Annotated in this window: 118 protein-coding genes and 1 tRNA gene (1 of these 119 only partly in view); 54 read left to right on the top strand and 65 right to left on the bottom strand. The window is 56.9% G+C overall.

From position 1 onward, the window contains the following. From AC2FI7_RS06845 to AC2FI7_RS06820, 6 genes are all read left to right on the top strand, one after another. Positions 1-1,067: the 3' portion of an ABC transporter substrate-binding protein gene (locus AC2FI7_RS06845; protein WP_496833291.1), read on the top strand. 235 nt of this gene lie to the left of the window's left edge; the window shows 1,067 of its 1,302 coding nt (coding positions 236-1,302); its start codon lies beyond the left edge, outside the window; its stop codon occupies positions 1,065-1,067. A gap of 107 nt (positions 1,068-1,174) precedes the next feature. Then, on the top strand, positions 1,175-2,041 hold the full coding sequence (locus AC2FI7_RS06840; RefSeq protein WP_010443327.1) for a carbohydrate ABC transporter permease: 867 nt from the start codon (positions 1,175-1,177) through the stop codon (positions 2,039-2,041). A 12-nt stretch (positions 2,042-2,053) separates the two neighbouring features. Next, on the top strand, positions 2,054-2,884 hold the full coding sequence (locus AC2FI7_RS06835) for a carbohydrate ABC transporter permease (RefSeq protein WP_010443328.1): 831 nt from the start codon (positions 2,054-2,056) through the stop codon (positions 2,882-2,884). Between the two features lie 12 nt (positions 2,885-2,896). Further along, positions 2,897-3,901, top strand: coding sequence for an ABC transporter ATP-binding protein (locus AC2FI7_RS06830; RefSeq protein ID WP_010443329.1), 1,005 nt, complete (start codon positions 2,897-2,899; stop codon positions 3,899-3,901). Continuing rightward, on the top strand, positions 3,898-4,671 hold the full coding sequence (locus AC2FI7_RS06825) for an L-iditol 2-dehydrogenase (RefSeq protein ID WP_496815622.1): 774 nt from the start codon (positions 3,898-3,900) through the stop codon (positions 4,669-4,671). Before AC2FI7_RS06830 ends, AC2FI7_RS06825 begins: the two co-directional genes overlap by 4 nt. After that, a complete protein-coding gene (locus AC2FI7_RS06820) occupies positions 4,671-6,182 on the top strand; it encodes a mannitol dehydrogenase family protein (protein WP_496815621.1) in 1,512 nt (503 codons plus the stop codon). The genes AC2FI7_RS06825 and AC2FI7_RS06820 overlap by 1 nt, the downstream gene beginning before the upstream one ends. Before the next feature lie 666 nt (positions 6,183-6,848). On the opposite strand, the gene AC2FI7_RS06815 is transcribed toward AC2FI7_RS06820, so the two are convergent. From AC2FI7_RS06815 to AC2FI7_RS06795, 5 genes are all read right to left on the bottom strand, one after another. Beyond that, entirely contained in the window at positions 6,849-7,931 is a 1,083-nt protein-coding gene (locus AC2FI7_RS06815) for an ABC transporter ATP-binding protein (protein WP_010443332.1), read from the bottom strand. Positions 7,932-7,934: 3 nt separating this feature from the next. Then, positions 7,935-9,590, bottom strand: a complete 1,656-nt coding sequence (locus AC2FI7_RS06810) for an alpha-glucosidase (RefSeq protein ID WP_010443333.1) — start codon at positions 9,588-9,590, stop codon at positions 7,935-7,937. A gap of 9 nt (positions 9,591-9,599) precedes the next feature. After that, positions 9,600-10,748, bottom strand: a complete 1,149-nt coding sequence (locus AC2FI7_RS06805) for a carbohydrate ABC transporter permease (protein ID WP_010443334.1) — start codon at positions 10,746-10,748, stop codon at positions 9,600-9,602. A gap of 12 nt (positions 10,749-10,760) precedes the next feature. Further along, on the bottom strand, positions 10,761-11,768 hold the full coding sequence (locus tag AC2FI7_RS06800; protein ID WP_010443335.1) for a carbohydrate ABC transporter permease: 1,008 nt from the start codon (positions 11,766-11,768) through the stop codon (positions 10,761-10,763). Positions 11,769-11,833: 65 nt separating this feature from the next. Continuing rightward, positions 11,834-13,189: an ABC transporter substrate-binding protein gene (locus AC2FI7_RS06795; protein WP_480608904.1), complete on the bottom strand. Its 1,356-nt coding sequence runs from the start codon at positions 13,187-13,189 to the stop codon at positions 11,834-11,836. Between the two features lie 213 nt (positions 13,190-13,402). Between AC2FI7_RS06795 and AC2FI7_RS06790 the strand changes: the two genes are divergently transcribed. Both AC2FI7_RS06790 and AC2FI7_RS06785 read left to right on the top strand, forming a co-directional pair. Further along, positions 13,403-14,434, top strand: coding sequence for a LacI family DNA-binding transcriptional regulator (locus AC2FI7_RS06790; RefSeq protein WP_010443337.1), 1,032 nt, complete (start codon positions 13,403-13,405; stop codon positions 14,432-14,434). 1 nt (position 14,435) lies between these two features. Next, entirely contained in the window at positions 14,436-15,746 is a 1,311-nt protein-coding gene (locus AC2FI7_RS06785) for a GH1 family beta-glucosidase (RefSeq protein WP_010443338.1), read from the top strand. 6 nt (positions 15,747-15,752) lie between these two features. Here the strand turns inward: AC2FI7_RS06785 and AC2FI7_RS06780 are convergent, their stop codons facing one another. Beyond that, complete coding sequence (locus AC2FI7_RS06780) at positions 15,753-16,247, bottom strand: ZrgA family zinc uptake protein (protein WP_158005284.1); 495 nt, start codon at positions 16,245-16,247, stop codon at positions 15,753-15,755. Between the two features lie 272 nt (positions 16,248-16,519). On the opposite strand from AC2FI7_RS06780, the gene AC2FI7_RS06775 reads away from it, so the two are divergent. The 10 genes from AC2FI7_RS06775 (at position 16,520) to speB (AC2FI7_RS06730) (ending at position 27,588) form a co-directional block, all read left to right on the top strand. Next, a complete protein-coding gene (locus AC2FI7_RS06775) occupies positions 16,520-17,788 on the top strand; it encodes an imelysin family protein (RefSeq protein ID WP_496815620.1) in 1,269 nt (422 codons plus the stop codon). 128 nt (positions 17,789-17,916) lie between these two features. Beyond that, entirely contained in the window at positions 17,917-18,210 is a 294-nt protein-coding gene (locus tag AC2FI7_RS06770; protein ID WP_010443341.1) for a (2Fe-2S)-binding protein, read from the top strand. Next, positions 18,158-18,643 (top strand): bacterioferritin, encoded by a 486-nt coding sequence (gene bfr / locus AC2FI7_RS06765; RefSeq protein ID WP_010443342.1) that lies wholly within the window; start codon positions 18,158-18,160, stop codon positions 18,641-18,643. The genes AC2FI7_RS06770 and bfr overlap by 53 nt, the downstream gene beginning before the upstream one ends. A 16-nt stretch (positions 18,644-18,659) precedes the next feature. Next, positions 18,660-20,150 carry a di-heme oxidoreductase family protein gene (locus AC2FI7_RS06760; RefSeq protein WP_010443343.1) on the top strand — a complete coding sequence of 497 codons (1,491 nt, stop codon included), beginning with the start codon at positions 18,660-18,662 and terminating at the stop codon, positions 20,148-20,150. Between the two features lie 3 nt (positions 20,151-20,153). Then, complete coding sequence (locus AC2FI7_RS06755; protein ID WP_010443344.1) at positions 20,154-21,164, top strand: imelysin family protein; 1,011 nt, start codon at positions 20,154-20,156, stop codon at positions 21,162-21,164. A gap of 3 nt (positions 21,165-21,167) precedes the next feature. Next, positions 21,168-22,253 (top strand): DUF1513 domain-containing protein, encoded by a 1,086-nt coding sequence (locus AC2FI7_RS06750; protein WP_010443345.1) that lies wholly within the window; start codon positions 21,168-21,170, stop codon positions 22,251-22,253. Between the two features lie 102 nt (positions 22,254-22,355). After that, positions 22,356-24,245, top strand: a complete 1,890-nt coding sequence (gene speA, locus AC2FI7_RS06745; protein ID WP_496815619.1) for a biosynthetic arginine decarboxylase — start codon at positions 22,356-22,358, stop codon at positions 24,243-24,245. A gap of 14 nt (positions 24,246-24,259) precedes the next feature. Continuing rightward, on the top strand, positions 24,260-25,471 hold the full coding sequence (locus AC2FI7_RS06740) for a saccharopine dehydrogenase family protein (protein ID WP_010443347.1): 1,212 nt from the start codon (positions 24,260-24,262) through the stop codon (positions 25,469-25,471). 108 nt (positions 25,472-25,579) lie between these two features. Then, entirely contained in the window at positions 25,580-26,749 is a 1,170-nt protein-coding gene (nspC, locus tag AC2FI7_RS06735; protein WP_496815618.1) for a carboxynorspermidine decarboxylase, read from the top strand. Then, complete coding sequence (speB, locus tag AC2FI7_RS06730; protein WP_010443349.1) at positions 26,746-27,588, top strand: agmatinase; 843 nt, start codon at positions 26,746-26,748, stop codon at positions 27,586-27,588. The genes nspC and speB (AC2FI7_RS06730) overlap by 4 nt, the downstream gene beginning before the upstream one ends. Here the strand turns inward: speB (AC2FI7_RS06730) and AC2FI7_RS06725 are convergent. From AC2FI7_RS06725 to AC2FI7_RS06690, 8 genes are all read right to left on the bottom strand, one after another. Next, the gene (locus AC2FI7_RS06725; RefSeq protein WP_010443350.1) at positions 27,585-28,175 is read right to left on the bottom strand and encodes an HD domain-containing protein; all 591 of its coding nucleotides are present in this window, start codon (positions 28,173-28,175) and stop codon (positions 27,585-27,587) included. The two genes, speB (AC2FI7_RS06730) and AC2FI7_RS06725, sit on opposite strands and share 4 nt — an antisense overlap. An 85-nt stretch (positions 28,176-28,260) precedes the next feature. Continuing rightward, on the bottom strand, positions 28,261-29,394 hold the full coding sequence (lptF, locus tag AC2FI7_RS06720) for an LPS export ABC transporter permease LptF (RefSeq protein ID WP_010443351.1): 1,134 nt from the start codon (positions 29,392-29,394) through the stop codon (positions 28,261-28,263). 72 nt (positions 29,395-29,466) lie between these two features. Further along, a complete protein-coding gene (gene qhpG, locus AC2FI7_RS06715; RefSeq protein WP_496815617.1) occupies positions 29,467-30,882 on the bottom strand; it encodes a flavin-dependent monooxygenase QhpG in 1,416 nt (471 codons plus the stop codon). A gap of 4 nt (positions 30,883-30,886) precedes the next feature. Then, complete coding sequence (locus AC2FI7_RS06710; RefSeq protein WP_010443353.1) at positions 30,887-32,197, bottom strand: radical SAM/SPASM domain-containing protein; 1,311 nt, start codon at positions 32,195-32,197, stop codon at positions 30,887-30,889. Further along, the gene (locus AC2FI7_RS06705) at positions 32,194-33,954 is read right to left on the bottom strand and encodes a ferritin-like domain-containing protein (RefSeq protein WP_010443354.1); all 1,761 of its coding nucleotides are present in this window, start codon (positions 33,952-33,954) and stop codon (positions 32,194-32,196) included. The genes AC2FI7_RS06710 and AC2FI7_RS06705 overlap by 4 nt, the downstream gene beginning before the upstream one ends. After that, entirely contained in the window at positions 33,947-35,620 is a 1,674-nt protein-coding gene (locus tag AC2FI7_RS06700; protein ID WP_496815616.1) for a hypothetical protein, read from the bottom strand. Before AC2FI7_RS06700 ends, AC2FI7_RS06705 begins: the two co-directional genes overlap by 8 nt. A 39-nt stretch (positions 35,621-35,659) precedes the next feature. After that, on the bottom strand, positions 35,660-37,225 hold the full coding sequence (locus AC2FI7_RS06695) for an FAD-binding oxidoreductase (protein ID WP_010443356.1): 1,566 nt from the start codon (positions 37,223-37,225) through the stop codon (positions 35,660-35,662). Positions 37,226-37,348: 123 nt separating this feature from the next. Continuing rightward, on the bottom strand, positions 37,349-40,654 hold the full coding sequence (locus tag AC2FI7_RS06690; RefSeq protein ID WP_496815615.1) for an adenylate/guanylate cyclase domain-containing protein: 3,306 nt from the start codon (positions 40,652-40,654) through the stop codon (positions 37,349-37,351). A 400-nt stretch (positions 40,655-41,054) separates the two neighbouring features. Here AC2FI7_RS06690 and AC2FI7_RS06685 point away from each other — a divergent pair, with 400 nt between their 5' ends. Continuing rightward, the gene (locus AC2FI7_RS06685) at positions 41,055-41,408 is read left to right on the top strand and encodes an Arm DNA-binding domain-containing protein (RefSeq protein WP_496815688.1); all 354 of its coding nucleotides are present in this window, start codon (positions 41,055-41,057) and stop codon (positions 41,406-41,408) included. Here the strand turns inward: AC2FI7_RS06685 and AC2FI7_RS06680 are convergent. The 4 genes from AC2FI7_RS06680 to gntH form a co-directional block, all read right to left on the bottom strand. Continuing rightward, positions 41,326-42,429 carry a HupE/UreJ family protein gene (locus AC2FI7_RS06680; RefSeq protein ID WP_496833288.1) on the bottom strand — a complete coding sequence of 368 codons (1,104 nt, stop codon included), beginning with the start codon at positions 42,427-42,429 and terminating at the stop codon, positions 41,326-41,328. The genes AC2FI7_RS06685 and AC2FI7_RS06680 overlap by 83 nt on opposite strands. A gap of 160 nt (positions 42,430-42,589) precedes the next feature. Next, complete coding sequence (locus AC2FI7_RS06675; protein WP_496815613.1) at positions 42,590-44,359, bottom strand: hypothetical protein; 1,770 nt, start codon at positions 44,357-44,359, stop codon at positions 42,590-42,592. Next, entirely contained in the window at positions 44,310-45,119 is an 810-nt protein-coding gene (locus AC2FI7_RS06670) for a hypothetical protein (RefSeq protein ID WP_496815612.1), read from the bottom strand. The genes AC2FI7_RS06675 and AC2FI7_RS06670 overlap by 50 nt, the downstream gene beginning before the upstream one ends. 64 nt (positions 45,120-45,183) lie before the next feature. Beyond that, the gene (gene gntH, locus AC2FI7_RS06665; protein ID WP_496815611.1) at positions 45,184-46,515 is read right to left on the bottom strand and encodes a guanitoxin biosynthesis MBL fold metallo-hydrolase GntH; all 1,332 of its coding nucleotides are present in this window, start codon (positions 46,513-46,515) and stop codon (positions 45,184-45,186) included. A 165-nt stretch (positions 46,516-46,680) separates the two neighbouring features. Between gntH and AC2FI7_RS06660 the strand changes: the two genes are divergently transcribed. Together AC2FI7_RS06660 and AC2FI7_RS06655 are read left to right on the top strand one after the other, a co-directional pair. Then, positions 46,681-48,015 carry a tetratricopeptide repeat protein gene (locus AC2FI7_RS06660; RefSeq protein ID WP_496815610.1) on the top strand — a complete coding sequence of 445 codons (1,335 nt, stop codon included), beginning with the start codon at positions 46,681-46,683 and terminating at the stop codon, positions 48,013-48,015. Between the two features lie 277 nt (positions 48,016-48,292). Next, positions 48,293-48,505, top strand: coding sequence for a hypothetical protein (locus tag AC2FI7_RS06655; protein ID WP_496815609.1), 213 nt, complete (start codon positions 48,293-48,295; stop codon positions 48,503-48,505). A gap of 214 nt (positions 48,506-48,719) precedes the next feature. Here the strand turns inward: AC2FI7_RS06655 and AC2FI7_RS06650 are convergent, their stop codons facing one another. Together AC2FI7_RS06650 and AC2FI7_RS06645 are read right to left on the bottom strand one after the other, a co-directional pair. Continuing rightward, complete coding sequence (locus AC2FI7_RS06650) at positions 48,720-48,908, bottom strand: hypothetical protein (protein WP_496815608.1); 189 nt, start codon at positions 48,906-48,908, stop codon at positions 48,720-48,722. 58 nt (positions 48,909-48,966) lie between these two features. Next, positions 48,967-49,203, bottom strand: coding sequence for a hypothetical protein (locus AC2FI7_RS06645; RefSeq protein WP_496815607.1), 237 nt, complete (start codon positions 49,201-49,203; stop codon positions 48,967-48,969). On the opposite strand from AC2FI7_RS06645, the gene AC2FI7_RS06640 reads away from it, so the two are divergent. Beyond that, on the top strand, positions 49,195-49,365 hold the full coding sequence (locus AC2FI7_RS06640) for a hypothetical protein (protein ID WP_496815606.1): 171 nt from the start codon (positions 49,195-49,197) through the stop codon (positions 49,363-49,365). The two genes, AC2FI7_RS06645 and AC2FI7_RS06640, sit on opposite strands and share 9 nt — an antisense overlap. A 67-nt stretch (positions 49,366-49,432) precedes the next feature. Here AC2FI7_RS06640 and AC2FI7_RS06635 read toward each other — a convergent pair whose 3' ends face one another. After that, complete coding sequence (locus AC2FI7_RS06635) at positions 49,433-49,615, bottom strand: hypothetical protein (protein WP_496815605.1); 183 nt, start codon at positions 49,613-49,615, stop codon at positions 49,433-49,435. Here AC2FI7_RS06635 and AC2FI7_RS06630 point away from each other — a divergent pair. Next, positions 49,614-49,925 (top strand): hypothetical protein, encoded by a 312-nt coding sequence (locus AC2FI7_RS06630; RefSeq protein ID WP_496815604.1) that lies wholly within the window; start codon positions 49,614-49,616, stop codon positions 49,923-49,925. The genes AC2FI7_RS06635 and AC2FI7_RS06630 overlap by 2 nt on opposite strands. 308 nt (positions 49,926-50,233) lie before the next feature. Here the strand turns inward: AC2FI7_RS06630 and AC2FI7_RS06625 are convergent. Next, a tRNA-Trp gene (locus AC2FI7_RS06625) sits at positions 50,234-50,309 on the bottom strand. Positions 50,310-50,441: 132 nt separating this feature from the next. Here AC2FI7_RS06625 and AC2FI7_RS06620 point away from each other — a divergent pair. Then, entirely contained in the window at positions 50,442-51,146 is a 705-nt protein-coding gene (locus tag AC2FI7_RS06620) for a lysophospholipid acyltransferase family protein (protein WP_496815603.1), read from the top strand. Between the two features lie 66 nt (positions 51,147-51,212). Here the strand turns inward: AC2FI7_RS06620 and AC2FI7_RS06615 are convergent, their stop codons facing one another. Then, positions 51,213-51,419, bottom strand: a complete 207-nt coding sequence (locus AC2FI7_RS06615) for a hypothetical protein (protein WP_010443359.1) — start codon at positions 51,417-51,419, stop codon at positions 51,213-51,215. 370 nt (positions 51,420-51,789) lie between these two features. Here AC2FI7_RS06615 and AC2FI7_RS06610 point away from each other — a divergent pair, with 370 nt between their 5' ends. After that, positions 51,790-52,131 carry a RidA family protein gene (locus AC2FI7_RS06610; protein WP_260024731.1) on the top strand — a complete coding sequence of 114 codons (342 nt, stop codon included), beginning with the start codon at positions 51,790-51,792 and terminating at the stop codon, positions 52,129-52,131. Positions 52,132-52,280: 149 nt separating this feature from the next. On the opposite strand, the gene AC2FI7_RS06605 is transcribed toward AC2FI7_RS06610, so the two are convergent. The 4 genes from AC2FI7_RS06605 to parC all read right to left on the bottom strand — a co-directional run bounded on the left by AC2FI7_RS06605 (position 52,281) and on the right by parC (position 57,540). Then, positions 52,281-53,201 carry a GT-B fold glycosyltransferase domain-containing protein gene (locus tag AC2FI7_RS06605; protein WP_496815602.1) on the bottom strand — a complete coding sequence of 307 codons (921 nt, stop codon included), beginning with the start codon at positions 53,199-53,201 and terminating at the stop codon, positions 52,281-52,283. Between the two features lie 8 nt (positions 53,202-53,209). After that, positions 53,210-54,385 (bottom strand): elongation factor Tu, encoded by a 1,176-nt coding sequence (gene tuf, locus AC2FI7_RS06600; protein ID WP_010441214.1) that lies wholly within the window; start codon positions 54,383-54,385, stop codon positions 53,210-53,212. Between the two features lie 114 nt (positions 54,386-54,499). After that, positions 54,500-55,093 (bottom strand): hypothetical protein, encoded by a 594-nt coding sequence (locus AC2FI7_RS06595; protein WP_010437743.1) that lies wholly within the window; start codon positions 55,091-55,093, stop codon positions 54,500-54,502. 98 nt (positions 55,094-55,191) lie between these two features. Further along, on the bottom strand, positions 55,192-57,540 hold the full coding sequence (gene parC / locus AC2FI7_RS06590) for a DNA topoisomerase IV subunit A (RefSeq protein WP_496816055.1): 2,349 nt from the start codon (positions 57,538-57,540) through the stop codon (positions 55,192-55,194). Between the two features lie 201 nt (positions 57,541-57,741). Between parC and AC2FI7_RS06585 the strand changes: the two genes are divergently transcribed. The 6 genes from AC2FI7_RS06585 to AC2FI7_RS06560 all read left to right on the top strand — a co-directional run bounded on the left by AC2FI7_RS06585 (position 57,742) and on the right by AC2FI7_RS06560 (position 61,986). After that, on the top strand, positions 57,742-58,359 hold the full coding sequence (locus AC2FI7_RS06585) for an SH3 domain-containing protein (RefSeq protein WP_238528749.1): 618 nt from the start codon (positions 57,742-57,744) through the stop codon (positions 58,357-58,359). Between the two features lie 70 nt (positions 58,360-58,429). Beyond that, positions 58,430-59,257 (top strand): SDR family NAD(P)-dependent oxidoreductase, encoded by an 828-nt coding sequence (locus AC2FI7_RS06580; RefSeq protein ID WP_010437736.1) that lies wholly within the window; start codon positions 58,430-58,432, stop codon positions 59,255-59,257. An 80-nt stretch (positions 59,258-59,337) separates the two neighbouring features. Beyond that, on the top strand, positions 59,338-59,538 hold the full coding sequence (locus tag AC2FI7_RS06575; protein WP_010437734.1) for a twin transmembrane helix small protein: 201 nt from the start codon (positions 59,338-59,340) through the stop codon (positions 59,536-59,538). A 3-nt stretch (positions 59,539-59,541) separates the two neighbouring features. Continuing rightward, positions 59,542-60,114: a cob(I)yrinic acid a,c-diamide adenosyltransferase gene (locus tag AC2FI7_RS06570; RefSeq protein WP_010437732.1), complete on the top strand. Its 573-nt coding sequence runs from the start codon at positions 59,542-59,544 to the stop codon at positions 60,112-60,114. Positions 60,115-60,298: 184 nt separating this feature from the next. Further along, entirely contained in the window at positions 60,299-61,057 is a 759-nt protein-coding gene (locus tag AC2FI7_RS06565; RefSeq protein WP_010437730.1) for an electron transfer flavoprotein subunit beta/FixA family protein, read from the top strand. Beyond that, the gene (locus AC2FI7_RS06560; RefSeq protein ID WP_010437728.1) at positions 61,057-61,986 is read left to right on the top strand and encodes an electron transfer flavoprotein subunit alpha/FixB family protein; all 930 of its coding nucleotides are present in this window, start codon (positions 61,057-61,059) and stop codon (positions 61,984-61,986) included. The genes AC2FI7_RS06565 and AC2FI7_RS06560 overlap by 1 nt, the downstream gene beginning before the upstream one ends. 59 nt (positions 61,987-62,045) lie before the next feature. On the opposite strand, the gene AC2FI7_RS06555 is transcribed toward AC2FI7_RS06560, so the two are convergent. Then, complete coding sequence (locus AC2FI7_RS06555) at positions 62,046-62,864, bottom strand: DUF6473 family protein (RefSeq protein ID WP_083828986.1); 819 nt, start codon at positions 62,862-62,864, stop codon at positions 62,046-62,048. A gap of 163 nt (positions 62,865-63,027) precedes the next feature. On the opposite strand from AC2FI7_RS06555, the gene AC2FI7_RS06550 reads away from it, so the two are divergent. Next, positions 63,028-63,903: a 3-hydroxybutyryl-CoA dehydrogenase gene (locus AC2FI7_RS06550; protein WP_010437724.1), complete on the top strand. Its 876-nt coding sequence runs from the start codon at positions 63,028-63,030 to the stop codon at positions 63,901-63,903. A 79-nt stretch (positions 63,904-63,982) separates the two neighbouring features. On the opposite strand, the gene AC2FI7_RS06545 is transcribed toward AC2FI7_RS06550, so the two are convergent. The 7 genes from AC2FI7_RS06545 to AC2FI7_RS06515 are packed head-to-tail and all read right to left on the bottom strand — an operon-like array spanning position 63,983 to position 69,391. Beyond that, positions 63,983-64,873 carry a lysophospholipid acyltransferase family protein gene (locus AC2FI7_RS06545; protein ID WP_496816054.1) on the bottom strand — a complete coding sequence of 297 codons (891 nt, stop codon included), beginning with the start codon at positions 64,871-64,873 and terminating at the stop codon, positions 63,983-63,985. Between the two features lie 42 nt (positions 64,874-64,915). Further along, entirely contained in the window at positions 64,916-65,185 is a 270-nt protein-coding gene (locus tag AC2FI7_RS06540; protein ID WP_010437721.1) for an HPr family phosphocarrier protein, read from the bottom strand. 16 nt (positions 65,186-65,201) lie between these two features. Continuing rightward, positions 65,202-65,594, bottom strand: coding sequence for a PTS sugar transporter subunit IIA (locus AC2FI7_RS06535; RefSeq protein WP_010437720.1), 393 nt, complete (start codon positions 65,592-65,594; stop codon positions 65,202-65,204). Continuing rightward, entirely contained in the window at positions 65,591-66,472 is an 882-nt protein-coding gene (rapZ, locus tag AC2FI7_RS06530) for an RNase adapter RapZ (protein WP_029621613.1), read from the bottom strand. The genes AC2FI7_RS06535 and rapZ overlap by 4 nt, the downstream gene beginning before the upstream one ends. After that, a complete protein-coding gene (locus AC2FI7_RS06525) occupies positions 66,469-66,939 on the bottom strand; it encodes an HPr kinase/phosphorylase (RefSeq protein WP_010437718.1) in 471 nt (156 codons plus the stop codon). Before AC2FI7_RS06525 ends, rapZ begins: the two co-directional genes overlap by 4 nt. A gap of 3 nt (positions 66,940-66,942) precedes the next feature. Next, a complete protein-coding gene (locus AC2FI7_RS06520; RefSeq protein ID WP_496816053.1) occupies positions 66,943-68,652 on the bottom strand; it encodes an ATP-binding protein in 1,710 nt (569 codons plus the stop codon). Between the two features lie 34 nt (positions 68,653-68,686). After that, positions 68,687-69,391, bottom strand: a complete 705-nt coding sequence (locus AC2FI7_RS06515) for a response regulator transcription factor (protein WP_010437716.1) — start codon at positions 69,389-69,391, stop codon at positions 68,687-68,689. 344 nt (positions 69,392-69,735) lie between these two features. On the opposite strand from AC2FI7_RS06515, the gene AC2FI7_RS06510 reads away from it, so the two are divergent. From AC2FI7_RS06510 to AC2FI7_RS06500, 3 genes are all read left to right on the top strand, one after another. After that, positions 69,736-71,334, top strand: coding sequence for a phosphoenolpyruvate carboxykinase (locus tag AC2FI7_RS06510; RefSeq protein WP_170781106.1), 1,599 nt, complete (start codon positions 69,736-69,738; stop codon positions 71,332-71,334). 324 nt (positions 71,335-71,658) lie between these two features. Continuing rightward, a complete protein-coding gene (locus AC2FI7_RS06505; RefSeq protein WP_010437712.1) occupies positions 71,659-71,949 on the top strand; it encodes a hypothetical protein in 291 nt (96 codons plus the stop codon). A 32-nt stretch (positions 71,950-71,981) separates the two neighbouring features. After that, positions 71,982-72,524 carry a hypothetical protein gene (locus AC2FI7_RS06500; RefSeq protein WP_010437710.1) on the top strand — a complete coding sequence of 181 codons (543 nt, stop codon included), beginning with the start codon at positions 71,982-71,984 and terminating at the stop codon, positions 72,522-72,524. On the opposite strand, the gene AC2FI7_RS06495 is transcribed toward AC2FI7_RS06500, so the two are convergent. Then, on the bottom strand, positions 72,521-73,285 hold the full coding sequence (locus AC2FI7_RS06495; protein WP_010437709.1) for a sulfite exporter TauE/SafE family protein: 765 nt from the start codon (positions 73,283-73,285) through the stop codon (positions 72,521-72,523). The genes AC2FI7_RS06500 and AC2FI7_RS06495 overlap by 4 nt on opposite strands. A gap of 144 nt (positions 73,286-73,429) precedes the next feature. Between AC2FI7_RS06495 and AC2FI7_RS06490 the strand changes: the two genes are divergently transcribed. The 3 genes from AC2FI7_RS06490 (at position 73,430) to AC2FI7_RS06480 (ending at position 76,285) form a co-directional block, all read left to right on the top strand. Then, entirely contained in the window at positions 73,430-75,121 is a 1,692-nt protein-coding gene (locus AC2FI7_RS06490; protein WP_010437708.1) for an acyl-CoA dehydrogenase family protein, read from the top strand. Positions 75,122-75,337: 216 nt separating this feature from the next. Beyond that, positions 75,338-75,883: a hypothetical protein gene (locus AC2FI7_RS06485; protein WP_010437707.1), complete on the top strand. Its 546-nt coding sequence runs from the start codon at positions 75,338-75,340 to the stop codon at positions 75,881-75,883. 12 nt (positions 75,884-75,895) lie between these two features. Then, the gene (locus AC2FI7_RS06480; protein WP_010437706.1) at positions 75,896-76,285 is read left to right on the top strand and encodes an META domain-containing protein; all 390 of its coding nucleotides are present in this window, start codon (positions 75,896-75,898) and stop codon (positions 76,283-76,285) included. On the opposite strand, the gene recO is transcribed toward AC2FI7_RS06480, so the two are convergent. Next, positions 76,269-76,994, bottom strand: coding sequence for a DNA repair protein RecO (gene recO / locus AC2FI7_RS06475; protein ID WP_010437705.1), 726 nt, complete (start codon positions 76,992-76,994; stop codon positions 76,269-76,271). The genes AC2FI7_RS06480 and recO overlap by 17 nt on opposite strands. A gap of 163 nt (positions 76,995-77,157) precedes the next feature. Here recO and AC2FI7_RS06470 point away from each other — a divergent pair, with 163 nt between their 5' ends. Further along, a complete protein-coding gene (locus AC2FI7_RS06470; RefSeq protein WP_010437704.1) occupies positions 77,158-77,547 on the top strand; it encodes a VOC family protein in 390 nt (129 codons plus the stop codon). Between the two features lie 31 nt (positions 77,548-77,578). On the opposite strand, the gene AC2FI7_RS06465 is transcribed toward AC2FI7_RS06470, so the two are convergent. The 3 genes from AC2FI7_RS06465 to era all read right to left on the bottom strand — a co-directional run bounded on the left by AC2FI7_RS06465 (position 77,579) and on the right by era (position 79,248). Next, a complete protein-coding gene (locus tag AC2FI7_RS06465; RefSeq protein ID WP_010437703.1) occupies positions 77,579-77,902 on the bottom strand; it encodes a SemiSWEET transporter in 324 nt (107 codons plus the stop codon). 111 nt (positions 77,903-78,013) lie between these two features. Beyond that, positions 78,014-78,343, bottom strand: coding sequence for a DUF1491 family protein (locus AC2FI7_RS06460; RefSeq protein WP_010437702.1), 330 nt, complete (start codon positions 78,341-78,343; stop codon positions 78,014-78,016). After that, the gene (gene era / locus AC2FI7_RS06455; protein WP_010437701.1) at positions 78,340-79,248 is read right to left on the bottom strand and encodes a GTPase Era; all 909 of its coding nucleotides are present in this window, start codon (positions 79,246-79,248) and stop codon (positions 78,340-78,342) included. Before era ends, AC2FI7_RS06460 begins: the two co-directional genes overlap by 4 nt. A 158-nt stretch (positions 79,249-79,406) precedes the next feature. On the opposite strand from era, the gene AC2FI7_RS06450 reads away from it, so the two are divergent. After that, the gene (locus tag AC2FI7_RS06450; protein WP_496816052.1) at positions 79,407-80,783 is read left to right on the top strand and encodes a multicopper oxidase family protein; all 1,377 of its coding nucleotides are present in this window, start codon (positions 79,407-79,409) and stop codon (positions 80,781-80,783) included. A 2-nt stretch (positions 80,784-80,785) separates the two neighbouring features. Here the strand turns inward: AC2FI7_RS06450 and AC2FI7_RS06445 are convergent, their stop codons facing one another. The 12 genes from AC2FI7_RS06445 to folK all read right to left on the bottom strand — a co-directional run bounded on the left by AC2FI7_RS06445 (position 80,786) and on the right by folK (position 89,911). Beyond that, positions 80,786-81,298, bottom strand: coding sequence for a GNAT family N-acetyltransferase (locus tag AC2FI7_RS06445; RefSeq protein WP_010437699.1), 513 nt, complete (start codon positions 81,296-81,298; stop codon positions 80,786-80,788). 19 nt (positions 81,299-81,317) lie between these two features. Beyond that, a complete protein-coding gene (gene rnc / locus AC2FI7_RS06440; protein ID WP_010437698.1) occupies positions 81,318-81,995 on the bottom strand; it encodes a ribonuclease III in 678 nt (225 codons plus the stop codon). Further along, complete coding sequence (gene lepB / locus AC2FI7_RS06435; protein WP_010437695.1) at positions 81,992-82,831, bottom strand: signal peptidase I; 840 nt, start codon at positions 82,829-82,831, stop codon at positions 81,992-81,994. Before lepB ends, rnc begins: the two co-directional genes overlap by 4 nt. 59 nt (positions 82,832-82,890) lie before the next feature. Then, a complete protein-coding gene (gene acpS / locus AC2FI7_RS06430; RefSeq protein ID WP_010437693.1) occupies positions 82,891-83,310 on the bottom strand; it encodes a holo-ACP synthase in 420 nt (139 codons plus the stop codon). A 1-nt stretch (position 83,311) separates the two neighbouring features. Next, positions 83,312-84,289, bottom strand: a complete 978-nt coding sequence (locus AC2FI7_RS06425) for an NADPH:quinone reductase (RefSeq protein WP_496816051.1) — start codon at positions 84,287-84,289, stop codon at positions 83,312-83,314. 16 nt (positions 84,290-84,305) lie between these two features. After that, complete coding sequence (locus tag AC2FI7_RS06420) at positions 84,306-84,632, bottom strand: Dabb family protein (protein WP_029621611.1); 327 nt, start codon at positions 84,630-84,632, stop codon at positions 84,306-84,308. 16 nt (positions 84,633-84,648) lie between these two features. Then, positions 84,649-85,272 carry a LysE family translocator gene (locus tag AC2FI7_RS06415; protein WP_010437687.1) on the bottom strand — a complete coding sequence of 208 codons (624 nt, stop codon included), beginning with the start codon at positions 85,270-85,272 and terminating at the stop codon, positions 84,649-84,651. Beyond that, positions 85,269-86,015, bottom strand: coding sequence for a pyridoxine 5'-phosphate synthase (locus tag AC2FI7_RS06410; protein ID WP_010437686.1), 747 nt, complete (start codon positions 86,013-86,015; stop codon positions 85,269-85,271). Before AC2FI7_RS06410 ends, AC2FI7_RS06415 begins: the two co-directional genes overlap by 4 nt. Continuing rightward, positions 86,008-86,706, bottom strand: coding sequence for a DUF2062 domain-containing protein (locus AC2FI7_RS06405; protein ID WP_010437684.1), 699 nt, complete (start codon positions 86,704-86,706; stop codon positions 86,008-86,010). The genes AC2FI7_RS06410 and AC2FI7_RS06405 overlap by 8 nt, the downstream gene beginning before the upstream one ends. Before the next feature lie 16 nt (positions 86,707-86,722). Next, positions 86,723-88,855: a RelA/SpoT family protein gene (locus AC2FI7_RS06400; protein WP_010437682.1), complete on the bottom strand. Its 2,133-nt coding sequence runs from the start codon at positions 88,853-88,855 to the stop codon at positions 86,723-86,725. 26 nt (positions 88,856-88,881) lie between these two features. After that, entirely contained in the window at positions 88,882-89,235 is a 354-nt protein-coding gene (rpoZ, locus tag AC2FI7_RS06395; RefSeq protein ID WP_010437681.1) for a DNA-directed RNA polymerase subunit omega, read from the bottom strand. Between the two features lie 94 nt (positions 89,236-89,329). Then, entirely contained in the window at positions 89,330-89,911 is a 582-nt protein-coding gene (gene folK / locus AC2FI7_RS06390; RefSeq protein WP_010437679.1) for a 2-amino-4-hydroxy-6-hydroxymethyldihydropteridine diphosphokinase, read from the bottom strand. Positions 89,912-90,036: 125 nt separating this feature from the next. On the opposite strand from folK, the gene AC2FI7_RS06385 reads away from it, so the two are divergent. From AC2FI7_RS06385 to AC2FI7_RS06360, 6 genes are all read left to right on the top strand, one after another. Then, positions 90,037-90,612 carry a LabA-like NYN domain-containing protein gene (locus AC2FI7_RS06385; protein ID WP_010437678.1) on the top strand — a complete coding sequence of 192 codons (576 nt, stop codon included), beginning with the start codon at positions 90,037-90,039 and terminating at the stop codon, positions 90,610-90,612. A 200-nt stretch (positions 90,613-90,812) separates the two neighbouring features. Continuing rightward, the gene (ispH, locus tag AC2FI7_RS06380) at positions 90,813-91,763 is read left to right on the top strand and encodes a 4-hydroxy-3-methylbut-2-enyl diphosphate reductase (protein ID WP_010437676.1); all 951 of its coding nucleotides are present in this window, start codon (positions 90,813-90,815) and stop codon (positions 91,761-91,763) included. Next, the gene (locus AC2FI7_RS06375) at positions 91,760-92,350 is read left to right on the top strand and encodes a class I SAM-dependent methyltransferase (RefSeq protein WP_010437674.1); all 591 of its coding nucleotides are present in this window, start codon (positions 91,760-91,762) and stop codon (positions 92,348-92,350) included. The genes ispH and AC2FI7_RS06375 overlap by 4 nt, the downstream gene beginning before the upstream one ends. After that, positions 92,343-92,810 carry a ribonuclease HI gene (gene rnhA / locus AC2FI7_RS06370; protein WP_010437672.1) on the top strand — a complete coding sequence of 156 codons (468 nt, stop codon included), beginning with the start codon at positions 92,343-92,345 and terminating at the stop codon, positions 92,808-92,810. The genes AC2FI7_RS06375 and rnhA overlap by 8 nt, the downstream gene beginning before the upstream one ends. Beyond that, on the top strand, positions 92,807-93,430 hold the full coding sequence (locus AC2FI7_RS06365; RefSeq protein ID WP_319546470.1) for a trimeric intracellular cation channel family protein: 624 nt from the start codon (positions 92,807-92,809) through the stop codon (positions 93,428-93,430). The genes rnhA and AC2FI7_RS06365 overlap by 4 nt, the downstream gene beginning before the upstream one ends. A 24-nt stretch (positions 93,431-93,454) precedes the next feature. After that, entirely contained in the window at positions 93,455-94,054 is a 600-nt protein-coding gene (locus AC2FI7_RS06360) for a COG3904 family protein (protein WP_496816050.1), read from the top strand. Here AC2FI7_RS06360 and speB (AC2FI7_RS06355) read toward each other — a convergent pair. The 6 genes from speB (AC2FI7_RS06355) to def (AC2FI7_RS06330) form a co-directional block, all read right to left on the bottom strand. Beyond that, complete coding sequence (speB, locus tag AC2FI7_RS06355; RefSeq protein ID WP_496816049.1) at positions 94,051-94,872, bottom strand: agmatinase; 822 nt, start codon at positions 94,870-94,872, stop codon at positions 94,051-94,053. The genes AC2FI7_RS06360 and speB (AC2FI7_RS06355) overlap by 4 nt on opposite strands. Before the next feature lie 62 nt (positions 94,873-94,934). Continuing rightward, positions 94,935-95,171 carry a GlsB/YeaQ/YmgE family stress response membrane protein gene (locus AC2FI7_RS06350; protein WP_010437667.1) on the bottom strand — a complete coding sequence of 79 codons (237 nt, stop codon included), beginning with the start codon at positions 95,169-95,171 and terminating at the stop codon, positions 94,935-94,937. 1 nt (position 95,172) lies between these two features. Then, on the bottom strand, positions 95,173-95,409 hold the full coding sequence (locus AC2FI7_RS06345) for a hypothetical protein (protein WP_010437665.1): 237 nt from the start codon (positions 95,407-95,409) through the stop codon (positions 95,173-95,175). Positions 95,410-95,415: 6 nt separating this feature from the next. Beyond that, the gene (fmt, locus tag AC2FI7_RS06340; RefSeq protein ID WP_496816048.1) at positions 95,416-96,330 is read right to left on the bottom strand and encodes a methionyl-tRNA formyltransferase; all 915 of its coding nucleotides are present in this window, start codon (positions 96,328-96,330) and stop codon (positions 95,416-95,418) included. Between the two features lie 42 nt (positions 96,331-96,372). Continuing rightward, complete coding sequence (def, locus tag AC2FI7_RS06335; RefSeq protein ID WP_496816047.1) at positions 96,373-96,867, bottom strand: peptide deformylase; 495 nt, start codon at positions 96,865-96,867, stop codon at positions 96,373-96,375. Further along, complete coding sequence (def, locus tag AC2FI7_RS06330) at positions 96,864-97,382, bottom strand: peptide deformylase (RefSeq protein ID WP_170392632.1); 519 nt, start codon at positions 97,380-97,382, stop codon at positions 96,864-96,866. The genes def (AC2FI7_RS06335) and def (AC2FI7_RS06330) overlap by 4 nt, the downstream gene beginning before the upstream one ends. 94 nt (positions 97,383-97,476) lie before the next feature. Between def (AC2FI7_RS06330) and AC2FI7_RS06325 the strand changes: the two genes are divergently transcribed. Both AC2FI7_RS06325 and AC2FI7_RS06320 read left to right on the top strand, forming a co-directional pair. Beyond that, complete coding sequence (locus AC2FI7_RS06325; protein WP_010437656.1) at positions 97,477-98,649, top strand: MalY/PatB family protein; 1,173 nt, start codon at positions 97,477-97,479, stop codon at positions 98,647-98,649. A 30-nt stretch (positions 98,650-98,679) separates the two neighbouring features. After that, entirely contained in the window at positions 98,680-99,378 is a 699-nt protein-coding gene (locus AC2FI7_RS06320) for a fumarylacetoacetate hydrolase family protein (protein WP_010437654.1), read from the top strand. A 90-nt stretch (positions 99,379-99,468) separates the two neighbouring features. On the opposite strand, the gene AC2FI7_RS06315 is transcribed toward AC2FI7_RS06320, so the two are convergent. Further along, the gene (locus tag AC2FI7_RS06315) at positions 99,469-99,822 is read right to left on the bottom strand and encodes a hypothetical protein (RefSeq protein ID WP_010437652.1); all 354 of its coding nucleotides are present in this window, start codon (positions 99,820-99,822) and stop codon (positions 99,469-99,471) included. 209 nt (positions 99,823-100,031) lie between these two features. Here AC2FI7_RS06315 and AC2FI7_RS06310 point away from each other — a divergent pair, with 209 nt between their 5' ends. After that, entirely contained in the window at positions 100,032-101,021 is a 990-nt protein-coding gene (locus AC2FI7_RS06310) for a glutathione S-transferase family protein (RefSeq protein ID WP_010437650.1), read from the top strand. Here AC2FI7_RS06310 and AC2FI7_RS06305 read toward each other — a convergent pair. Then, complete coding sequence (locus AC2FI7_RS06305; protein WP_008756687.1) at positions 101,003-101,365, bottom strand: response regulator transcription factor; 363 nt, start codon at positions 101,363-101,365, stop codon at positions 101,003-101,005. The two genes, AC2FI7_RS06310 and AC2FI7_RS06305, sit on opposite strands and share 19 nt — an antisense overlap. Positions 101,366-101,546: 181 nt before the next feature. Here AC2FI7_RS06305 and AC2FI7_RS06300 point away from each other — a divergent pair, with 181 nt between their 5' ends. The 3 genes from AC2FI7_RS06300 to AC2FI7_RS06290 are packed head-to-tail and all read left to right on the top strand — an operon-like array spanning position 101,547 to position 104,605. Beyond that, complete coding sequence (locus AC2FI7_RS06300; RefSeq protein ID WP_010437647.1) at positions 101,547-102,512, top strand: threonine-phosphate decarboxylase; 966 nt, start codon at positions 101,547-101,549, stop codon at positions 102,510-102,512. Further along, positions 102,509-103,429: an adenosylcobinamide-phosphate synthase CbiB gene (cbiB, locus tag AC2FI7_RS06295; RefSeq protein WP_010437646.1), complete on the top strand. Its 921-nt coding sequence runs from the start codon at positions 102,509-102,511 to the stop codon at positions 103,427-103,429. Before AC2FI7_RS06300 ends, cbiB begins: the two co-directional genes overlap by 4 nt. Positions 103,430-103,441: 12 nt before the next feature. After that, positions 103,442-104,605, top strand: coding sequence for a lytic murein transglycosylase (locus AC2FI7_RS06290; protein ID WP_010437643.1), 1,164 nt, complete (start codon positions 103,442-103,444; stop codon positions 104,603-104,605). 10 nt (positions 104,606-104,615) lie between these two features. On the opposite strand, the gene AC2FI7_RS06285 is transcribed toward AC2FI7_RS06290, so the two are convergent. The 5 genes from AC2FI7_RS06285 to AC2FI7_RS06265 form a co-directional block, all read right to left on the bottom strand. Then, entirely contained in the window at positions 104,616-105,413 is a 798-nt protein-coding gene (locus AC2FI7_RS06285) for a class II glutamine amidotransferase (RefSeq protein ID WP_496816045.1), read from the bottom strand. 131 nt (positions 105,414-105,544) lie between these two features. After that, positions 105,545-105,895: a hypothetical protein gene (locus AC2FI7_RS06280; RefSeq protein ID WP_010437640.1), complete on the bottom strand. Its 351-nt coding sequence runs from the start codon at positions 105,893-105,895 to the stop codon at positions 105,545-105,547. A 54-nt stretch (positions 105,896-105,949) separates the two neighbouring features. After that, the gene (locus tag AC2FI7_RS06275; RefSeq protein ID WP_010437638.1) at positions 105,950-109,405 is read right to left on the bottom strand and encodes a chromosome segregation SMC family protein; all 3,456 of its coding nucleotides are present in this window, start codon (positions 109,403-109,405) and stop codon (positions 105,950-105,952) included. A 141-nt stretch (positions 109,406-109,546) separates the two neighbouring features. Then, the gene (locus AC2FI7_RS06270) at positions 109,547-109,942 is read right to left on the bottom strand and encodes a hypothetical protein (protein ID WP_010437637.1); all 396 of its coding nucleotides are present in this window, start codon (positions 109,940-109,942) and stop codon (positions 109,547-109,549) included. A gap of 44 nt (positions 109,943-109,986) precedes the next feature. Further along, positions 109,987-111,180 (bottom strand): aminotransferase-like domain-containing protein, encoded by a 1,194-nt coding sequence (locus AC2FI7_RS06265; RefSeq protein ID WP_010437635.1) that lies wholly within the window; start codon positions 111,178-111,180, stop codon positions 109,987-109,989. Between the two features lie 151 nt (positions 111,181-111,331). Here AC2FI7_RS06265 and AC2FI7_RS06260 point away from each other — a divergent pair, with 151 nt between their 5' ends. Next, positions 111,332-112,102: a FadR/GntR family transcriptional regulator gene (locus AC2FI7_RS06260; protein ID WP_010437633.1), complete on the top strand. Its 771-nt coding sequence runs from the start codon at positions 111,332-111,334 to the stop codon at positions 112,100-112,102. After that, complete coding sequence (locus AC2FI7_RS06255; RefSeq protein WP_010437631.1) at positions 112,102-112,590, top strand: metal-dependent hydrolase; 489 nt, start codon at positions 112,102-112,104, stop codon at positions 112,588-112,590. The genes AC2FI7_RS06260 and AC2FI7_RS06255 overlap by 1 nt, the downstream gene beginning before the upstream one ends. The last annotated feature ends 12 nt before the right edge of the window (positions 112,591-112,602 follow it).

Here is a 112,602-nt window from a genome sequence, read left to right as displayed (position 1 = left end):
TCGACATCATGACAATCGGCATGTATGAAACGCCGATCTGGGGCGCAAATGGCTGGCTGGTGCCGCTGGATGGCCTGTCCGAAGAATACGACGTTGGTGACATTCTGCCAGCGATGGCAGGTGGGTTGAGCCATGACGAAACGCTTTTCGCGGCGCCGTTTTATGGTGAAAGCTCGATGATCATGTACCGCACTGACCTTATGGAAAAGGCGGGCATGGAAATGCCTGATGCGCCGACCTGGCAGTTCATCAAAGAGGCCGCCGCCGCGATGACCGACCGCGACGCCGAGATCAACGGCATCTGCCTTCGCGGCAAGGCTGGTTGGGGTGAAGGCGGAGCCTTTATCACTGCGATGTCCAATTCATTCGGTGCCCGCTGGTTCGACGAAGAATGGAAGCCTCAGTTCGATCAGCCCGAGTGGGCAGATACACTGAATTTCTACGTTGAAATGATGAACGAGTCCGGTCCTGCCGGCTATGCCACCAATGGGTTTAACGAAAACCTGTCGCTGTTCCAGCAGGGCAAATGCGGCATGTGGATCGACGCGACAGTTGCGGCGTCTTTCGTGACCAACCCTGACGACTCTACGGTCGCGGATCACGTAGGATTTGCGCTGGCACCTGACACAGGATTGGGCAAGCGGTCCAACTGGCTTTGGGCGTGGGCACTGGCTATTCCTGCTGGCACACAGCAAGAAGATGCTGCCAAGCAATTCATCGAATGGGCGACCTCAAAGGACTACATTGAGCTAGTGGCCGAAAGCGAAGGATGGGCAAACGTTCCCCCGGGTGCGCGTACGTCTCTGTACGAGAATCCGGAATACCAAAAGGTTCCGTTCGCCAAGATGACACTGGACTCAATCCTGTCAGCTGATCCGAACAGCCCGACGGTGAAACCCGTCCCGTACGTTGGCATCCAGTTCGCCGCAATCCCGGAATTCGCAGGCATCGCCACACAGGTGAGCCAGGAGTTCTCGGCAGTCTATGCCGGACAGCAATCCGTGGATGAAGCGCTGGCCAAAGCGCAGGCCTTCACCGCAGAAGAAATGGAAGCCGCAGGTTACTGAGGCATCCCTCCCCGCGGGCGGGCAGAGTTCTGCCCCCCGCTCCGCCCTTCCACAACTCGCGTTTTTCTCGCAGGCTGGGTTACGCCTGAACAGAGAGGGTTTGCGTTATGGCTACTCAACATTCCCGATCCGTTGCTCGCCTGATGATGGCACCTGCAGTGGTCCTGCTACTTGGCTGGATGCTCGTGCCGCTGACGATGACGCTGTATTTTTCCTTCAAGAAATACCTACCGCTGCGCGGTGGGGATCTGGGCTGGGTCGGGTTCGACAACTATGTCCGGTTCGTCTCGTCCAGCTCCTTCTGGCCCGCTGTGCAGGCGACGCTGGTGATCGTAGGCGGTGTGCTGGTGATCACAGTGGTGCTGGGCATCCTTCTGGCGATGCTGCTGGACCAGCCCATGTGGGGTCAGGGTGTTGTCCGCATCCTCGTGATCGCACCCTTCTTCGTCATGCCGACGGTTTCTGCGCTGGTCTGGAAGAATATGTTCATGGATCCAGTCAATGGCTTGCTGGCCCATCTGTGGCGCTTTTTCGGGGCCGAGCCAATCTCATGGCTCTCCGAGGCGTCGATGACGTCGATCATCATGATCGTCTCATGGCAGTGGCTGCCCTTCGCGACGCTGATCCTGCTGACCGCAATTCAGTCGCTGGACAGTGAGCAGCTGGAAGCAGCCGAAATGGATGGTGCCCCGGTGCTGAAGCGGTTCTATCACATAGTCCTGCCGCACCTCAGCCGCGCGATAACCATCGTGATCCTGATCCAGACGATCTTTCTTCTGTCGATCTTCGCCGAGATCTTCGTGACCACCGGCGGCGCGTTCGGCACCCGCACCCTCACCTACCTAATCTTCCAGCGCGTGCTGGAAAGCCAGAATGTCGGCCTTGGATCTGCCGGAGGTGTCTACGCCATCATCCTTGCCAATATCGTTGCGATCTTCCTGATGCGCATCGTCGGCAAAAACCTGGACGCGTGAGGAGGAACGACCATGGCCCGCGCCGTCACATCCCGTCGTAAATCGCTGAACACCGCCCTTGCCTGGGCCGTTGGTCTGCTGATCTTTTTCCCGATCCTTTGGACGATCCTGACCAGCTTCAAGACCGAAGCGCAGGCCATCGCAAGCCCGCCCCTATTCTTGAATTTCGACTGGACGCTTGAGAACTACGCCATTGTGCAGGAACGGTCGGACTACATGCGGTTCCTTTGGAACTCGGTCATCATCGCAGGCGGCTCGACCATACTGGGTGTGATCATAGCGGTGCCTGCTGCGTGGGCGATGGCGTTTGTGCCATCCAAACGCACCAAGGACATCCTGCTTTGGATGCTGTCCACTAAGATGCTGCCCGCGGTCGGCGTTTTGTATCCGATCTACCTGCTGTTCATACGTCTGGGCCTGCTGGACACGCGTGGCGGGCTGGTCGTCGTACTGATGCTGATCAACCTGCCGATCATCGTCTGGATGCTTTACACCTATTTCCGCGAAATCCCCGGTGAGATTCTGGAAGCCGCGCGGATGGACGGGGCAACACTGAAAGAGGAAATCCTCTATGTTCTGACGCCCATGGCCGTGCCCGGTATCGCCTCGACGGTCTTGCTGAACTTCATCCTAGCGTGGAATGAAGCGTTTTGGACGCTCAACCTCACCGCTGTCGATGCTGCCCCGCTGACGGCCTTTATCGCCAGCTACTCCAGCCCCGAAGGCTTGTTCTTTGCCAAGCTCAGCGCGGCCTCGACCATGGCGATTGCACCAATTTTGATCCTTGGCTGGTTCAGCCAGAAACAACTTGTCCGCGGCCTGACTTTCGGCGCTGTGAAATAAGGAAGACGACTTATGGGACGTATTCAACTCAAGTCAGTGACCAAAAGCTTCGGCGACGTTGAGGTCATTCCACCGCTGGACTTGACCATAGGAGACGGAGAATTCACCGTCTTCGTCGGCCCCTCGGGTTGCGGCAAGTCCACTCTGCTGCGGCTCATTGCAGGGCTGGAGGATATCACGTCGGGCTCCATCGACATTGATGGCGCGGATGCAACAGACGTGCCGCCCGCCAAACGTGGTCTGGCCATGGTGTTCCAGTCTTATGCTCTGTACCCGCATATGACGGTGCGCAAAAACATCGCCTTTCCCCTGCGCATGGCCAAGCTGGATCAGGCCGAAATCGACAAACGTGTTGAAGGTGCCGCGAGCGTCCTAAACCTGACCGATTATCTGGACCGGCGCCCGGGGCAATTGTCGGGCGGGCAGCGTCAGCGCGTTGCTATAGGCCGGGCTATCGTACGCGAACCCGCCGCGTTCCTGTTCGATGAACCTCTCTCGAACCTCGACGCAGCCTTGCGCGTTGGCATGCGGTTGGAGATCAGCGAACTTCACGAACGCCTGGCGACCACGATGATCTACGTGACCCACGATCAGGTTGAGGCGATGACAATGGCCGACAAGATCGTCGTTCTTCAGGCCGGTGTGATCGAACAGGTCGGCAGCCCGCTTGAGCTGTACCGGACGCCGCGCAACCTGTTTGTTGCAGGGTTCATCGGCTCGCCTAAAATGAACTTCATCGAAGGCCCCGAGGCGGCAAAGCACGGCGCTCAAACCATCGGCATCCGTCCTGAACACATCACCGTTTCCGAGACCGATGGTGAATGGTCAGGAGTGGTCAGCGTCTCTGAGCACCTTGGCTCGGACACCTTCTTTCACGTCCAAGAGACCGGCCTGGCTGAGACAATTACAGTCCGTGCAGATGGCGAAGTGGGCTTCCGCCACGGGGATCGCATTAATATGACACCGCGGGCTGACGTAATCCACCGGTTCGACGCGAAAGGCTTGCGGATCGAATGACACGCTTGGCTGGCAAAACCGCCCTGATCACCGGGGCTGCGCGAGGCATCGGATTGGCCTTTGCCAAAGCTTACGTCACCGAGGGCGCACGTGTTGCCATCGCAGACATCGACATCCAGCGCGCGAGAGACGCAGCTTCTGAAATCGGTGAGGCTGCTTTGGCTATCGAGATGGATGTGACCAACCAGCAGAGCATAGATGAGGCGGTGGCAAACACAGCTGCCCATTTCGGTCTCATTGATATCTTGATAAACAACGCAGCCATTTTCACCGCCGCACCAATCGTTGAGATCGAGCGCATGGACTATGACCGCGTTTTTGACATCAACGTTGCTGGCACCTTGTTCACCATGCAAGCCGTCGCGCGCCACATGATTGAAAAAGGGACCAGAGGCCGGATCATCAATATGGCGTCACAGGCCGGGCGAAGGGGTGAACCTTTGGTCGCTATCTACTGCGCCAGCAAGGCGGCAATCATTTCTCTGACTCAATCGGCGGGGCTGAACCTGATATCTCACGGTATCAACGTGAACGCGATTGCCCCCGGTGTCGTCGATGGCGAACACTGGGACGGCGTAGATGCGTTCTTCGCAAAACACGAAGGCAAACCCCCCGGCCAAAAGAAACGCGAAGTCGCCGCAACCGTCCCTTATGGTCGCATGGGCCGGGCAGATGACCTGACCGGGATGGCGGTATTCCTGGCTTCTGACGATGCCAATTACATCGTCGCACAAACCTACAATGTAGACGGCGGAAACTGGATGAGCTGATGGATCCTGCAGCGAATGCAAAAACTCCGGTGCGACTGCGACTCGACAGCCTTGCAGACCTGCCCGCTAACGTCAGGCACCCTGCCTATCAGCGGTCGGACCTGACGCCGGGCATCGTCCATATCGGGCTTGGTAATTTTCACCGTGCGCATCAAGCGTGGTACATTCACCAGTTAATGCAGCGAGGCCAAGCCCATGATTGGGCGATCATCGGGGCCGGCATGCGAAACTACGACGCGGAGATGAGAGAACGCCTGCTGGCACAGGACTGTCTGACCACGTTGATTGAACTAGACCCCACAAGGACATCCGCCGAGGTCATTGGTCCGATGGTTGACTATTTACCGATTGAGGCAGGTAATGTTGCTTTAATCCGGAAGATGGCCGACCCTGCCGTTCGTATTGTTTCTCTCACAGTTACCGAAGGCGGGTACTATCTGATCTCCAACACCGGTGCGCTTAACACCGATCACCAAGATATTCGCTACGATGCGGCAAACCCCAACCTGCCTCGAACGGCCTTTGGCTCCATAGTCGCGGCACTCAAAGAGCGCCGAGCAAATGGCCTCAAACCCTTCACCGCGCTAAGCTGCGACAACCTTCAGGGCAACGGCACAATCCTGCGAAACTGCGTAGTTGGCTTGGCTCGCATGTCTGATCCTGATCTGGCCAACTGGATTGATCAAAACAGCGCGTTTCCCAACTCGATGGTAGATTGCATCGTGCCAGCAACGACTGACGAGTTGGTATCGCAATGCCAAATCCTTGGCGTGGATGACCGCGCTCCTGTCTCGCACGAGAACTTTCGTCAATGGGTGATCGAGGATGAATTCTGCGCCGGGCGACCACCCCTCGAGCAGGTCGGGGTAACGCTGACCCAGAATGTTCACAGCTATGAGTCAATGAAACTCCGCATTTTGAACGGAGGCCACCAACTTCTCGCAAACGTTGGGGAAATTTTGAATGTCCCGACGATTTCATCCTGCATGCAGGATCCGGACATCCTGGCATTCTTCAGAACGGTTCAGATCGAAGAGATTCTGCCTCATGTCGAAGCTGTCCCCGAAACGACAGCGAAAGAGTACCTTGAGTTAGTTGAGAGGCGATTTGCAAACACAGCGATTCATGACACAACGCGCAGGGTCGCGTTCGACGGATCGGCGCGGCATCCGGGATTTCTGCTGCCATCGCTACGTGATGCACTTGCATCGGGCTCTTCAGTAATCGGGCTTGCGCTGGCCGAAGCATTCTGGTGCCGGATGTGTGCGGGGGTTCGTGAAGACGGTTCCGAAATCGCCCCGAATGATCCCCTTTGGGAAAATCTATGTGAAACCGCGTTGGCTGCCAGAACCGATCCAGGACTGTGGCTCGAACAAAGTCTGTACAGCGGTGACTTTGACCGCGGCACACAATTTTCCAACGCCTTTGCCTCGTGGCTAACCAAGATCTGGCAGCGTGGTAGCCGAGCAGTATTAGCTGAGTATGTCGCGACCAATTCATTGTCGCACTAACTTCGCGTTACTTCGATCAATGGGTCGCGGACACACATTGTTGTTTTAGGATGGAACCGCAGTGTCCGCTTCAGACACTCGGCCTTTGAAAAATACTGTTACAGCCACAGCCTGCTTCCCTCCGATCCCGCAAAACATCGAATGACCGACAAGGCACCAAATACCAAAGTGATCAAAAGCAGAAATGTGCGACACAAAACTCGACTCAAACCGACTTACGAGCACTGCCAATTGAGCAAAATTCCTTTATATTGTTAAATTTCAATATGTTGACAATAGACCCTGCCACTCCAGCCACGAATGCACGAAAACCAATGAAACCTAGGGGCAAAATCTGTGCCTGACACGCAGTGTGTACCAGTCCTCAGCCACTGTAGATTAGAGTGCAACGCACCCCAATGCGCGAAAGCGCGCTGACACGTCCGGTCAATATCTAATCACAGCTCTGATCTTTGAATCCGTCGAGCGGCCGGTCGAAATGGCACCGGAGAGAGAAATCGTGCTCGTTCAGTCCAGCATGTGAGGACGCGGAGTTGAATTAGCAACTTGATGCGCCGCTGAGAACCGAGGTTTCAAGCACCAGACAAACTCAAATCTTAAGTCGCGATCACGCCAGGCGAATTGAATCTTACCTGACTGGGCCTAGCCCCATCCGACCGCGTGCAGTTAGCGACGCATCGATTGTCCGTTGTGGAACAGGTGCACCTTTTTCGGAGGGGCAGTGACGGATACGCTTTGCCCTCGCAGATTGCGCTGAACGCCCGGCAGTTTAGCGATCACTGCCTCTCGCCCCTCGGGCGCTGCAAAGTAAAGCAATGTAACCTCACCCAGAGCTTCGGTAAAATCCACAACACCTGAGTAGATCGCGTCGGCCTCAGTCATCTCCAGATCTTCGGGCCGAACGCCGATATTGACCTGTTTGCCTTCATCCGCTGCCTCTGTCGGGATGGATGAGACCGCAACACCGCCGTCGTCCAGTGTTACGGTCGTCGTCTCTCCGGTCGAGGTGATAGTACCCGGCAACAGGTTCATTGCGGGCGAGCCAATGAACTGCGCAACGAATTCATTGTCAGGCGTCTCATACAATTCCAGCGGAGTACCAACCTGAGCGATTCCTTTGTTGGCCAGAACGACGATGCGGCTGGCGAGCGTCATCGCCTCAACCTGATCGTGGGTGACGTAGATCATCGTGCTGTCAGGCATCGCTTCTTTCAGACGAGCGATCTCGATTCGCGTAGCTACGCGTAGGGCGGCATCCAAGTTCGAAAGCGGCTCGTCAAACAGATAGACTTTCGGATCGCGAACAATGGCACGACCGATGGCTACGCGCTGACGCTGACCGCCGGACAACGCTTTGGGCAGGCGATCTAGCAAGGGCTCAAGCTGCAAGATCTGCGCCGCACGCTCCACGGCGGCATCAACCTCGGCACTGGGCAACTTGGCGATCTTGAGCGCGAAGGCCATGTTTTCGCGCACCGTCATATGCGGATAAAGCGCATAGGACTGGAACACCATCGCGATGCCTCGCTGTGCGGGCGGTACGTCATTGACCACCTGCCCTTCGATCTCAAGCGTTCCGCCCGTGATCTTTTCAAGGCCCGCGATCATCCGCAGCAGAGTAGACTTGCCGCAACCTGATGGTCCGACGAAGACAATCAATTCGCCTTGCTCAATCTCGAGATCGATATGTTTCAGAACATCGACCGGGCCATAGGATTTGGCCACATCTGTAAGCTTGAGTTCCGACATGGTTTACCTCTTTTCCCGAGCCAATAGACAGAATTGTGCGGCGTTCAACATCAACGTGCCTTCCCCGCGAACGCCGCCCAACATCTCCCCGATTACTTTCCAGTCGCCTTCTGGCAGTGTCACGTCCACCGGATCGTCACCCAGATTGAAGGCGCAGAAAACCTGCTCTGATTCATCCTCGCGGGTGAAGGTCAAGACCGAACCTATTTGTGACATCCCTGTCTGCTTGCCGGACATCAGTGCCGAGTGCGCATGGCGCAAAGCAATCGCATGGCGGTAGTGGTGTAGCATCGACGCCGGGTCTTGTTCCAACCGGTCAACCGCCCGCTCAGCTTGAGTGGCACTGACCGGCAACCAGGGGCGACCCGCGCTGAACCCGGATTGTTCGTCCTGCGCGACCCAGACCATTGGTGTGCGACATCCGTCACGGCCTTTGAATTCAGGCCAGAATTCGATGCCATAGGGGTCTTGCAAATCCTCAAACGCAACATCCGCCTCGGGAAGACCCAGTTCCTCTCCCTGATACAGGCAGGCCGAGCCACGCAGGCACATCATGAGAACAGCGTGCTGCCGGACAGCTGCATCGTCCAAACCCCAACGCGAAGCATGGCGTTGCACGTCGTGGTTCGAGAAGGCCCAACAGGGCCATGCATCACCTGCCTTGTCCTCAAGCTGGTCAAAAACCTGCTTTGCGTAAGCTGCCGTCAAAGCCCGCTTTTCAAGGAATTCGAAGGCATAGCACATGTGCATCCGCTTATCACCACTGGTGTATTCCCCCATGATCTCCAACCCGCGCTGTGCGTCACCGACCTCACCCAGACAGGCGCGGCCTTCATATTCGTCAGTCAGGGCGCGCAGCCGTTCTAGGAAGGCGATATTCTCGGGCTGGCTTTTGGAATAGAGGTGGTCCTGATGGTTATACGGGTTCACCATCGGGGCAATTGACGCGTTGCGTTGATCCATCGGCAGGCCGGGATTGTCGCGCAGCTGGGCATCGTGGAAATAGAAGTTGATCGTGTCCAGACGAAACCCATCGACTCCCAAATCCAACCAGAACCGAGCGACATCCAGCAGGGCATCCTGAACATCCTTGCAATGGAAGTTCAGATCGGGCTGTGACGTGAGGAAGTTGTGCAGATAATACTGCAACCGCCGGGCATCCCACTGCCACGCCGAGCCACCAAAGATCGAAAGCCAGTTATTCGGAGGTGTCCCGTCCGGCTTGGGATCAGCCCAGACATACCAATCGGATTTCGGATTCTCTCGGCTTGCGCGGCTTTCTTTGAACCATGGGTGTTGATCCGACGTATGCGAAAGCACGAGGTCGATCATCACCTTCAGCCCATGCGCATGAGCCTGATCCAAAAGTTCTTTGAAATCCGCCATGGTGCCGAACATCGGATCGACATCGCGGTAGTCGCTGACGTCATAACCGAAATCCTTCATCGGAGATTTGAAGAACGGCGATATCCAGATCGCATCAACCCCCAGCGAGGCGATATAGCCAAGCCGCTGTGTGATGCCCTTGAGGTCTCCGATCCCGTCGCCATTGCTGTCCTGAAAGCTGCGCGGATAGATCTGATAGATTACCCCGCCCCGCCACCAGTCTGACGCCGCTTTGGTTGCTTCAAATGCTGTCGCGTTAGTCTGCACGTTCATCACACGCCCTTATTTTACGGAACCGGCCAGCAAGCCGCGAACCAGATATTTCTGCATTGCAAAGAAGACTGCCAACGGCACCGCGATTGAGACAAACGCCGCCGTGGCCAGGATTTCCCAGTTACCACCCCGCGTGCCCAAGAGCTCGACGATGCGGTTGGTCATCACCGTTGTCTGGCCGCTGGCATCGATCAGGAACACTTTAGCGACCAGCAGATCGTTCCATGTCCACAGGAACTGGAAGATCGCAAAGGATGCCAGTGCCGGGAAGCTGAGCGGCAGGATAAGCTTGGTGAATATCTGAAACTCAGTCGCACCATCGACCCGCGCGTTCTCGATCAGATCACGCGGCAGCCCGGCCATGTAGTTCCGCAACAGATAGATCGCCAGCGGCATCCCGAACCCGGTATGGGCCATCCAGACACCCAGATATCCTTTGCCTATGCCGATATTGAGATGCAGCTTCAGCAAAGGGATCAGTGCCAATTGCAATGGCACCACCAACAGGCCAACCACCGCAGCAATCAGAAGCGCCCGCCCAGGGAAATCCATCCAGGCCAGCGCATAGGCCGCAAAAGCCGCAACAAGGATCGGGATGATCGTCGCCGGGATCGTCACCGTCAGAGTATTAAAGAAGGCCTTGCCCATACTGTCTGAACTATTTGCGTTGAACAGAACATGGGCATAGTTCTCGAAGGTGAATTCTGGTGGCAGAGTTGTGGTCACAAAGACCCGGGGGCCGCGCTTACCCGAAAATTCTTCGGTGTTTTCCATGCGATAGTCGCCATTGGCCTGAACCGTGATCGTCCCGCCGCGACGCAGCTCGGCTTTTTCACCCGGAGCAAAGGCATCAATCGCGCGCGAATTCACACCCCATCGCGAAATGTCCGAGGCCCGTTCACCATCGAAGATATTGCCTTCGATCACATAGAGACCATCCTGCAAAACTTGCGTTTCAGGTGCAGCAGCACGCAGAGTCAGGTTTTGTTCAGACGGGAACAGTGCCCGCCACCAACCGCTACTGGCAATTTGATCCCCTGTTCTGAAGGACGAAATCAACAAACCCAGCGTAGGGAATACCCAAAGTACGACCAGCAATACAACCGAGGCGTGTACAACCCATCTAAGGGCTGGGCGGGTTCCTGCAATATCGCTCATATCCCCAACCTCCTACTGCATTTCTTTGCGCGCATTGCGCACGTTCCAGATCAGGATCGGTGTCACCAGCAACATGATCACCATGGCGGATGCCGACCCCACGCCCCAGTCATTGGCGCGGAACATCTTGTCGTACATGTAATTGGCCAGAACCTGCGTCTCCCACTGGCCATTGGTCATGGCAAAGACGATGTCAAAGACCTTGAGCACAACGATTGTAATGGTGGTCCAAACCACCATGATCGTGGTCTTGATCTGTGGCACTTTGATCTTAAAGAAAATCTGAAACGGGTTGGCCCCGTCCAAAATGGCGGCCTCAATGGTCTCTTCCGGGATACCGCGCAAGGCAGCAGACAAGATGACCATGGCAAAGCCGGTTTGAATCCAGACCAGCACAATCATCAGGAAAAAATTGTTCCAGAATGGAAGCGTCAGCCAAGTATGCGTCTCGGTTCCACCAAAGAAGATATAGATCGCGTTCAGAACGCCGATCTGATCCTGATCGGGTGGGCGCGCGTCATAGACCAATTTCCAGATCACCGAGGCACCCACGAAGGAAATCGCCATCGGCATAAAGATCAGCGACTTAGCGACATTGCCCCAACGAATGCGATCCGTGAGCTGCGCGACTAACAGGCCAAAGCCAGTGGACATCGCAGGCACAACAATCAGCCAAAGCATGTTGTTGCGCATTGCCTCCCAGAATTTGGGCTCGGCGAGCATTTGGGAGTAGTTATCGAAACCCGCCCATTCGTATCCGCCACCGGCTACGCGATCGGTCAGCGAAAGGCGCAGTGTTTCGAACACCGGATAGGCAAGATAGACCCCAAGCGCGAGGATCGCGGGAAGCAGGAACAACCAGGGCCGGATCATGTTCGCGCAGTTGATATTACGCCCCGCATTAGGACCACGCGCAGGAAACAGGACCTTATCCAAGAACTGGTTGGACAGATAGAAATAGCCCACGCATCCCGACACACCGATTACGATTGTTAGCAGGCCCTGAATTGCCGGATTCATGGCGTCCTCTCCCTTGCTAGGGTTCCGGGCAACCTGAATGATAGGTTGCCCAAAGGTTCAGTGGTTTACTTGAGTGCGTCCCAGGACGACTGGATTTCGCTGGTGACATCTTCGGCAGATTTACCTCCGGTGTAGTCGACCATCCCGGTCCAGAATGTACCCGCACCCACGGCGCCCGGCATCAGGTCAGATCCATCAAAGCGGAAGGTCGTCGCACCCAACAGAATGTCACCCAGACCACGCAGAGTATCGTCCTTGTAGGCTTCGGTGTTCACGCCTTTATGCGGGGTCAGGAAACCGGTTTGCGCCATCATCACCTCATGCGCGATTGGCTGCTTCAGGAACTCCATGAACGCGCTAGTCGCATCCGAGGGATCACTGACGGCCATCAGCGTACCACCGCCTAGAACCGGGTTACCCAAGTCTTTGTCGGCGAAAGACGGCATGTAGAAGAAGTCTGCATCGAGACCGAACTCAACATCTTCGGGGAAAAAGGCCGGAACGAACGAGGCCTGACGGTGCATGTAGCATTGCGGCGGCGATGAGAACATGCCTTTGGGGCTGTCGCGGAAGTCAGTCGAGGCCACGGCCCCTGCCCCACCAGAAACCTTCGCGTCATCGCGTGCAAACCAGCCAAATTCTTCGATTGCGGCGATCACGCGTGGATCATCAAACGGTATCTCATTTGTCACCCACTGGTCATAAACTTCAGGTGGCTGCGTGCGCAGCATCATGTCTTCCACCCAGTCAGTCGCTGGCCAGCCCGTGGCGGCACCCGATCCTAGACCAATGCACCAAGGTGTCTCACCGTCAGCGACGATCTGTTCGGTCAGTGCTTTCAGTTCCTCCATGGTCGTTGGTACTTCGTACCCGGCATCCTCGAAATTCTCCGGGTTGTACCAAACCAGAGACTTGACGTTCACGTTGTAGAAGAAGCCGTACATCTGGTCATTGCCATCGGCATCTTTATAGGTGCCCAGGTCAACCCATGAATTTCCGGCCGCATAGTTGTCGCCAACCCAACTGGCCATGTCTTCACCCAAAGGCGTTAGTTGTCCTTTGGAGGCCATGATCGCCGCCAGTCCGGGCTGAGGGAATACGGCGATGTTCGGGGCGGAACCCGCTTCGGCATCGATAACGATCTGCTGCTCGAAACTGTCAGAGCCAGTGTAGATCACATCCGCGCCGGTCGCCGCCTCGAAATAGGCAGTCATGTTGTTGAAATAACCATCTTCCGGTGTCAACCAAGGACCAGCGATAGTGACGGTCTGACCGCTCAGATCAGGCGCACTTTCAGCCCAGGCTTTATAGCTATCCCAGTTGAACGGCCCTTCACCAGGTGTGAAGGCCAAGTCTTCGGCACACGCGGTCCCTGCCAGCAGAGCGGTCACTGCCGCACCTGCATAAAGCGAGCGTTTCATGAATTTTCCTCCCAGACTTTACGGCGCAAACAAGATTCGTTTTCAAAGCGCTTTGGATAGATCACTTTATCCGCTAACATTCCGAGTCTGTCAACATCTCGCAAATAGTTGCCGTAATATTGAGTTATTAGGCTCAAATATCAAAACGGGTTGACGGAACCTGAAATTCCAAACAAAACAATAGGACCGCAACTTGAAAGCGCTTTGAATGCTATGAACCTAAAGAAACTCTCAGAGATTCTTGGTCTTTCACAGACAACCGTCAGCCGAGCGCTGAACGGTTATCCCGAAGTGAATGAGGAAACGCGTATCCGGGTTCAGGCTGCCGCTACTAAACACGGATACCGCCCAAATAGCCGCGCCAAAGGACTGGCGACAGGGCGATCCATGGTAATTGGGCACGTGATCCCGTTCTCTTCTCAGCACGAGATGGTCAATCCGATATTTGGTGATTTTGTTGCAGGTGCTGCGCGCACTTACGCACAGAATAACTATGATATGATGTTCACGCACGCGCCTGACACCTCAGTCGAAGACTCCTATCGAAGCCTGTTCAACCGAGGGGTCGTGGACGGCGTCGTGCTTCAAGGCCCCAAAGTCAACGAGCCGCGGATATCCGCCCTGTCGCAAATGGGGGTGCCGTTCATTGTACATGGTCGTTCTACGGGTGCCGACGTTCCTTACGACTGGATCGACGTGAACAATCAGCGCTCATTCGAGAGGGCGACACAATTTTTGATCGATCTCGGCCACCGGCGCATTGCACTGATCAACGGGCTGGAAGAGATGGACTTTGCTCAGCGCCGTCGGAATGGATACGTCTCAGCATTGAAACACTCGGGAATTGAGATTGCACCGGAGCTGTTGCGCAGCGCCGAGATGACAGAAATTTACGGGCATCAAACCGCCTGCGACATGCTGGATCTGGGCGATCCGCCGACGGCCATTCTGGCCTCGTCAATCATCTCAGCCGTTGGTGTCCGGAGGGCCCTGGAAAATCGCGGCCTGAAGATGGGGCGGGATATTTCAGTCATCGCGCACGATGACGAACTGTCCTACATGCGCAACGGCATAGATGTACCGATATTCACCGCCACGCGGTCCTCGGTCAGACATGCCGGAGAGTTGGCTGCTGAAATGCTGATTGGACGGATCAACGCCCCCAACGACCCACCCAAAACACGCCTGTTAGAGGCCGAGCTTGTTGTTGGCAGCTCAACCGGTCCAGCTCCACAAAGGATGTGAAATGAAACACAAACGCTCGGATTTTCCGGTAGATTTTCAGTTTGGCGTTGCAACGTCGGCCTACCAGATTGAGGGTCATGCTCAGGGTGGCGCAGGAAAGACCCATTGGGACAGTTTTGCGGCCACTCCGGGAAACGTCGTAAACGCTGAAAACGGCGATTTGGCCTGCGACCACTACAATCGATATGAACAGGATTTGGATCTGATCCAGGACGCTGGGTTCGACTGCTATCGTTTCTCGACCAGCTGGGCTCGAATCTTGCCCGAGGGACGCGGGCCAGCCAATCAACAAGGCCTTGATTTCTATGATCGTTTAGTTGACGCCCTACTTGAACGCGGCATCAAACCCTGCGCAACGCTGTATCACTGGGAACTCCCCTCGCCGCTTGCTGACTTAGGCGGCTGGCGAAACCGAGATATCGCGAATTGGTTCGCTGATTTTACAGAAATCATCATGGGCCGTATCGGCGATCGCATGTTCAGCGTGGCATCCATCAACGAGCCCTGGTGCGTAAGCTGGCTCAGTCATTTCGAGGGCCAACATGCCCCTGGCTTGCGTGATATCCGCGCCACTGCCCGTGCCATGCATCATGTCTTGCTTGCCCATGGTCGCGCAATCGAGGTTATGCGTGGATTGGGTATGTCCAATCTGGGTGCGGTGTTCAATCTGGAATGGTCGGAACCCGCCGATGATAGCACCGAAGCACAATCTGCGGCGGCGCTATATGACGGGATCTACAACCGGTTCTTCTTGAGCGGGGTCTTTAACAAATCTTACCCCGAGAATGTTCTGGAGGGTTTATCACCGCACTTACCCAAGGGTTGGCAGGACGATTTTGAGACCATCGGCAGTCCGGTCGATTGGTGCGGGCTGAATTTCTATACGCGCAAGCTGATTACACACTCTGACTCGGCCTGGCCCGCTTTAAAAGAGGTTCCAGGCCCGCTGCCCAAAACGCAGATGGGGTGGGAAATTGATCCTTCGGCGCTTTCGCGATTTTTGATCCGAACTGCACGCGATTACACGGGCGATCTATCGATATATGTCACTGAAAACGGTATGGCGAGCGTTGAGCGCCAACAGGATGAGGATCGAATTGATTATCTGGATCAACATCTGGCTGAAGTGCGTCGGGCTTTGGATCACGGTGTGCCGATCAAAGGATATTTTGTCTGGTCGTTACTGGACAATTACGAATGGGCGCTGGGGTATGAAAAACGCTTTGGACTGGTCGATGTAGATTTCAAAACGTTGGAGCGAACACCCAAAGCATCATATTTTGCCTTGAAAAACGCGTTGACGCAAAACTAACGCACACTAGTCCTGCAGGGTCAGCACCGGCTGATCGCGATACACCGTATAGCTGAAGGCGCCTTCGACCGAAATCAAACTGATGTCCAGTTTCTGAGCGTCGGGAAATAATTCAAAATAGGTGAACCGGATCGACGTCACCAAATCTATTTCCTCGCATTCCAACACATAGTCCGCTTGAAATTCGGCGTGTTCTCTGGTGTGATTTTCGGTTTTGTCATCCACTTGCCCAAAACCAACCCCAACAAGAGCCACATTCGCAGACGCGGTTTCGCATCCAGCTTCTGATGGCAAATTGAACAACCTCAACGGTTCTGAGAAATCCGATATCGCGGCCGCAACTTCTGCCCGTTCTTCGTCGTTTTCTGCTGAGTGCTCAAAGCCCACAACATCCATGCCCGGGGCCGCAAGAATCACGGCGAACTCATTACTATCCATTGATATTGCCACTCGCCCAACACCGTGGGTATGCGCTTCGACCGCAGCCAACTTTTGAGCCATTGGTATGGTTGGCAAGAGCATTAACAGTACTGCCGCGCATTTCATCTCAAACACCATTAAACAAACAAATCTCGTATTATTTTAGTCTAATTACCCTCCTGCGCAATTGGCTTACATGCATTTCAACCCCACCAGATATGGGGAGGCAAATTCAGACTTTATATCTGACAATAAAAGTCAGGTTGACTTTGTTGACTGATTAACTCAGATATTTCCACGTCCACCCCGTACCTGTGCGGGAACCGAACCCGTTGAGAAGGAATGAATTCCAAATGACCAAATTATTCACTGCGATCAGCGCCCTTACGTTGAGCATCGCAGGTGCAGCTGTCGCCGACGCCCCGTCTAAAGCAGATATTCTGAGCACCTATGCCAACATCGCGGAAGCCAAGTTTGACGACAGCCTGATTGCCGCGAAGAAGCTGCAAGCTGCCGTCAACGCTCTGATCGCTGACCCGTCTGATGCCACGCTGAACGCCGCCCGCGCCGCATGGGTCGCCGCGCGCGTGCCTTATCAGCAGACCGAGGTTTATCGCTTTGGCAACGCTATCGTCGACGACTGGGAAGGCAAACTGAATGCCTGGCCATTGGACGAAGGCCTGATCGACTATGTGGACGCGTCGTACGGAGGCCCGAGCGATGAGAACGAGTTCGCCGTGCTGAACGTCATCGCCAACCCCAGCTTTGAACTATCTGGCGAAACCATCGACGCCAGTGATATCACTCCGACCCTGTTGTCGGACACGCTGCACGAAGCTGACGGGATCGAAGCAAACGTCGCGACCGGTTATCACGCCATCGAATTCCTGCTTTGGGGCCAGGACCTTAACGGTCATGAGGCGGGTGCAGGCAACCGTCCTTACACCGACTATGTAGACGGTGACGGCTGCACTGGCGGTAATTGCGATCGTCGGGCCCAGTATCTGAGCGCCGCAACCGATCTGCTGATCAGCGATCTTGAATGGATGACGGCCCAGTGGGCAGAAGGCGGTGATGCGCGTGCCGCACTGGCAGCAGACGAGACTGCCGGTGTAAGTGCAATCCTGACCGGCATGGGCTCGCTGTCCTATGGTGAACAGGCGGGTGAACGCATGCGCTTGGGCCTGATGCTGAACGATCCCGAAGAAGAGCATGATTGCTTTGCCGACAACACCCATAACAGCCACTATTACGATGGTCTGGGCATCCAGAACGTGTATCTGGGAAGCTACACCCGCATTGATGGCACTCCCGTATCTGGTGCATCGTTGTCCGATCTGGTTGTCGCAACCGATCCGTCGTTGGATGCAGAGATGAAAGCCAAGCTCGCGAGCACCATGAAAGCTTTGGGCAACATCAAGTCGACTGCCGAGGCTGGTTTTGCTTATGATCAGATGCTGGAGCGCGGCAACGAAGGCGGTGAAGCTCTGATCATGGGTGGCGTGAATGGACTGATCGACCAAACCAAAACCATTGAACGTATCGTGACTCTGCTGGAACTTGACCAGATCGAGTTCGAAGGCTCGGACAGCCTAGATAATCCTGACGCGGTATTCCATTAAACGCTATGGCCGGGCGCGATGGAATTGCGCTCTGCCCCTTCTACGAAATGGGTGTGGCGTCTTGACACTGGACGCAAAACTAAAAACCAACTATTTCACTAAGAATAACGAAATCAGGCTGAGTCGCCATGATTATATGCCACTGTACCAATATCTCAGACCACGACATCCGCGCCGCGATCAGTTGGATGCGCACCGCAGACCCGCAGACCATAATCACCCCTGGCAAGATCTATCATGCCCTTGGTAAATCAGCGGATTGCGGCGGATGTATGCCTCTTTTCCTAGACACAATGCGTTCTGACGATAATCTGGAAGTCCCCATGCAGCTTCGAACATTGCGGTCCGGAGCATCACAGGAGAAGTCACATGAAAGGCGATCCCAAGGTTATCGAATATCTAAACAAATCACTGCGGCATGAACTGACGGCTGTTAGCCAGTACTGGTTGCACTATCGCCTGCAGGAAGATTGGGGGCTTGGCCATATGGCTAAGAAAAGTCGCGAAGAATCCATCGAAGAGATGGAGCACGCGGACAAGCTGATTGAACGTATTATTTTTCTCGAAGGTCACCCCAACCTGCAAAAACTTGATCCATTGCGGATCGGCCAGACACCCAAGGAAACTCTTGAATGCGATCTGGCAGCCGAAATTGATGCAAGAGCTCTTTATAAGGAAGCGCGCGAGTATTGCCGGGATGCCGGCGACTACGTGTCGATGTCTCTGTTTGAGAAATTGATGTCCGATGAAGAGGACCATATCGACTTTCTCGAAACGCAGCTCGACCTCTATGAAAGGATTGGCGAAGCCAACTATGCGCAACTCAACGCATCAACCATGGACGAGGGCGAGTAGGCTCGCCCTGGCATCGGTGGCCGCACTGTCGGCCACCCCCTCCCTCGCGACCGAGCTAAGGGACCCACATCTAAACTTCATTCCCAGAACAGACGAAGAGCGTGCGCGGATTGCTGCGGTGACAGCCTCACCCGAAAAGTTCAGTGCACCCCAGCGGTTCGAAGAATTATCCGCTGGCGCGGCGACTGTACGCGTTCGTACCGATGCCGATGCGTTTTCTCAGCCCTCCGCCAACATTAGTTTCGAACAGGAACTGGATTTCAAAGTAGGCAATGGATTGTTCAAGAAAATCTGGGTCTCATCGCCCTCCTCAACACTCGCCTCAGACGGGCTAGGGCCGCTCTATAACGCCCGCTCCTGCCAGCGATGCCACATCAAGGATGGACGGGGCCATACACCTAATGGACCGGATGACAACGCCGTCTCGATGTTTCTGAGGGTCTCGATCCCCGGCAACCCAGAGGATGCTCCTGCCAAGATTGAGGACTATATCGCCACCTTGCCCGACCCAATTTATGGCGGGCAGATGCAGGATTTCGCACTGGCCGGCCGTCCGGCAGAATATCGGTTGAGCATCACATACGAAGAAGACCCAATCGAGCTGTCCGACGGTGAAATTGCTTCGCTTCGCCGCCCGACCTACCATGCGGCCGACTTGGGGTATGGCCGATTGCATCCCGACGCCATGCTCAGCCCCCGAATCGCGCCACAGATGATCGGCTTGGGATTGCTCGAATCCATCCCGGTTGAGGACCTGTTGGCACGGGCCGATCCTGATGATGAAGATGGCGACGGGATATCGGGGCGACCAAACATCGTGTGGTCGTTAGAATTTGGCGAACCGATGATGGGCCGCTTTGGCCACAAGGCCGGAATGCCTACGGTGATGGAGCAATCATCGGCAGCATTTTCGGGTGATATTGGCATTTCTAGCCCGCTTTACCCTGCCCCCTTCGGCGATTGTACCGAACTGCAGACCAACTGCATAGATGCCCCGCACGGTGACTCTGATGTGCGCGGGTTTGAGATTGACCAAATCGGCATGGATCTCGTCGCTTTTTACAGCCGCAATTTGGGTGTCCCCGCCCGGCGTGAGACTGATGATCCACAGGTTCTGCGCGGCAAAGAAGTATTCCACACATCTGGCTGTGCCTCTTGTCACGCACCTGTCTATGTTACCCATCGAATGCCCGACCGAACCGAACACAGTTTTCAATTGATCTGGCCCTACACTGACCTGCTGCTGCACGACATGGGTGAAGGACTGGCCGATAACCGCCCCGAGGCCCGCGCCACGGGCCGAGAATGGCGTACTCCACCGCTGTGGGGGATTGGATTGACAGAACGTGTCTCGGGCCACACCCAATTCCTGCACGACGGTCGGGCACGCTCTCTGCTCGAGGCTGTCTTATGGCATGGCGGAGAAGCCCAAGCCGCCCGCGACACGGTGGTATCAATGCCTAAAGCTGACCGTGATGCGCTGATCCAATTTCTAGAGAGCCTGTAATTGATGCGAAGCCTTACCCTATTCACCGCTTTGTTGATCCCATTCGGCGCCTATGCGCAGGATCGCGCGCCGATTCTGATGGATGTGACTGAAACACATATTCTGCCGCGCTTTGCGCAATTGGCGGATGCGACCGACACCTTGGCCACCACCGTGCAGGCCGATTGTGAGCCACAATCGGATACCCTGCGCGCAGCCTATTCTGCAGCATTCGATAGCTGGATCTCAGCCAGTCATTTGCGATTCGGTCCAACCGAGACAGATGATCGGGCCTTTGCCATGGCCTTCTGGCCCGACACCAAAGGTTTCACACCAAAAACCCTGTCCCGGCACATCAAAGACGAAGACACAGCTGTCGAGTCGCCTGCCGCATATGCCGAAACGTCGATTGCCGGGCGCGGATTTCTGGCGCTTGAACGAATGCTGTACGATCCAGCCATGGCCGAACAAGGTAACGTCGCCTATCGCTGCGCGCTGATCCGCGCCATCGCTACCGACATTGATCGGAATGCAGATGCAATGAACGCCGATTGGCAGAGTTTCGCACCAAATCTGACCCAGCCGGGCGACGACAGCCCCTATCGCTCGGGCGATGAGGCGATGCAGGAACTGTACCGGGCGCTGACAACGGGCCTAGAATTCACCGCTGATACGCGGCTCGGTCGCCCCTTGGGTACATTCGAACGTCCTCGTCCAAACCGCGCCGAAGCGCGCCGGTCAAAGCGATCATTGCGCCATGTGGAGCTATCATTGATCGCGCTAAGCGATATGGCCGCCCGCCTGTCCTTCGACCACCCCGAAATCGCAGCTGATCTTGATACAGCCTTTGCACAGGCAATAGATCGGGCTCAGTCGCTGGATGACCCCGCCTTTGCCAAGGTCGACACACCACTGGGCCGCATCCGGGTCGAAGCGTTGCAACAATCGATCCACAAGATTCGCGAGATCGCCTCAATCGAGCTTGGTCCAACGCTCGGCATCAGTGCTGGCTTCAACTCGCTGGACGGAGACTGAACTTTGACCAACCGGCGCAATTTCCTTGCAGGTCTCGCCGCTGCCAGCCTGACGCCCGCATCCGGCTGGTCATCAGTGGGCGCGCCTGTTTATCTTGCCGCCGGGCTATTCCCCGATGGCAGCTATCGGCTTTCCGGGCTGGATAACGCAGGCGCCATCTTGTTCTCGATCCCTCTGCCCGCACGAGGCCATGCTGCGGCTGCCCATCCGTCCAAAGCACAAGCTGTCGCCTTTGCACGCCGTCCGGGCACATTCGCCATTGTGATCGATTGCAAAAGCGGCCACGTCATCAAACGACTGACAGCCCCAAAGGGCCGCCACTTCTACGGGCACGGCACATTCTCGGCCGATGGCACACGGTTCTTCACGACCGAGAACAAATATGAAGCCGCAGAAGGTGTTATAGGCGTTTGGGACGCCAACAGCTTTGTTCGGCTCGGAGAGTTCGCCTCGGGCGGCGTTGGTCCACACGACATAAGGCTGATGCCCGGCAGTGACATGCTAGTTATCGCCAATGGCGGTATCGAAACCCACCCCGATACCGGCCGAACGAAGCTTAACTTGCCTACAATGTTGCCCAATCTCGCCTATGTCGACCTATCGGGTTCGGTATTGGCAAAAGTGGAGCTAACCGGCGCGCAGCACAAAAACTCAATCCGTCATCTTGCTGTGCGTAGCGATGGTCTTGTGGGTTTCGCGATGCAATGGCAGGGCAATCAGATCAAGCACCCACCCTTGTTGGGCTTGCACAAACTTGGCGAAATCCCTCGCCTGCTTTCCGCCCCTGAAAGACAGCAAAGCGACTTGCAGGGGTATGCTGGCAGCATCGCGTTCTCCACCGATGGACATTCAGTTGCAATAACCTGCCCCAGAGGCAACACGCTACATCGCTTCGATGTGACGAGCGGTGCTTTAATGAATGCCTACACGCTTGAGGACGTCTGCGGATTAGGCGCTGGCGCAGAAGGTTTGGTATTCACCACCGGTACCGGTGCCTTTGGGTCTCTGAATGCCGCGCACGCCAAAATCTCGTCTCGGCAGGATTGCCAATGGGACAACCATTTGATCCCAATCCAAACAACCGATTAATACGCAGCGAGAATCCGATTCGCAGTTTATGCTTGGACGAATCGAACCGCTACCGTATTGGCAGGCGCGAAACCTGCACCCTGATTCCAAGGATAAACCTGATTGAAACAACCGCCCATCGCACCGCATTCCATCTACGGGGTTGAGAAATGGGGCAAAGGCCTCATTGAGGTGACGGATCAGGGCGAGATCGGTCTACGTAATCCGATGGTTCCTGATGCCACTGCGATTAGCCTGCCGGGTATCCTCAGTGATTTGGATGATCGGGGTATCAAGGCGCCGATGGTGCTACGTGTGGCGTCTTATCTGGAACATGAGATCGCGCATTTGAATGAAAGTTTCCGCGACGCAATCAAGCGCGTGGACTACAAAGGCCTATATCGCGGCGTTTTCCCGATCAAGGTGAACCAGCAGGCTCAGGTCGTCGATCGTATCGTCGAGTTCGGCAAGAAATACAATTATGGGCTTGAGGCCGGTTCCAAACCCGAACTGGTCGTCGCGCTGGCCCACCGCTTGGCCTCTGAGGCGCTCATTGTCTGCAACGGCGTCAAGGACGCCGAGTTCATCCAGCTCGCAATCCTCAGCCGCAAGATTGGTTTCAATACGGTCATCGTTCTGGAAAGCCCAAAAGAGGCTGACACGGTTATCCAGGTCTATAACGAGCTTGGCATCGAGCCCTTGATCGGCGTACGGGTCAAGCTGACCAATCAGATCAGCGGCAAATGGGAAGAAAGCTCAGGCGACCGATCCGCCTTTGGGATGAACACCGACCAACTGGTTGCCACAGTGGACAAGCTGCGCGACGCCGGCCTGCTGCATTGCCTGAAGCTGCAGCACTCACATCTGGGCTCGCAGGTACAGGACGTCAACGACGTGCGCCGCGCTGTAGGCGAGGCGTGCCGCTACTATACTGAACTCACGCGCGAAGGCGTACCGCTCACCCATTTGGACCTGGGCGGAGGTATGGGTGTGGACTATACCGGCGAAAAGAAAGCCGCAGAAAATTCAATCAATTACACGGTTGAAGAATACTGCGCCAACGTGGTCGAAACTGTGGCCTATGCCATGGACGAAGCTAAAATCGATCATCCTACGCTTATCACTGAAAGCGGGCGGGCCGTCGTGGCCACATCTTCGATGCTGGTCTTTAATGTTCTGGAGAGCACGCTTTACGACGCCCCGACCGGTCCCGAAGTCGAAGCTGATGATCATCATATGGTCTCGGACCTCGCTGCAGTTCATGGCTATCTAAGCAGCGATCGGCTGCAGGAATGCTGGAACGACGCCACCTTCTACCGCAACGAGCTGCGCGCGCTCTTCCGGCGAGGCTATGTCGACCTGCGCCAGATGGCCCGTGCTGAACGGATCTACCTATCGCTTATGGCCCGCCTCAAGTCTCTGGCTGCAAGCGATGATCTGGAGTCGGATGTGGACGACCAGTTAGAGAAAGTGGCCGATATCTACCACTGCAACTTCTCGCTGTTCCAATCCCTTCCTGACGTTTGGGCCATCGATCAACTTCACCCCATCGTCCCACTACAAGGCCTGAACCAAACGCCTGACCGCCGCGCCGTTCTGTCAGACATCACCTGCGACAGCGACGGCAAGATCGACCGGTTCATTCTGGCCGACGGTGTCTCACCCAGTCTGCCGGTGCATTCCCTGCCCGAAGATGATGAGTATTTCATGGGTGTCTTCTTCGTTGGCGCTTATCAGGAAACCTTGGGCGATCTGCACAACTTATTCGGCGATACCAACGTCGTCACCATCGACCTGCGTGCTGACGGAGGCTTTGATCTGCTGCACGAACAAGAGGGCGACACGATCAGCCAGGTCCTGTCTTACGTGGAATTCGACCCACAGGACTGCGTCGCCGCCTTCCGTAAAATGGTGGACGAGGCGATCTCGACCGGTACTCTGAAAGCCAAGGACCGCAAAACCCTGATGAGCGCCTATCGCGACTCGATCAACGGCTACACCTATTACGAATAAAAAGGAGACAGACCATGGGCAAAACACTGGTTGTCGGCGCGGGCGGCGTATCTCACGCTGCAGTGCACAAGATGGCGATGAATTCGGACATTTTTACCGAAATCACCTTGGCCAGCCGCACAAAATCCAAATGCGACGCCATCGCCAAGGCGGTGAAAGAGCGTGTGGGCGTCGATATCAAGACCGCCGAACTGGACGCTTACAAGGTCGAAGACACGGTCAAGCTGATCAAGGAAACCGGCGCAGAAATCCTCGTGAACCTCGCTCTGCCCTATCAGGATCTGGTGCTGATGGACGCCTGCCTTGAGGCCGGAATCCACTATCTGGATACCGCAAATTATGAGCCCGAGGATGAGGCCAAGTTCGAATACCATTGGCAGTGGGCCTATCAGGATAAGTTCAAAGAGGCCGGTCTGACAGCCATCCTCGGCTCTGGCTTCGATCCGGGCGTGACCAGCGTATTCGCCACTTGGCTGAAGAAACATAAGCTGGACACCATTCGTCAGATCGATGTGCTGGACGCTAATGGCGGCTCGAACGATCAGGAATTCGCCACTAACTTCAACCCCGAGATCAACCTGCGCGAAGTGCTGGCCGAAGTACGTCACTGGGAGAACGGCGAATGGAAACATTCCCCCGCCATGACCCATAAGGTCGAGTTCGACTTCCCTGCAATCGGTCAGAAAAACATGTACCTGATGTATCACGAGGAACTGGAATCACTCTCGACCCACTTCCCCGAAATCGAACGCGCCCGCTTCTGGATGACCTTCGGCGATGCCTACATTACCCACGCCAAAGTGCTGGAGAATGTCGGCATGACCCGCATTGATCCGGTGATGCATGACGGCATGGAAATCATCCCGATCCAATTCCTGAAAACTCTGCTGCCTGATCCCGGTGACCTGGGTGCAGAAACCAAAGGCAAAGCCTGCATCGGCGACATCGCCACGGGCCAGGCCAAAGACGGTTCGGGTGAGAAAACCTATTACATCTACAACATCTGCGACCACGAGGAATGCTATGCCGAGGTCGGCAGCCAAGCCGTCAGCTACACCACCGGCGTACCCGCGATGATCGGTGCCGCACAGGTGCTGAAAGGCAACTGGGTGCAGCCCGGCGTCTGGAACATGGAACAGCTGGATCCAGACAACTTCATGGACATGCTGAACGAACACGGCCTGCCGTGGCAGGTCCACGAGCTCGACGGCCCGGTCGAGTTCTGATCCCTCAGGGCCGGTCTGAGCGACCACACTGTTTCATCTGGCCCAAAATATCCGGGGGGTCCGGGGGGTTGGTCCCCCGGGCCTCTCCACCCAACGGAGACGCCTGTTATGTCCGACATGATGACCACGCAGGCCGGCGACGCCGGAGCCTTTCGCAACTTCGATCTCAGCCGGGTTCCCACGCCGTGCTTTGTGGTCGACGAAATAGCCGTCGACCGGAACCTGAGCATCCTCGCCGAGATCAGCAACCGCTCAGGCGCGCATATCCTGAGCGCGCTCAAAGCCTTCTCAATGTTCTCGCTCGCCCCATTGGTCCGCCAATACCTCGGCGGCACCTGCGCGAGCGGTATCTATGAGGCACGTTTGGGTCGTGAAGAATATGGCGGCGAAGTCGCGACCTTCTGCGCCGGGTATAAAGACGCAGATATAGATGAAATTCTCACTTTGTCCGACCACATCATCTTAAACTCTCCGGCTCAGAAGGATCGCTTCCTCTTCAAAGCCCAGGCAGCAGGCGTACAGGTTGGCCTGCGTATCAACCCCGAGCACTCCGAGGGTGAGATCCCCAAATACGACCCCTGCGCACCTTGCTCACGTCTCGGCACGCCTGCCAGCCAACTGACCGCAGGCGCCCTGACTGGCGTCGATGGGTTGCACATGCACACACTCTGCGAGCAGGGGTTCGAGCCGCTGCAACGAACTTGGGACGCTGTGGAACCCAAACTCGCCCCCTTCATAGACCAGCTCAAGTGGCTGAACTTCGGCGGCGGCCATCATATCACCCGCGATGACTATGACCGCGACAGGCTGGTGGCCTTCATTAAAGCCGTCCGCGCAAAACACAACGTCGACGTCTATCTTGAACCCGGGGAGGCGGTGGCGTTGGACGCGGGCATTCTGGTCGGAGAAATCCTAGACCTACCAACAAATGGCATGAACCTCGCAATCACCGATATTTCGGCCACCTGCCACATGCCCGACGTGATCGAAGCCCCGTATCGCCCCGCCCTGATGGACGAGGCCGCGTCAGGCCATACCTACCGCCTGGGTGGCCCCTCTTGCCTCGCGGGTGACGTGATTGGCGATTACACTTGGGATCAGCCTCTGGAGATCGGCCAGCGCTTTGCTTTCCTCGATCAGGCGCACTACTCGATGGTCAAGACCAACACCTTCAACGGTGTTCCCCTGCCCACCATCGCCTTATGGAACAGCGAAACAGACGAACTGAAAATCATCAAAAAGTTCGGCTATGACGACTTTAAGGACCGCCTTTCATGAGCATTTTTCTTGATAGTGAACTGACCACATCCGAGCGCACCGAGGACGCCCGCTTCCGCGTAATCCCGGTGCCTCTGGAGCGCACGGTCTCTTACGGATCCGGCACCGCAAATGGGCCTGAGGCGATCATTGAGGCCAGCAACGAGTTGGAGCGCATCACCGGCCACGCAGAACCTTGCGTAGAAGGCATATTTACCGAAAAACCCATCGATTGCGATGCCGCCCTGCCTGAAATCATGGAACGCCTCGCCCAACGCACCGAAGCTGCCATCCGTGCGGGCAAAGTGCCCGTGACCTTGGGCGGAGAACATTCTCTCAGTTTTGGAGCAGTGATGGGTGTCGCTCGTGCGCTAAACCAGCCCATCGGCATCGTCCAGATCGACGCCCATGCCGATCTGCGCAACGCCTATCAGGGAGAGAAACACTCTCACGCCTCAGTCATGCACCTTTTGGCCGAAGAAGGCATCCAGCTGGCGCAATTCGGCGTTCGTGCCTTCTCAACCGAAGAAGCGCAGAGCCGTCTGAAGAACCGCATTTTCCATGTGGACGCCGAAGAATTGGTGACTGGTAATATCCATTCGGTCGACCTGCCCGAGGATTTTCCCGAACTGATTTATGTCAGCTTTGACGTGGACGGGCTGGATCCATCACAAATGCCTGCGACCGGCACGCCCGTACCTGGGGGGCTGGGATACTATCAGGCGCTGCACCTGGTCGAACACGCCCTGAAGGGCCGGAAATGTGTGGGCTTCGATGTGGTCGAGTTGGCCCCAGACGGCAATGCCGCCTGGGACTTTACCGCCGCTCAGATCGTCTATCGACTGATGGCCGCTTGTTAACCTTCTGACGTCTCGTTCAACTCCATATGCCCCTCGCCCTTGCTTAAGACGCGGCGTAGCATGGGTTCGAAGAACTCCAGCGGCTTTGTTGGATAATCAGGGTCAAACGCTTTCTGATCGTATTCGTGGCAGAAATATCGGCAGTCCTCCCAATACGGGCTGTCGCGATACTTGTCGCGCGCATTCCGGTCACCGCCGAGATGGTGATTATAATAATATCCCTGAAACACACAGTGGTGCTTGAGGATCCAATGGGTTCTCTCGCTTACATATGGCTTCATCATCGCAGCTGATAATTCACCGTGATTATAAGGCGACAGGATATCGCCAGTGTCATGGATCAAAGCTGCTACAACCAGCTCTTCATCGGCACCATCCTCATAAGCGCGTGTCGCGGCTTGCAGGCTGTGTTGGTAACGATTCACTGGATAAGGCGTCCAGTCTTCGTCTAGCGATCGGATGGCATCCAAAATACGATCTGGCAGAGCCGCGTTATAGGCCTCTTCATACTCCATGACCGCATCCCAATCGGCCTTCGTTGCCTCTTCAAAACTGGTCCAGGTGGGTTTGTGGGTTTTGTCCAGCATGGCGCGCTCCTGTGGCTGCTTTCGCGCCTAGATTAGACAGACCGATCAACAACGCAAAAGAATTCGACGCGACAAACGCCAAGTATCATGCAGAGGTAATGGCGCCGTTGCCGGATGATTTACGAAACAAGGGGCGTCCGGCAATAGTCAGGAACAAGCCTGACAATGCGACGCCCAGTATCGCCGGAAGGTAAAGCAAAATCCACAAACGTGGATCTCCAATCACAACAGGTGAAACAAACCCCCTAACGCCTTCCAACAATACGAGAATCGTGAAGGCTCCGAGTATCTGGGGCCACAAGCCAAAACGCGAAAAACTGCCGAGCATGAGCGCCGAATAGCCGACCAAGGCAACCGCAATACAAATAGCGATCCATGAGAATCGCTGATGCAGTTCATCAACCAGATGCCCGACGCTGTGGTCATCTTTCACGGCAACAGCTTCCCGATCCCAGATCAGCTCGATCGTAGGTATCGCCTCAAGGCTCCGGTGGCCCATTTCCGAGTTCAGTGTCAGCTCTGAAATGTCGTAGGATGCATCTTCGAACAACGTTGATGACAACGTGTTGCCAGCCTCATCAAATCGCAGCGCAACCCCGTCTAGCATAACCAGATGAATGCCTGAGGTCTGGTTGACCAGATAAGCTGTGGTGCTGGAATAGCTGACGGGATTTATCGCTTCTCGCCGGTCCGAAACAAAGACCTCGCGCAGCGTACCGTCCAGATCGATACTGCCAATATAGACGGTTACACTGTCTGCCGGGTGCAGGAATTCACCTTCATTCAGCAGCTGAGCAGTAACATCACCAGCGACTTCATCCTGTCTTTTTTCCAGCTGATCAACCGATGCAGGCCGAAGAAACACACTGATGACCGCCATTATCAACCCAGCGCTCAGCCCGAACATCAAAACCGCGCGCGCCAGACGCCAAGGGCTCGATCCGGTCGCCAGCATCACCGTCATCTCACTTTCCCGGCTCAAGCGGTTGGTCGCGTAAACAGCGGCAGCAAACACCGCCATTGGCATAACTGTCCGTATCAGAGTCGGTAGGGTTAGCGCGGTGAATTCCAGAAACACCATTGCAGACTGGCCGCCGCTAATCACGCGGTCAAACAGGCTGACCGAACGTGTGATCCAGAAGACACCGACAAGGACCAGTGTGAAAAAGCCAAACAGCACCAGCAATTGCCGCAGGAAATACCCATCAAAACGCGACATACGACCCCTTGTTACTTGGCGATTGGCGTTGCGGCAAAGCTTATGCCATTCAGATGGCAGAGGGAACCGTGATTAAGCCCGATCAGTTGCCGGGATCAGTATGCGATGGTGCCAAAGCCAGTCCAGAATGCGAGACGCTCGTTCGGCATCGAGTGTATCTGACCAACATGCAACGATCTTGCTCGCGTTTTGTGGCCAATGTAAGCGCTGCAACAGAAGGCCAAGCGAAGCACCCTCGAGATTTGCGACAGGGCGCTGCAGATTTGGGTGCTTCAAAACAAGTCCCGGCTCAATATGCGCGGCGACCTGAACCCCAGACGTAATCAGCCGTGTTTTTGAAGACAGGGTCAGGGCTAAATCGTTGCGCAATATCTCTGGGCTATGAACGGTTCGAGGCGATTTGAGCCAGTCCAACGGATGCGCCCGCTCGGCCCAGAACGGCGAAGGACTGACTGCATGCTGCCTCGCATAGAAATCCGCCGACAGTGCGGCGTGGGTCTGTACACGCTCAAACTGGCGGTCTGCGTAGAAGGTCAAAGCCAGTTCGCTGTGTTCGGGCGTATCCAGCAGCGTGTTTATCACTGCTGCGGCCTGCACTGCCTGACCCATGGCCAATTGCACCCCTTGCGATGACAAAGCGTCGACCGAGAAACTGGCTTCCCCGACCCGCAGAAGATCTCGCGCCGGAGGTGTTACATCGGTTCGGCTGGTTGCGTCCACCCTCCGGACTGGCCCGATCCGGCGCTGTTCCAGACATGGGGATAACAAGGTCGATTGCGCCAGCAGGTTCAGGTAAAGATCGCGCCGGTCCGCAGGTGAAAGCCCTGTGCAGCTCTCGGGTTCAACAAATACCATTGCATTGACCACCCCACCCGGCAACAGCGCACCCCAGTACCAGTGCGACTTGCCTGCTTCGACCCGCGCTTGTGGGCCGAAGCCTGGGGGAACCTGCCAATTAGCATAGAGCGCCAATAGAGGCTGAGAGGCCGGGCGAAACCTGCGGCCCAGCCCGGCTTGTCGGCCTGCGGCATCCAGAAGGATCCGCGCCTGAACCTGCAATGCTTCCGTATCGGTGCGGACTGGTATTTCCCAGACTGATCTATCGCGCATCGGGCGGTATGCCCGTGCGGGCTGGATGATCTCAACTCCCGCCGCCCGCACGGCCCGCAGCAGTACCGCATCAAACTGGCCTCGATCCACTAATAGACCGGGGTAATCGCCGTCAGCACCGCGACGCTCAAACGTTCCGGCCCAATGCAGGATCGATCCGCTTGCGCGCAGAAACCCGGCTTGCGCCACGGTTTCTTCGACGCCCAGAAGGTTCAGGATCGGCCAGATTGATGGTGGCAGAGATTCTCCGACATGCTGGCGCGGAAAGGATTGTCTTTCGATCAGGCAGACGCGGCGACCCAGTTGAGCTAACCTCAGCGCCGCCGCGCTGCCTGCTGGGCCGCCACCGACTACGCAGATTTCAGTCTCAATGATCATCCGATCAGGCAGAGGCGGCCTGCGTAGGCACACCAAAATAATCGGGCCTCACTTCGGACAAGCGGACATAGGCCTGAAGGCAATAGTGCAGCCAGCCGCGAATGTAGTCGCAGGCGGGGCGTCCGCGGTGGATGACCTCGTGATGACACCCACCGCCACATAGATACCGCGCCCAGCACGTATTGCAGGGTGACTGGATGTGCACGTGACGGTCCGCCAACCAGTTTTCGCGTCGCAAGTCGGGGCCATCATAGACATCGCCCATGGCTCCGGCTTCGTCCTCGACAAAGCGATGGCAGGCAAACAGGCCGCCATCGGCGGAGACGCCGAAATATCCGCCCCCTGCCCCGCAGGCATAGGGCCGATGGGTGCCGCGATGGATTTCCTGCATCGCCGCCGCCATGTTTGAAAACGGATACCGCCGTCCCTGAACCACCGCCGCCTCGAACACCTCACCGCAGCGGATCATCTGAGTCAGCATTTCGTTTAGATCGTTCCTGTTTAGCTCATGCTGACCGTTGGGCGAAGCCAACATCGGCGAGAAGCCGATCGAGTGGAAACCCATGCCAACGAACTGCTCCAGCGTCTCTGGAAGGTTCATATTCTGCGGCGTGACCGTCACCCGAGCCCCGACCTGCATCCGGTGCTGTGCGGCCAGAAGGGGTTCGACCCGTTTCAGGATCGTGTCGAAACTGCCCCGCCCAGCACGATTTGGGCGCAGTTTGTCGTGAACCTTGCCCACGCCATCCAGACTAATGGTGACTGCAAATCCATGTGCCTCAAAAAACACCGCGTCTTCGGGGCGGAGCAAGGTCCCATTGGTGGTGATCGAGAATCCAACGCTCAATCCGTTTGCCTGCGCCTGTTCCACAGCATATTCCGTAGTGCGCTGCACCAGATCGCGGTTGATTAGAGGTTCTCCACCCAGATAGGCGAGGTTGATCCGCACACCGGGTTCGGCTTCGGCCACCAGCCGATCAACCGAGGCCTTGGCGACTTCCCACTCCATATTCCGCGCAGGGCCGCCAAATTCGCCACCCGCCGCATAGCAATAGGTGCAAGCCAGATTGCATTTCTGCGCCACGGCCAGTGACAGCGAGCGCACGGGCAGGTCCTGAGGCGGTGTATCGTCGATGAACGGCCTGCCATCCAACCCCATGGACCTGAGGAAAGCGCTCTGGCCCGCGGTGTTCATCGCCGCAAACCGGCCCGCCGTGCCCTCGGGGACGTCGAACACGCGCGAGCCATCGATGGCGAGCATGTGATCTCCATGCCCTGTTTCGAAGAAATGCACCTGTGCGGCGGGTGCGATCACGCCTTGCCCTCCGTCCAGAAGGGAATGCCGATGCCTTTGGCGGCCAGCGCTTCGCCCTCGACCCGGAACAGTTTCATGTCATCGCGCACCTGCTGGATAAAGGTCTGCGACTCTTCGAATTTGCCATCCGCTTCAAGCGTATAGGCATTGGCCAACCCATCCTTGACCTTAGCGTAGAGTTCCAACGCTGTTTTGGCCTGCTCTTCGGTCCCGACCTCAATCGGGCGCAAGTAAGCAGGAGTACCTTCGCCGGTATCGTACTTGGCCAGAACATCCTTCATCTGGCTAAAGCGCAGGAAATGCTCGTCCCCGTCGGTGTCGATCCGCACCGCCAGCGCATAGAGACGGCGCTCGGGGAATAAGTCCTCCTGCTCCAGCGTTGCAACACATTGCGCATAGGCGCGGTCGATAAAGCCACCGGGGCGCTCGATCTCGATGAAATCCGCAAGCGCCTCGGCCGTCAGTGGCCTCAGCGCGCGGGGCTGCGTCTTACCCTTGCCTGCTGGCAGGGTTTCAGACGGGGTCAGGATGGGTTCATACCCTTCTGGCTCAAGCTCCCAAAGCAGTTGGTTCGCCCAGCGCATATGGGTCATCTCGCCAATCGCGACCTCCAGCACGGAACGCCGGGCAAAGATCAGGTCGTCCTTCAGCGTCGGCCATTTCTGGGTGTCCGCCGTTTCGGGATCCGCCAGCGAGAAATAGGCATAGAGATACTGCAGGCTCAACGTCATCTCCATCGCGGCCAGGCGCGTCTTGAGGTCCTCGATCATCGCCTCCGGCGTGTCATAGGGTTCCACGCCCGGCATTTCGGGGTCGACCTCATAGACCTCGCCGGTTTCGCGGCCTTCGACCACGATCGGCAGCTCGCTCCACATCTGGTTCACCTGATAGTGGTCGATCTGATAGGGGCGGTTCTGCTCGACCGTATTCAGCGCTGCCACATTGCCGGATGGCGACTTGTCCGAACGCAGCCAATCCAGATAGGTCTCGGCTTCGATCGGGTTCTTCGACTGGCCCGAAGGCAGCTGGTCGTCATGGGCTACCTCGGCCATCACCACATCGGGATGGTTTGAGGGCCAGTAGTGGCAGCCGCAATCGCGGAAGTCATGGGACCACGGGTTGCACAGACTCTGCGTCAATTCTCCGGGATCATAGGCTTCGTTGAAGACACCCGCCTCGGTCCGGTACTGGCGGCGGAATCCGTGCAGGACCACCTGCTCAGTATCCACGCTGCCTTCGTGATTGCGCCGCTCCAGAGCAATACTGACCGGTTTGTCATCGCCATGTTCCAGACTGCGGATAAACCGCCAGATCATCAGCCCGTCATAGGGCGTGCCGTCTTCCTCATTGAAAGTGATGCGCTTGCCGCTTTGTTCGACCCATGACAGGAACCAGCGCCCTTGGCTGAGCTTTGCGCCCACGTCGCCGCTGTAGGCCTCCAGCAAGGTCTGCACCCATTCTTCGGGGCTGTTGTCAGGCAGCATCGGGTCGTAGAAATAATCGACAAAGACCAGATGGAAGCCCTGTGAATTCTTCGGCGCCTCGGGCACGGGGTTCAGCGGCACGCGCGCGGCGTTGAAAACCAGACCGGGGAAAAAGCGCCGATCAAGGTTGCGTACATCCATTTCCAGACCGGGAAAGCAATTGCCCACCGATCCATCCAGTCGCGTGTTGTCAGGGTTGCCCGGTACCTTATAGGCCGCGCGGGCGGTCAGGTTGCGGGGTTTGACGCGGATGTGGCCGGGTTGATCAGACATTCTGAGCCTCCGATTCCTGTGCAACCAGATAGTCGATGAACGAGATCACCAGATGGTATTGCCTGCGAGACAGGGATAGCGGGTAATAGTTGGAATCACGCATATAAGGCGGCATCCGCGCGTCATGCATCGAGTCGCGGATGATCCGGGGATCGCGGAACTCCGGGTTCGGGGCCTGATCGGGGTTCGGGTCGGTCTCAAGTTCGGTCAGGATGCCGTAAGGCGGGCGCAGCAGCGTTTTCACAAAATCCGGGCGGCGACGTAGGAAATCCAGCAAGTTGGCCTCGTCGATCAGTTGCTCATGCACAAACTTCGTCGCCACCGTATAGGGCAGCCGGTCATTGGGCACGGAGTTCGAGAAGACCGAGATCGGCTGCGGCCGGATCAGTTCGTCAATCTTGTCAGGCGGCCTTGCATCCTCTTCCGTCATGGATTTTGCATCGGTTGATGGCAGGCCCGGCGTTGGGGAAATCCCGGTCTTGGCCTGCAGCTTGGCATTATCTTTCAAGCCCTGCGCCCGGATATCATCCAGGTTGATCAGGCTGTTAGTCTCGAAGGCGCGGCGGAAGATATCAACCACCTCATCCTTAGCCTGCGTGTAGTTTTGTTCGGTCACTGAAATCAACGACAGATCACGGTCTGCCAGATCATCTTCAAGGCTGTAAAACGGCCTAGTATCCGGCGCAAAATCGGGTGGGCCGGTCATGATCGTCGCGCGCGCCGTCAAGCGCTCGCCACGCACGGCGAGCGTTGCTTCGATCACGCCATCACTGGTGTCGTCTGCCACGCCCCAGGACTGGTCATTGCCGACGCGCGCACCGTCGTAACTGTCATGCGGCTCTGGGTCATCTGAGGTGCCGGACATCATGACCCATTTCGACCAAGGAGTGTCGGGGTTCAGGATGCGGTTCTGTTCGGGCACTATTTCATGGATACGGCCATATTCCGATTTCGGCGGGTCGTTCTGGTATCCCGGAACCGCCAGCGTCGCCGGGCCGTAGGCTGCATCGGGCGGGCCATAAACCTCGCCCTTGGGAGGCATGAACCGCAGACGCAGGATGCTGCGGTCGATGAATTCTCCCTCGACCGGTTCATCATGACCCTGCACCGGATGGATCGCGCGGATTGAGCCCAGCGGGATCGGGTTGTGCTCATAGACCATCGGCTGCTGTTCCGAGGTGTAGGGGCTAAAAGCCAGCAGGGGTTTCGGGGCGAAATCCTGCCCCGCAATCTCGACCCGAGCGCGAAATCCGCAGGCCGCGTCACCAGTCCGACGCTCTGCCTTGGTGTTTCCGACGGTGACCGAATAACGCACGTTTTGCAGCGACAGGCCTTGATCGTCGAGCAGATCCAGCGTCAACGGTGTCTCATATTCCTCGCCCGTCTCGGCGTCATGCATCCGCGCCCACAGCTCAAAGAACGGAGCAACCGGACGCAGTGCGCCGCCTTCGTCGCGAAAGCGGATCGTGTCGGGGTCGGGAAGATAGGCCGAAACGCTGCCATCTTCGAGTTCGCGCAGGGTTATGTTCGAGCGGATGACCGTCTTGTTGTTGCCATGGGCATCCATGTCCTGCTGCCACTCATAGCTTTCCAGCGGTGTTTCACCCGGCCCCAGGCGAGCAACCGCCATGGGTGGCAGAAAGAAAATCTCTCGGATCGTGTCCATGCTGGGCCCTCCCCCGTTTGGCCTTGGCTACCCCCGCTTTCAGGGGTTCGAATAGGTCTCAAAAGTGATGGTCATATCATCAAAGATCGACTCGGACGTATCGCGGATAATGTCCGGCGGCGCATCATCCGGCACCGGTGAAATGCTCTGCTGATAGTGGAAGAAATTGCCCGGATCGAATTTCCGCTTCACGAACAGCAGCGAGTTGAAATATTCGCCCCAATACTGCCAGCGATAGTTCTTTTGAGTCCGACGGGGGTAGTTCTGATAGACCCGGTCGATGAAATAACCTTCTTCGGTCATCAGTTCCATGAACCCATCAAGCCAGGGCACGACGATCTCTTTTTCTTCTTCCGACACCCAGAACACATCAACGTAGAAGTTCAGCGACACATCACGGTGGATGAAGGCGTTACCCTCTTTGCCCAGTGGCATCCGGTTGATCGCGCCGCCATAGGGTTCGATCGCAACCGCGCCATAGGCGTTGGGCGTGCTGTCGAGGTAGTCCACGACGCGCTGCCATTCGCCCGCGTTGAGCTGGCGTTTGATATACCCGGCCTGCTTATCTTCGCGCGCCTGATCGGGCACGACAGGGATGTCGTACTTGTCGTCGTAAAGCCACGAGTTGATTTCCTGATAGGTGCCATAATTCCGGTCATCAGGCCCCATCTCGCCGCCGATTTCTTCGCTGAGCAAGGGCTGGATAAATGCGTTGCCCTCTTCGGCCGTCCCATCATAAAGCGCCGACACCAGCAGCACTTTCTTATCGCCCTGAAAAGCAAGGAAAATATAAGCTCCGAACCGATCATCATCGCAGGTGCTCATATAATTGGCCTGAAGGAACTCCAACGCCTTTGCGGCTTTGTCCAGCGGCCATGTGATATGGCAGCCCCAGACCATAAACAGCGGGTGCAGCTGGTAACGGATCTCCAACAACACCCCAAAATTGTTGCCCGTCCCGCCCCGGATGGCCCAGAACAGGTCGGAGTTCGTGTTTTTGTCCGCGATCACTATGCTGCCATCCCACAGCATCACGGATACGCCCAGGACATTGTCGCAAGCCATCCCGTAGCGGCGAGAGGTAAAGCCATAACCGCCACCCATCATGAAGCCTGCGACGCAGACATCCTGACAAGCCCCGCCCGGCACATGCAGGTGATAGGAATTCAACTCAGAGTTCAGCATCTTGAACGGCGTACCCGGACCGACATAAGCCATCGGCACCTCAGGATCGACGGTGACATACCGCATTTTGCTGGTGTCCAGCACCATCTGGTTGTTGACCGAATACCCCGCCGTGCTGTGGCGACCAGACCGTGCCACAACCCACAAGTCGTGCTCACGTGCGAAAGCAAGACTGGCGCGCACATCCTGAATGGTCTCGCAATAGACGATGATCTCAGGGTAATCCTGAAAGGCCGGATTCCAAACCTGCCGGTCATTGTTGTAGTCGGGGTCGGTGGGCAGAGTGACCGTTCCGATCAGTTTCTTTTCAAACGCGCGTATCTGCTCGGGCGTGATCGAGTGATATTGCTGCAGCGCCAGATCAGTGCGGCTTTGCGCCACAATATCCTTGGCCAGAAGCGTTTTGCTGATCTTCTTCATCGGGTCTCCTCACACCAAATGAATTGGTAGCGTGGAAACGCATATCCCCACGCCACAACTATGAATTTTCGGTATCATCCCATATCTGCCGCTGTCCAAGCTGGCAGCAATGGCCCCTGTCGGTCAAGTGGTCGTTTCCAATAACGCTCGCGCCTCTTCCAGATCCGCCAGGTAAGCGTTCGATTCGAAATGGGACAAAGCGGTGTTAAGTGCATCGCCCGCAGGCTTTCCATGGTCCAGCCGCCAACGTGTCAGCGCAACCGCTGCACGCAGTTCGTACAAGTGTGCCCCTTGCCGTCGCGCCGTTTCGATCGACCGCAACAGCAAAGGCTCTGGGTCGCCCCCGGTGCCGGCAACAAAACTGGCTTCGATTCGCAGCTGTTCAGCTTCGGCCCATTTCTCTTCGGTTTCAGCCAGCATTTGCGCCGCGTGCGACAATGTCTGCTTAGCCGCTTTATGATCACCAGCGTTTATAAGAAGCTCGGCAATCAGAGAGGGGAAGAAACATTTGTAGTTCCCGGCCCCGACTGCCCACCAGTCCTCTGATGCTTGGCGCAGATCATCGATATGCGCAATATCCGAGGATTCGGTCGCGTTGGCCCAGCTTTCCCACAATCGCGCGATGGTGGCCATGAATGGCAGCGAATGCTCTTCAGCAACTTTGGACAACGCTTCGACATCCTGCTGCAACGCGGGTATGTCGCGTGCCAGCAGATGAACCTTGCACATATAGACCAAAATCTGCGCTACACTGTGGGCGTGCTTTAATTCCTTCGCCCAGCCCAAAGCCGTGCGTTGAATCTGCAAGGCTTCTTGGTGCCGCCCCATGAGGCAATAACACGTACCCAGGAACGCCGAAGTAATGGCGGCGTGATCAGTCCCATAGACATAGGCCAACTGACTGTGTTGATCAAAATCATATAGCGACCAGGCCTGTTCGAGATGGGTTTTTGCCTTAGGCAGATTACCCAAATGCAACTGCACAGCACCCATCGCGCGATGGCCCACCATTCGGTGTTCAGTCCTGCCGCTTTCCGCTGCCAGATCAAGAATTTGCGCCGATACATCTTGCGCCAACCGATATTCGGCCCGCACCAGATGGAAGGCATACAGCCCGTTAAGAACCGGAAACAGCCTGTCGGTCTCATCCGCTCGATGGCAGAGGTCTCGCAACCGCCCATACGCTTCGCCTGTGGCATCCCCTGAGATACCGCTGGTTGACCGCAGCACTCCGGCGCGCAGGATTTGAATATCAATCTCTTGCAGATCTCGATCTTTGCTTTTGGGAAGATCTGCTAGTTGATCCAGAGCTTTTGATAGATGCGTCAACGCCTCAGTTTGGGCCGAACGTTCAATCGCCCGCCGCCCGGCGCTTTGCCAATGCATCACCGCCTCATCCGCACGGTGCGCTAACGTGTAGTGCTGCGCCAGTAGCTCGGGTTGAGTCTGGGCAAGCTGTGGCTGGCTTTCAAGCAACGCACCTGCCGCCCGGTCGTGCAGCACCTGCCGCTCCGTGCGCAGCAAGCTGTCATAAGCCATGTCGCGTATTAATGCGTGGCGGAAGATGAACTCATCTTCTGCCTCATCCGGAGCCTGCAAAATGATACCGGCAGAGGAAAGCTGTTCCAGCCCAGCCTCCAAGACCGTTGGAGACAAAATTGAGACCGAGGCCAGCAACGCGATTGAAAACTGTCGACCAAAGACAGCACCAGTTTGTGCAACCTCTTTGGCGGTTCCCAGCCGGTCCAAACGCTCCATCAGAGAATCCTTGAGCGTATTCGGAACAGAAAGCGCTGGCAGTGGACCGCGCAAGGCATAACCCTGGTCGGTCAGTCTTAGTTGTCCGGATTCCAACAGGCCGCGCGTTACTTCTTGAACAAAAAGCGGAATGCCATCGGTTTTGGCCGCGATCAGATCGCAGACTTCGGCTGGAATAGAATTCCCTCCTGCCACTTCCGCCACGATCTCGGCAATGTCCCGGTTTTCCAGACGCTTCAGCGGCAAGTGCAACGTTTTGTTGTGGTGCCCCCAACCTGGATCAAATCCAGGGCGAGCGGTTATAACAATCAATACCGGCAAATCCCGGATGCGCTCGATCACCCGGTCGGTCAGCGACAATGTGGTCGGATCGACCCAATGGGCATCCTCAAACAACAGTAAGACAGGTTTCTCATGAGCCAACGCTGCTAATTGCTCGGTTACTGCATCAAGCGTCTGTTCAAGTTTCGCCTGTGGCGGCAGATCAAGCGGACCTAATGAAGCGTCTGCTTCAACACTCAACAAATCGGCGATCAGGCGCACATGCTCACGCGGATGATGTCGCAGGAGGTAAGAGAGTTTCCCGAGCTTCTCGTCGTCGCTGTCGGCTGGCGTGAACCCCGCCGCGCGCTCCAAATGCTGAATGATCGGATAAAGCGCCGAGTTGGCGTGAAATGGTGAGCACTGAAAGTTGAGCCGAAGTGCGCCCTGATCCTCCAGCTCTTGGCTTAACCCCTCGATCAAACGTGATTTGCCAATACCGGCTTCACCAGAAACCAACACAGACTGACCGGCACCCTGACAGGCCTCCTGCCACTTTTCGATCAGTTTGCGAAACTCAACCTGCCGCCCGACAAGTTTCCCGGCCCCGGCATCCGGCATGATGTCAAATCTACGCTCGATCCGTGCCTGGCCTGTAACTGTCCAGGCCTGGACCTGCTCCGAAAATCCTTTCAGTGCGAATGAACCCCGATCCTCCAACTCAAATGCATTGCCAATCAATCGCCGGGTCGAAGGGCTGATGATCAGGGTATTTGGCTCGGCCAACGCCTGCAGTCGAGCGGCCAGATTGGGTGTGCGCCCCATAACCACGTCATGTTCTTTCAGCCCTTCGCCGTGTATCTCGCCCACAACGACAAGGCCCGTCGACACCCCGATCCGCGCGCTCAGTTTTTCCTGACCTTCGATGCGGGCCAGCCCGCCCAAAATATCCAATCCGGCATGAACAGCCCGTGACGCTGCATCTTCAAGCGCATGAGGGTAACCGAAATAGATCATCGCCCCATCGCCCATGAAGCTTGCAACATGGCCACCAAACCGAGCAACTGAGGTTGAGCAGATTTCTTTGAACCGTCGCAGCAGCTCACCCAGATCTTCCGGGTCCAGACGTTCTGACAGGGCGGTCGATCCAACGAGGTCGACAAACATGACAGTCAGTTGCCGTCGCTCAGCCACAATCTTCCCATGGCCATGAATAGGTGCCGGATTCGCCTCGCGCGCCTGACCCAAAGCTGCCGACAGTCGGCGCCTCGGACCCAACGGGAGCCCCATATCGATCAGGTCGTGTTCAGAGAGATGAACAAGATCAGCCAGAGAGACCTCGTTGGCAGTAAATACGGGGGCGTATTTGGTCAGCCCGAGCCCTTCAAGAAATACGTCGATCTCTGCCATTATCCCCATTTGCCCCAGATTGGCTCCGGGCTCCCCTACCCGGTCAGGCTTATTGCCAGCAGCACAAAAGTCGAGCGACCTTAGCACGTTAGGCGGACAACCCTGATGGCCTCTCCGCAAGCCTAGTTCAAGCTTTTTCTTTCTTGCCCTAAACGTCAAGAGAATTGAGTCTGACGTGCGCGCCAAATACACGTGTCTGTCGCAGCGACATCATCGATTTGAGAGAGTGGCAGGGGCAGCAGGTTTCGAACCCGCGACCTACGGTTTTGGAGACCGTCGCCACAACCTATCCCCAAGTACTTACCCATATTTAAGCATCTGTTTTTCATTGACTTTACGTACTTTTGAATATCCCGTAATCGGCGCACATACACAATTTTCCGCACAAGAAACGCACAAAATGATGGCACGATTTAATGAGAAGAAAGCTAGTGAACTTAAGCCCGCCAAAACCGGATATGAAGTTCGCGACGAAATCGTTCGAGGCCTGGTATTGAGCGTCGGGAAAAAGGGGCAGAAAGTCTGGGAGGTTGTCTTACTTGTTGGAAAGCGGCGGCGGCGGCAACGTTTGGGGACTTACCCGGCAATCTCCGTAAAGGATGCCCGAAAACGAGCGGAAGCCGCGTGTCAGATTGCCAACGGCTGCGTGCTTTATGTCAACAACGCAAGTATCAGAGAAAGAACTCTGCCCGTTCAACTACCCAAACCATCGCGACCAGACTTGCGCACGCGGCAACGGCAGCGCGAGAGCTGACCCAGATACGGCCTGGTTGTTTACGCAGCAACAACACCAAGGGCCAGACCAATAGAACGATCATGACTTGTCCAGCCTCTACTCCAACATTGAAGGCCAGCAAGCTGTGCCAAACGTTTGGTGCATCAACTCGTAGAATTTGATGCAACATGAAGGAGAAACCAAACCCGTGCAGCAACCCAATCCCGGACGTGATGGCAAAAGCCTTCAGGTCGCCGTTTCCTTTCTCTGGTGGCCAAACCGCTATCGCAGCAGCGTAGATAATTGAAAGTGCTATTGCCAACTCGACAGTTGGGATGAACCACGCTCCGCTCGGCGCGAAGCCAAAAAAACCTAAAATCAGTGTTACCGTGTGGCCCAATGTAAACCCTGTGACGCGGGCTAATAGGCTGTGTAAGTTCAATGCACCGATGATCATGCAAAGCACAAACAGAACGTGATCGGGACCTTCCAAAATATGCCGAATGCCTTCGACAAAGAAGGTCGAAGCGGCTGCGGTTGCTGATCCGGAAACTTCGACCGGGGTATGCATCAGGCCCCGCGCACGAAATGTCCGAACATCCTGCCCGTTATAGTCGAGGATCAGGTTCGCCGTGTCCTCTTGCCCAGGAAGCCCCGGATCAGAAGTGTAGGATAAACTGTATGCTCCAACCTCTCCCGACACAAAGCGCAGGTGCACGTCAACCATCAACTCGCCAACATAAATCTCCTCGGTTGTTGGAAAAACATCTCTTGGCGCAAGTGCCGAGCGTGCCTCATTGAGCGTAGCAAACCCTGGCTCTTGTCCCAATGGGTGCAGTCTTATCGAGACGATTTTGGATGTTTGTCGGTGACCGTCGATAGATAGCACAAAGCTGTTTTCAGCAATACGAGCCAAGCCGGTTGGGTCTTTGTGAAATGCGGCCTGATCCCAGTAGTGCATGAGCACGCCATCTTCGATCACATTGTATGTGTACGGAGCCGGTGCAGGCAAACCGACTGTACCTTCGGGACCGACGAGTTCCGCAACCAAATAAGGCATCGGGAGGCGCAAATAGACATCTAGGCCATCTTCCGAATGGGCAACATGATGGATTCGGACATTCTGGTTTAGATTGAAATGCGCCTCTGCTCTGCCTGAACACAAAAAGATCATGGCAAACAGGAACGTTGTATAAAACAACCTCGCGATAGCCACTGAATTACCCTCCTGTTTTGGCGCTGATAATCGTCAGGTCATCAAGCATCCAATGGTCGCCATGCCGCGAAACATCTAGCAAGCCACGATAAGAAACCGCTTGCCTATGTAGATGCCCCCAATGACCTCCGCTTACACGGGCAGTCCAATTGGCGAGGGCCTGATGCTGATTTCTGTCTTCACCGGGCGTGAAGCTCTCGACATTCAGGTCTGAAATCGCTTCGACGCGAGCCATGGCACCAGAGGGCAAGGTAACTGAAAAGCCACGACGCATTTCTGCTTGAACCTTGTCGCGATTAATTGCTTCGACATATGGCTCCATCGCACCTAAGGCATTATCATCTCGCGTCTCAAGCATCGTAGTTCCGATGTTGGTCACTAGCCCTTCTATGATTTGACGCGTCGCCATCTCATCCGGCTCGGGCGCAGTTGACGGGTTGTTCAGAGAATATGTGACGATCGCAGCGGCACCGAATGCTCCGGACAGGCCAAGCAAGATCAGACGCTGACTATTTGCACGCTGCAACGAGTAATAGGCGCATATCAAACACAGAAAACCTAAGCCGAACGCAAACGATGGCACCTGTGTTACACCCGCGACTTTGACGACAACCGGGCTCGTCTTTGGGTTTGTCCAAGTTTTCAGGTGATTGTTCCAATATACAACTGGATCGGATGCATAAATCTGCGAGGGGACTGCCCCTGCCGGATCGGAGATGGTGATCGGAATAATATCCAGACCATCTGGGAAAAGTTCCCATGCCAGATCAACTCGGTTCGGCAAGGTCTCAACCGGATAAGAAAGGACAACGCCCAGTAACAGCGTCTTTCGGTTTGCCTCCGCCTCATCCGGAAGAACACGCAAGCCTTCGGCCCCAACTTCGATACGTGAGACCTGTACCGTTTCCGGTTTCATCGGCTTGCCGTCTACGGCGAGCGGGTTTCTATTCGCAAGAAATTCCGATACGCCAGACTTGATCCTGGCGACATCATCTGGAGTTAATCGCTCTGCGCCTCCCAAGCCCAGATCGGCCCAAGTTTCGAAATCTTTCAAACGCAATATGATCTCGTGCCGGACGACACGCGGCTCCATGGCCAGGAACGACATCATAGGGGACTTGTGGTGGCGGGTGAGATTTGGGTTTTCAAATTTTGTAAACCACGGATCGTTCCAATCTGGACGCATGGTCTCAGCCTGAGAAAGGTAACGATAGTCTGTCACCGGAACACCCATATGCTCGGCCACAACGCCAAGTGAAGCCGAGGGAATCCCGTCTGAATTTAGCGGGGGAATGAATGTGATCCGTTCAGGCTTGCCATTGAACGGAAACTCCATATCCACGTAAACGACATTTTCGCTGCGCGGTCGCGTTCGATACTGAGCGCTCGCTGCTGTTTGCCGGGTAATTCTAGGGCGCACATCAATCGTATTCGTTGTGCTGGTCAGTTCCTCTTCATCTGCCCAGACTTGAAGGTTTTGACCCGTACGCTCAGCCAGCGACCTACCCGAACCATCATCTGGAATGACGAAAATGGGATAGTCGCCCAAATCGACCTCAAGGATAACGCGAACATGATCAGGCTGTACCGAAAGCTCAACAAAGTTTGGGGCGGTTTCTCCGCCGTAGGGGGACACGAGGTCAGCAATCGATTGGTTAGCGCCAATCGCCCAACTTGCGAGCGCCGAGCCCACCCAAACCCATGTCTTGCTGCAATCGCCGACCTTAGAAATGAAACGCGACGGCAGCATAGATACCATTCTGGTCAACATCATAGGCAAACTCCCCGCCCGAGCGGTCAGTGGAGTAATCAATTCCATAGAACTGATAGCCAAACCGCAGGGACGTGTTCTCCCAGCCTTTCCAATCAAAGCCAGCCAGAAGCAGGTATTGCAGGTCATCGCCATTCACGCCGAAGCCACTCAGTTCAGCACGGCTGGCGAAGCTCCATTTATCGTTGATCTCCATCGCATAGCGGAGCGCGATCATCGGCTCGAACCAATCTTCTGTTCCACCCAGCGTCATACCTGGGCCGGGGCCCGAAAGGTCGATCTCTTGTTTAAGGCGGTTCCACTGAACGCCAATTGCAGCGTCTGCTGCATAGCGTCGACCCGAAGCATTGACCCCGTTCGCAAATCGGTAGGCTCCTTGAACATTTACAAAGGTCTGTCGGACATCAACATCGACGTCTACTCGTCCGCCTTGCAGGGTTCCGTCTTCGCCAAGCCTTACATAGTACACTTCCGAGATGATCCCGAAGTCGCCGTTCCAGCCTTCGTAACGTACCGAAGCTGCGCCCTGTAGCACGTCCAGTACTTCGCTCAGACTCAGGTCCAGATCGACGCTTGTTCCATCTATAGTTGATGTGCCCGTAGTGCTGAGCGGAAGGAACAGATAAGGGGTAATCGAGTGCCGCCAACCACCTTCATCATCTTCAGAACGTGCAAGAGACTGGGCGTTGGCGGCATGAGATATCGCGACAAGCAACCAACCAACACAGACCAAATAGCGAGAAATCAATGAGGTATAGCGCATAGAGAGTTCCGATCAGAATTGAAAGAACCGGCGCATGTTGAAGTCGCGCCGGTCAAATTTGATATTAGTTGTCACCCGGATACGGGAACTCCTGCCCCAAAGCTTCCGAAGCTTCTTCGTAGATGGGTCTCAAGACGTCATCGACATCGTCAAAGCCACCCTTTGTGAAATCGGAAAACTCCATCACCTCCGGAGAAAGTCCTACCTTCTCAGCATATGAGGTCTTGTCAGCAGGGTTCGGCGGCTCAGCTGGTGAAGCGAGCGGCGGCGCCCAAGTGTGCTCTTCTGTTGCCGCCATCCGAACCGTAATCGCGTCTTTCGTGACATTCCAAACCATGAAGTCATCTGCCAGGCTTAGCGGACCATCATAAGTGCTGCGTATGCGTTCGAAAACATTGTTAGTTGTGTCGAAGTCATTAAAGAAATGATAGGCGACCGCCATTCTTGGCTCAATATCGCTCATGACTTTTCCGAACGCTTCGGGCGCTGTATGTACCTGAGTTCCAACCAGTAGCGCGGATTCGGGCGTAAATCCCATTTTTGCCACAAGATCTGGAACCGCTACAAAGCATTCATGGATGGCGAGGTCAGCGTTCTTAGCGTATTCCTTGAACCACTTGTTCGGATAAGTGTCTGAGCTAAAAACAAATTTTAACCCATTCCATTCCAGTGCGTAGCTGATTGCACCATCAATTGAATGGATGGCTGGAAACGTACGAATTTGGACGCCATTTTCTTCGTAAATTACCTCGTTCTCTAACCTGTAATCGAACTCATTAACCTCCATTGAATAACCGCGGAAATCAGTGACGCCTGCACGACCTGCCAGATCCCATGTGAGCATTTTTTGCATATGATCTAGTGCATATGCAGTACCAAGTTCTTCTGATGGTCCACTTGGGCCCCAAACCCGCAACGGAATATTCCGCCCCATCAATGCGCCACCGATAAACAAGTCATGCAATGCGCCGAAATGGTCGGTATGAAGATGGCCGATGAAGACCTTGTCCAAATAATTGTACGGGATTTGAAGGGAGGAAATTCGCTCGGCCGATCCCGAACCAATGTCGAACAAGAACTTGTCTCCATTGCCCAGTTCCACAAGGAAACACGCAGCAGCCTGAGCAGCTCGCGTTGTAGGCATTCCAGTTCCACACGCGATGACCCGCATCTCGTCTTCGGCGAGATCTTCAGTATTGGGGTAGTACACATCGCGTGGACGATCACGTACCATTGTCGGAGAAACTTCCTCCGTTTCCTGCGCGTATGCTGCCGAAGGAGCGACTACATCTATTAACGCATCAGTAATCGCTTGAGGAGAAACAGCCCAAGCGCCAAATATCACACCAATTGCGAAGTGCTTGCTAAGTCTTCTGTAGTTCATACCTTGGGCCATGTTTAATCCTCCAGTCGCTTAATAGATTGGCAAGCTGGTACTGCGGAGTTTCGCGCTCCGGCTCGCTGTTTTGGTTACAATGTTATGGTTTAAGAGACATTCACGTAAGTGACTCACGGTGAATAACAGGGTGACTCACGGGCCATTAAATGCAAAAATGCGAATGTGGCACGACAATTTAAAAACATCTCGGGCGGTCAGAAGCGCGCTGCCCTTGGCAGGTTGCTTGCCGACGCTCATTTGGATGGATCCGATAGGCTTCAGGCGTTCCTGACGTACATCGTCGACGAAGAGCTCGCTGGTCGGGGAGACCAAATTCGAAGCAAGACTATCGCTCAGGATGTATATGACCGCGATACCTCAGAGGGGACCGATCCGGAAAACATCGTACGCGTCGATGCACGGCGGCTTCGTCAGTTCTTGGAACTGCATTACGAAGGTATCGGAAAAGATGATCCGGTACGACTGTGTATCGATAGCGGTGGATACAGGCCGCGGTTCGAAACTGCCTCAGAAACCAATACAGTATCAATCTCAACAAAAGCCAAACGCTTTGGACTGCCCATTGGGGCGTTCACCATTGGGGCCGTCGTTGGTGCGTTGGTCGCAGTCGGTCTTGCCCAAGATGGACAGGAAACTGCTTCTGCCGAAGTGGGTGGCATAGCTGTAACTGACTCGAACGCGTACATGCAGCGCGTGGCAATTTACGAAAAATCCCCAGCTGCATTACAAGCATTCAATTTGGCGGAACAAGCGCGGACAATGATATTTCCGATCTTCGACCGACAACGCCAGCTACTGGTTCTGTCCGTATTCGAAGGCGTGATTGAGATCGATCCAGAATATTTCGGTGGATATGCTGGTGCTGCGCAGGCACTCGCGTCCCTTGCGGTGATAACTCCGCAGTCTGACGCCAAGACCGAATATGCTGATGCCGCCATGAAGCTGGCGAACCAAGCGGTTAGCCTAGCCCCAGACCAAGCCTGGAGCCAGTCTGCTAAAAGCTGGGCCTTTTTCGCCAATCGCGACTATGACGCCGCGCTGCAACTCAGTAGACGCGCATCAAAACTTGATCCAAATGATGGTGCTGTACTCGACTTTCTTGGTGCTGTGGCGATGTTCTCGGGCGAATTCGAGGAAGCAATTGCAACGGCTGACAGACTCTCTCTGCTAGGTTCCAGTAACCAACGATTTGCTAACAGAAATATCTCGGGCGCGACTTACTTTCATCTTGATGAATATGAAAAGACCGTAGAGCGCTTTGAGGAGGCTAAGCAACTTGGCGATCCGCTCAGCGCTCCTTCGCTTGCCTACGTTACGGCAGCGCTATCAGCCATGGGGCAAGATAATGCGGCTAAGGCCAAACTGGCTGAACTTGAGCGTGCGTGGCCCGACGCGCCAATAGCTGCAATGCTCAAAAGCATCCACAAAGATGTCGAGAACGCAGAAGCGGTGCTACGCGAGTTACGAAAACAAGGCTGGGTAGGCCCAGTACGATAGGGTGATGCATAACAGCGGGTAGCAGTGCCAAGGTCAAAATAATCGCTACTGGCGCGGGCAATCAGGTCGAAACGCACATCACTAGCGCGGAACCGAGATCGATAACGGAAGCCCAGATAAGGGACGTTCTGCGCGACTTTGCAAAGCCTGCTTTCTGCGCATTTCTGACGTCTACAGCCGGGAGGCCCGACAGGGCCAAGGGCAGTCAGCTTCTTTTTTAGGTTCCTTGTATCTACCCGCCCATTTACTTGGCGATTAAAACAAGGAGACCTGCAAAATGACCTATCTGAAACTATCGAAAATCGAAGATTCCATTGCGCATTTGGACCACTGCTCTAGCCGATGGTGGAAAGCAGCTCAGGCCCTCACAGGGCGTCGAATGGTCGAACCCTTGGAGGAAATGGGAGACCGTTGGAATCCCAACGTTTCAGGACTGGGCAGTGATGGTATCGACATTGAACAAATCATTACTGATTCCATGAAGCCGTGAAATTACATCCCCAAACGGCTATAATATGAAACGTCTTTCTTTGCTTAGTCGAGCGCTGCCCACGCTTTCATCATCCCAAGCGCAGCCGTACGATACACCTGATTATTAACCGGAACCTTATGGCCCATTGAGGCCCGCAGAGCTTCTCCCAGATGCCTGTCAATGAGGTTTGTTAACACAATCCCCATCCCGAACAGCCCCATGAATAGTCAGCTCATTTCTTGCCCCGCAAAAGCTCAACAGAGTGGGCAAAAATAGCAAGCAATGCTCCCTCTTGGCACACCACTTTTGCCAATTCCGTAGCGATCAATTCTTGCTGCGCGTATTGCTCACGATAGTACGTCTCAAAAGCTCTCTTAATTTCAAAGTATTCTTCGGTCTCAATCGTAGAATTTTTTTTCATATTGGGCCTCCTGGCCTGCTTTTGAGGTGTGCAGAAGGAGACGCAGCGGAACCCATCGTTAATATTTCCGAAACCCTGCATGATACTCAGGATCAGACCTCGGCAGATTAATAACCTCACCGTACTTCTTCAGAGCACGGGCAAACACAGCACCTTGAGCCTTCACGACAATCTCTGCTGCGCCCTTTTGATCTTCCGGCTCCTTGATAGCCAGACTGGGAAGACCTACAAGCTTTTCAGTTCCAAATGCAAAGTCGAGGCCGTCAGCCGACGCATGGAGCTTGAGATGGGCCATAAGATCACGTCTGGCGCTCACATCCAGTTTTCAGAAATGCGCCTACGCGAGCAAGGTCTCGACGAGCTGGCAGACAGGCTGGCCGCAGCTTTGGGGGAAGACAAACCCCGCGCCGCTTACAGCCATGACGAATACCAGCAAGCGAAGCGAAAACGACTTTGACCTGCCTGCCCTTCGCCAAAGCCTGAAGCAGCTGGCCGAGCTGGACCGTTCAGATCAGCCGAAAGCACTAGCCAAACTGATCGACCGTCGGGGCTTGGAGCTGGCCGACGCTGTTCAGGATGGCCGAGGCCGTAGCCGGATCAACATCGAGCTCGGTGGCGACCTGAAGCCTCACAACGCAAACCGCACTTTGCGAGTTAAAGCCGCAGACGTGGCCAAATTCATTGAGAAAACAAGGGAGATACGGCATGATCTCAGATCCGACAAAAGAACCATATCTCGCAATCGAGCGAGGCCCCGCTTCGGGATCTACTCTTGGTGATCATCTCGGGACAGGAACAGAATCACCAGAGCAACCAAGAAATGATCCGTCGCCAAAACGCACTGTTGAAGGTGCTGGTGGCGATAGCCAAGAGCTAACAAGTGAAGCGGTCGAGCTCGCGGTTGCCGCAAAATACCTCAAATCAGAAACCCGACAGTTCGCAGCCAACAGGAGTAGCGATTTGACTGCTGCCGATCTGGATACACCGCCCGATATCAATGATCCCTACATATTGTAGAAGCTGGCGGCAATTCTGAAGCGGCAGATGTCCAAGGCCAACGCTGTTATGTCGCTCGCGTTTCGTTTTGCTGCCGCTGATAGGTGAGGGGTCTTGGATGCATGCCAAGATACCAGAGCTCACGTACTAGATGATTCTATATGTGTTCATATTCAATTATCACCCAAGAAAATTGAACCCAAACTGCAAACCGTTTCATGCGGCTAGACGCAATGGAATCAGGTTCTGTTTTTTTGAATAACGCACAAAAAACAGCACAAAAAATTTTGGGCAGGCAAATGCAAATGCGTCTAAGTGTTTGATTTTTATGGCAGGGGCAGCAGGGTTCGAACCCGCGACCTACGGTTTTGGAGACCGTCGCTCTACCAACTGAGCTATACCCCTAGGCTGGGCCATCAGATATGCCACAGGCGCAGCGGACTCAAGAGGCTTTTTAAGTTTTTACCGCCGACAAAAAAGTTGCACCCCGCGCGCAGTTCTTTAAGACAAGGTTCGGCCAGTAAAAGGAGCGCTGCCTTGAGCATCCGCAAGAAAATCGCCGACAGCGAAGCCGTTCTGAACTGGGTCGCGCGGCGAATTGCCAGCTATATCAGGATGGTCAATCGCAACACAAACTGGCGGCGCATAGGATACGAAGAACTAGATCAACTGGCCGAACAGGGCGAACCTGTCATCGTGGTTCTCTGGCACCAGCGTCTGGCTCAGTCGCCTTACTTCTTTCCCTTGGACAAGGGCCGCATCTGCTCGATCACCTCTGCTGCCCGCGCAGGCAGTATGGTGGGCCGTGTGCAGAGATTGTTTGGTATGGACACGATCGCGATGTCCAGCCGCAAACGCCACGTCGCCTTGTCCCGCGAGGTGCTCGGAAAAATGAAGCAGGGCATCTCAATCGGAATCGCCGCCGATGGTCCCCGAGGTCCTGAACGGGTGTCTTCAACTGTACCGCTGGTGTGGGCGCGGACGTCGGGCAAACGTGTCTTTGGGATCACCTATTCCGCCAGGCACGGGCGCGAAGCAGGAACCTGGGATCGTCTGCTGATGCCCCGCCCCTGGCGCAACGAAGGCGTGTTCCTGTGCCGTGAGTGGACCGACCCAGTTCCGCGAAAGGCAACCGAAGAACAAATAGAAACGCTGCGGTTAAGTCTCGAGCAGCATATGAACGACATCACTGCCGAAGCCGACCGCATGATGGGGCGGGAGCCTTGGTCCAAAGGCACTTGATAACTCTCCAACGCAAAAATGCCCAAACGGATCAGCCCGCACCCGACTATTCCCAGTACATGCGAATCATGATTTGTATCTGGCACTGACCCGTTGTGCGCTTTCTGAAACGTCAGCAAGCTTGATGTCGAACCGTTTTCGCTCACGGCAAAAATCGCTGACATTGCAATCAACTTCGTGGTCATTTCCGCCTAGAACCGCGTCTCGCATATCCTCCAGATCCTTGCTGTGAAGGATTTGAGTTCCATAGTTGATGAATTCAAAACTAAACATGATTTCCCTCTGATCTCAGCGGTTCGCCGCTTCCGCGTTCCACGTCACTCGCTGCATTTCACAGGTGGGTTTTTAGTCTTTGATTGGGGTGAACGTCTGATTAAGAAAAGCCCTATTCGTGTTTCTTTTCACCTCTGCATTGTGGGCCCAAGATTATTCGATGAAGAATCTTCTCATCATCCCCGATGTATTCGAGGAGTTTGGTGTATCTTCAATGATCCAGAGTCCTTCTTCAGAACATATGTTCACGCCAAACTCGATCACCTCTAATTCAATTTCGCTGAAGCCCACTCAATAGAATTCTGTTTGCCAAGCAAGGCATCTTGTGACCAAGAACAACCATACCAAATCTAAGACAACGAGAATGCCCATGATTGAACGCATTGATACCGGCGAACGGTCCTCGAAAATCGTGAAGCACAACGGCGTGGCCTATCTGACTGGACAAGTTGCCGAGGGTGAGACGATTCAGGAGCAGGTTCAGATTTGCCTCAACAAAATAGATGCCCTACTCGTACAGGCGGGATCGTCACGAGAAAAAATGCTGCGCGTCACGATATGGCTGGCTGATATGAAGGATTTCGCTGGTTTGAACGAGGTTTGGAACGCTTGGGTTCCAACAGGCCACGCCCCTGCACGCGCTTGTGGTGAAGCCAAACTGGCACGCCCAGAACTGAAGGTAGAATTCATAGTGGACGCTGCCTGCGACTAAGTTCGCTGCAATCAAAAGGGGCCGCCCTTGTTCTTGGGTGGCCTTCTAAGTTTCGACGATGTGCCGGACTTGAGCCCGACCTACACCCTTGACCCGATGATTTCCAAAACAGCGTCGATGCCGAGAATGCGGTCACCTTTTTTCTTTAGTCAGGAATTTGGTCGCGGCTTTGGAATTGGTGTGGAGAGATTTACATGCGAGAGAGCTTTCGCATCAGAGACAACGCCTTTGGCCGAATAATACCGAATGAGATCGCCGTAGCTTTCGAATTCTGAACCGCTGGATTGAAAGACGAGATCCGCCAGATGCATCCTCCCCCGCACACGCAAGCGTCTGGGACGATGGTAGTGCAGCAGCCGAGTTCCCTCATCAGGTAGATCCGGGGTGTCGTTCCAGATACGACTAACTGAATTCAACGCGTCCTGACCATAACGGGCAATTGCTACTGGCAATGAAATCTGATCGAGCCAGGGTCTGCGTCCCCTCAATCCTGTCATCTTATCAATCTGTTGTGCAGTATCCAACCACAAGTCACCGAATGAACCAGTTGGAAAGAGTACCATCCCGGCATTGAAGAATGGATGTGAAAACTGTCCTAGTAGCAACTGAACCTTTGCTTCAGGTTTGGGCAGTCCAAATAACGCATAGACCTGACGCCAAACACGCGGGCGGTTTGTCCAGGCATTTCGCGTTTCCGGGCAGACCGATACTTTCTGCGGATTGGCTATCTCGGCAAACGATGTATTTTGCGTCAGAAACGTGTCGGTATCGAGAAACAGAGAGAAGTCAGCGTCTCTTTCCAGGGCAGCCCCTGCTATCTTGTTTCCCGCAGGATAGCCATCGCTAAACGGATTTTCGAGCACTCTGAGTTCAACATCTCTTGACGCCAACATTGTTCTCGTTTCCGGCTGCAACTCATCAATTCGATCAGACCGGCAATGTGCGTGCAGCGAATGATAGTCTTCGCAGAAAAGCTTGAGGGAATTGACTAATAAATGAGCCTGGACCTCAAGAGGTCCAGGCTCGACATTAAAGAAAACCGCAATTTTTTTTGTGGTTTTCTCGGGCATTAACAGCCTTACTCGATGATTTTCGACACAACCCCGGCGCCGACGGTGCGGCCGCCTTCGCGGATGGCGAAGCGCAGGCCGTCTTCCATCGCGATCGGGGCGATCAGCTCGACGGTGAAGCCGACGTTGTCGCCAGGCATAACCATCTCGGTGCCAGCCGCCAGAGTCACGGTGCCGGTCACGTCAGTGGTCCGGAAGTAGAACTGCGGACGGTAGTTCGCGAAGAACGGAGTGTGACGACCGCCTTCTTCCTTGGTCAGGATGTAGGCTTCGGCTTCGAACTTGGTGTGCGGTGTAACCGAACCCGGCTTACACAGAACCTGGCCACGCTCAACGCCGTCACGGTCGATACCGCGCAGCAGGGCGCCAATGTTGTCGCCCGCTTCACCGCGATCCAGCAGCTTGCGGAACATCTCAACACCGGTACAGGTGGTTTTCTGAGTGTCACGGATGCCGACGATTTCGATCTCGTCGCCAACATTGATCACGCCACGCTCAACACGACCGGTCACAACAGTACCACGACCCGAGATCGAGAACACGTCTTCGACCGGCATCAGGAACGGCTTGTCGACTTCACGCTCAGGGGTGTCGATGTAGTCATCAACAGCCGCCATCAGTTCTTTGATCTTCTCTTCGCCAATTTCCGGGTTGTTGCCTTCCATTGCGGCCAGAGCCGACCCTGCGATGATCGGAATATCGTCGCCGGGGTATTCATAGCTGGACAGCAGTTCGCGAACTTCCATCTCAACCAGTTCCAGCAGCTCTTCGTCGTCAACCTGGTCAACTTTGTTCATGAACACGACCATCTTCGGGATGCCAACCTGGCGGCCCAACAGGATGTGCTCGCGGGTCTGCGGCATCGGGCCGTCAGCAGCGTTCACAACCAGGATCGCGCCGTCCATCTGGGCAGCACCGGTGATCATGTTCTTGACGTAGTCGGCGTGGCCGGGGCAGTCGACGTGCGCGTAGTGGCGGTTGTCGGTCTCGTATTCCACGTGGGCGGTCGAGATGGTGATGCCACGTGCTTTTTCTTCCGGCGCGCCGTCAATCTGGTCATACGCTTTGAAGTCACCGAAATACTTGGTGATTGCTGCGGTCAGCGTGGTCTTGCCGTGGTCAACGTGGCCAATCGTACCAATGTTGACGTGCGGCTTATTACGCTCAAACTTTTCCTTTGCCATTCCTCAGGCGCCCTTTTGCAATTTTGGGGGACCCGTGGTCCCGCGGTTACATCTGCGCGCGCGAGATATTTGGTTCAGGGGGGAAAATCAAGCACATCCTGATGGAAAAGCCGCTCAGGACGCCGGATTTTGCGCCACAACCTCGTTCTCCAGCGGCTGAATAAGGTCAGGGCGGCGATCAAACCAGCCATTGTCTTTATGTTCTTCGGCCAGCCACTCTTCGACCCGGTCGGCAACCTTCAGGGAAAGCCCGCTCATTTGCTCTTCTTTTGTGCGTTCGTGACCGGACCCTTTGAGGGCGCTACCTCCGGTCGTGTCTTCCAAAACCTGAAACTGCTTGCCTTTGGCCAGAAACTCTTTGTTTTTTACGTCATACACATTCACCAGAACGATAGCCGTGCTCTTTGGATTGTAGATCACCGGGATACCGGGCGGGGCAAGCATGTAGCCTTCAAGGCTGATGCCAATATCGTATTCCTGAGCGCCTTCGTAGCGGCCCAATCGAATATCTACTGCATTCTGAATTGCAGCAGTCCATTCATCGGGTGTTGCATCCCGCGAAACCGGCCCCTGCACAGCTTTGTCAGCAAAGGCATAGTTAACGCGCATTTTGAATTCACCCAGCGACTCGGGCTCTTCGTAAACTTGTGTCTGGGTGCAGGCGCCCATCAGGGCCAACCCGGTGATCAGTGTCAGGATGCGCAACATGTCTCTCGTCTCGATAGGCCTGTTTTTATTGGATGTAGCGCACCGATACCGCTTGTGCCAAGCGGTATCGGCAGAAATTCACCAAACTGTTGGTCTGGTCACGAGAATTTATAGTCGCGCGGGAAGCCATAGGGCGCTTTTTTCCCAACGCCTGCACGCTTAGCCAGCCATTGGGACATATCCGCCTCATGCCGGGTCTTGTCGCCACCCATGGACCATTTCAAGCCGTCGTCCCAGTTGAAAGTCGTCACGTCGGACAAGCCGCCATCCAGTTCCAAGGTCCCCTGTCGCCCACGGGCCATATTGTACTTTTGCAGGCGCACACCTTTGCCCCGGGTCATCTCGGGCAGTTCTTCCGTCGGGAACACCAGGAACTTGCCGTTCTGAGAAACCACGGCGACGTGATCGCCAGCGACCGGCTTACAGATCATGGCGGTTTCGTCGCCTTTGACGTTCAGCACCTGTTTACCGTTACGTGTCTGCGCCAGCACATCATCTTCGGGCACCATAAAGCCGTTACCCGCATCCGAGGCCACCAGCAGTTTGCGCCCCGGCTTGTGGATCAGGATGTCGATGATTTGCACCTCGTTCGGCAGGTCGACCATCAGACGGAGCGGCTCGCCCATGCCCCGCCCACCAGGCAGGTTAGCAGCGCTGACAGTGTAGAAACGGCCGTTAGAGGCAAAGACCAGCAACCGGTCCGTTGTTTCCGCGTGGAAGATGAACCGCGGGCCGTCACCGTCCTTGAATTTCAATTCGCGCTTCAGATCGATGTGGCCGGTCATGGCGCGTATCCAGCCCATCTGCGAACAGACGACCGTGATCGGCTCCTTGTCGATCATCGCCTCAAGCGGCACTTCCTCGACCTGACCGGCCTCGGCAAATTGCGTGCGACGCGCACCGCCTTCATAGTCTTTGCCGAAGGTCTTCTTGGTCTCTTTGAGCTGCTCGGCGATCTTGGCCCATTGCAAGGCGGGATCGGCAAGCAAGTCTTCGAGATTGGCGCGTTCCAGCATCAGCTCATCGCGTTCGCGGACCAGTTCCATCTCTTCCAGACGGCGCAAGCTGCGCAGACGCATGTTGAGGATGGCGTCAACCTGAACTTCGGACAACTCGCCCTCGCCCGGTTTGGGCGGGACATAATCAGACTCATCAGTCGCGCGAACATGATCAATGCCCCAATCTTCGCGCATCAGCGCCGCCTTGGGGTCGTCATCATAGCGGATGATGTCGATCACGCGGTCGAGGTTTAGGAAGGCGACAATAAAGCCCTCCAAGACCTCCAAGCGATGGTCGATCTTAGCCATGCGATGGCGAGAACGACGCAGCAGCACCTCTTGCCGGTGATCGAGGAACGCGCGCAGCACTTCCTTCATCGAACAGACCTTGGGCGTCACGCCGTCGATCAGCACGTTCATGTTCAGGCTGAACCGCACCTCAAGGTCCGAGTTGCGGTAGAGCATGCCCATCAGCACCTCCGGGTCCACGTTCTTGGAACGCGGCTCAAGAACCAGGCGGATATCGTCAGCAGATTCGTCGCGCACATCGGCGAGGATCGGGATTTTCTTGGTCTGGATCAGTTCGGCGATCTTTTCGATCAGCTTGGATTTCTGAACCTGATAGGGAATCTCGGTGACAACGATCTGCCACTGACCACGGCCCAGATCTTCGACTTCGAACTTGCAGCGAAGACGGAAGGAACCACGCCCGGTGCGATAGGCCTGCGCGACATTTTCTGGTGGCTCGACGATCACGCCACCGGTCGGGAAATCCGGACCGGGGACGTAATTCAACAACGTGTCGTCGCGCGCATCCGGTGTTTTGATCAGATGCAGACAGGCGTCGCACAACTCCGAGATATTATGCGGCGGGATATTCGTCGCCATCCCAACCGCGATACCGCTGGCGCCATTGGCCAGCAAGTTCGGGAACTGTGCAGGCAGCACCACCGGTTCGGTCAGCGTGCCATCGTAGTTGTCGCGGAAATCAACAGCGTCCTCGTTCAGACCCTCAAGCAATGCCTCCGCGACTATGGTCATCCGCGCCTCGGTGTATCGCGAGGCCGCCGGGTTATCCCCGTCGATATTGCCGAAGTTCCCCTGCCCGTCGACCAGCGGATAACGGACGTTGAAATCCTGCGCCAAACGCGCCATCGCGTCGTAAATCGCAGCATCCCCGTGTGGGTGATAGTTACCCATCACGTCGCCCGAGATTTTCGCAGACTTACGGAAACCACCCGTCGCGCTGAGTCGCAGCTCGCGCATCGCGTAGAGGATTCGCCGGTGAACCGGCTTCAGACCATCGCGCGCATCCGGCAAAGCGCGGTGCATGATAGTGGACAGCGCATAGGTCAGATAGCGCTCACCAATTGCGCGGCGCAGCGGTTCAGCTATCTCGCCCCCATTGTCAGGGGCCTCCATATTGGGGTCGTCAATCGTATCGTTCATACATGATGTGATACGACGCAAGCGCGCGCGGGTAAAGCAATCGGCGCATATTTTGCTGGGGACAAGTCGCGCTTTTTGCAACAGGGGGAGACAAGTCCCGGATTTCCCCCATCTTTCGACTCAATCCCGGTTCTATGGTATGCTTTCGAACATTAAGATTGCTGCCTTTATATTGATGTTACGATTGCCAGGGGGTGCGCTATGACGCGCGTTATTGTTATCACTTTCGCCATGCTCGGGTGGAGCTTCTACGTCATGAGTGGAGGCCCTGATTTCGAGCCGCGCGGGACACGGGCCGAACAACCTGTGCCTATTGCCACGGCCCCTGAGCCCAAACCCACTTCTGCGCCAACGCCGCGTGCTGAAGAACTCGTGACCAATGTCGCAACCCGCCCTGTTGCCGCGCGAGCAGAACCTGAACCCTTGGCCGAGGAGGATACAGCTGTTGTTCTTTCACAAGTCGCGGCCAATACATTGCCTCAGTTTTCCGCATTTGACGGAAATGGTGCCAGCTTCACGCTCGCTTCGCTTGAGGACGGTGCCGCCGGGCTGGTGCAGGTTGAAACCGAGGTTCAGGACGATATCACGCCTACCTCTCAGATTATCGAACCCGAAAAGGACATTCGGGAGATATCAGGCACACGCGTAAACATGCGCGACGGGCCTGGTACGATCTACCCCATCATAGCAAAGGCAAATATTGGCCAACGGGTTGAAGTGCTAAGCGATTCAGGCACGGGATGGCTGCGGCTGAGACTGCTTCCCGGGCAAAGTGTGGGTTGGATTTCTGCATCACTGGTTCGGAAGCCAACAAACTGACGCAACTGTGTCATTGTCCTGACCTGAAGCTCGCAATACCAAGGGGGCGAGGTTCAGTTTCGGAAGTGACATGCAAAAGACCATTCTTATTACTGGGTGCTCTTCGGGCATCGGACTGGATGCGGCGCACGGCATGCGCGCACGTGGCTGGCGTGTCTTTGCATCCTGTCGGCAGCAGCGCGACTGTGATCGGTTGCGGGCGCAAGGTTTCGACAGCCCGCTGATCGACTACACCGACACCGACAGCATAGCATCCGGTCTGAACCAGGTGCTTGAAACAACCGGAGGCACGCTGGATGCACTGTTCAACAATGGCGCGCACGGCCTTCCCGGTGCGGTCGAAGACGTCCCGATCGAAGGTATGCGCCTGATTTTCGAGACCAACGTTTTTGGCTGGCACGAGTTGACCCGACAGGTGATTCCGGTGATGCGGGCACAAGGCCATGGACGGATCGTACAGAATTCATCGGTACTGGGGTTGGTCGCATTTCCATGGCGTGGCGCATATGTTGCCACCAAATATGCCATAGAAGGCCTGACCGACACATTACGGTTGGAGCTTCGGGATACTGATATCAAGGTCATCCTGATCGAACCGGGTCCGGTGACCTCGAAAATCCGAGTGAACTCAATCCCGGTGTTCGAACGCTTCATAGATTGGAAAAACTCTGCCCTGCGCCAGAAGTACGAGGATTCGTTGCTGAAACGCCTCTACGAATCATCTGGAAACGACAGGTTCGAACTGCCTGCTTCTGCCGTTACGGCCAAACTGGCTCATGCAGTCGAATCCAAACGCCCGCGCGCACGCTACTATGTGACGACGCCGACCTACATCGCTGGATATCTGCGCCGCATCCTGCCGACCCGAACCATCGACCGCATTCTCTCGGACATCTGAGGCGAAATTACCCGTTCGCTTTTGCCTCTATCAACGCTAGATGAGGGGTCATCGCGAGAACAAACAAGGATGGTGATCTTATGGACCTATTAATGGTCGTATTGCTTCTGGCTATGGCGGCAGTGGTTGCCGTGCTGGTGATGGGCATTGCCAACTTTGGAAAACCCGGCAAAGACGCAGCCATGAAAAGCAACAAGATGATGCGCCTGCGCATCCTGTTTCAGTTCATTGCAGTGGTGCTAATCGTGCTCTACGTCTACCTGCGCGGACAGGGAGTTTAAGGCATGGTTGTTCTCAACAAGATTTACACGCGCACAGGCGATGACGGCAAAACCGCTTTAGGCAATGGTGAGCGCGTCGCGAAATACTCTGGGCGTGTCGCGGCCTATGGCACAGTGGACGAATTGAATTCCTTTGTCGGCGTCGCCCGAACCGAGGCTGAAGGAGAGGTCGAAGCCGCCCTATCCCGCATCCAGAACGACCTGTTTGATCTGGGGGCTGATTTCTGCCGCCCCGATATGGACAAGGATGCCGAAGCCGACTACCCGCCTCTCCGCATCGTCCCCGCCCAGATTGATCGGCTGGAGGCAGAGATCGACGCAATGAACGAAACACTCGAACCGCTGCGCAGCTTCATCCTGCCGGGCGGTTCACGTCTGGCGGCGCATCTGCATGTCTGTCGAACGGTCTCGCGCCGGGCAGAACGTCTGGCGGTTGAGCTGACAAATATGGAACCGGTCAATGAAACGGCGGTGAAATATCTCAACCGACTTAGCGACTGGTTCTTTGTCGCCGCGCGCTGCGCCAATAATGGCGGACGCAATGATGTGCTCTGGGTTCCGGGTGCGAACCGCTGATCGCGCCCGTCATGGAGAAATAAAAATTCGTTTCTTGTCGAAAAAATGACAAAACGCGACGTCTCGAAAGCATGACGTGACGATTTTGCTCTGTTGCAGCGCATCACGACCCGCTATCTAAACCGCGAGAGCATTGGTGGAGTCGCTGCGCGGCTTGCCGTTTTTGTAAGGAGCATACGCAAAAATGAAGGTACTTGTGCCTGTCAAGCGCGTGATCGACTACAACGTGAAAGTTCGTGTTAAGGCGGACGGGAGCGGAGTTGATCTCGCCAATGTAAAAATGTCGATGAACCCCTTCGACGAAATCGCAGTGGAAGAGGCAATTCGCCTGAAAGAAGCGGGCAAGGCTGACGAAGTTGTTGCCGTTTCAATCGGTGTGAAACAGTCGCAGGAAACCCTGCGGACCGCCTTGGCCATGGGTGCAGACCGTGCGATCCTGGTTGTCGCAGCTGATGACGTACACACCGACATCGAGCCTCTGGCCGTGGCGAAAATTCTCGCCAAAGTGGTCGAGGAAGAGCAGCCGGGCATCGTTCTGGCGGGCAAGCAGGCGATCGACAACGACATGAACGCCACCGGCCAAATGCTGTCGGCCCTGCTGGGCTGGTCGCAAGGCACTTTCGCATCTGAGCTGGATATCGAAGGCGACAGCGCCAAGATCACCCGCGAAGTGGATGGTGGTCTGCAGACTATCAGCGTCAAGATGCCAACCATCGTCACCGTTGACCTGCGTCTGAACGAGCCGCGCTATGCGTCGCTGCCGAACATCATGAAGGCGAAGAAAAAGCCGCTGGATGAGAAAACCGCCGCCGACTACGGCGTCGATGTCACTCCGCGTCTTGAAATCGTCAAAACCGACGAGCCGCCGGCGCGCGCCGCTGGTATCGTCGTGGGCTCGGTCGACGAGCTGGTTGAGAAACTCAAAGAAGCGGGGGCTGTGTAATGGCTGTACTTCTGCTTGCCGAAGTCAACAACGGCGAACTGAGCTTTGACGCGACCGCCAAAACCGTCGCAGCCACCAAGTCGCTGGGCGAAATCACCGTTCTGGCCGCAGGTGGTTCGGCCGCTGCCGCTGGTGAAGCTGCTGCCAAGATCAATGGTGTGTCCAAGGTTCTGGTCGCCGAAGATGCCTCGCTGGGCCATCGCCTGGCGGAATCAACCGCAGCGCTGATCGTGTCGCTGGCTGATGGCTATGAGCACATCGTTGCTCCTGCCACCACCGACGCCAAAAACGTCATGCCGCGCGTTGCCGCCCTGCTGGACGTGATGGTGATCTCGGATGCGTCTGGTGTGGTTGACGGGTCGACCTTCGAGCGCCCGATCTACGCGGGCAACGCGATCCAGACCGTGAAATCGAACGACGCCAAGAAAGTTGTCACCATCCGGACCGCCAGCTTCGATGCTGCGGGCGAAGGCGGCGCGGCTTCTGTCGAGACCATCTCGGTTGGCGATAACCCAGGTCTTTCCGAATGGGTTGAGGATAAGGTTGCTGAAAGCGACCGTCCGGAACTGACCTCGGCAGGCGTCGTAGTTTCGGGCGGCCGTGGTGTTGGCTCGGAAGAAGATTTCAAGCTGATCGAGGCGCTGGCGGACAAGCTGGGCGCTGCTGTTGGCGCGTCGCGCGCAGCGGTCGACTCGGGCTATGCGCCGAACGACTGGCAGGTGGGTCAAACCGGTAAGGTTGTTGCCCCCGATCTTTACGTCGCCGTCGGTATTTCTGGTGCGATTCAGCACCTGGCTGGCATGAAGGACTCCAAGGTCATTGTTGCGATCAACAAGGACGAAGAGGCACCAATCTTCCAGGTCGCCGATTTCGGACTGGTTGCCGACCTGTTCCAAGCCGTACCGGAGCTAACCGAGAAACTCGGCTGATAACAGGCGAGGTTTTTCTTCAAAATTTCTATGAGGCCCGCCATTGGCGGGCCTTTTCTCTAAATGCCCAAATCTCTGATCGCACGGTTCAAAGCGTCTGCGATTCTGCGATGTGTGGCAGGGCCGATCATATGTTCAGCAATTGGCTGCTGCAGAGTGCCAAATAACATATCCTCAAGCTCATCAGATGCGCCTGATACCTGCACATGCAGAGTAATGAGGCCTGCGCTTTGAGGCACCAACACTTCGACACTCGATGTATCCAACGTAACCGGATCATCCGATACCGAGCCCAGCGCGTGATGATCTGCTTTCAATTCGAGCAACATAACCGGAGGCTTAACTTTGCGCAGAAAAGTACCGAGCCTTTCAACCCAACCTTTGCGCAGCTCTTGCTCAATCATCTCAAAGCGCGCATCTGTATGTGCCTTCAAACGGCTCAGCAGATGACGAACAAAGTGGACATCGGTGAAGTCTATTTCGGCATACAACCCCACCAATTCCGACGTTGGTGCAACGAAACGGTCATTACGACGAGGATGAACTCGATAGAACCGGTTGGTCTGGCCAAGCAAACCAGGCAACTGCAAAACACAAAGCTCGGACTGGTTCGCGAGTTCGAGCAGCCCGGAATCCCGTGTCAACGACTCAAGGCCGCAAAACAGACTACCAAAGTTGAGACACCGGCGCTGTAGGCGGTGCTCGAGTATTGAGGGATACGGTGCCTCAACAAAACGACCAAATGTCTCCTCGCCCCCGAAGCACGCCACGTAAGGCCTCTCCAAAGCTCTTTGCGGGCCTCGGTAGAGCAATTTCGAGGCCCCATAGGTGCACGTTGTTTCAACGGAACCATCCGCGTTGATTGATTGATAGCTCATCACACTCACCCAAATTTTCACCCAACTGCCATTTTGCCGCCGCAAGTCTTGCGAAAATCCTAATGCGCGCATTTGAAGCGAATTTGATCGGGCCGATCCCCTTGCCGCCCGCGCCGAAGTGCCGATAATGTCGCCCGTATCCTGCGAACAAGGACATCAGAATATGGACGTAAAATCAGTCGGAGTGATCGGCGCTGGACAAATGGGCAACGGGATCGCTCATGTGATGGCGCTGGCAGAGTATGATGTTCTTCTGAACGATATCAGCCAGGATGCCCTAGATGGTGCAATCTCGACAATCGAAACCAATCTGGTGCGGCAAGCGTCGCGCGGCAAGATATCAGACGAGGCGGTAAAAGCCGCCTTGGGGCGGATCACCACGACCCTAAACCTACCGGATCTGGGGCAGACCGACCTTGTGATCGAAGCTGCAACCGAGCGGGAAACGGTGAAGCAGGCGATCTTTGAGGATCTGCTACCTCATTTGCAGCCTCACACAATACTGACCTCGAATACATCGTCGATTTCCATCACCCGGTTGGCCAGCCGTACGGATCGACCCGAACGCTTCATGGGATTCCATTTCATGAACCCGGTGCCAGTGATGCAATTGGTCGAATTGATCCGGGGTATTGCCACGGATGAGGCAACGTTCAACGCCTGCAAGGCTGTTGTGGACCGATTGGGAAAGACCTCAGCCAGCGCCGAGGATTTTCCGGCCTTTATCGTCAATCGGATCCTGATGCCGATGATCAATGAGGCGGTCTACACGCTTTATGAAGGCGTCGGCAGCGTTCAGTCTATCGACCAATCCATGAAGCTGGGCGCCAATCACCCTATGGGGCCGCTGGAGCTCGCGGATTTCATTGGCCTAGATACCTGTCTTGCGATCATGAATGTGCTGCACGATGGTCTGGCTGATACCAAGTATCGTCCATGCCCGCTGCTGACGAAATATGTCGAGGCTGGTTGGCTGGGGCGCAAGACCGAACGAGGGTTCTACGATTACCGCGGTGAAGTTCCGGTTCCGACGCGATAGTGCATAAGAGGTCCAGCCCTCTCTTGAGCCCGCGGCTCAATTCACTCCCGAGATATTTATGGCCAGATGAAGAGACGGATCAGTGTTTGCCCAGGGCAATCGTGTGATCGCGGAGCCAAGCCATGAAACCACGTGGGTCGCGTTCCAAAAGCGCCATATCTTCATCTGACACCGGGTCGCCTATAACCGGAGACTGCGGCTTGTTGCAGGAGCGGACAATTTCGTGCAGCAAAAGACCTTGGCGAAGTATAGGCGAAAGCCGATTGGCGATCTGGTACCAACGCGAGTTGCTGCCGGGGAAGAAGATCGGCACCACTTTAGCGCCCGAGCGGCGGATCATCTTGGCAGTAAAGACGTTCCACTCCCGCTCGATCGCAGGGCCGAACCAATCATCCGATGACATCACAACACCTGAAGGGAAGAGAGCGACTACGCCGCCATCGGCCAGGTGATTCATCGTCTTGCTGCGCATTTCAAGCATCTTGGCCTGCGCTTCGGGGTCGTGCGGAAACGGCACCGGGATCATGAACGAGGTTGCTGCCTCATCCAAACCGGTCAGAACCGAACGGGTCAGGATACGATAATCACTACGAACCTGACCTATGAGTTCGGCAAGGATCATGCCATCAACCATGCCGTGCGGGTGGTTGGCGACAACCACAACCGGGCCCTCTTTTGGGATACAGGCGATCTGTTCGGCGGGGGTGGTGAGGTTGATGCCCATAATCTTAAGCGCACCGCCCCAGAATTTCTGGCCCCGATAATGTTCGTTCTGCTTTTCGAACTTGTTGACCATACGCAGAATGGTCAGCTTGCCGGTACACCATTCGATCGCGCGAATGGCGGTGGACGTCCAGGCATCGTCAAACGAGTTGGCGTAGGTCAGCGTTCTGCGGTCGTAGATTTCACCCTGGTCGGTGTCTTGATCTGCGACTGGGCCGGTCTTTGTTTCGTGCGTGGTTTCCGCCAATTGCCTGGTCTTTCCGTCCTTGATATCGTCGCAGTTACGCTATCAGAACCCTTCGCCGAACTTGTCGTTCACCAGGGTTTCCAACGCTTCTGCCAACGCCTCAGCATCCGGGCCGGACGTCTCGACGTCAATAGTAGTTCCGCGCGACGCTGCCAACATCAAAAGGCCCATGATACTGTCACCCGAGGCAGAAAGCCCGTCGCGCGACACCTCGGCACGTGCGTCAAAGCCTTCGACCACCTCAACCAGCTTGGCTGAGGCGCGGGCATGTAGGCCTTTTTCATTTATTATTTTCAAACTCTTGGTCGTCATATGATTGTATCCGGTATCAATCCAGCGTCACATTTTGCGCATTGATGTATTTTCGACCAGCTTCCAGTGCTAAACGCACGGCTTCGGCCAGCGGCAGATGGCGACTTTTGGCCAGTTTAATGAGCATCGGCAGGTTGGCTCCGTAAAGGATTCGCCGATCCTGCGGTGCACACGCGCGCAAGCTGAGATTCGAGGGGCTGCCGCCATACAGGTCGGTCACAACGACAACGCCATCGCCCATATCGACCTTGTCAGCAGCACGACATATCTCAGCTTGTTTTGCCTCGCGATCATGATCAGCTTCGATCGGGATAGCCACCAACCCGGGCTGTTTTCCAACTACATGTTGTGTGGCCGCAAGATATTCGCGCGCCAAACCGCCATGTGCAACAATTACGATCCCGATCACTTCGGCCTCACATTCAATGCGCGTCGTTCCATTTCGCGGTGCCTAATTGCCACCTGCTGGCCCCCTTCCGCAAGGGCCTTTGCAACCGCTTCGGCCACAGCGACTGAGCGATGTTGCCCTCCGGTGCACCCGAACGCGATTGAGAGGTGCGCCTTACCTTCTTCACGGAACGCTGGAAGCAATTCGATCAACAGATCGACAACCCGATCAAAGAATGCCTCAAAGTTCGGATCTGACCGAACATAGGCTGCCACATCCGAATTTCGCCCATCGGCATCACGCAGTTCAGGCCGCCAATAGGGATTGGCCAAAAACCTGCAATCAAACACCATATCCAAACCACGCGGCAAACCCCGTTTGTACGAAAAGGATTCGATCGAAACCGCCAGATGACGCCCTCCTCTAGGGGCGAACCAGCGTTCGACTTCCTCGCGCAACTGGTGAACATTCAGCGTTCGGGTATCGATCAGCGTATCGGCAACCTCGCGAATGGGGGCCAGCAGTTCTTTTTCCTGCCGGATGCCCGTTTCCGGACTGGCATCCGCAGCGACCGGGTGGCGGCGGCGTGTTTCCGAGAACCGGCGCAGCAGCACTTCGTCGCTGCAATCCAAATAGAGAATCGTGAGGTCGACATCTTCCATCCTGCCCAGTTTGGCGGCAAGTTCGATGAAACCGATGGTCGAAAAATCACGATTGCGCGTATCGATACCCAAGGCCATTGGGCGCGTCGGCTCAGAGCTGTCCACAAGACGAACCAGTAAACCCATTGGAAGATTATCAATCGCCTCAAATCCAAGATCTTCCAGTACGTGGATCGCGGTCGAACGCCCGGCGCCAGAGGGGCCCGTAACCAATACGACGCGCGTTTGTGCTATCATGAATTTGGCCATTCCGGGGCCACGCGCCCCATTCTCACAAGTTGAATTAGTCCTGCGGCCAAATTGGGTACCCCAGCGCCCCGAAGCAAGGGAACAGTTCGCTTCAGCACGCAAACGTCAGAAGGCTCGGGCAAACGCGCCGAAGCTGTTTGATCCAGATCCACGATATAAGCCAACGGGACAGGGCCCACGCTAGCAGCCCGTAGCAACCCAATGCCACGCGCCTCAATCAAACCTTCGATTGGCGCGACTGCATTTGCCACAACCTGATCGTTCTGCACAAACATATCGACCCGGTCATCTCCAACCAGCTGAGCACCCAGCGCCATCATCTGCAATGCCAGCCCAGATTTTCCTGCACCCGAAGCACCGATGATCAACACCCCAGAACCTTGCACCGCCACGCAAGTGGCGTGAATGCAAGCCGTCCTTTGATCTGCGATATCCTGGAGCGGGATCGCGTTCATGGTCTAGACAGGAAGCCCGACCACAAACCGTGCGCCCAGCGGGTCCGAAGTGATATCGGCTTCGGTCGGGCGAATGTTTTCGGCCCAGATTACTCCACCATGCGCCTCGACGATCTGCTTCGAAATTGCCAAGCCGAGGCCCGAGTTGTTGCCGAAATGCTCTTCGGGGCGTTGAGAATAAAAGCGTTTGAATATCTTGGTCAGTGCCTGATCAGGGATGCCCGGGCCAGTATCTTCAACGACAATCAGCACACGATTGTCGCGACGGCGGACCCAGACGCGAATGGCGTCATCGTCTTCACAGAAGGAAATCGCGTTGGTGATCAGATTGACAAAAACCTGTGCCAATCGCGCCTCGAGCCCGTTGACCACGATGGGCCCTGCCGGAAAATCAGTGATGTAGTCGATCCCCTTCGAACGGGCGTCTTCACCCAGAAATTGGCTGATATTCCCAAGTAGATTGAGCAGATCAAAGGGCTGCTCTTCTTCTTTTACAAGCTCCGCATCCAGCCGGGACGCGTTTGAGATGTCACTGACAAGACGGTCCAGTCGCCGCACGTCATGTTCGATAACACCCAGCAATTTTTCGCGCTGGTCATCACGTTTAACCATGCGCATGGTTCCGACTGCAGATTGCAAACTGGCGAGAGGGTTTTTGATTTCATGCGCAACATCCGCCGCAAACTGCTCATTTGCGTCGATGCGGTTGTAAAGCGCGGTGACCATCCCGCGCAAAGCTTTGCTTAGGCGACCGATCTCATCCGGTCGGGCGCTGAGATCGGGGATACGGATACGGCCCGGATTTACCCCCGCGCCCCGATCCTTGCCCATCTCGGCAGCGGCGGCCAGATCTGCCAGCGGGTTCGCAATGGTTGAGGCCAGAACAAGGCTCAGACCGATTGAGACCAGCAATGCAACGACAAACATCTGAAGGATGCGCTCTTGCTCTTTTCGGGCCAGCGCATCGATCTCACCTGCAGGGCCTGCCATGGCGACAGCACCAACCGGTACGTCTTCGACAAGAATTGGCGCCACGGCCACAATAACCGTCTTGCCCATGTCGTCCTGAACGGCCTGTACTTGCAGGCGACCATCCAACGCCTGCGGGATCAATTGTTGCACACGTTGTGCCAGTGTTGGCGCTTCAACATCTGTCCTGCTGCTAAAAATGGCGGACAAACCATTCCAAACCGCATTAAGCGCATCGCTGATCAAAGTGCTGCCCGAGACTGTGTCAGCTTCCTGTTGCAGCAGGCTTGGTAGTTCTGAACCTGGCGACACACCGCGTGTCCAACCGATCAGAGTTCCTGTATTATCATATACAAAAACTTCGCCACCCTCGGGAAGGCTAAGCCCGGACAGGGTATCTCGCACGTCCAGCGTTACGGCACCATTTCCCGAAGGTTGTCGCAGTTGGGTTTCAAATACGTTGCTGACGAGCTGTGCATCCCCAACCAAATCGACCGCTGTCTGCTGAACACGCTCTTTGCGCGTGTCGTCCAGATACAGCAAACCCGCCACCAGAATGACCAGGGCAATCAGGTTGAACGTAATGATCCTACGTGCCAGAGGCGAATAGCGCAACGTAAGAAGGTTTCGCCGCGATCGCTTGGCCTGCAGTTCCGCAGACTCGGAATCTTGGGGAATGACCCAGTCATCCCCCAATACGACATCCGCGTCGTGTTCTTGGTTGGCTTGTTCAGTATCGCGCACGAGACCCCTTCGCCTTCTTCACAAACGGCCGCGCCTATTCTTCGTTGTAACGATATCCGATACCATACAGCGTTTCGATCGCCGAAAAATCCGGATCAGCGGCCCGCATCTTCTTGCGCAGGCGTTTGATATGGCTGTCGATGGTCCGATCGTCCACATAGACCTGATCATCATAAGCGACATCCATCAACTGATCACGGCTTTTTACAAATCCCGGACGCTGTGCCAGTGCCTGCAGCAACAGGAATTCGGTTACAGTCAGAGAGACATCATTGCCTTTCCAGCTTACCGAATGGCGCAGCGGGTCCATCCGCAGCTCACCGCGTTCCATTACCTTGGTGTCCCCGGTCGCAACGCTGGTTGCATCCCCTTCTACCGCTTCCTGACGACGCAGCAGCGCCCGGATGCGCTCGACCAGAAGGCGTTGCGAGAACGGTTTCTTAACATAGTCATCTGCGCCCATCCGAAGGCCCAGAACCTCGTCGATTTCATCATCTTTTGAGGTCAGGAAGATAACCGGCATCTGCGTTTTCTGCCTGAGCCTCTGTAGCAGATCCATGCCGTCCATCCGCGGCATCTTGATATCCAGAACGGCCATATCCGGAAGTTTCTTATTGAACGCATCCAGCGCTGCCTGCCCATCATTATATGTTTCGACCTCAAACCCTTCGGCTTCGAGGGTCATGGATACTGACGTCAGGATATTTCTGTCGTCATCCACAAGTGCAATCTTTGACATCGGGTTCACCCCTATTCCTGCTCACTCGCGCAATAATACGCTTTTTTGTAAGACATTGTTGGCGGTTTTGAGCAACCGAATCAACTCGTAACCTCGAATCATGCCTTTCTTGCGGCAGGTATGCGGCAAATTTGCCTTGCTGCGCCCAAATAGCTGCCTTGATTTACAGCAGACAAATCGTGATGGCGCTAAACCTCAACTTGGTTGCGCTAACTCCTACCAACCCTCCTGTTCATGTCCCAAAATACCGTGATAAGAGGCGCTTGACCGCCGGCTTTTTCCGGTATCCGCCCCAATGGCGCACCCGGCCCTAGGCCCTCGCGCCGCCACAGGAGAAGACACACATGACATCTGGACGGGTTAACCCGCAATTCCGCCTCGAAGATCAGGGCATCGAGGGTCTGGGCAATGTCTATTACAACTTCATGGAACCGGCGCTGATCGAAGAGGCACTGAAGCGCGGCGAAGGCACCCTTGGCAATGGCGGCGCATTTCTGGTCACCACCGGCAAGTTCACTGGCCGCTCGCCAAAGGACAAGCACGTCGTCAAGACCGACAGCGTCGCCGACAGCATCTGGTGGGAGAACAATGCCGCGATGAGCCCCGAAGGCTTTGATGCGCTGTACGATGATATGCTGGCCCATATGAAAGGCCGCGATTACTTTGTGCAGGACCTCGTGGGCGGTGCCGATCCCAGCTATTCGATCAATGTGCGTATGGTCACTGAGTTGGCTTGGCACAATCTGTTCATCCGCCACCTGCTGCGCCGCCCGGATCGTGAGGATCTGGATGAGTTCACTGCGGATTTCACCGTCATCAATTGCCCCAGCTTTCAGGCCGACCCGGCCAAGCACAACTGCCGCAGCGAGACGGTGATTGCGATGAACTTCGATCGCAAGCTGATCCTGATCGGCGGCACCGAATATGCTGGCGAGAACAAGAAGTCGGTCTTCACCCTACTGAACTACATGCTGCCCGAAAAAGGCGTGATGCCGATGCACTGCTCGGCCAACCATGCGGTCGGCAACCCGGTCGACACCGCCGTGTTCTTCGGCCTGTCCGGCACCGGCAAGACCACCCTCTCCGCCGACCCGTCCCGCACATTGATCGGCGATGACGAACACGGCTGGTCGGATCGAGGCACCTTCAACTTCGAAGGCGGTTGCTATGCCAAGACGATCAACCTGAACGCCGAGGCCGAGCCCGAGATTTACGCGACCACCTCGAAATTCGGCACCGTAATCGAGAATATGGTCTTCGACGCTGAGACCAAAGAGCTCGATTTCAACGACGATTCTTTGACCGCAAACATGCGCTGCGCTTATCCGTTGGAGTACATTTCAAACGCCTCCAGCAACGCCCTAGGTGGACATCCCAAAAACATCATCATGCTGACCTGCGATGCTTTTGGTGTTCTGCCACCGATCGCTCGGCTGACCCCTGCGCAGGCAATGTACCACTTCCTTTCTGGCTTTACCTCGAAGGTGGCCGGAACAGAGCGCGGCATCACCGAGCCTCAGCCGACCTTCTCTACCTGCTTTGGTGCGCCCTTCATGCCACGCCGCCCCGAAGCCTATGGCAACCTGCTGCGCGACAAGATTGCCCAGCACGGGGCAACCTGCTGGTTGGTCAACACAGGCTGGACCGGCGGCGCCTATGGCGTTGGCAGTCGGATGCCGATCAAGGCCACCCGCGCCCTGCTGACGGCGGCACTTGAAGGATCACTGACTGACGCCGAGTTCCGCAAAGACGCCAATTTCGGATTTGACGTACCTGTCTCAGTACCGGGAGTGCCCGAAGTGCTACTGGACCCGCGTCGCACCTGGGACGATCAGAAAGCGTTCGACAAGCAAGCGGAAAAGCTGGTGCAGATGTTTGCCGAAAATTTCGAACAATATCTGCCCTTCATTGATGAAGATATCAAAGCCGTTGCAATCGGCTGATTAGAAATGGGGGCTCTAGCCGCCCCCATTTCATTTTGGATTACGCAGCGGCAGCCCAATCTAACAAACAAGTTCATTGCGAGAACGCGCCATTTGCGCTATCGCAATATACCGATGAAGAGATGGTACCGATGTTTTCGGCAGCGGCGACCATTGAAATTGGACAGTTGGGCGACCCGGGCGATTCCACTCTCAACACGCTTCGGGCCGCACTTGAAAGTGGCTATTACTTCCACATGGGGATGGTGTCGGATAGATGTGTTTCAAAGGTCCTAGCCTTTCGACGTGCCTCGATCTGACACGGTAGTAGATAATAGGCAAGTTATGACAGAAATTTCAAAACTCACCGAACTGCGCAAACTGATGCAGAGCATGGAACGCACCTTGGGGCTAGAAGAGTTATCCCCGGTTGAGCGCGACATCTATTACGCCGCGGAAGAGTTGTCGAAAAGCAATACCGAAGTGCGCACCTTCGGCCTGATCGAGCATACGCTGGTCAAAAGCGTTTCTCGTCCGACCTTTTTCCGCGCCCTCAAGTCTTTGGTTCAAAAGGGCTATCTTTCGCAAAGCGGAAGCGCCAATCGTGGGCGGTATTTGGTTCATGCACCCAGGTGATTGCTGCCTGAAATCTGAAAACGGCTAATCCCGTGAACAGATGGGCCTCTGACACCTTCTTTGCCTCTTTGGCCTATGTTGCCGCATCACTCGTTACATTCGAGATTCTGATGCCGCTTCAGAACGAATTTTTTCCCGCATACCCCAGCCACGCCAGCCTGTTGTTCCTGCCGCATGGCGTGCGGGTTCTGGCCGCATGGTTACTGGGGTGGCGGGCAATTTTTGCACTTTTGCCCGGCGTCTTTGTTGTCTTTGCAATGGTGGGCGGATGGGACGTTTTCCTGCCCAGCAGATTGCTGGCAATTGCCATAGCTGTAACAATCGTGCCCGCCGTGTTTTACGCGTGCAAAGCGGTAGGATGGGATCTTTTTCCACGCTCTGATCGCAATCCCTGCTGGCCCTGCGTGATGGGAGTTGGGATTGTCACTTCGGTTTTGGTTTCAATCCTGACCAACACGGCCTTTGGCAGTACAGCTGCCGAATATGTCGCGTTTCTGATTGGCGACATCTCAGGCTTGTTCTTTTTGATGTTGGGTCTCTATTTCGCGTTCCGTTTTGCTGAAAGGCGTGGTTAACCCAACAGTCCGCGCCTGAGCAAATTCAATCCGGCGATCAACAGAACCAACAGTGTAAGTTTGCGAAACTGGGTCTGATCAATCCGGTCCTGAAGGAACAGACCTCCTCGCATGCCTACAAGGGCCGGAAGAACCAGCATTGCAGAGAACAATGCCGTTTCACCCCTCAGAACACCTGAGCCCAAATGCGCGACCACCAGGGCCACCGCCCCTAGGCCATAAATTACACCCTGAACACGCATCTGATCTTTCTTTGGTGTATTCAACGCCGTCAGATAGGCCACAGTTGGTGGCCCCCATACGCCAGAGATGCCTCCGACCGCCCCTGCTACTGCGCCGACCACCGCCTCGACCCCGACGGAGGGTGCCTTCAATGTAAGTCTGAGCCCAAGTATCTGAATCAGCGCAAAGAAGGTTATCGGCACGCCGAGCACCAGTAGGTAATCCTGAGGTGTCAAAATATTAATCAATTGAGCACTCGCCAGCAGGCAGATTAACCCAACTGCCAGAAATACACGGAATTTACGAACCGATACCGCTGCGGCGACCACGCCATCCCGCAAGGCCTGTACACCATTAGTAACAAGGGTCGGCAGGATGAGGCCTGCCAACGCAAATTCGGGGGGCAGCATCATACTCAGCCCGGATATCAGCACCATTGGCATAGCAAATCCCACCATGCCTTTGACCCACCCCGCCACAAAAGCGACGATCAACGCCAGGTACATTTCCTGCGGTGAAATGAGCGAAAACAGATCCATCTGCCCTTCATATCAGGCCGAGATTTTTCTGCATTGCAAAAGTGATATGGTAATAATTGAACTTTTTATGTGCTATTTGTGTATTTTTGTTGCGCTGCACGTGCAGCATGATATGACCAGACGACCCAGTAAAGGACGTGATTCATGGCCCATGATGGACAGGACTTGACGAACATGATGCAGCAAGCGGTATTACCTGATCTTCTGACATTGACTGCAGCGGCCTTACCGGCGGTTGAAACTGTGTTCGACAAGGCCCGTGCATCGGTGCGTGCCATGGTCACTAGCGATGACCGCATCTCGGGCGCGTTGATCGAAGCAAACCAGACAGCCGCTCACGGTTTGGCATGGCTGGCAACTTACCGGCAATCTTTGCAGCAGATGCAACGCTGGGCCGAGGCACTTCAAGCTGAAGGTAAGTTCAGTGAGATGGAGCAGTTGCTGCACCAGATCGCCTTTGGCGAATACCTGCATCAGATCGCGGGTGGCATTCCGATGAATCAGGGTGAGGTAGTGCGTTTGCAGGACCTTGGTCTTGGCTGGGACGCCTTGTCCGGGTTCCAGTGCCGTGAAGTGCAAACCCTGATGGCGCAGGCCAATTCTCAGGCCGCGCGCACCCGTCTGGTTGAGCTTATGCAGGATCAATCCGGTGCGACCATGTTCGGCGCGTCGGGTCTGGATGATGAGCTGGAGATGATCCGTGATCAGTTCCGCCGTTATGCGCAGGAAAAGGTCGAGCCCAACGCCCATGAATGGCACCTGAAAGACGAATTGATCCCAATTGAGATCATCGAAGAACTGGCCGAAATGGGCGTGTTCGGCCTGACCATCCCCGAGGAATACGGCGGCTTCGGTCTGTCCAAAGCGTCGATGTGCGTGGTCTCGGAAGAGCTTTCGCGCGGTTATATCGGCGTGGGCTCATTGGGCACGCGGTCCGAGATAGCGGCTGAACTGATCATCGCTGGCGGCACAGATGAGCAAAAAGCTAACTGGCTGCCGAAACTTGCCAGTGCTGAGATCCTGCCGACCGCCGTTTTCACTGAGCCCAACACAGGATCGGATCTGGGCAGCCTGCGCACGCGTGCCGTAAAAGGTGAAGATGGCAACTATGAGATAACAGGCAATAAAACATGGATCACCCACGCCGCCCGCACGCATGTGATGACTCTACTGGCGCGTACCAACCCTGATAGCTCCGATCACCGTGGTCTGTCCATGTTTCTGGCTGAAAAGACCCCCGGAACCGATGAGAACCCCTTCCCCACACCCGGTATGACAGGCGGCGAGATCGAAGTGCTGGGCTATCGTGGCATGAAAGAATACGAGCTGGGCTTTGACGGCTTTGAAGTGAAGGGGGAGAACCTGTTAGGTGGCGAAGAAGGCAAAGGTTTCAAACAGTTGATGGAGACCTTCGAGAGCGCCCGCATCCAGACCGCCGCCCGCGCCATCGGCGTCGCTCAGAGCGCTTTGGACATCGCCATGCAATACGCACAAGATAGAAAGCAGTTCGGCAAGGCGCTGATCAACTTCCCCCGGGTCTCGGGCAAGCTGGCGATGATGGCGGTTGAGATCATGATCGCACGGCAGCTCACTTATTTCTCTGCATGGGAAAAAGACCACGGCCAGCGCTGTGACCTTGAGGCGGGGATGGCCAAACTGCTGGGGGCCCGGGTTGCCTGGGCTGCGGCGGATAACGGGTTGCAGATTCACGGCGGTAACGGCTTCGCGCTGGAATATAAAATTAGCCGCGTGCTTTGTGACGCGCGCATCCTAAATATCTTTGAAGGCGCCGCAGAAATACAGGCGCAAGTCATCGCGCGTCGGTTGCTGGGCTGACGCCCGGTTCGATGCGGTTTCCCCAACTGAACCCGGCCTTGTGCCGGGTTTTCTTTATCTTCCGTGTTGTACAGGCACCAAGGCGCAAATGTTCCGAGTTGTACTACCTGGCTTTGTGATCGTCTGGGCAAAACTTCCCCCTCGGATCGGGGGCCGGAATCAGTTAAAGGGCGGTGAACGGAACCGGCACCTATGTCGGCCAGAGGAGACTCGAGCGTGAAGATCATCATTGCAATTTTGGCCACCTGCCTGGCCCTTGCCGGGTGCGCCTCGGCCCCGACAACGACGGGCTCGAATGACGTCGACAAACTGACGCTGGCCATTCAGCAGCTTGGTCCCGAGGTTGATCCACGCGAAGCCCGCCGCGCTGCCGAGATATCCTATGCCTATTCCAGCCAATTGAAGCAGGACTGGAAAGTCACCGATCCGGCGATCATCCACAACGCAAAGGTCATAAATGGGTTTCGTGAGAAGGGCCTATGTAATGACTGGGCGCAAGCCATGACCACGCGACTGAAACAAGAAAGTTTCCGTACGCTGGATTTGCACTGGGTTACCTCCCCACCGACGGCGTTTCGGATCATTCATCATTCGGCCCTGATCAGCGCCAAGGGTGCTCCCATGGACGAGGGCATCATCCTGGACCCGTGGCGCAACAGCGGGGTGTTGTTCTGGGCACCCGTGCGTGAGGATACCAAGTACAACTGGCGGCCCCGTCTTGAAGTGCGCGAAGAATTGATCAGCGGCGTGAACCCATACTGATAGGATATTGCGATGTTACGTCTGGCCCTGCTTCTGCCTCTGGCCTTGTTTCAATGCAACGAGGATGAAACCGTTGCCGCCTATGGCGCGGCGGATCAGACATGGGCACTGCAGGAAATTGACGGAGAGCCCTTCGAAGCCAGCGCATTGCTGCGCTTTCCCGAAGAGGGGCGTATCGAAGGCAATGCCCCCTGCAACACTTATTCGGGCAAGCTTAATGCCCCCTACCCTTGGTTCGAGATCGCCGATCTGGCCGCCACCCGCGCAGCCTGTGACGGGCTTGAGGCCGAAGGTTTTTACTTCGCTGCACTGATGGCGATGACACAATCCGAAGTATCCGGCGATGTGCTGATCCTGCGCAACGAGGACGGGCACGAGATGGTATTCAAAGCCGTCGAGTAAACTGCGCCACAAAGCGTGCACGGGCATCAGGCAGCGGCGTATGGCCCAAAGCCGGGGCCAGGTGGTTTTCCAGAAAATGCCCGGTAGTGCGCAGAGCCTGCGCGATCTCCGCATCCGGCGCAGCCCCTTCGCCACGCAGACAGGGGGGCAGTGGCAACAGCTTGTCGGCCCACTCCCCTGCCCCAGCTGCACTGACCGCGCGACCGGTTTTGGGCGAGACATAAATCAGCCCCTCACGCACGCCGGTCACAGCACAGGCCGACAGATCGAGGCCAAAGCCCAGCTCTTCTAGAAGCGCCAGTTCCCAGCGCAGATAAGCAAGTGGCCAAACTTCATCCTGTCCCAACAAATCCATCAACTGTTCGGTTTGCTTATAAATCGAGGGGTGTGGCTCGCGCTCGGGAAGGCAGAAGGACAATAACGCCACCACCGCGTTCAGCCCGGCCAGTGCCAACCGACCTGAAAATGCAGCGGCGGCACGGGAACGCATGGGTTCGACCTGAAAAGTGCCCAGATGCTCTTCAAGCCGCGCACGCCAAAGTACGTCCAACTGCGCGCCCGGTTGCAAGTTCGGCGCGATCTTGCGGCTAGTGCCTCCGCGCACAATACCTGCATGGCGGCCATGAGTTTCGGTAAAAACCTCGATAATGGCCGCCGTCTCACCATGGCGGCGAGAGGTCAGAAGTATGCCGTGATCACGCCAATCCAATTTCGGCCTCGTTAGGTCACCAGATATGCCTGCAGGAAATCTTATGGCCGTTGCAGGTTCAAGGTACAAATAAGTCTGGTCGGAACAGTAGGAAAAACCGGTTGCGTGAGGTGGGTTCAGCGACTAATGTTCGCTATATGTTCTAATTACTGGGATTTGAGAAATGTCTCTGAACTATGTCATGATTGGCTCAAATGATGTTGCCAAAGCACGCAGCTACTACGACGCGGTTGTCCCTCAGTTAGGTGGGAAAGTAATCGCCGAATACATGCCACATGCAGTTTGCTATGAGCTGCGCGGTGGCGGCAGCATGTGGGTCGCAACGCCCTTCGACAAAGAGGTTGCAACTGTCGGAAACGGCAACATGGTTGGCCTGCTATGTCAAAGCGAAGCGGAAGTACGTGAGGTGCACGCCGCCGCTATTGCCAATGGCGGTACTAACGAGGGCGATCCGGGTGAACGCCCGCAATATGGACCGAACTTCTACGGCGCCTATGCCCGCGACCCGGATGGGAACAAAATGAGCTTCGTCTATTTTAGTGAGGCAGACTAATCGAGTTGTCGCCAACTGCATGGCGGGGTTGCTAGAATGTGACCCCGGCATGGATTAGGATGCCGATGACCATCATCAGGTTCAAGATCATGGAAAGGCCGTTGCCCACATAGATGGGCAGCTTGCCGACCACCAGCCCGTAAGAGAACCACAAAAACGACAGCCCCGCATAAAGCGACCACGAGAGCAGCGACTGGCCGGTGGCGTGTTCGGAATGGGTAAAATAAAGCTTGATCAGTTGCGGCAACGTGGCGAAGGGGCCGACCACTCCGATGAAGACCATAAAGCCCTCGAACCGCTGCATCCAATGGCCGAGATTTGACTTTTCCAGTTTCTGGGCAAGTGTTTCAGCCACTCAATTCCCCTCCTGTTCCTGCGGCACCCGATAGGCCGGTCGTTCGTTCAGCCTGTTTCAGAGCAAAATAGTCGCTTTGTGCCGGGCATCCAAGATTAATTGCTGGGCGCGCTAGTCCAAACCTTCTTCACCCAGTAAGTGCCGGCCTTGCCGGTCTTCAACCTCGATTACCCAGAGATCAGGGTCAAAACTGCGTTGGCGGGTGATGGCGTTGTCCACCTCGCCCTCGGGGCCGGAAGAGAGTTCCACCCATTTACGCTCACCGCTCATCAGATCAAAACTGCGCTGAAACGCGGTTGCCTGCCCGTCAAGCGTATTCAGCTTGATCAGCACCGCGCCGGCGGTGTCGTCACCATGGGCCACGACAAAAGCTGGTATTTCCTGAAACCGCAGCCGCGCCAGATAGGCATGCACCCAGAATTCCGCCGTCAGTCGGGTCATCCGTTACCGTCTTTGAAATCCAGACCCATTTCCGAATAACGCTCGGATTCTTCCAGCCAGTTGGGCCGGACCTTCACCTGTAGGAACAGGTGGATCTTTCGGTCGAGGAATTCTTCTAGTTCCGCCCGTGCGGCCTGACTGACAGCCTTGATCGTCTCACCGCGTTTGCCCAGCACAATGCCTTTGTGACCGTCGCGCATGACATAGATGACCTGATCAATCTTGGCCGAACCGTCCTTACGCTCTTCCCAGTTCTCGGTCTCGACAGTCAGCTGATAGGGCAGTTCCTGATGCAGGCGCAGGGTCAGCTTCTCGCGCGTCATCTCAGCGGCGATCATGCGCAGGGGCAAATCAGCGATCTGGTCTTCGGGGTAGAGCCACGGGCCTTCGGGCAGTTCCGAGGCGAGCCATTTGCGCAGATCGTCAACGCCGTGGCCTTTCTCGGCCGAGATCATGAAGGTCTCGGCAAAGGGATAGCGCGCGTTCAGGTCACTGGTGAGCGCCAACAGCTTCTCGGACGGCACCTTGTCGATCTTGTTGATCGCGAGAGCGATGGTGCGGCCCTGCCCGATCTCTTCCAGCCCTTCGAGGATGCGTTCAACCCCTTCGGTGATACCGCGATGCGCCTCGACCATCAGGACGACCACGTCGGCATCTGCCGCCCCGCCCCAGGCTGCGGCGACCATGGCGCGGTCGAGCCGGCGGCGGGGCTTGAAAAGGCCCGGTGTGTCCACAAAGACCAGTTGCGCATCACCCTCCATCGCCACGCCGCGAATGCGTGCGCGGGTGGTCTGCACCTTATGCGTCACTATCGAGACCTTGGCCCCGACCATGCGGTTCAGAAGGGTGGATTTGCCTGCGTTGGGCTCTCCGATCAGGGCGATAAATCCGGCGCGTGTGGTCATGTGTGTTGCGATCCTGTTTGCAAGTGCGCACCCCTATAGCAGAATGGGCGGGCGGGCCAGAGGGATTTGTCGCATTGCGGTCATGCGTCTGGGGTGGCAGCAATGCGCTGTGCCAAGCCGCATCCAGCCAGGCGTTCATTCTTTCAGTGAGGCGAGATATGAGACGTCGCGAGTTTCTTTTGGGCAGCGGGGCTGCTGCAGGTGCGTTGGGACTGGGTGGGTTCGCGTTGGCGTCAAACCCGCAAGAGTTGGTGATCCAACCCGCAAGTTTTGCGCTACGTGATCAGGTGACGGACGGGATGGTCAGCCTGTCGCCGGACGCGCCTCCCCCCGTTCTGTATGGAAATCAGGGTGAGGTGATGCGGCTGCCGGTGCGCAACACGCTGCCCGACTATACGGCGATGCATTGGCATGGCTTGCGTATTCCCAACGGGATGGACGGGGTGCCTTATCTGACGCAGATGCCAATGGGCGAAGGTGATCAATTCGACTATGAATTCATACCCCCGGACGCGGGCACCTATTGGTACCACCCTCATTGTATGACGATGGAGCAAATGGCGCACGGGTTGACTGGGGTCATGGTGATCGCCGAGGCCGAGGACCCGGGGTTTGACAGCGAGCAGGTGATCAACCTGCGCGATTTCCGGCTGGATGAGGTGGGCGCGTTTCTGCCCGCTTATACGCCGCGCGGAGCGGCTCGGGCGGGGACATTTGGCAATGTGCATACTGCAAATTGGTTGCAGGCGCCGGTTTATGATCACCCCGCCGGAGGTCTGGTTCGGTTGCGCGTGGTCAACACCGATACGACCCGGATTTACAAACTGAACCTCGACCATGCCGAGGCCCGGATTATCGCATGGGACGGGCATCCGGTGGACATTGACGTGCCTCTGCCCAGCGTTGCGGAGCCGTTACTGCTTGGCCCCGGCCAGCGTGTCGATTTCGCGGTGAAGATGCCCGAGGTTGAAGGGAAGACCGTGAACCTGATCGCGAAGCTGCCCGGTCAGCCGCTGCGGTCCATGGTCGGGTTGCAGGCGGTAGGCGCGTCTGTGGCGCGGGATATGCGAGATCTTAAACCTCTGGCCAAAAACCCTGTTGCACGGCCCGATCTGAACAAGGCCGAGCTGCACGAGTTTGTCTTTGGTTGGACGCCAGAAGGCGGAGAACCCAATAACGGCTTTTGTGGCTCGCTGGGGTACAATTTCTGGTCGATCAATCGTAAGCCTTGGCCGGGAGATGCCGCGCAAGATGTGGGGCCTCTGGCCACTTTGCAGATGGGCAAAAGCTATGTTCTGCGGCTGCGCAATGAATCCCCCAACCTGCATCCGATTCATTTGCACGGGTTGGTCTTCGCGCCTTTAAAATCAAACTTGCGCAAACTGCCTCCGCTGATGACCGACACGATGTTGCTGCTGAAAGATGAGGTGGTCGAGATTGCGCTGGTCGCGGATAATCCGGGTGATTGGGCGTTTCATTGCCATGTGATCGAGCATCAGAAAACCGGACTGACCGGGTTCGTTCGCGTGGTTTGATCTTACGGCGAAGTGTTCAATACCAGTACATGGTTCGGGTAGGCTTGGTCCCCGATCCGGAAATCTGTGACACCGACTTGTTCAAACCCTTTGGCTAGATAGAAATCGATTGCGGTCGTGTTCTCAGAATTGGTCGTCAGCCAAATCGACTGACGCCCTTTTTCACGGGTGTAGTCGATCGCTATGTTCAGCAGCGCTGAGCCGACGCCTTTTCCTTGATGGCGGGGCTGGACGTAAAACGTCACTATCTCAAGGTCGGACAGCCCGTCCACAGGTGCGATGCGATCTTCCGCCAGCCGAATGTATCCGTCGATCCCCTCTTCATTTTCAGAGACCATCAAAAGGTCTTGGCCGTCCTGCAACAAGGCTTCGAACCGCGCGGTCGTGAACTCGGACAGTGCGAATTCGGCAAAGAAGGAATTCACGCCGCGCTTTAGGTAGGTTCCGACCCAGACCTCAATCGACAGGGCCGCGAGGCTGGCGGCATCGGCTTTCTGGGCGGGTCTGATCTTCATGATCTGGCCGCGCAGAGGATCAAGACAATTGTTCCAACAGAGCCTTTGCCGCTGCCTGTTCTGCCTGACGTTTGGAGCCAGCGGTAGCTTGTGCCTCGGTCCCGTCCTGCAGTCGCGCGGCGATGGTGAAGATCGGGGCGTGATCGGGGCCAGTGCGTTTGACTTCGACGTAAGCTGGCGGCTTCTGACCGCGGGCCTGCGCCCATTCCTGCAACGAGGTTTTGGCGTCGCGCGCGTCAGCCTCGACCTTGTGGATGCGTTCGCCCCAGAGGGCGAGGATCACGTCGCGCGCGGCCTCGAAACCTGCGTCACGATAGACGGCGGCGATGACCGCCTCCATTGCGTCTCCCAGCAGGGCCTGTTTGCGGCGGCCCCCGGACAACATCTCGGACCGGCCCAGCTTTAACACCGCACCCAGATCGATCTGACGGGCGACATCTGCGCAGGCCTCTTTGCGCACGAGCGCATTGAACCGGGGAGCCAGCTGGCCTTCGGAGGCTTTCTTGTCAGCTTCAAGCAATGCGGTGGCCATGACGAGACCCAGCACCCGGTCGCCCAGAAATTCCAGCCTTTGGTTGTCGGGGCGCGTGGCAGAAGACACCGAGCCGTGGGTCAGCGCGCGCACCAGCAGTTCGGGGTCGGAGAATTCATACCCCAAGCGCTGCTGGAACGCTTTTATCTCGGCCGATAGCTTCAATTGACCGCCTTGAAGAAGCGATCACCGCGCCAAGTCCAGAAGAACAGCATCGAGCGGCCGGCGGAGGAGAACATGATCCGGTCGGCGCGTCCGATCAGGTTTTCGAAAGGCACAAAACCTACGCCGCCTGCGGATTGCGGCAGGCGGCTGTCGGCCGAGTTGTCGCGGTTGTCGCCCATGAAGAAATAGTGGCCTTCAGGCACGGTGTAGATGCCCGTGTTGTCCGAACCCTGATTACCGATATTCAGCACATCATAGGAGACGCCGTTCGGCAGGGTTTCGATCAGGCGAGACTTTTCGCACAAACCACCAATACCCACGGGGCCGTTTTCACAGCGCGGGCGCAGACCTTGCGGGCCCTGCGGTTCGGCGATCTCGGTGAATACGCCGTCAGGTTGCTGAGGCACCGGCGTGTCATTCAGAATGATCTGGCCCTGGCGAATTTGGATGCGGTCGCCCGGCAAGCCGATCAGGCGTTTGATATAGTCACGGCCAGTGATGGGATGGCGGAAGACGATTACATCACCCCGCTCAGGCTCACCGCCCAGAATGCGAGTGTTTTCATCGCCCTGCATCCAGCCACAGATATCTTCGGCATCGATGTTCAGACCGACGCTGGGGATGATCAGGCTGGGACAGGAAGCGTAGGAGTATCCGTAAGCCATCTTGTTGACGAAGAGGAAGTCTCCGATCAGCAACGTCTGCTTCATCGAACCGGAGGGAATCCAGAACGGTTGAAAGAACAGGGTGCGGAAAACGCCCGCGATCAGCAGGGCGTAGACGATGGTTTTGATCGTCTCCCAAACGGCGTTTCCGGATTTGGCTTCCTCGGCCATACTGCTCTCTCCAGTCTATGCGTGGTTGGGGTGCTACATGCGTGTCAGGTGGGGGCAAGTCAAGGCTGCGCGGGCGCTTCTTGAAGCGGTCGGGCCTCTATCACCACAAAGGCCTGCGCCCAGGGGTGATCATCGGTCAGGGTGACGTGGATGATGGCCTCATGCCCTTCGGGTGTCAGTTCTTTCAGGCGCTCGGCGGCCCAGCCGGTGACATGCATAACGGGTTGGCCTGTGCGCAGGTTGGTCACGGCCATATCCTTCCACGCGATCCCCATCCGTAGACCGGTGCCTAGGGCTTTTGAACAAGCCTCTTTCGCGGCCCAGCGTTTGGCGTAGGTGCCTGCGGTATCGTGGCGGCGTTCGGCCTTGCTTTGCTCGGTCTCGGTAAAGACGCGGATGCGGAACCGGTCGCCGAACCGGTCGAGCGTGCCTTGAATGCGTTCGATATTGGCGAGGTCGGTGCCGATGCCGAGGATCATGTCAGACCTCCAACACCACGGTGCCCAGCTTTTGTCCGGCCTCGACCATCTGGTGGGCGGTGGCCGCATCGCTGAGGTTTCCACCGGGAACAACGGCGTGAGACAATGCGTCCTGTTCCAGCCACTCAACCAACTGCGCCTCGCCGCGACGGCGGGCCGCGGCGTCGAGCTGGTAGACGATCAGCATATGCAGGCGGATGTTCTTGAACATGAAGCCGTAGAAATCCAGTTCGGGCGTCATTTGTGAGGCCGAGGCATAGCTAGCGATGGTCCCGCCGGGGCGGATCATCGAAAGGGAAGCGGGTTGGTTGGCGGCGAAATCGACCTCGACGATGAGGTCAACGCCTGCGCCGTTGGTCATGTCCATCACCGCCTCGGCCACGTCTTGCGTGCGGTAGTTGACCCACTCTGTCGCACCAGAATGGGCGGCTTTTTCGTCTGAACTGACGGTGGTGATAACGCGCGCGCCGCCCAGCGCTGCCATCTGGCAGGCGTAGCGCCCGACCGTGCCAGCTCCGCCGGTGACAAGCACGGTTTTGTCAGTGATGGGGCCGTCGCAATAGAGCCCGTACCAAGCAGTCATAGCGGGGATACCGAAACAGGCGCCTTCGGCAAAGCTGGTGGTGTCGGGCAGAAACACAGCCTGATCGGAAGGCAGCGCGATGTATTGGGCCCCTGTGCCAAAGGCGCGTTGCCATTGGCCGTTCCAGATCCAGACACGTTCGCCGACGCGTGCGGGGTCGACCCCTTCGCCTACGGCCTCAATCACGCCGGCCCCGTCCGAATGGGGGACAATCATTGGGTATTGCATCACCGCACCCGGACGCGCGCCGCTGCGCAGCTTGACATCTGAGGGGTTGATGCCGCTGGCGTGGACACGGACCAAAACGTCGCCTGCGCCGGGCTCAGGCGTGGGCAGCTCGACCAACTCAAGGACATCCGCCGCCGCGCCGAATCTGCGATAGGTGATTGCTTTCATGACAGTCCCTCGTCTCCTATTGGTCAACCGTGTCAGGCATTTCCAGATCGAACACCAAGACACCCTCGGCCCCGTCCACGCACAGCGCGACAAGCCGTGCGCCAAGTAGCTGGTGAGTTTCGTCACTGGCATAACGCCGCAGGTCGACCTCAGCCGCGAAATCCAGCGTGAAGCCGTAGGGATAGCCCGGGGATTTTGCCTCAAAGTCGCGATTTGGGCCGTGGATGAAGCCACCGCAGCCCGGCAAGCGGTTTGCAGCCGTGCTCAGCCCGTCCATCACAGCGGCAAGCTCTACCGCGTCATGATCGGGCCTGAGGCGCAGCATCACGCAATGTCGGATCATCCTTGCACCCCAGAGGTCATGACAAGCGCACCGTGAGGATCTTGTAGCTGGCGACGCCAAAGAAGCCCGCGAAGGCGAAATCAAACCAGCGGCGGGCACTTCGATAGGCGTTGACCATCCGAGCAGACGAAAACAGAAAGGCGTAGCCGATGAAGATCAGCAGCGACCCTGCATAGAGCATGGCGAAATAGCCCAGCAGCATAGCAAGGCTGGCATCATTGGGCGCGACGATGGCGTAGATCGAGCCCCAGCTGAGGATCGCCTTGGGGTTGGTCAGGTGGATAGCCGCCCCTTTGGCGAAGATGGTGGACAGAGTGCCGGTGACCGGGTTGCCCAAAGCAACCTCATCCGAGGACAGCGCGCGGCGCAGGGCCTTCAACGCCAGCCAGCCCAGATAAGCGACACCGATATAGCGGATCACCTCAAACACCCAGACATTGGCCAGCATGATCGCCGACAGACCCAAAGCGGCAGCTATGCCCCATGCCGCGGAGCCCGCGCAGATGCCCAGCGCGAACGCGAGCCCGGCGGTGCGGCCTTCGTTCATCGCAGTACCCGCGATGCCCATGGTGGCAGGGCCCGGCGAGCCCCCGGCCATCAGCCAGGCAATCCAGATCGCCACAAAACCAGGGGTGATCATGCCCGCGCCTCGTCCATCAGGCGGCGCATTTCGTGGACCGCTGGTGTAAGGCCGCGGAAGATGGCCTCGCCGATCAGGAAGTGGCCGATATTCAGCTCGCGCACTTCGGGGAAGGCGGCGACGGGTTGCACAGTGTCGTAGGTCAGGCCATGACCCGCGTGGACCTCAAGGCCTAGTGAATGGGCATAGGCGGACATTTCGCGCAGGGCTTCGAGCTCGCGCGCGGATTCGTCCGGTTTGCCCTCGGCATGGAAATCGCAATAGGCGCCGGTGTGCAGCTCGATCACCTCGGCCCCGATGCGATGGGCGGCGTCGATCTGGCGCTGATCTGCGGCGATGAAAATCGACACGCGGCAACCGGCGTCGCGCAAGGGCGCAATGAAATGGGCCAGCTTGTTTTCTTCGCGCGCGACTTCGAGCCCGCCTTCGGTTGTACGTTCCTCGCGCTTTTCGGGAACGATGCAGACAGCGTGTGGCTTATGGCGCAGGGCGATTTTCTGCATCTCGTCCGTCGCGGCCATCTCGAAGTTTAGCGGTACCGACAAGATGTCCATCAACCCGTCGATATCGGCATCCGAGATGTGGCGGCGATCTTCTCGCAGATGTGCTGTGATGCCATCGGCCCCGGCCTCTTCCGCGATCCGGGCGGCGCGTAGTGGGTCGGGATAGGCCCCGCCGCGCGCATTCCGCACGGTGGCTACGTGGTCAATATTCACGCCCAGACGCAAACGGTTGTCAGACATCTTTCGAATCCTTCATTGTCCCTGAAGACGAGCCTAGTGGGTTTGTCACTGAAACGTCAGCCTCTGCCTGTGCCAAACGCTTGATTTGTTCAAACTTTGCTTTGATCCTGGAGCGGCGGCGCTGCTGGTATGTGCGGATCAGCGGCAGGCTGAGATAGCCGCAGACAACACCGGCCACAATGCCCGGAATGACACCGCCAACCATGTAAGGAAAGAACACATCGTCATAGAAGCGGCTGAGCCCATGCCAGTCAGCTTCGCGACCGGTGAACATCGCAATGCAATTGTCTTTGAGATCACCCATCGCATCGGCGAATTTCCCCATCAACCCGTGCGTGTCGTGCTCACGATATCGGGTACCCAACAGGAAATGCCCGGTTTGCAAGCTCACCACCCCGATCGGCACATAGGTCAGAGGATTGCCGAAGAATGTTCCGCTGAGGGCAGCCAATATGTTGCCATTGAGCAATCGAGCCAGCACGGCGGCGACGAGAAAATGCAAACCATAAAATGGTGTAAACGAGGCAAACACCCCTGCCCCGATGCCACGCGCGATGCGTTCAGGGGTGTCAGGCAGGCGGCGCACCCGATGTTTGACATAGTGAAAGGCACGGGTCCAACCGCCGCGCGGATAGACAAACTCTGACGCAACTTGGACAGGCGAGCGGCGATCTCGGCGCTTGAAAACCACTCGTGATCACCCCTTCTCAGCCAGCCGCGACGGCAGTTTTTTTGCTTTCCCGATACCGTTCGACTGCGGCAACATCGCTTTCTGCCTCAAGCATAAGCATCAGCGAATGCAGTTGTTCAAGATCGCGCAGTTCGACGTTGATCATCAGACGGTAAAAATCCGGTTTTCGGTCGACAAATTCGAGGTTCGAGATATTGGCCTTTTTCTCGCCGATCAATGTGCAAATACGCCCCAGGACCCCGGCATCGTTACCGATAGTCAGATCAAGCGTCGCTCCATAGACAGCTGGGTGCGTGCCCGCATGCCAGTGCAGATCGACCCAGCGCTCGGGTTCATCTTCGAACTCGGTCAGACGGTCGCAGTCGATGGCGTGCACCTCAACGCCCCTGCCGCGATATGTGATGCCAACGATGCGTTCACCCGGCAATGGCTGACAACAAGGCGCACGGTCGAATTTCTGGCCGGGCTCAAGCCCGATCACAGCGCGGCGGGGCGAAATCGCGTCGCCATCGTCCTTGGTGAGCTCGGGATATACAGCCTCGACCACCTCATGGGCGGTCAGTTCGGCGCTGCCCAGACGGGCCAACAATTCGTGTCGGTCTTTCAACCTCAGGTGTTTTGCAGCGGTATCCAATGCCTTGTCGGTGGCCTTACGCCCGACATTTTCGAACCCCGCACGTGCCAGTTCCTTGCCCAGCTTGATGAAACGTTCCCGGTCAACCTCACGCAAGGCGCGGCGGATCGAGGTGCGGGCTTTGCCGGTGACTGCGATCTCAAGCCACGTGACCTGTGGGCTCTGGCCATCGGCGGTGATGATATCCACCGACTGTCCGTTCTTGAGCCGGGTCCAAAGTGGTACACGAATTCCGTCCACCTTGGCGCCAACACAGGCATGCCCGATACGGGTGTGGATCGCATAAGCAAAATCGATCGGTGTTGCCCCGCGCGGCAGTTTCACCACGTCGCCCTTAGGGGTGAAACAGAACACCTGGTCCGAATACATTTCGAGCTTGACCGCTTCGAGGAAGTCTTCGTGATCATCTTCGCTGTCGAACTGTTCCGTCAGGTTTGCGATCCATTTGGCCGGGTCCACGGCAAAAGGGTTTTCGGACCGGACACCATCGCGATAGGACCAGTGTGCCGCCACGCCGGTTTCGGCCACGTCGTGCATCTGACGGGTGCGGATCTGAACCTCGACCCGTTTACCGTCGCGCCCGGACACAGTCGTGTGGATCGAGCGGTAACCGTTCGATTTCGGCTGGCTGATATAGTCCTTGAACCGACCCGGCACCGCGCGCCAGCGCTGGTGGATCGCGCCGAGGGTGCGATAGCAGTCTTCCTCGGACCCGGTAATGATACGGAACCCATAGATGTCGGACAGGCGCGAGAAGCCTTGGTCTTTCTCCTGCATCTTGCGCCAGATCGAATAGGGTTTCTTGGCACGGCCAAAGACTTCGGCCTCGATCCCGGCTTTTTCCAGCTCGTGCCGCATGTCGCCGGTGATGCGGTGGATCACGTCGCCGGTTTCACGCTGCAAGGTGATGAAGCGGCGGATGATCGACTGGCGGCCTTCGGGATTCAGGACACGAAAGGCGAGATCTTCCAGTTCCTCGCGCATCCATTGCATCCCCATGCGACCTGCAAGCGGTGCGTAGATGTCCATCGTCTCGCGCGCTTTTTGCACCTGCTTTTCGGGGCGCATCGCCTTGATGGTGCGCATATTGTGCAGACGGTCGGCGAGCTTGACCAGAATGACCCTCAGGTCCTTGGACATGGCCATGAACAGTTTGCGGAAGTTTTCGGCCTGCTTGGTCTCGCGGCTGGAAAGCTGCAGGTTGGTCAGCTTGGTGACGCCATCGACCAGCTTGGCGACCTCATCGCCGAACAGTTCGGAAACCTTGCCATAGCTGGCCTTGGTGTCTTCGATCGTGTCGTGCAGCAGGGCCGTTATGATGGTCGCATCATCCAGACGCTGTTCGGTCAGGATGGCGGCAACGGCAACAGGGTGCGAGAAATAGGGCTCGCCAGAGTGGCGGAACTGCCCTTCATGCATCTGAAGGCCAAATTCATAGGCCCGTTCGATGCGCTCGGCATTTGTCTTGGGATTGTAATTGCGGACCAGCGCAATCAGGTCTTCTGCTGAAATCATCCGGTCCGCACCTTTGTCGTTGGGGCTTACCCCTGGCCCTGAGCCTCCATCAGCGCGCGCAGGAGCTTTTCTTCCGACATGTCGTCATCCGCAGGCTTGTCGGATTCCGCACCCATCAGCAGCGCCATCTGATCTTCTTCGGGCTCATCAACCTCGATCTGGGTCTGGTTGGCCTCGATCAGACGCTCGCGCAGTTCATCAGCGCTTTGAGTTTCATCGGCGATTTCGCGCAGCGAGACAACGGGGTTCTTGTCGTTGTCGCGATCAACAGTGATCGGGCCACCGGCGGAAATCTCGCGCGCCCGGTGGGCTGCAAGCATCACCAGTTCGAACCGGTTCGGGACCTTGTCTACACAATCTTCGACCGTAACGCGGGCCATGGGGCGCTCTCCGTAAATGAATCCGTGGCAGGAAGGGGTTTATCTAAGCGCGAATCCCCGCCTTGACAAGCAGGAAATGCCGCGAATGCGAGGATCACAGAGGCTTAACCTCTACCACATCCTCGCGTGGCAGTGCGGCAACCATCTGCGTGACTGTCTTGTCCAGTACTGGATGGCGCCAATCGGGGGTAACATCTGCCATCGGCACCAACACAAATGCGCGGTCCTGCAGACGTGGATGCGGCAGGATCAAGTGTTCCGGAGCGGATATGGCCTGTTTTTCATGCGGAAGGGTTAGCCAGCGGTGATATTCCACATCATCCGGTAGCACCAAATCGTCCCAACAGACCAGATCAAGGTCCAGCGTGCGCATCCCCCAACGTTGTTCGCGGGCGCGCTCGAAATCATGTTCGATACGGTGCAGCAGCGCTAGGACCTCGTGCGGGCTCTGATCCGTTTCAATCGAAACCGCCGCATTAACGTAGTCTGGCCCGGCCCCCGCAGGAAAGCAGGGCGTAGCAAAAAACCGACTTTTTGCGCGAATCACCAAGCCTGCCTCGGCCATTGCGACCAATGATTGCTCAAGTGTCACCTTGGGCCCATTACCTCTCAGACTGAGATTTGCACCAAGGGCAATGACCGCTTTTGACAAAGATTTGTCCACTTCGAACCCCATATTCGGAACAGAGAATGCTTGCGATGTAGGCAAAAAGGCCTATTTTAGAGGCACCATTGCACTGACCAATTCATTTTCACTCACGGAGCTCACGGTGCGGTGGCTTATACCGGAAGGACCATTTTATGTTTTACAAGGACGAACGGCTAGCGCTGTTCATCGACGGCTCGAATCTTTATGCAGCCGCCAAAGCACTGGGGTTTGACATCGACTACAAGTTGCTGCGCCAAGAATTCATGCGCAGAGGCAAACTGCTTAGAGCTTTCTACTACACAGCGCTACTGGAAAATGACGAGTATTCGCCGATTAGACCTTTGGTGGACTGGCTGCATTACAACGGCTTCACCATGGTCACCAAGCCGGCCAAAGAATACACCGACAGCATGGGGCGTCGGAAAGTCAAAGGAAACATGGACATCGAGTTGACCGTTGATGCCATGGAACTGGCACCACGTGTAGATCATATCGTGCTGTTCTCGGGCGATGGGGATTTCCGCCCGCTGATTGCCAGCCTGCAGCGTCAGGGCGTGCGCGTTTCGGTTGTCTCGACCATTCGCAGCCAGCCACCGATGATTTCGGACGAGCTGCGCCGTCAGGCCGACAACTTTATCGAGCTGGAGGACCTGCGCGACGTGATCGGAAGACCTCCACGCGAGATGCCGCTTGAACCGCGCAGCGTCGCCGCTGCAGGCGGTCAGTAACACCAAGCCCGATTACCCACTCACGATGTGGGGCGATGAAATGTACGGCCAGGGCTAAAAGCCCTGGCCGCGCTACTTTTAAAGGGATAGGTGCTAAAAACATTCCTTTTCTAACAGCGATTCATGTCAGGTAAATGACGTGCTGCTGTCTGGACCATGGCAATGAAAAGACCTAGGTGTCTCGGGCAAGGAGACCGCCCATGACCAAGCCACCACTTATATTGTATCTTGCCGCCCCACGCGGGTTTTGCGCCGGAGTGGATCGGGCCATCAAGATCGTTGAAATGGCTCTGCAGAAATGGGGCGCGCCGGTCTATGTGCGTCACGAGATCGTGCATAACAAATTCGTTGTAGATGGGCTGCGCGCCAAGGGTGCGGTGTTCGTCGAAGAACTGGACGAATGCCCAAACGACCGCCCAGTGATATTTTCCGCCCACGGTGTACCAAAATCCGTACCTGCCACTGCCGCCCGGCGCGAGATGATCTATGTCGATGCCACCTGTCCGCTAGTGTCTAAGGTGCATGTCGAGGCGCAGCGCCACGCCGATGCCGGGCTGCAGATGATCATGATCGGTCACAAAGGCCATCCCGAAACCATCGGCACCATGGGACAACTGCCTGAAGGTGAGGTGCTGCTAGTCGAAACGGTTGAGGATGTGTCGCAGGTTGCTGTGCGGGATCCCGATAAACTGGCTTTTGTCACCCAAACCACTCTGTCGGTGGATGACACAAAGGATATCATTGCAGCGCTGGAGGCCCGGTTCCCCGCCATCGTTGGGCCGCATAAAGAAGACATCTGCTATGCAACCACCAACCGGCAGGAAGCGGTAAAAGCGGTTGCGCCGAAATCCGACGCGCTGCTGGTGGTCGGAGCGCCGAATTCGTCAAACTCACGCCGTCTGGTCGAGGTCGCCTCACGTGCGGGCTGCAACTATGCACAGCTTGTCCAACGCGCGACTGAGATCGATTGGCGGGCGCTGGAGGGTATCGCGAGCGTTGCGGTTACTGCAGGGGCCTCTGCCCCCGAAGTATTGGTGAACGAGGTTATCGAAGCCTTCCGCGACCATTATGACGTGACCGTCGAGCTGGTCGAAACCGCGACAGAAAACGTAGAGTTCAAAGTGCCGCGTGTTTTGAGGGAACCTGCATGACTCAGGACAAACGCACGATTGACGCCTACACTGCCCGGGTCGCCGATTATCTGAAAATCCCCCTGCCCCCCGAACAGCTTGAGGCCCGGCAGGCCTTTGCGGATGCGGTCGAGGCGGGCGGATATGTTTTGGATCTGGGCTCGGGGCCCGGATCGGACAGCGCGTTTTTGATGCGCCAAGGGCTAAAGGTGCGGGCGCTGGATGCCACGCCGGCCTTTGTCGAACACGCACGCGACAATGGCGTCGATGCCTATCTAGGCACTTTCGATGACGTCACCGAGGCCGAGGAATACGACGGCGTTTATGCCAGCTTTTCGCTACTGCATGCGCCCCGATCCGATTTCCCGCGTCATCTAAGCGCAATCCACACGGCACTGAAATCCGGCGGTCAGTTGTTTTTGGGCATGAAGCTTGGAACGGGTGAGCATCGCGACGATATTAACCGCTATTATACCTATTATACTCAGCCCGAGATAGAAGAGACTCTGACCACGGCCGGGTTCACCATCGACCGCACCGTGCAGGGGATCGGCAAAGGTCTCGCCGGGTCTTATGACGGGTTCATTCTGGTGTTTGCCCATGCCTGATTTGTTTGCCTATACCGATGGCGCCTGTTCCGGCAATCCCGGTCCCGGTGGCTGGGGCGTGCTGCTACGCGCGATGGATGGTGATACCGTTCTGAAAGAGCGCGAATTGAATGGCGGAGAGGCCGAGACCACCAACAACCGGATGGAACTGTTGGCTGCGATCAGCGCGCTGGAAACGCTAGAGCGAGCATCTGTGATCACCATCGTCACCGACAGCGCCTATGTAAAAAACGGCGTCACCGGCTGGATTTTCGGTTGGAAGCGAAATGGCTGGAAGACCTCGAACAAGAAGCCGGTCAAGAATGTTGATCTGTGGCAGCGGCTGGATGAGGCGCAAGAGCGGCATCAGGTGACTTGGGAATGGGTCAAGGGTCACGCAGGCCACCCCGAGAATGAGCGCGCGGATGAACTAGCGCGTGCGGGCATGGCACCGTTTAAGCCCAAAAAGGAGCAGGCGTGAGCGGGCTTGCCCTGCTGGATTATGCCTCGGTTCTGGTCTTTGCGCTGACCGGGGCCTTGGTCGCCAGCCGGGCGCAGCTGGATCTGGTGGGGTTTGCCTTCATCGCCTGCCTGACAGCGGTGGGCGGCGGCACGGTGCGCGACCTGCTGCTGGATCGACATCCCGTGTTTTGGGTCGGGCAACCCGACTATATCCTGATTGCCTGTGGCGCGGCAGTGCTGGTGTTCTTCACCGCGCATCTGGTGGAAAGCAGGTATAATTGGCTGATTTGGCTGGACAGCTTTGCCCTGTCCATCGCCGTGGCTGCAGGAACGGGTGCGGCCCTTTCGCTGGGACAGACCGGCGTCATTGTGGTGCTGATGGGTGTGACCACCGGTTGCCTCGGCGGGCTGATGCGCGATGTGGTCTGCAACGAGGTGCCGCTGGTGCTGAAACAGGGTCAGCTTTATGTTTCCTGCGCCTTTGCCGGTGCCCTGACAGCGGTATTGGCGGCTCAGCTTGGGTTAACCGGCCTGCCTGCATTGGGGCTATGCGCCTTGGTCTGCTGGTCGCTGCGGGCCGGATCGCTGCTGTTCGGTTGGCAGTTGCCGGTTTACAAGGCCCGACCGCCTCGGCAATAGGGTACAAACAGACACGAGAACGCTATGACCCCCCAACTTTCATTTCTTGCGGCAACGCTGCTGCTGGCGGCTTGTGCAGATCACTACACCCCGGTCACATTCAGGACCGAAGGGGATCAGATCGTGGCGTCTGGTACGATCGACCACACAACGCTCAGCGCGTTTGAAGAGGTGATGGACGAAAACCCAGGGACCAAGACACTGGTACTGCAAAATATCGAAGGCTCGGTGGATGATGACTCGAATGTGGTCTTCAGCCGCGTAGTGCGCGAGGAAGGGTTCAATACGGTCGTACCATCAAACGGTTTGGTCGCCTCTGGCGGAACTGACCTGTTTCTGGCCGGTAACCGGCGGGTGCTGGAACCCGGCGCCTGTGTGGGGGTTCACAGTTGGGGTGGTGGAGGTTACGTGGCCGCGGAACTGCCCGAAGGTCATCCTGAACATGACCGGTATCTTGATTATTTCGCAGATATCGGCGTCGACCCGGACTTCTACTGGTTCACGCTGGATGCCGCATCCGAGGATGAAATGCACTGGATGACCGCATCCGAGGCGAACCGATACGACATGACAACGAGCGCGGCCCCAAGACTTGGGACCGCCGCAATCTGCGATGAGCGCTAGCGCGTCAGCAGCCGTGCGCCGATCTCTTTGACGAATTTCGCCGCCACCATGGCGGTCATTCCATAGGGGTCGCGGTGTGGGTTTAATTCGACAATATCCGCGCCGACCAGTTGACCCTTGAACCGATGGATCAGGTCGATCACCTCACGCGTGCTAAGACCGCCGGGTTCGTGATGCGAAACGCCCGGAGCAAAGGCCGGGTCCAGCGCGTCGAGGTCCAATGACAAGTAAACCGGCCCGTCAAAACTGATCTCCAGATCTGCGCGCCAGTTGCGCATGTCGATCACCTCGACCCCGAATTTGTCGGCCTGTTCCTGCTGATGCGCGTTCATGGTGCGGATGCCGATCTGTACGAGGCGCTTGATCTTGCCGGTCTCCATCACCTGGGCAAACGGGCAGCCATGGCCCAGCGGACCGATCTGCTGGCTGTCATAGAGGTCAGGGTGGCTGTCGATATGCAGGATATTCAACCCCTCATACCGATCCGCATGCGCCTTGATCAGCGGGTACGCAACCGAATGATCGCCGCCCAGTGACAACAACCGCGCGCCGGTTTCGATCCGGGTAGCCGCGCCTGCTTCGATACGATCAATGGGCTCTTGCCCCATCATCTCGAACACATCCAGATCGCCGGTATCTTTGAAGCGCTCGGTTGCGCCCAGATCGGTGCCATCTTCGGCGGTCAGATTGGCCGCGCCGGAATGCAGCGCCTCGCGGATGCGGCCCGGCGCAAAGGCGGGGCCTTGCAGGAACGAGGAATGCAGGTCCAGAGGCACCCCCATCAGGGCGACGTCACCTTTGGTCAGATCATGCGACATGAGAGGCCTTTCAACAAAAAATTGCCCGGACATTGGTCGCAGATCACGGTCGGGTCAAGCGCTCAGCGCCGTATGTATGTCTGCCAGATCCAGATCACCAAAAGCGCCCCCAGAACGGCCCCGACAAACCCTGAGAGCCATCCCATCACGGTGATGAGCGTGCGCAGGACCAAGCCGCCCACCAAAGCGCCGACGATGCCGATCAGCATGGTGGTTGGAATGTCGGCCTCGATCCGCATCAGGCGGGTGGCGAGGAACCCTGCGGCGGCTCCGACGATGATCAGGGCGATGATCGGCATGTCATTTCCTCCAATGGGTGGGCACGATGATCAACGCACCGATCGATGACAACACCGCGTCCAGCCCCGGCGGGCCAAAGCTGATGCCGAACATGATGCGAACGAAATAGAACAGGAAGGCACCACCCACGCAGATGATGATCGATTGCAGATAGCCGTTATGGGTAAAGCCGGTCTGTTCAGACAGATAGCCAACAATCCCGGCAATCACGACCGTGCCCATCATGATCATGAACATTTAGGCTTACTCCGATGACAGGCGGGTGCCGACCGGGATGGGCCAGCCCCGCAGAAAAGTTTCCCTATCCTGCGCGCCCTTGCCTGCCCTTTGCAAGCGCAGCAGCTCAACCGCGCCTTCGCCACAGGCCACGCACAGGTGGTCATCCAGCACCTCGCCGGGCGTGCCCTGCCCTTCGGCCAGCCGCGAGGCCAGCAGCTTGATCCGGTCGCCCTCGACTTCGGTCCATGCGCCGGGAAATGGGGAGAGACCACGGATTTTTCGATCTACTTCGGGTGCGGGGGCCGACCAGTCGATCCGCGCCTCGGCTTTGTCGATCTTGGCGGCGTAGGTCACGCCGTCCTCGGGCTGCGGGTCCGGTGTAAGGCCGTGCAGTTCGGCCAGAGCCTCAACGATCAGAGCCGCTCCCATGTCCGACAGGCGGTCATGGAGTTGCGCGGTGGTTTCCTCGATGCCGATCTCGGTGGCCTCGCGCAGCAGAACGGGGCCGGTGTCCAGCCCGGCCTCCATCTGCATGATGCAGATGCCGGTCTGCGCATCGCCCGCCATGATTGCGCGATGGATCGGGGCGGCCCCGCGCCAGCGCGGCAGCAGGCTGGCGTGGATGTTCAAGCAGCCGTGGGTGGGTGCATCAAGGATCGGCTGTGGCAGGATCAGGCCATAAGCCACGACTACCGCCACATCAGCGTTCAACGCTGCAAATCTATCCTGTTCTTCGGGCGTTTTCAGCGAGGTCGGATGGCGCACCTCCAGTCCCAGCGCCTCGCCCCTTGCGTGGACCGGAGGCGGGCGGTCTTTCTTACCGCGACCAGCGGGGCGTGGCGGTTGGCAATAGACGGCGACGATTTCGTGTCCTGCCTTGACGAGTGCGTTTAGAACGGGGACCGAGAAATCGGGGGTTCCCATGAAGATTATGCGCATCGTCGGCTCCGAAGGTGTTGGGGTGCCGGGCTGAAGCCCAGCCTACGTGGATTTGCGCGCCTTGCGCAGCAGCATGTCGCGTTTGACCTTGCTGAGCCGGTCGAAATACATCCGCCCGTTCAGGTGGTCGATCTGGTGCTGTACGCTGGTGGCTTCGATGCCGACGAAATCGCGGCGGTCGATCTGGCCCTGTTCGTTAAGAAATTTCACTGTCACTGCGCGCGGGCGTTTTACCTTGGCGGACACGCCGGGCAAGTTCGGGCTGGCCTCGTCATGTTCACGCAGCTCAACCGAGCTGCGCAGAATCTCGGGGTTGGCCAGTCGCACAGCTTTGCCCCGCTGGGTCGAGCCATCCACGACAGCCAGCCGCAGCATCACTCCGATCTGCGGCGCAGCGAGGCCAACACCCGGCATAGCCTCCATCGTATCGATCATGTCATCCCAGATGGTGCGGATGTCGTCGGTGATCTCGGGGACGTCCTCGGCCTTGGTGCGCAGACGTTTATCGGGCCACGGCAGGCAGGTCCGCACCGTCATGTGCGGGCCTTTTCGCGCTTGAGCTTCTGCATCTTACGCGTGATCATCTGACGCTTGAGCGGTTTGAGATAGTCGATGAACAGCTTACCGTTCAGATGGTCGATCTCGTGCTGCACACAAGTCGCCCAGAGATCATCAAAGGTTTCCTGCTGCAGATTACCGTCACGGTCCAGCCAGGTGACATCAACCGTCTTCGGGCGCGTGACTTCGGCATATTGCTCAGGGATCGACAGGCAGCCTTCTTCGTAGACGTTGGTCTCGTCCGAGGAGGCGATGACCTCGGGGTTGAACATCACCAGTGGACGCGGGGCCTCACCTTCTTCTTTGACACAGTCCACCACGATCAGCCGGTCGAGCACACCGATCTGCGGCGCAGCAAGGCCAATGCCGGGCGCGTCATACATCGTCTCCAGCATGTCATCGGCCAGTTTGCGCAGGTCGTCGGTGATGTCGGCCACCGGCGCGCAGACCTTTTTCAGGCGGGGATCGGGATGGATCAGGATATTGCGTTTCATGGGGCTGATTTAGGCCATCGTGCCCGCCTCCGCAACGCCCCCCTTGCACCTGATGGATTTGTGGTTAGCTTTCGCCTCGACAGATGGAGATGACATGACTTTCAACGACCTGATCGACCGCCGGGGCACCAATTCTTCGAAATGGGACAAGATGGAGCAGCTCTATGGTGTCTCGCCCGAGGATGGGCTGGCCATGTGGACGGCTGATTCCGACTATGCCACCGCCCCTTGCGTGATCGAAGCAGTGCGCAAGGCCGCCGGTCATGGCGCGTTTGGCTATTCTTGGACGCACCCGGATTATCTGAACGCGATTCAGTGGTGGATGAAGACCCGCCACAATTGGGAGATCGATACCGATTGGGTGCTGACCTCACAGGGTCTGGGCAATGCGATTGCCCTGTGTCTGGATGTCTGGAGCGAGCCGGGTGATGGCGTCGTTATATTCACGCCCGTTTACCATGAATTTGCCCATAAGGTGAACAAATCGGGCCGTCGCGTGGTGGAATGCCCTCTGGTACGTGACGGCGACAGCTATGCGCTTGATCTGGACGATGCGCAGTCTCGGCTGGACGGTTCGGAAAAGCTGCTGTTGTGGTGCTCACCGCAGAACCCTTCGGGTCGGGTTTGGACACCGGATGAGCTGCGTGCGGTAGCAGCTTTTGCAGAACGTAACGGACTGATCCTGGTTTCGGATGAGATTCACCACGATCTGGTTTATCCAGGCAATACCTTCGTGCCGATGGATGTGGCTGCTCCGGATGCGCGCCCATGGACCGTGACGCTGACCGCCGCATCAAAGACTTTCAACATCGCCGGTCAGCGCACCGGCAACATGATCATTCCCGACGCTAAGCTGCGGGCCGAGATGCGGCACCGGATCACAACGCTGGACTATGACCCCAGCGCACTGGGGGTGGCGATGATTACCGCCGCCTATTCGCCGGAAGGTGCAAAATGGGTCGATGAACAGGTCGCTCATCTGGATGCCAACCGGAAGCTCTTTGATACGGCCATCGCCGAGATTCCGGGCCTGTGGTCGATGCCGCTACAGGCGACCTATCTGGCCTGGGTCGATTTCTCTGGCACCGGGATGAGCCATGATGAATTTGTCCTCCGCCTGCGCGACGATGCGCGGATCGCGACATCTTCAGGTCCCGGCTTCGGCACCGGAGGAGAAACCTTCGAGCGGTTCAATCTGGCCACGCAACGCGCGCGGGTGGAAGAGGCTTGCGCCCGCCTCAAACGCGCCTTTGGCGATTTGCAATAATCCCCGTCCGAGAACGAACGGAGCCACATCATGCCCAACCAACTTTTTGCGCTTCCGGACATCCCGAGCATCCCGGTACAGGGGGAGCAGGCGACCTATCCGATCGGGCGGATTTTCTGCGTGGGTCGCAATTATGCCGCCCACGCCGCCGAAATGGGGCATGAGGTGGATCGTCAGGCGCCATTCTATTTCACCAAATCCGCGCCCAACGCGGTTTTGACAGGTGCACATGTGGCTTATCCTGCGGGAACCGAGAATTATCATCACGAAATGGAACTGGCCGTTGCAATCGGCAAACCGGTCTTCCAGGCCACGGCTGCACAGGCCCACGCGGCGATCTTTGGCTACGGGTGCGCTTTGGACATGACGCGCCGCGACCTGCAGATCCGAGAGCGCAACAAACAGCGTCCCTGGGATCTGGGCAAGGATGTGGAAAGCGGCGCGGTCTTCGCCCCGCTGACCCGCGCCGATCATTGGAGCCCATCGGATGACAAGCGCATCTATCTCAGCGTCAATGGGCAGGTGAAACAGGACGCCACTTTGTCCGAGCTGGTTTGGAAGATTGATGAACTGATCTGCCATCTCTCGGGTTTCTATCATTTGCGCCCCGGCGATCTGATCCTGACCGGCACACCCGCTGGGGTCGGGCCCGTGGTCGCCGGAGACCGAATCGAAGGCGGTATCGATGGTCTGTTCCCGGTGCACCTGACCCTGACGGCCCACGACTAATCGTCCGGCCCGATACCTGAAAATCTTGTGGCACCATTACCGCCCGAGCGTCGACTGCGCGTCGGTGCCACAGGTCAATCGGTGAGCGTGTCAGTCGCGGTTTTCAAGCAGTGCGATAGGTGCATCCGGCGCGCGGTAGAAATCCAGCGGGGCCTTGTCGGCTGCCACAGTGCTGCGCTTGAACTCATAGCGCATCTCACCCACCGCTTCTTCATCTGCGATGATCAGGCACTGATACATGTGATTGGCACCGTCATAGATATCGACGAGCCCACGCAGGCGTGGCGTGGTTTCGGCCTCGACGGTGAAACCATCCTTCCACAATGTGAGAATCTTGAAGCTATTGTCGCCAAACTCCACCCGCAAACGGCTGGATTTCTTCAATGTAGCGATTCGGGCGGCATCCAATTCAGCGCGAATTTCCTTAGAAACATAGGTACTCATAATAAACTTCCCCCAGAACTTTCTTTATTGTGGACCAGCTTGTGTAAAAATCCAGTGAACTGTCTCACTTGGACCCGAGATTTACGATCTGTTGCGCAGGTGTCCCGATGACACTGTGCGCGGATGCAGGTCAGTTGCGCGCGCGGTGAAATAGGAACCTGAGCCGCAACAGCCTATCTTTGTCTCAATCGCAATGCGGAGGAATGACGATGGGCCTGCTTGTCGACGGCGTTTGGCATGACACCTGGTATGATACCAAATCCACTGGCGGGGCGTTCAAACGTTCGGCCGCACAGTTTCGCAACTGGATCACCGCCAATGGGGCACCTGGCCCCTCGGGGCGTGGCTGTTTTGAGGCGGAGAGCGGGCGATATCATCTGTATGTCTCTCACGCCTGCCCCTGGGCGCATCGCACGCTGATCTTTCGCGAGTTGAAGGGGTTGCGAGAACACATCTCAGTCTCGGTGGTACATCCGGATATGCTGGATAAAGGCTGGACCTTTGAGACAGACGACCATGGAGCGACAGGAGACAAACTGTTCGGACATGACTTTGCCCATCAGATCTATACCCGTGCCGACCCCAACTATTCAGGCCGCGTGACGGTGCCGATCCTGTGGGACAAAGTGGAAAAGACCATCGTCTCGAACGAAAGCTCGGAAATCATCCGCATGTTCAATTCGGCTTTCAACGGGATCACCGGCAACACCGACGACTACTGGCCCGAGGCGATGCGGGACGAGATCGAAGAGGTCAACGCGCGCATCTATTCCGATGTTAATAACGGGGTATACAAATGCGGCTTCGCCACCTCGCAAGAGGCGTATGACGCGGCCATTGGCCCTCTGTTCGACACGCTGGACTGGCTTGAGGATCGTCTGTCACGCAACCGCTATCTGATGGGTGACCGCGTGACCGAGGCCGACTGGCGCTTGTTCACCACTCTGATCCGGTTCGACCCGGTTTATCACCTGCATTTCAAATGCAACAAACGGCGGCTGGTGGATTACCCGAACCTCTGGGCCTTTACCCGAGAGCTGTATCAGTGGCCCTGCGTGGCCGAGACGGTGAACATGAACCACATTGTGCGCCACTATCACTACAGCCACGATAGCATCAATCCGCATCGGATCACTCCGGTGAACCCAGAGCTGGATTATTCAGAACCCCATGGACGGGATCAGCGCCCGGCGGCGTAGTGCTCGACCATTGCTGCCAGATCCTCGGGCGGGGTGGAGCTTTGCACATAGGCGCATGCATTCGCACTATGGGCAAAGATGGACCCGTCCGAGAAGAATGTGGTGTTGGTGACAAAGATCACCCGCGCCTCGGGCCTGCGATAGCTTGCAAAATCGGCAACCGCCAAGGCGCTGCCGGTTTCCAGAACCAGATCCAACACGATGATATCGAAGGCTGTGCCATAGAGCGCCAATATTGCAGCCTCTTGCGTCTCAACCAAAGTGACCTCGGCCTCCTGCCTTTGCAGATGCCGTTGCCAGACCCGACCTAGATCGGGGTTACTCTCAACAATCAGTACTTTCATTTGCAACAACCTCGGCACGTGATATGGGTGAGTGGTGCCGACCCCTGTTGTCCGTGATCACGCAATTTCCTTAACAAAGTGTTAACAGCGCCAGCACAGGGCCGTGAACTGGCGGATTCGCTTGTATGAGCGGCAAAAATCCGCTTGAAGCATGAGAAATAGGCGATTCCGGCTGGGGCTGATGGTTGGACAGGATGACAGATTGAACCCTCGGGCCGCGCGCGATCATGGCGGTGGTCTGGATGGCGCGATGGCACGGTCCGGAGGCCTTCGCACAGACTGGATCGATCTGTCCACCGGGATCAATCCGCACGCGTATCAGGTCTCGGGCCTGCAGCCGTCGGACTGGATGGAACTGCCCGATCATGGCGCGTTCGAACGCCTGTCGGACGCGGCGCGGGTGTTTTGGAATGTGCCGGGCGGGGCCGAGATTCTGCCCTCGCCCGGCGCTTCAGCAGTGATTGCCCGCTTGCCCGCGCTGGCCAAAGCGGGCCGCGTGCAGATCACAATGCCCACCTATAACGAACATGCCGCCGCGTTCACCGCGCAGGGCTGGACGGTGCACGAGACTGGCCCCGCTCAGGCGCGGGTCATCGTGCACCCCAACAATCCCGACGGGCGCATCTGGCAGGACGCGGATGCCAATGCACCGCTGACGGTGATCGATGAAAGCTTTTGCGACGTCACCCCCTGCGCCTCGCTGATCCATCTGGCGGGGCGGCCCGGCGTCGTGGTGTTGAAGAGTTTTGGCAAGTTTTGGGGGCTGGCCGGGTTGCGGCTGGGTTTTGCGATCGGCCATCCCGATCTGATCGCGCGGTTGAACGACCTGACCGGACCCTGGGCGGTTTCCGGCCCGGCGCTGCGGATCGGTACGCAAGCGCTGCACGATACGGATTGGGCGGAAGATACCCGCATGCGTCTGGCAAATGACGCAACCCGGCTGGATCAGCTTGTAACGGCCCAAGGTGCGCGGTTGATCGGTGGGACCAGCCTGTTCCGCCTCTATGACGTAGACGATGCCACCGCATGGCAGAACCGGCTGGCACGGGCGCATATCTGGAGCCGTATATTCCCCTATTCCAGAACCTACCTGCGCCTTGGATTACCGCCAGCAGACGGCTGGGCCCGTTTGGAAGCAGCGCTGTGAGCACCGCGTTTCTATTGGTCTGCGCCATGTGTCTGGACGCAGCACTGGGTGAGCCGGATTGGCTGTGGTCGCGGATTCGCCACCCTGCCGTATTGATGGGCAACGCGATTGGCTGGCTAGACAACCGGCTGAACCATGAGGCGTATCGCCGCCTCAAAGGGGTTGCGACGGTACTCATCCTGGTTGTGGCGGCACTCATCCTTGGCCGGTTGCTGGCACTGCTTGGTCCGATCGTCGAGATCGTGGTCTGCGCCATCCTTCTGGCACAGAAATCCCTGATCACCCATGTTCGCGCAGTTGGCGAAGGCCTGTTGACCTCGCTTGCCGAAGGGCGCGCTCAGGTCGCCATGATCGTCTCGCGCGATACGCGGGACATGACCGAGGCGCAGGTGGCGCGCTCGGCCATCGAAAGCGCAGCCGAAAACCTGAGCGACGGGGTGATTGCCCCAGCCTTCTGGTTTCTAGTCGGGGGTCTGCCGGGGCTGCTGGTCTACAAGGTCGTCAACACCGCCGACAGTATGATCGGCTATCGCAACGACAAGTACCGCGCCTTCGGTTGGGCAGCGGCGCGGCTGGACGATCTGCTGAACCTTGTCCCGGCACGCCTGACGTTTGTATTGATCGTGGCGCTGTCCGGCCAATGGTCGCGCTGGGGAGAAATGGTAGAGGATGCAAGCCGCCATATCTCACCCAACGCAGGCTGGCCCGAGGCCGCGATGGCGCGCGCGCTGGATATCGCGCTGGCCGGGCCGCGCAGCTATGACGGGCAGATGCGGGGTCTCGCCTGGGTGAACGGGAATGCCCGGCAAGATATCGACGCGGCAGAGGTTTTTCGCGCATCCAACATGCTCTGGCAGGTTTGGGGGCTTGCGCTTGGGCTCGTGTCGGTGTGGGTTGGGTTCAACTTCATATTCTGACGGATCAGACCCATGCGTTTCCTTTCCGGCCTTATTGCCGCCGCCTTCTTCGCCTCACCCGCCCTTGCCCAGTGCGGCGGTGGGTTCAATACCTTCGTCAAAGGGCTGAAAGCCGAAGCCATTCAGCAGGGTTTCGACAAGTCCACCGTTGACAGCTTCTTCAACGGCGCGCAGCAGGACGGAGCCGTTCTGAAAGCTGACCGCGCGCAGGGCGTATTCCAAAAACCCTTCATCGACTTTTCGCGCCGACTGATCTCGCAAAACCGGATCGACCGGGGTAAGGCCATGTCAGGGAAGTACGATGCCGTATTTGACCGGATTGAGCGTGAATACGGCATTTCGCGAGGTGTGTTGCTGGCGTTCTGGGCTTTCGAGACCGACTACGGCGCGTTTCAGGGTGATTTCAACACCCGAAACGCGCTGGTGACGCTTGCCCATGATTGCCGCCGCCCCGAGCTGTTCCGGCCGCAAATCTTCGCTGCCATCGAGCTGTATCAACAAGGCAATTTCGACCCGACCCGCACCACCGGCGCATGGGCGGGCGAGATTGGCATGGTGCAGATGCTGCCGCGCGACATTTTGGAAAACGGCGTGGATGGGGACGGAGACGGCAAGGTTTCGCTAAAAACCTCGGTGCCGGATGCACTGATGTCCGGGGCCAAAATGCTGTCGCATCTGGGTTGGCAACCGGGTCAGCCATGGCTGCAGGAGGTCACAGTGCCCGCGCAGATGGACTGGTCACTATCAGGCCCCGGCAAGCCCCGCCCGGTGTCCGAGTGGCAGGCGATGGGCGTACAGGCGCGCAGTGGGTCTTTGAGCGACCTGCCCGCCTCGCTTATCCTGCCACAAGGGCACAAGGGCCCCGCCTTTCTGGCTTACCCGAATTTCGATGTTTATTTCGAATGGAACCAGAGCTTCGTTTACGTCCTGACGGCCGCCTATTTCGGCACACGGCTGGAAGGCGCGCAGATCTACGACGCAGGCAACCCAACGCCGGGGCTGACCGGCGCTCAGATGAAGCAGTTGCAGACAAAATTGCAGGCGCGGGGGCACGACGTGGGCAAGATCGACGGCATACTTGGGGCCGGAACACGCGCAGCGGTGCAGGCCGAACAGGTACAACTAGGTCTACCGGCCGATGCCTGGCCAACGACACAGCTGTTGAACCAGCTATAAGGATCAGCGCCTAGGCGACCTTTGCCGGTTCACGTTTCACTGACGGATCAAACGCATGGATCGATACCACCGAGCCTTCTGCAACGATGGCGGTATTGGGTTGTACTTCAACCCAGCCGTCACTGTCTGCATCAAGCGGTTCGGACGATATCACTATACCGTCGTCGGAGGTCCGGTAATGCAGACTGGGTGCATAACGATCAGACGCATAGCGCGCCGCAAATACACGCTTGCCATCTGACCAGCACGCCGCAAACCGCATATAGGGTAACGACCCGCATTGTCGGGACAGCGCTTCCACCCGCCCCACGGCCCGTGCCATTGAGCCGATCGGGTTTGAATCCAGACCTTCACCATGAGCAATCAGAAAGATCGCCTCGCTTTCCGTGGCACCCATTCGGTGCCCGTACAAATGTGCCGGGATCATTGAGTCGAGCTCTTGCCGGATTTGGTCATGCCCACCAGCCTGGCCATTATGCATGAAGCTCCATTTTCCAACACCGAACGGGTGGCAATTGTTACGCGAAGTCGCAGTGCCAGTCGACGCTCGCACATGGGCCAGAAACAGTCGTGATCGTGTGTGATGTGCCAGTTGCTTGAGATTTGCATCGGACCACGCGGGATGAGTGTCCTTGTAGAAACAAGGCGTTTCGCGGTCAGAATACCAAGCCAGTCCAAACCCATCGGCATTGATCGGTGTCTTCCCTATCAATGCGTTGCGGCTTTGAATGACCAGCGATTGCTCCTGCTCTTGAACCAACTCATCCAGATATCGCTGTTCCCCAACCCAAGCTAAAAAACGGCACATATTGTGAACCCCATAAAATCTATTGATCTGGAGCATTCTACAACTTCAACAGCTAAAAATTATCCCGTTCTTCACCCTATGCGATCATAATTTCTATCGATATGTCGCTTTGGCTGGAAAAAATAGATCATTTACTCGCTCTTGATCGGATAGCGGTCACCTTTCTCGTCGATCAGGATCAACCGTTCCCCACTGCGAACATACAGATCGCAACGGCTGAATCCGTTGCGATAGGCGATGCAGACGCTGCCATCCTGGGCGATGGAATACGTGCCAAAGGCGGAATCTCCGCTGGCGTAGGTGTAGGAATAGGCCCCTCCGGCCGAAAATTTGGATTGGCCGTCGTCGTAGAAGGTTAATGTGCGACCTGCCAGCGCCTCAAGTTCCTGAGGCGACAATGGGATGTCGCCGGGCTTGGTGGGCCAGTCGGCAGCCCAGAGGGGATTGGCCGCCAGCAGTGCGAGAATGAAGTATCGGATCATGATGCCAGCCTAACTTGATATGCGGGCCATGGCTCATAACGTTGCAGTGATCGTTCAGGCGACCATCTGCTCGGCCTTCTTGAGGTCGACCGAGACCAGTTGGCTAACGCCCTGTTCCTGCATCGTCACACCAAACAGACGATCCATCCGCGCCATAGTCACCGCGTGGTGGGTGATGATCAGGAAGCGGGTGTCGGTCTGGCGGCACATCTCGTCCAGCAGGTCGCAAAAGCGGGTGACGTTGGCGTCATCGAGCGGCGCGTCGACCTCGTCGAGCACACAGATCGGGGCCGGGTTAGCGAGGAAGACGCCAAAAATCAGCGCAGTCGCCGTCAGGGTCTGCTCCCCACCTGACAGCAGGCTGAGGGTCGACAGCTTCTTGCCCGGCGGTTGGCACATGATCTCAAGGCCCGCATCCAGCGGGTCGTCGCTTTCAACCATGACCAGATTTGCCTCACCGCCGCCGAAAAGGTGCTTGAACAGCATCGCGAAGTTCGAGTTCACCTGTTCAAATGCGGTCAACAGACGTTCGCGCCCTTCGCGGTTGAGGCTGGCGATACCGCTGCGCAAGGCCTTGATCGCCTCTTCCAGATCACCCTTTTCCCCATTCAGCGTGTCGAATTCTTCCTGAACTTCCTTGCTGTCCTCTTCGGCACGCAGATTCACCGCCCCCATCGCGTCGCGCTGGCGCTTGTGGCGGTTCACTTCGGCCTCCAGCGCGTCGGCGGCGGGCATCTGATCGGGGTTGGTGTCGAGCTGGTTCAGCAACTGGTTTGGCGTCAGTTGCTGGTCCTCGGCAATCCGTTCCGCCGCCGCGACCACGCTTTCCCTGGCCGCGTCACAACGCGCCTCAGCCGCCGCGCGGCTTTCGCGCGCTTCCGAGGCCAGACGTTCGGCTTCGCGTTCGGCCAGCACGATCTCGCGCTGCTGGGTCTCGGCTTCGGCCAGCTTGTCGGCGGCTTCGGCGCGGCGGGCCTCGGCGGTTTCGATCAGCTCGTTCAGCTCTTCCCGCGCCTCGGCGATTTCGCTGGGGGCGGCCATGGCCTCGGTCAGTTCCTCTTCCGAACTTTCCTTGCGTTCGGCCAGTTCCGATATCCGCTTTTCCGCCGTTTCCAGACGGTGCCGCCAACCGCTAAGGTCCTTGGTCACCTCCTGCGTGCGTCGGGTGCGGGCCTCGCCCTCGCGGCGCAGTTCGTCATGGGTCGAGCGGTGGGTCAGCATGGTGATCCGCGCCGCCTCGACCGTCTGTTTGATGTCCTCGACCTGCGCGCGGGCGCTGTCGAGGTCGCCCAGTCCGGTCAGCGCGCCCTCAGCCTCGCGCAGTTGCGCGCGGGCAGACATTGCATCTTCCTTATGGCGGTCAACAGCCAGTGTTAGTGTTTCCAGCTTGCCCTGTGCCAGATTGCGATCGGCCTCGGCCCGGCTGAGCATCCGCGCCGTTTCCGCCATGCGCTGGTCGGCAGCGCGACGAGCCTCGCGGGCGCGACGGTCGGCTTCGGTGACGTCGGCCAGTTGCTGGGACAGCGCCTCATGCGCGGCGCGTGCACCGTCGGCTTGTGCCTCGGTGCGGGTCAGTTCCTGTTTCAGCGCTTCCAGCTTGTTCAGCTGTTCCAGCCGCAGAGCGGCGGCGCTTGGCGCGTCTTCGGCCCAAGCGCGGAACCCGTCCCAGCGCCACAGGTCGCCCGAGCGCGAGACCAGCCGTTGCCCAGGTTTCAGCGACGCCTGCAACCGTGCCCCCTGATCCGCATCGACCAGACCAATTTGCGCGATCCGGCGGCTGAGCCGGTCGGGACCGGACACATGCAAGGCCAGAGGCTCGGCCCCATCTGGCAAGGGTTGATCGCTGTCATAGCCCACGACCTGCACCCAGCCCGAAGGACCGTCGCCCTCGACCAGCGGCGCGCGTAGGTCATCGGCCAGCGCGGCGCCCAGTGCCTTTTCATGGCCCGACGCCACGCGCAACAGGTCGAGCACCTGCCCACCCTCAGCCGTATCGCGTTCGACCAGTTTCGCTAGTGCGGAGGTTTCGGCCCGGATCGCACCCAACTCGCCTTCCGCCTCGGAGCGCTTGGCGCGGGCCTCTGCCTCACGCGCCTGCGTGTCGTTGCGCAGCTCATCGGCAGCGGCGAGCGCTTCTTCGGCGGACTCAGCAGCTTCACGGGCCTCTTCTTCGCCCTCCTGCGCGGTCTCGAACGCCTCGCTGGCGCGGGACAGAGCATTGCGCGCCTCGTCCACGGCGGCCCGGGCCTTTTCCTCTTCGCCTTCGGAGCGGGTCAGTGTCTTGCGGCTGTCTTCAACCAATCGCTGCGCCGATTGGTGTCGCGCCACCAGGCGCGCCATGTCTTCGGTTTCCTGCGACAGGTGATCTTCGCGATCTTGCAAAACCGAAGCGGCTTCGCGGGCAACTTCCGCAGCTTCGGCTACCTTTTCGTCATAGCCCTCGGCGGCTTTGGCCAGCTCGCGCGCCTCCCATTCCAGCCGTTCGATCATCTCACCCGCATCGCGGTTCAGGCCGGATTCGCGTTCGATGTCGTTGCCCAGTTGCTGGATCCGGTTGGTCAGCGTCTCGATCGTCTGGCGCGCACGGGTTTCCTGATCCGAGAGTTGATCGCGTTGCACCTGCTGTCGCTGCAGGACGGCGGCAGCAATAGCCTCTTCCTCGCGCAGGGGTGGCAGGGTTTCCTCGATCTCGGCGCGTTTGGCTGCGGATTCGCGGGCGGATGCCTCGGCGCGGGAGGCTTCGGTGATCCGGTCTCGCAGCTTTTCTTCTGCCGCTTGGCGAGCCATGTCAGCCTCTTTCCAGCGACGATAGAGCAGCATGCCCTCGGCTTGACGCAGCTGTTCACCAATCTCGCGGTAACGCGCGGCCTGACGGGCCTGACGGGCGAGTTGCGCCAACTGGCCGCCCAACTGTTCCAGCACGTCATCGACGCGGGTCAGGTTGGCCTCGGTGCCCTTCAGCTTCAGCTCGGCCTCGTGGCGGCGTTGATAGAGGCCCGAAATACCCGCAGCCTCTTCCAGAATGCGTCGGCGCGCGCGGGGCTTGGCGTTGATCAATTCGGCAATGCGGTTTTGCCCCACCAGCGCAGGTGAGTGCGCCCCGGTCGAGGCATCGGCAAACAGCATCTGCACGTCGCGGGCGCGGACATCCTTGCCGTTGGTCTTATAGGCGCTGCCCACGTCGCGGGTGATGCGGCGGACAATCTCCAACTGGTCACTGTCATTGAAGCCGGATGGCGCCAGACGTTCCGAGTTATCCATGGTCAGGACCACCTCGGCAAAGTTCCTTGCGGGCCGGGTCGCCGCGCCCGCAAAGATCACATCCTCCATCGCCCCGCCGCGCATGGATTTGGGGCGGTTTTCGCCCATCACCCAGCGCAGAGCTTCCAGAAGGTTGGATTTGCCACAGCCATTGGGACCGACGACTCCGGTCAACCCGTCCGCGATGATCAGATCGGTCGGGTCAACAAAGCTTTTGAAGCCGGTCAGTTTGAGTTTGCTAAAGCGCAATGGCTGCTCTTGGTGTGATTCCTATGGTTAGGAAGTCTGCGCAACGGATGGGGGAGGTGTCAACGTGATTGCGCAGGATATGGGATGATTGGCCGAGTTATCCACAATATCTTGGCAAAACTACGCAGGGTTTCGCGTATCTTAATACGGCGAACATTCGAAGGCCTGATATCCATAGTCTTCGTAATAGCCATAATCGACGCATTCATAAGGGCGGCGTAGGAGCGCTCCGAAAATCAGCTTTTCCCCCAGTTCCTTGTCGCAGCCCAGCACGCCTACAGTTACGGCCGCGTCGCCCAGAACGTCCAGAAGCGGACAGCCCGAGACCTGTGCCATCGCCAGCGCGGCGCGGTCGCGGATCGGACCAAGGCGCGGCGCGTATTGCGGGTTTATGCGGACGGCTTCGGCCAGTTCGTTGCGGACGCGGACGTCAAACACGCTGCCATTTACCGCAACACGTGTTGCGGGCTGGTCGCGGAAATAGGGCATGCCACCAGAGCAGGCGGTGAGTAACAGGAAGGCAAGCAGACGGATCATACCGCCGTTCTTGCGGCAATATGGTTAATGAATCCTTTCTCAGATCAGGCGCGCAGCACCTCTCCCAATCGGCGAATACCTTCGCGGATCGTATCCTCATCGGAATTGGAAAAGCTCAGCCGGATCGTGTTGGCCCCGGTGTCATCAGGGAAGAACGCCTGACCCGGGACAAAGGCCAACTTGACGGTTTCAAGCGCCCGGGCCAGCAGATCGGCCCCGTTCACCCCTTTGGGCAACGTGACCCAAATGAACATACCGCCTTCGGGTCGGGTCCATTCCACACCATCGGGCATATGCTGGGCCAACGCCTCCAACATCGCATCGCGGCGGGCGGCATAGGTGCGGCGCAACATCGGAACGTGGTTTTCGAAACAATCCCGCGCCACCTGATACACAGCCATCTGGTTGATAGTCGAGGAATGCAGGTCTGCGGCCTGCTTGAGCAGCACCATTTGCGAGATTACAGGTTTCGCACCTACCACCCAGCCAACACGCAGACCGGGTGACAGGGTTTTCGAGAAACTACCACAATAGATCGTGCGGCAGTTTTCGATTGATCCCTTGCGGGCCTGTTCCAGCGCCATGATTGGGGGGATCGGGTCGCCATCATAGCGCAGCGCCTGATAGGCCCCATCCTCGATCACAGCACAGTCCAATTCCTCGGCCAGATCCAACAGCGCTTCCCTGCCCCGCAGGTCGACGGTCTCACCCGTCGGGTTGGCGAAATCAGCGGAGAGATAAGCGAACTTGATCGGACTGCCATCCGCCGCTTCTCGGTACTCAGCCGCGCCACGATTGCCGTTGACACTGAGCTGATCGAAGCGCGGCTCATAAGCGTCAAAGGCATTCAGCGCGCCCAGATAGGTGGGCCAGCCGACCAGCGCGGTATCGCCCGGCGATAGAAACAGCTTACCCAGATAATCCAGCGCCTGCTGAGAACCGGAGGTGATCAGGATGTTGTCGATGTCGCACTCCACACCTATCCCGCGCATGTAGCCAACCAGCCAATGGCGCAAGGGCGCATAGCCCTCGCTGACAGAGTATTGCAAGGCCTGAGCCTGTTGATCCGGGCCTAGCGCGTTCTGGAACGCCTCGGCAAAGGCCTCAGCCGGGAACAGGTTCGGGTCAGGGATACCACCTGCGAACGAAATGATACCGGGCTCGCCCAGAAGCTTCAGCAATTCGCGGATTTCGGATGCTTTCATTCGGGATGCGCGGGTGGCGTATAGCTGATCCATCGTTGCGGGCCTCCTCCGCCCTTAGGTCGCAGACTAGGCAATGCACCTCTTATGTCAATAATACTGACCTAATGTTTCAACCTCTGTGAGCGGCTTGAACGCGCCTCGCAATCGTGGTCAAGTGAGTTGACCAATTTCAGATGTTAGCCGGATGCCTTTTCAAAAAGTTCAGACCGAAAAACTATCTCTGGCCGTGGTGCGCCAGATTGAGTTGTTGATCTTGCGCGGCATCCTGCGCCCCGGCGAACGCCTACCCTCGGAAAGGGAACTGGCCGAGCGGATGGGCGTGTCGCGCCCCTCGCTGCGCGAGGCGATCGCTGATCTGCAGGATCAGGGATTGCTGACCGCCAAGGCCGGGTCAGGCATCTATGTGGCCGAGGTTCTGGGCTCGGCCTTCTCGCCCGCTTTGATCCGGTTGTTCGGCAATCACGACGAGGCGGTGTTCGACTATATCTCGTTCCGGCGCGATATGGAGGGGCTGGCCGCCGAGCGCGCCGCGCGGATGGGATCGGACAGCGATCTGAAAGTGGTGCAGACCATACTGGACAAGATGGAAACCGCCCACGCGCGTAACGCTGCCGAGGAAGAGGCACATCTGGACGCCCAATTCCACATGGCCATCATCGAGGCCAGCCACAATGTTGTGATGCTGCATATGATGCGGTCGATGTTCGATCTGCTGCGGCAGGGCGTGTTCTACAACCGCCGGATCATGTTTCAGCAGCGCACCACCCGTGACGCTATTCTGGACCAGCACCGTGCCATCAACGCGGCCCTGCAGGACCGCGACCCAAAAGGCGCGCGGCGGGCGGTCGAAGATCACCTGAACTTTGTCAAAAGCTGCATGGCCGATCAGCAGAAGGCCCTGCGCAACGAAGAGATCGCGCAGCAGCGGTTGAAGCACGAAACCGGCGAGAACTGATGTTCATAGGACACCTGCCGGGCGCCTATCTGGTCTTTCGAACCGCCGCACCGAATCTCGGGAAACTTGCCTTTACGGCGGCGATGTTGGGAGCCGTTGCCCCCGATATCGATATGCTCTGGTTCTATCTTGTCGATGACCGGGGGCATCATCACCACTCTTACCTGACCCACCGCCCGGTCATCTGGGCAGGGATTCTACTTGCCGGGATTATGATACGTATCTGGGCCTCAAGAACCGGCACCATCCTGACCTTCTTTGGCGCCGGTGGGTTGGTTCATATGCTGCTGGATTCAATCACCGGGGAGGTTGCGTGGTTCTGGCCGTTCTCCGACGCAACGCATCCGTTGGTCATTGTGCTAGCGACGCACCTTCATTGGATATTGTCTTTTCTCAACCATTGGACTTTCAAGGTTGAGATCCTGATTACCGTGATCGCTCTAATTGTTTTTGTCGTGACCTGGCGCAGATCAAAGCGCAGTCCCTAGCAACAAAACAAA

The sequence above is a fragment of the Ruegeria sp. YTSA064 genome (genome assembly GCF_059610325.1).
This window is presented reverse-complemented; position numbering and strand designations above follow the sequence as displayed.

Bases quoted from the DNA above. Each gene is read 5' to 3' on its own strand.
- AC2FI7_RS06840 (WP_010443327.1), top strand. From the start codon at position 1,175: ATGGCTACTCAACATTCCCGATCCGTTGCTCGCCTGATGATGGCACCT.
- AC2FI7_RS06835 (WP_010443328.1), top strand. From the start codon at position 2,054: ATGGCCCGCGCCGTCACATCCCGTCGTAAATCGCTGAACACCGCCCTT.
- AC2FI7_RS06830 (WP_010443329.1), top strand. From the start codon at position 2,897: ATGGGACGTATTCAACTCAAGTCAGTGACCAAAAGCTTCGGCGACGTT.
- AC2FI7_RS06825 (WP_496815622.1), top strand. From the start codon at position 3,898: ATGACACGCTTGGCTGGCAAAACCGCCCTGATCACCGGGGCTGCGCGA.
- AC2FI7_RS06820 (WP_496815621.1), top strand. From the start codon at position 4,671: ATGGATCCTGCAGCGAATGCAAAAACTCCGGTGCGACTGCGACTCGAC.
- AC2FI7_RS06815 (WP_010443332.1), bottom strand. From the start codon at position 7,931: ATGTCGGAACTCAAGCTTACAGATGTGGCCAAATCCTATGGCCCGGTC.
- AC2FI7_RS06810 (WP_010443333.1), bottom strand. From the start codon at position 9,590: ATGAACGTGCAGACTAACGCGACAGCATTTGAAGCAACCAAAGCGGCG.
- AC2FI7_RS06805 (WP_010443334.1), bottom strand. From the start codon at position 10,748: ATGAGCGATATTGCAGGAACCCGCCCAGCCCTTAGATGGGTTGTACAC.
- AC2FI7_RS06800 (WP_010443335.1), bottom strand. From the start codon at position 11,768: ATGAATCCGGCAATTCAGGGCCTGCTAACAATCGTAATCGGTGTGTCG.
- AC2FI7_RS06795 (WP_480608904.1), bottom strand. From the start codon at position 13,189: ATGAAACGCTCGCTTTATGCAGGTGCGGCAGTGACCGCTCTGCTGGCA.
- AC2FI7_RS06790 (WP_010443337.1), top strand. From the start codon at position 13,403: ATGAACCTAAAGAAACTCTCAGAGATTCTTGGTCTTTCACAGACAACC.
- AC2FI7_RS06785 (WP_010443338.1), top strand. From the start codon at position 14,436: ATGAAACACAAACGCTCGGATTTTCCGGTAGATTTTCAGTTTGGCGTT.
- AC2FI7_RS06780 (WP_158005284.1), bottom strand. From the start codon at position 16,247: ATGGCTCAAAAGTTGGCTGCGGTCGAAGCGCATACCCACGGTGTTGGG.
- AC2FI7_RS06775 (WP_496815620.1), top strand. From the start codon at position 16,520: ATGACCAAATTATTCACTGCGATCAGCGCCCTTACGTTGAGCATCGCA.
- AC2FI7_RS06770 (WP_010443341.1), top strand. From the start codon at position 17,917: ATGATTATATGCCACTGTACCAATATCTCAGACCACGACATCCGCGCC.
- bfr (WP_010443342.1), top strand. From the start codon at position 18,158: ATGAAAGGCGATCCCAAGGTTATCGAATATCTAAACAAATCACTGCGG.
- AC2FI7_RS06755 (WP_010443344.1), top strand. From the start codon at position 20,154: ATGCGAAGCCTTACCCTATTCACCGCTTTGTTGATCCCATTCGGCGCC.
- AC2FI7_RS06740 (WP_010443347.1), top strand. From the start codon at position 24,260: ATGGGCAAAACACTGGTTGTCGGCGCGGGCGGCGTATCTCACGCTGCA.
- nspC (WP_496815618.1), top strand. From the start codon at position 25,580: ATGTCCGACATGATGACCACGCAGGCCGGCGACGCCGGAGCCTTTCGC.
- speB (WP_010443349.1), top strand. From the start codon at position 26,746: ATGAGCATTTTTCTTGATAGTGAACTGACCACATCCGAGCGCACCGAG.
- AC2FI7_RS06725 (WP_010443350.1), bottom strand. From the start codon at position 28,175: ATGCTGGACAAAACCCACAAACCCACCTGGACCAGTTTTGAAGAGGCA.
- lptF (WP_010443351.1), bottom strand. From the start codon at position 29,394: ATGTCGCGTTTTGATGGGTATTTCCTGCGGCAATTGCTGGTGCTGTTT.
- qhpG (WP_496815617.1), bottom strand. From the start codon at position 30,882: ATGATCATTGAGACTGAAATCTGCGTAGTCGGTGGCGGCCCAGCAGGC.
- AC2FI7_RS06705 (WP_010443354.1), bottom strand. From the start codon at position 33,954: ATGTCTGATCAACCCGGCCACATCCGCGTCAAACCCCGCAACCTGACC.
- AC2FI7_RS06700 (WP_496815616.1), bottom strand. From the start codon at position 35,620: ATGGACACGATCCGAGAGATTTTCTTTCTGCCACCCATGGCGGTTGCT.
- AC2FI7_RS06695 (WP_010443356.1), bottom strand. From the start codon at position 37,225: ATGAAGAAGATCAGCAAAACGCTTCTGGCCAAGGATATTGTGGCGCAA.
- AC2FI7_RS06690 (WP_496815615.1), bottom strand. From the start codon at position 40,654: ATGGCAGAGATCGACGTATTTCTTGAAGGGCTCGGGCTGACCAAATAC.
- AC2FI7_RS06685 (WP_496815688.1), top strand. From the start codon at position 41,055: ATGATGGCACGATTTAATGAGAAGAAAGCTAGTGAACTTAAGCCCGCC.
- AC2FI7_RS06680 (WP_496833288.1), bottom strand. From the start codon at position 42,429: ATGCCTTATTTGGTTGCGGAACTCGTCGGTCCCGAAGGTACAGTCGGT.
- AC2FI7_RS06675 (WP_496815613.1), bottom strand. From the start codon at position 44,359: ATGATGTTGACCAGAATGGTATCTATGCTGCCGTCGCGTTTCATTTCT.
- AC2FI7_RS06670 (WP_496815612.1), bottom strand. From the start codon at position 45,119: ATGCGCTATACCTCATTGATTTCTCGCTATTTGGTCTGTGTTGGTTGG.
- gntH (WP_496815611.1), bottom strand. From the start codon at position 46,515: ATGGCCCAAGGTATGAACTACAGAAGACTTAGCAAGCACTTCGCAATT.
- AC2FI7_RS06655 (WP_496815609.1), top strand. From the start codon at position 48,293: ATGACCTATCTGAAACTATCGAAAATCGAAGATTCCATTGCGCATTTG.
- AC2FI7_RS06650 (WP_496815608.1), bottom strand. From the start codon at position 48,908: ATGAAAAAAAATTCTACGATTGAGACCGAAGAATACTTTGAAATTAAG.
- AC2FI7_RS06640 (WP_496815606.1), top strand. From the start codon at position 49,195: ATGGGCCATAAGATCACGTCTGGCGCTCACATCCAGTTTTCAGAAATG.
- AC2FI7_RS06645 (WP_496815607.1), bottom strand. From the start codon at position 49,203: ATGGCCCATCTCAAGCTCCATGCGTCGGCTGACGGCCTCGACTTTGCA.
- AC2FI7_RS06630 (WP_496815604.1), top strand. From the start codon at position 49,614: ATGATCTCAGATCCGACAAAAGAACCATATCTCGCAATCGAGCGAGGC.
- AC2FI7_RS06635 (WP_496815605.1), bottom strand. From the start codon at position 49,615: ATGCCGTATCTCCCTTGTTTTCTCAATGAATTTGGCCACGTCTGCGGC.
- AC2FI7_RS06615 (WP_010443359.1), bottom strand. From the start codon at position 51,419: ATGTTTAGTTTTGAATTCATCAACTATGGAACTCAAATCCTTCACAGC.
- AC2FI7_RS06610 (WP_260024731.1), top strand. From the start codon at position 51,790: ATGATTGAACGCATTGATACCGGCGAACGGTCCTCGAAAATCGTGAAG.
- AC2FI7_RS06605 (WP_496815602.1), bottom strand. From the start codon at position 53,201: ATGCCCGAGAAAACCACAAAAAAAATTGCGGTTTTCTTTAATGTCGAG.
- tuf (WP_010441214.1), bottom strand. From the start codon at position 54,385: ATGGCAAAGGAAAAGTTTGAGCGTAATAAGCCGCACGTCAACATTGGT.
- AC2FI7_RS06595 (WP_010437743.1), bottom strand. From the start codon at position 55,093: ATGTTGCGCATCCTGACACTGATCACCGGGTTGGCCCTGATGGGCGCC.
- parC (WP_496816055.1), bottom strand. From the start codon at position 57,540: ATGAACGATACGATTGACGACCCCAATATGGAGGCCCCTGACAATGGG.
- AC2FI7_RS06585 (WP_238528749.1), top strand. From the start codon at position 57,742: ATGACGCGCGTTATTGTTATCACTTTCGCCATGCTCGGGTGGAGCTTC.
- AC2FI7_RS06580 (WP_010437736.1), top strand. From the start codon at position 58,430: ATGCAAAAGACCATTCTTATTACTGGGTGCTCTTCGGGCATCGGACTG.
- AC2FI7_RS06575 (WP_010437734.1), top strand. From the start codon at position 59,338: ATGGACCTATTAATGGTCGTATTGCTTCTGGCTATGGCGGCAGTGGTT.
- AC2FI7_RS06570 (WP_010437732.1), top strand. From the start codon at position 59,542: ATGGTTGTTCTCAACAAGATTTACACGCGCACAGGCGATGACGGCAAA.
- AC2FI7_RS06565 (WP_010437730.1), top strand. From the start codon at position 60,299: ATGAAGGTACTTGTGCCTGTCAAGCGCGTGATCGACTACAACGTGAAA.
- AC2FI7_RS06560 (WP_010437728.1), top strand. From the start codon at position 61,057: ATGGCTGTACTTCTGCTTGCCGAAGTCAACAACGGCGAACTGAGCTTT.
- AC2FI7_RS06555 (WP_083828986.1), bottom strand. From the start codon at position 62,864: ATGAGCTATCAATCAATCAACGCGGATGGTTCCGTTGAAACAACGTGC.
- AC2FI7_RS06550 (WP_010437724.1), top strand. From the start codon at position 63,028: ATGGACGTAAAATCAGTCGGAGTGATCGGCGCTGGACAAATGGGCAAC.
- AC2FI7_RS06540 (WP_010437721.1), bottom strand. From the start codon at position 65,185: ATGACGACCAAGAGTTTGAAAATAATAAATGAAAAAGGCCTACATGCC.
- rapZ (WP_029621613.1), bottom strand. From the start codon at position 66,472: ATGATAGCACAAACGCGCGTCGTATTGGTTACGGGCCCCTCTGGCGCC.
- AC2FI7_RS06525 (WP_010437718.1), bottom strand. From the start codon at position 66,939: ATGAACGCGATCCCGCTCCAGGATATCGCAGATCAAAGGACGGCTTGC.
- AC2FI7_RS06515 (WP_010437716.1), bottom strand. From the start codon at position 69,391: ATGTCAAAGATTGCACTTGTGGATGACGACAGAAATATCCTGACGTCA.
- AC2FI7_RS06510 (WP_170781106.1), top strand. From the start codon at position 69,736: ATGACATCTGGACGGGTTAACCCGCAATTCCGCCTCGAAGATCAGGGC.
- AC2FI7_RS06505 (WP_010437712.1), top strand. From the start codon at position 71,659: ATGACAGAAATTTCAAAACTCACCGAACTGCGCAAACTGATGCAGAGC.
- AC2FI7_RS06495 (WP_010437709.1), bottom strand. From the start codon at position 73,285: ATGGATCTGTTTTCGCTCATTTCACCGCAGGAAATGTACCTGGCGTTG.
- AC2FI7_RS06490 (WP_010437708.1), top strand. From the start codon at position 73,430: ATGGCCCATGATGGACAGGACTTGACGAACATGATGCAGCAAGCGGTA.
- AC2FI7_RS06480 (WP_010437706.1), top strand. From the start codon at position 75,896: ATGTTACGTCTGGCCCTGCTTCTGCCTCTGGCCTTGTTTCAATGCAAC.
- AC2FI7_RS06470 (WP_010437704.1), top strand. From the start codon at position 77,158: ATGTCTCTGAACTATGTCATGATTGGCTCAAATGATGTTGCCAAAGCA.
- AC2FI7_RS06460 (WP_010437702.1), bottom strand. From the start codon at position 78,343: ATGACCCGACTGACGGCGGAATTCTGGGTGCATGCCTATCTGGCGCGG.
- era (WP_010437701.1), bottom strand. From the start codon at position 79,248: ATGACCACACGCGCCGGATTTATCGCCCTGATCGGAGAGCCCAACGCA.
- AC2FI7_RS06450 (WP_496816052.1), top strand. From the start codon at position 79,407: ATGAGACGTCGCGAGTTTCTTTTGGGCAGCGGGGCTGCTGCAGGTGCG.
- AC2FI7_RS06445 (WP_010437699.1), bottom strand. From the start codon at position 81,298: ATGAAGATCAGACCCGCCCAGAAAGCCGATGCCGCCAGCCTCGCGGCC.
- lepB (WP_010437695.1), bottom strand. From the start codon at position 82,831: ATGGCCGAGGAAGCCAAATCCGGAAACGCCGTTTGGGAGACGATCAAA.
- acpS (WP_010437693.1), bottom strand. From the start codon at position 83,310: ATGATCCTCGGCATCGGCACCGACCTCGCCAATATCGAACGCATTCAA.
- AC2FI7_RS06425 (WP_496816051.1), bottom strand. From the start codon at position 84,289: ATGAAAGCAATCACCTATCGCAGATTCGGCGCGGCGGCGGATGTCCTT.
- AC2FI7_RS06420 (WP_029621611.1), bottom strand. From the start codon at position 84,632: ATGATCCGACATTGCGTGATGCTGCGCCTCAGGCCCGATCATGACGCG.
- AC2FI7_RS06415 (WP_010437687.1), bottom strand. From the start codon at position 85,272: ATGATCACCCCTGGTTTTGTGGCGATCTGGATTGCCTGGCTGATGGCC.
- AC2FI7_RS06410 (WP_010437686.1), bottom strand. From the start codon at position 86,015: ATGTCTGACAACCGTTTGCGTCTGGGCGTGAATATTGACCACGTAGCC.
- AC2FI7_RS06400 (WP_010437682.1), bottom strand. From the start codon at position 88,855: ATGATTTCAGCAGAAGACCTGATTGCGCTGGTCCGCAATTACAATCCC.
- rpoZ (WP_010437681.1), bottom strand. From the start codon at position 89,235: ATGGCCCGCGTTACGGTCGAAGATTGTGTAGACAAGGTCCCGAACCGG.
- folK (WP_010437679.1), bottom strand. From the start codon at position 89,911: ATGGGGTTCGAAGTGGACAAATCTTTGTCAAAAGCGGTCATTGCCCTT.
- AC2FI7_RS06385 (WP_010437678.1), top strand. From the start codon at position 90,037: ATGTTTTACAAGGACGAACGGCTAGCGCTGTTCATCGACGGCTCGAAT.
- ispH (WP_010437676.1), top strand. From the start codon at position 90,813: ATGACCAAGCCACCACTTATATTGTATCTTGCCGCCCCACGCGGGTTT.
- AC2FI7_RS06375 (WP_010437674.1), top strand. From the start codon at position 91,760: ATGACTCAGGACAAACGCACGATTGACGCCTACACTGCCCGGGTCGCC.
- rnhA (WP_010437672.1), top strand. From the start codon at position 92,343: ATGCCTGATTTGTTTGCCTATACCGATGGCGCCTGTTCCGGCAATCCC.
- AC2FI7_RS06360 (WP_496816050.1), top strand. From the start codon at position 93,455: ATGACCCCCCAACTTTCATTTCTTGCGGCAACGCTGCTGCTGGCGGCT.
- speB (WP_496816049.1), bottom strand. From the start codon at position 94,872: ATGTCGCATGATCTGACCAAAGGTGACGTCGCCCTGATGGGGGTGCCT.
- AC2FI7_RS06350 (WP_010437667.1), bottom strand. From the start codon at position 95,171: ATGCCGATCATCGCCCTGATCATCGTCGGAGCCGCCGCAGGGTTCCTC.
- AC2FI7_RS06345 (WP_010437665.1), bottom strand. From the start codon at position 95,409: ATGTTCATGATCATGATGGGCACGGTCGTGATTGCCGGGATTGTTGGC.
- fmt (WP_496816048.1), bottom strand. From the start codon at position 96,330: ATGCGCATAATCTTCATGGGAACCCCCGATTTCTCGGTCCCCGTTCTA.
- def (WP_496816047.1), bottom strand. From the start codon at position 96,867: ATGACGGTGCGGACCTGCCTGCCGTGGCCCGATAAACGTCTGCGCACC.
- def (WP_170392632.1), bottom strand. From the start codon at position 97,382: ATGAAACGCAATATCCTGATCCATCCCGATCCCCGCCTGAAAAAGGTC.
- AC2FI7_RS06325 (WP_010437656.1), top strand. From the start codon at position 97,477: ATGACTTTCAACGACCTGATCGACCGCCGGGGCACCAATTCTTCGAAA.
- AC2FI7_RS06320 (WP_010437654.1), top strand. From the start codon at position 98,680: ATGCCCAACCAACTTTTTGCGCTTCCGGACATCCCGAGCATCCCGGTA.
- AC2FI7_RS06315 (WP_010437652.1), bottom strand. From the start codon at position 99,822: ATGAGTACCTATGTTTCTAAGGAAATTCGCGCTGAATTGGATGCCGCC.
- AC2FI7_RS06310 (WP_010437650.1), top strand. From the start codon at position 100,032: ATGGGCCTGCTTGTCGACGGCGTTTGGCATGACACCTGGTATGATACC.
- AC2FI7_RS06305 (WP_008756687.1), bottom strand. From the start codon at position 101,365: ATGAAAGTACTGATTGTTGAGAGTAACCCCGATCTAGGTCGGGTCTGG.
- AC2FI7_RS06300 (WP_010437647.1), top strand. From the start codon at position 101,547: ATGGTTGGACAGGATGACAGATTGAACCCTCGGGCCGCGCGCGATCAT.
- AC2FI7_RS06290 (WP_010437643.1), top strand. From the start codon at position 103,442: ATGCGTTTCCTTTCCGGCCTTATTGCCGCCGCCTTCTTCGCCTCACCC.
- AC2FI7_RS06285 (WP_496816045.1), bottom strand. From the start codon at position 105,413: ATGTGCCGTTTTTTAGCTTGGGTTGGGGAACAGCGATATCTGGATGAG.
- AC2FI7_RS06280 (WP_010437640.1), bottom strand. From the start codon at position 105,895: ATGATCCGATACTTCATTCTCGCACTGCTGGCGGCCAATCCCCTCTGG.
- AC2FI7_RS06270 (WP_010437637.1), bottom strand. From the start codon at position 109,942: ATGATCCGTCTGCTTGCCTTCCTGTTACTCACCGCCTGCTCTGGTGGC.
- AC2FI7_RS06265 (WP_010437635.1), bottom strand. From the start codon at position 111,180: ATGGATCAGCTATACGCCACCCGCGCATCCCGAATGAAAGCATCCGAA.
- AC2FI7_RS06260 (WP_010437633.1), top strand. From the start codon at position 111,332: ATGCCTTTTCAAAAAGTTCAGACCGAAAAACTATCTCTGGCCGTGGTG.
- AC2FI7_RS06255 (WP_010437631.1), top strand. From the start codon at position 112,102: ATGTTCATAGGACACCTGCCGGGCGCCTATCTGGTCTTTCGAACCGCC.